General features: G+C 71.0%; 96 protein-coding genes, 6 tRNA genes, 2 pseudogenes and 1 other annotated feature (1 of these 105 running past the window's edge). Of the genes and pseudogenes, 73 read left to right on the forward strand and 31 right to left on the reverse strand.

Going from position 1 to position 111,060, the window contains the following annotated elements; genetic code table 11:
* From QSJ40_RS05725 to QSJ40_RS05735, 3 genes are all read left to right on the forward strand, one after another.
* Positions 1 to 1,309 carry the 3' portion of a hypothetical protein gene (locus QSJ40_RS05725; RefSeq protein ID WP_285729510.1) on the forward strand. It extends 434 nt beyond the left edge of the window, so 1,309 of the gene's 1,743 nt are visible here — the last part of the coding sequence; the start codon falls outside the window, past its left edge; the stop codon is at positions 1,307 to 1,309.
* 87 nt (positions 1,310 to 1,396) lie between these two features.
* Positions 1,397 to 1,714: a DUF3039 domain-containing protein gene (locus QSJ40_RS05730; protein WP_006215201.1), complete on the forward strand. Its 318-nt coding sequence runs from the start codon at positions 1,397 to 1,399 to the stop codon at positions 1,712 to 1,714.
* Positions 1,715 to 1,885: 171 nt separating this feature from the next.
* Positions 1,886 to 3,643 carry a DEAD/DEAH box helicase gene (locus QSJ40_RS05735; protein WP_053448216.1) on the forward strand — a complete coding sequence of 586 codons (1,758 nt, stop codon included), beginning with the start codon at positions 1,886 to 1,888 and terminating at the stop codon, positions 3,641 to 3,643.
* A 79-nt stretch (positions 3,644 to 3,722) separates the two neighbouring features.
* Here the strand turns inward: QSJ40_RS05735 and QSJ40_RS05740 are convergent, their stop codons facing one another.
* Both QSJ40_RS05740 and QSJ40_RS05745 read right to left on the reverse strand, forming a co-directional pair.
* Positions 3,723 to 4,343, reverse strand: a complete 621-nt coding sequence (locus tag QSJ40_RS05740; RefSeq protein WP_024290773.1) for an isochorismatase family protein — start codon at positions 4,341 to 4,343, stop codon at positions 3,723 to 3,725.
* A gap of 14 nt (positions 4,344 to 4,357) precedes the next feature.
* The gene (locus tag QSJ40_RS05745; RefSeq protein WP_285729586.1) at positions 4,358 to 5,695 is read right to left on the reverse strand and encodes a nicotinate phosphoribosyltransferase; all 1,338 of its coding nucleotides are present in this window, start codon (positions 5,693 to 5,695) and stop codon (positions 4,358 to 4,360) included.
* An 87-nt stretch (positions 5,696 to 5,782) separates the two neighbouring features.
* Between QSJ40_RS05745 and clpS the strand changes: the two genes are divergently transcribed.
* The 7 genes from clpS to QSJ40_RS05780 all read left to right on the forward strand — a co-directional run bounded on the left by clpS (position 5,783) and on the right by QSJ40_RS05780 (position 11,202).
* Positions 5,783 to 6,142, forward strand: coding sequence for an ATP-dependent Clp protease adapter ClpS (gene clpS / locus QSJ40_RS05750; protein WP_029643887.1), 360 nt, complete (start codon positions 5,783 to 5,785; stop codon positions 6,140 to 6,142).
* Positions 6,142 to 6,735 carry a DUF2017 domain-containing protein gene (locus tag QSJ40_RS05755; RefSeq protein WP_024290771.1) on the forward strand — a complete coding sequence of 198 codons (594 nt, stop codon included), beginning with the start codon at positions 6,142 to 6,144 and terminating at the stop codon, positions 6,733 to 6,735. The genes clpS and QSJ40_RS05755 overlap by 1 nt, the downstream gene beginning before the upstream one ends.
* Positions 6,736 to 6,839: 104 nt before the next feature.
* Positions 6,840 to 7,835, forward strand: coding sequence for a glutamate racemase (gene murI, locus QSJ40_RS05760; protein ID WP_053447160.1), 996 nt, complete (start codon positions 6,840 to 6,842; stop codon positions 7,833 to 7,835).
* Positions 7,832 to 8,728, forward strand: coding sequence for an MBL fold metallo-hydrolase (locus QSJ40_RS05765; RefSeq protein WP_053447161.1), 897 nt, complete (start codon positions 7,832 to 7,834; stop codon positions 8,726 to 8,728). The genes murI and QSJ40_RS05765 overlap by 4 nt, the downstream gene beginning before the upstream one ends.
* 66 nt (positions 8,729 to 8,794) lie before the next feature.
* On the forward strand, positions 8,795 to 9,571 hold the full coding sequence (gene rph / locus QSJ40_RS05770; protein ID WP_006215193.1) for a ribonuclease PH: 777 nt from the start codon (positions 8,795 to 8,797) through the stop codon (positions 9,569 to 9,571).
* Positions 9,564 to 10,331 carry an RdgB/HAM1 family non-canonical purine NTP pyrophosphatase gene (gene rdgB / locus QSJ40_RS05775; RefSeq protein WP_235444588.1) on the forward strand — a complete coding sequence of 256 codons (768 nt, stop codon included), beginning with the start codon at positions 9,564 to 9,566 and terminating at the stop codon, positions 10,329 to 10,331. The genes rph and rdgB overlap by 8 nt, the downstream gene beginning before the upstream one ends.
* 1 nt (position 10,332) lies before the next feature.
* Entirely contained in the window at positions 10,333 to 11,202 is an 870-nt protein-coding gene (locus tag QSJ40_RS05780) for a phosphotransferase family protein (protein WP_082330899.1), read from the forward strand.
* Between the two features lie 28 nt (positions 11,203 to 11,230).
* Here the strand turns inward: QSJ40_RS05780 and QSJ40_RS05785 are convergent, their stop codons facing one another.
* Entirely contained in the window at positions 11,231 to 12,517 is a 1,287-nt protein-coding gene (locus tag QSJ40_RS05785; protein ID WP_285729522.1) for an ADP-ribosylglycohydrolase family protein, read from the reverse strand.
* 137 nt (positions 12,518 to 12,654) lie between these two features.
* Here QSJ40_RS05785 and QSJ40_RS05790 point away from each other — a divergent pair, with 137 nt between their 5' ends.
* Positions 12,655 to 14,412, forward strand: coding sequence for an MFS transporter (locus QSJ40_RS05790; RefSeq protein ID WP_285729524.1), 1,758 nt, complete (start codon positions 12,655 to 12,657; stop codon positions 14,410 to 14,412).
* A gap of 36 nt (positions 14,413 to 14,448) precedes the next feature.
* Here QSJ40_RS05790 and QSJ40_RS05795 read toward each other — a convergent pair whose 3' ends face one another.
* The 8 genes from QSJ40_RS05795 to bcp form a co-directional block, all read right to left on the reverse strand.
* The gene (locus tag QSJ40_RS05795; RefSeq protein WP_285729526.1) at positions 14,449 to 15,159 is read right to left on the reverse strand and encodes an MBL fold metallo-hydrolase; all 711 of its coding nucleotides are present in this window, start codon (positions 15,157 to 15,159) and stop codon (positions 14,449 to 14,451) included.
* A complete protein-coding gene (locus QSJ40_RS05800; RefSeq protein ID WP_024290762.1) occupies positions 15,156 to 16,256 on the reverse strand; it encodes an S-(hydroxymethyl)mycothiol dehydrogenase in 1,101 nt (366 codons plus the stop codon). Before QSJ40_RS05800 ends, QSJ40_RS05795 begins: the two co-directional genes overlap by 4 nt.
* A 143-nt stretch (positions 16,257 to 16,399) precedes the next feature.
* Positions 16,400 to 17,563 carry a YihY/virulence factor BrkB family protein gene (locus QSJ40_RS05805; RefSeq protein WP_053447165.1) on the reverse strand — a complete coding sequence of 388 codons (1,164 nt, stop codon included), beginning with the start codon at positions 17,561 to 17,563 and terminating at the stop codon, positions 16,400 to 16,402.
* 209 nt (positions 17,564 to 17,772) lie between these two features.
* On the reverse strand, positions 17,773 to 18,234 hold the full coding sequence (locus QSJ40_RS05810) for a MarR family winged helix-turn-helix transcriptional regulator (RefSeq protein WP_024290760.1): 462 nt from the start codon (positions 18,232 to 18,234) through the stop codon (positions 17,773 to 17,775).
* Positions 18,235 to 18,462: 228 nt separating this feature from the next.
* Positions 18,463 to 19,941 (reverse strand): malate:quinone oxidoreductase, encoded by a 1,479-nt coding sequence (locus QSJ40_RS05815; protein WP_024290759.1) that lies wholly within the window; start codon positions 19,939 to 19,941, stop codon positions 18,463 to 18,465.
* Between the two features lie 107 nt (positions 19,942 to 20,048).
* Positions 20,049 to 21,671, reverse strand: a complete 1,623-nt coding sequence (locus tag QSJ40_RS05820; RefSeq protein WP_024290758.1) for an ABC transporter substrate-binding protein — start codon at positions 21,669 to 21,671, stop codon at positions 20,049 to 20,051.
* A 77-nt stretch (positions 21,672 to 21,748) separates the two neighbouring features.
* A tRNA-Leu gene (locus tag QSJ40_RS05825) sits at positions 21,749 to 21,828 on the reverse strand.
* Between the two features lie 67 nt (positions 21,829 to 21,895).
* Positions 21,896 to 22,369, reverse strand: a complete 474-nt coding sequence (gene bcp / locus QSJ40_RS05830; RefSeq protein WP_285729531.1) for a thioredoxin-dependent thiol peroxidase — start codon at positions 22,367 to 22,369, stop codon at positions 21,896 to 21,898.
* 124 nt (positions 22,370 to 22,493) lie between these two features.
* Between bcp and QSJ40_RS05835 the strand changes: the two genes are divergently transcribed.
* Positions 22,494 to 23,018 carry a MarR family winged helix-turn-helix transcriptional regulator gene (locus QSJ40_RS05835; RefSeq protein ID WP_285729533.1) on the forward strand — a complete coding sequence of 175 codons (525 nt, stop codon included), beginning with the start codon at positions 22,494 to 22,496 and terminating at the stop codon, positions 23,016 to 23,018.
* A 114-nt stretch (positions 23,019 to 23,132) separates the two neighbouring features.
* On the opposite strand, the gene QSJ40_RS05840 is transcribed toward QSJ40_RS05835, so the two are convergent.
* Positions 23,133 to 23,205 (reverse strand) — tRNA-Lys (locus QSJ40_RS05840).
* A 619-nt stretch (positions 23,206 to 23,824) separates the two neighbouring features.
* Between QSJ40_RS05840 and QSJ40_RS05845 the strand changes: the two genes are divergently transcribed.
* The 3 genes from QSJ40_RS05845 to ilvC all read left to right on the forward strand — a co-directional run bounded on the left by QSJ40_RS05845 (position 23,825) and on the right by ilvC (position 27,357).
* The gene (locus QSJ40_RS05845) at positions 23,825 to 25,702 is read left to right on the forward strand and encodes an acetolactate synthase large subunit (RefSeq protein WP_024290755.1); all 1,878 of its coding nucleotides are present in this window, start codon (positions 23,825 to 23,827) and stop codon (positions 25,700 to 25,702) included.
* Entirely contained in the window at positions 25,695 to 26,213 is a 519-nt protein-coding gene (ilvN, locus tag QSJ40_RS05850) for an acetolactate synthase small subunit (protein WP_024290754.1), read from the forward strand. Before QSJ40_RS05845 ends, ilvN begins: the two co-directional genes overlap by 8 nt.
* A gap of 103 nt (positions 26,214 to 26,316) precedes the next feature.
* A complete protein-coding gene (gene ilvC / locus QSJ40_RS05855) occupies positions 26,317 to 27,357 on the forward strand; it encodes a ketol-acid reductoisomerase (RefSeq protein ID WP_465053054.1) in 1,041 nt (346 codons plus the stop codon).
* A 77-nt stretch (positions 27,358 to 27,434) separates the two neighbouring features.
* Here ilvC and QSJ40_RS05860 read toward each other — a convergent pair whose 3' ends face one another.
* A complete protein-coding gene (locus QSJ40_RS05860; protein WP_006215175.1) occupies positions 27,435 to 28,106 on the reverse strand; it encodes an AIM24 family protein in 672 nt (223 codons plus the stop codon).
* 156 nt (positions 28,107 to 28,262) lie between these two features.
* On the opposite strand from QSJ40_RS05860, the gene metG reads away from it, so the two are divergent.
* The 10 genes from metG to QSJ40_RS05910 all read left to right on the forward strand — a co-directional run bounded on the left by metG (position 28,263) and on the right by QSJ40_RS05910 (position 38,893).
* The gene (metG, locus tag QSJ40_RS05865) at positions 28,263 to 29,870 is read left to right on the forward strand and encodes a methionine--tRNA ligase (protein WP_081609541.1); all 1,608 of its coding nucleotides are present in this window, start codon (positions 28,263 to 28,265) and stop codon (positions 29,868 to 29,870) included.
* A 97-nt stretch (positions 29,871 to 29,967) separates the two neighbouring features.
* On the forward strand, positions 29,968 to 31,047 hold the full coding sequence (locus QSJ40_RS05870) for a 3-isopropylmalate dehydrogenase (protein ID WP_006215173.1): 1,080 nt from the start codon (positions 29,968 to 29,970) through the stop codon (positions 31,045 to 31,047).
* Between the two features lie 98 nt (positions 31,048 to 31,145).
* Entirely contained in the window at positions 31,146 to 32,243 is a 1,098-nt protein-coding gene (locus QSJ40_RS05875; RefSeq protein ID WP_006215172.1) for a branched-chain amino acid aminotransferase, read from the forward strand.
* Positions 32,244 to 32,334: 91 nt separating this feature from the next.
* Entirely contained in the window at positions 32,335 to 33,111 is a 777-nt protein-coding gene (locus QSJ40_RS05880; RefSeq protein ID WP_024290749.1) for a fumarylacetoacetate hydrolase family protein, read from the forward strand.
* A 45-nt stretch (positions 33,112 to 33,156) separates the two neighbouring features.
* On the forward strand, positions 33,157 to 34,695 hold the full coding sequence (gene gltX / locus QSJ40_RS05885; RefSeq protein WP_040561230.1) for a glutamate--tRNA ligase: 1,539 nt from the start codon (positions 33,157 to 33,159) through the stop codon (positions 34,693 to 34,695).
* A gap of 126 nt (positions 34,696 to 34,821) precedes the next feature.
* Positions 34,822 to 34,893, forward strand: a tRNA-Gln gene (locus QSJ40_RS05890).
* A 1-nt stretch (position 34,894) separates the two neighbouring features.
* Positions 34,895 to 34,967: transfer RNA gene (locus QSJ40_RS05895), tRNA-Glu, on the forward strand.
* A 124-nt stretch (positions 34,968 to 35,091) separates the two neighbouring features.
* A tRNA-Glu gene (locus QSJ40_RS05900) sits at positions 35,092 to 35,164 on the forward strand.
* A gap of 286 nt (positions 35,165 to 35,450) precedes the next feature.
* Positions 35,451 to 37,208, forward strand: coding sequence for a dynamin family protein (locus tag QSJ40_RS05905; RefSeq protein ID WP_006215044.1), 1,758 nt, complete (start codon positions 35,451 to 35,453; stop codon positions 37,206 to 37,208).
* Positions 37,205 to 38,893 (forward strand): GTPase, encoded by a 1,689-nt coding sequence (locus tag QSJ40_RS05910; RefSeq protein ID WP_006215045.1) that lies wholly within the window; start codon positions 37,205 to 37,207, stop codon positions 38,891 to 38,893. Before QSJ40_RS05905 ends, QSJ40_RS05910 begins: the two co-directional genes overlap by 4 nt.
* Before the next feature lie 33 nt (positions 38,894 to 38,926).
* Here QSJ40_RS05910 and QSJ40_RS05915 read toward each other — a convergent pair whose 3' ends face one another.
* Positions 38,927 to 39,700: an IclR family transcriptional regulator gene (locus QSJ40_RS05915; protein ID WP_006215046.1), complete on the reverse strand. Its 774-nt coding sequence runs from the start codon at positions 39,698 to 39,700 to the stop codon at positions 38,927 to 38,929.
* A gap of 161 nt (positions 39,701 to 39,861) precedes the next feature.
* On the opposite strand from QSJ40_RS05915, the gene leuC reads away from it, so the two are divergent.
* The 6 genes from leuC (at position 39,862) to QSJ40_RS05945 (ending at position 46,581) form a co-directional block, all read left to right on the forward strand.
* Complete coding sequence (gene leuC, locus QSJ40_RS05920; RefSeq protein WP_006215047.1) at positions 39,862 to 41,298, forward strand: 3-isopropylmalate dehydratase large subunit; 1,437 nt, start codon at positions 39,862 to 39,864, stop codon at positions 41,296 to 41,298.
* Positions 41,299 to 41,372: 74 nt separating this feature from the next.
* On the forward strand, positions 41,373 to 41,972 hold the full coding sequence (leuD, locus tag QSJ40_RS05925) for a 3-isopropylmalate dehydratase small subunit (protein WP_006215048.1): 600 nt from the start codon (positions 41,373 to 41,375) through the stop codon (positions 41,970 to 41,972).
* A gap of 157 nt (positions 41,973 to 42,129) precedes the next feature.
* Complete coding sequence (murA, locus tag QSJ40_RS05930) at positions 42,130 to 43,449, forward strand: UDP-N-acetylglucosamine 1-carboxyvinyltransferase (RefSeq protein WP_006215049.1); 1,320 nt, start codon at positions 42,130 to 42,132, stop codon at positions 43,447 to 43,449.
* Between the two features lie 26 nt (positions 43,450 to 43,475).
* Positions 43,476 to 44,264, forward strand: a complete 789-nt coding sequence (locus QSJ40_RS05935; RefSeq protein WP_006215050.1) for a lysophospholipid acyltransferase family protein — start codon at positions 43,476 to 43,478, stop codon at positions 44,262 to 44,264.
* Entirely contained in the window at positions 44,261 to 45,412 is a 1,152-nt protein-coding gene (locus tag QSJ40_RS05940) for an NAD(P)H-dependent glycerol-3-phosphate dehydrogenase (RefSeq protein ID WP_006215051.1), read from the forward strand. The genes QSJ40_RS05935 and QSJ40_RS05940 overlap by 4 nt, the downstream gene beginning before the upstream one ends.
* A complete protein-coding gene (locus tag QSJ40_RS05945; RefSeq protein WP_006215052.1) occupies positions 45,409 to 46,581 on the forward strand; it encodes a D-alanine--D-alanine ligase family protein in 1,173 nt (390 codons plus the stop codon). Before QSJ40_RS05940 ends, QSJ40_RS05945 begins: the two co-directional genes overlap by 4 nt.
* A 7-nt stretch (positions 46,582 to 46,588) precedes the next feature.
* Here QSJ40_RS05945 and QSJ40_RS05950 read toward each other — a convergent pair whose 3' ends face one another.
* The gene (locus tag QSJ40_RS05950; protein WP_006215053.1) at positions 46,589 to 47,083 is read right to left on the reverse strand and encodes a DUF3515 family protein; all 495 of its coding nucleotides are present in this window, start codon (positions 47,081 to 47,083) and stop codon (positions 46,589 to 46,591) included.
* A gap of 154 nt (positions 47,084 to 47,237) precedes the next feature.
* On the opposite strand from QSJ40_RS05950, the gene thiL reads away from it, so the two are divergent.
* From thiL to QSJ40_RS05975, 5 genes are all read left to right on the forward strand, one after another.
* Positions 47,238 to 48,503 carry a thiamine-phosphate kinase gene (gene thiL / locus QSJ40_RS05955; protein ID WP_100244734.1) on the forward strand — a complete coding sequence of 422 codons (1,266 nt, stop codon included), beginning with the start codon at positions 47,238 to 47,240 and terminating at the stop codon, positions 48,501 to 48,503.
* Positions 48,439 to 49,506, forward strand: coding sequence for a DAK2 domain-containing protein (locus QSJ40_RS05960; RefSeq protein WP_051990474.1), 1,068 nt, complete (start codon positions 48,439 to 48,441; stop codon positions 49,504 to 49,506). Before thiL ends, QSJ40_RS05960 begins: the two co-directional genes overlap by 65 nt.
* Positions 49,506 to 51,806 (forward strand): ATP-dependent DNA helicase RecG, encoded by a 2,301-nt coding sequence (locus QSJ40_RS05965; protein WP_081609530.1) that lies wholly within the window; start codon positions 49,506 to 49,508, stop codon positions 51,804 to 51,806. The genes QSJ40_RS05960 and QSJ40_RS05965 overlap by 1 nt, the downstream gene beginning before the upstream one ends.
* Before the next feature lie 7 nt (positions 51,807 to 51,813).
* Positions 51,814 to 52,383 (forward strand): 16S rRNA (guanine(966)-N(2))-methyltransferase RsmD, encoded by a 570-nt coding sequence (gene rsmD / locus QSJ40_RS05970; protein WP_006215057.1) that lies wholly within the window; start codon positions 51,814 to 51,816, stop codon positions 52,381 to 52,383.
* A gap of 203 nt (positions 52,384 to 52,586) precedes the next feature.
* Positions 52,587 to 53,939: a UDP-glucose dehydrogenase family protein gene (locus tag QSJ40_RS05975; RefSeq protein ID WP_006215058.1), complete on the forward strand. Its 1,353-nt coding sequence runs from the start codon at positions 52,587 to 52,589 to the stop codon at positions 53,937 to 53,939.
* Positions 53,940 to 53,942: 3 nt separating this feature from the next.
* Here QSJ40_RS05975 and QSJ40_RS05980 read toward each other — a convergent pair whose 3' ends face one another.
* Positions 53,943 to 55,202, reverse strand: a complete 1,260-nt coding sequence (locus QSJ40_RS05980; RefSeq protein ID WP_285729553.1) for an aminotransferase class I/II-fold pyridoxal phosphate-dependent enzyme — start codon at positions 55,200 to 55,202, stop codon at positions 53,943 to 53,945.
* Positions 55,203 to 55,246: 44 nt separating this feature from the next.
* On the opposite strand from QSJ40_RS05980, the gene coaD reads away from it, so the two are divergent.
* From coaD to mutM, 5 genes are all read left to right on the forward strand, one after another.
* The gene (coaD, locus tag QSJ40_RS05985; protein ID WP_285729555.1) at positions 55,247 to 55,789 is read left to right on the forward strand and encodes a pantetheine-phosphate adenylyltransferase; all 543 of its coding nucleotides are present in this window, start codon (positions 55,247 to 55,249) and stop codon (positions 55,787 to 55,789) included.
* An 82-nt stretch (positions 55,790 to 55,871) separates the two neighbouring features.
* Positions 55,872 to 56,417 (forward strand): YceD family protein, encoded by a 546-nt coding sequence (locus QSJ40_RS05990; protein WP_285729587.1) that lies wholly within the window; start codon positions 55,872 to 55,874, stop codon positions 56,415 to 56,417.
* A 2-nt stretch (positions 56,418 to 56,419) separates the two neighbouring features.
* Complete coding sequence (rpmF, locus tag QSJ40_RS05995) at positions 56,420 to 56,623, forward strand: 50S ribosomal protein L32 (protein ID WP_006215062.1); 204 nt, start codon at positions 56,420 to 56,422, stop codon at positions 56,621 to 56,623.
* Between the two features lies 1 nt (position 56,624).
* Positions 56,625 to 57,350, forward strand: coding sequence for a ribonuclease III (gene rnc, locus QSJ40_RS06000; protein WP_285729557.1), 726 nt, complete (start codon positions 56,625 to 56,627; stop codon positions 57,348 to 57,350).
* Position 57,351: 1 nt separating this feature from the next.
* Entirely contained in the window at positions 57,352 to 58,290 is a 939-nt protein-coding gene (gene mutM, locus QSJ40_RS06005; protein WP_285729559.1) for a bifunctional DNA-formamidopyrimidine glycosylase/DNA-(apurinic or apyrimidinic site) lyase, read from the forward strand.
* 381 nt (positions 58,291 to 58,671) lie between these two features.
* Here the strand turns inward: mutM and QSJ40_RS12790 are convergent.
* The 5 genes and pseudogenes from QSJ40_RS12790 to QSJ40_RS06025 all read right to left on the reverse strand — a co-directional run.
* Positions 58,672 to 58,845, reverse strand: a pseudogene (locus QSJ40_RS12790) (helix-turn-helix domain-containing protein); the annotation flags it as partial.
* On the reverse strand, positions 58,842 to 59,255 hold the full coding sequence (locus tag QSJ40_RS06010; protein WP_285729561.1) for a hypothetical protein: 414 nt from the start codon (positions 59,253 to 59,255) through the stop codon (positions 58,842 to 58,844). The gene QSJ40_RS06010 and the pseudogene QSJ40_RS12790, both read right to left, overlap by 4 nt.
* Before the next feature lie 78 nt (positions 59,256 to 59,333).
* Positions 59,334 to 60,494, reverse strand: a complete 1,161-nt coding sequence (locus tag QSJ40_RS06015; protein WP_285729562.1) for an NAD-dependent epimerase/dehydratase family protein — start codon at positions 60,492 to 60,494, stop codon at positions 59,334 to 59,336.
* Complete coding sequence (locus tag QSJ40_RS06020) at positions 60,491 to 63,238, reverse strand: alpha/beta fold hydrolase (RefSeq protein WP_285729564.1); 2,748 nt, start codon at positions 63,236 to 63,238, stop codon at positions 60,491 to 60,493. The genes QSJ40_RS06015 and QSJ40_RS06020 overlap by 4 nt, the downstream gene beginning before the upstream one ends.
* A complete protein-coding gene (locus QSJ40_RS06025) occupies positions 63,235 to 64,266 on the reverse strand; it encodes a 3-oxoacyl-ACP synthase III (RefSeq protein WP_006215067.1) in 1,032 nt (343 codons plus the stop codon). Before QSJ40_RS06025 ends, QSJ40_RS06020 begins: the two co-directional genes overlap by 4 nt.
* Before the next feature lie 129 nt (positions 64,267 to 64,395).
* Between QSJ40_RS06025 and QSJ40_RS06030 the strand changes: the two genes are divergently transcribed.
* Together QSJ40_RS06030 and smc are read left to right on the forward strand one after the other, a co-directional pair.
* Positions 64,396 to 66,309 (forward strand): FMN-binding glutamate synthase family protein, encoded by a 1,914-nt coding sequence (locus QSJ40_RS06030; RefSeq protein ID WP_006215068.1) that lies wholly within the window; start codon positions 64,396 to 64,398, stop codon positions 66,307 to 66,309.
* 127 nt (positions 66,310 to 66,436) lie between these two features.
* Positions 66,437 to 70,189, forward strand: a complete 3,753-nt coding sequence (gene smc / locus QSJ40_RS06035; RefSeq protein WP_006215070.1) for a chromosome segregation protein SMC — start codon at positions 66,437 to 66,439, stop codon at positions 70,187 to 70,189.
* Positions 70,190 to 70,423: 234 nt separating this feature from the next.
* Here the strand turns inward: smc and QSJ40_RS06040 are convergent, their stop codons facing one another.
* On the reverse strand, positions 70,424 to 71,650 hold the full coding sequence (locus tag QSJ40_RS06040) for an MFS transporter (RefSeq protein WP_006215071.1): 1,227 nt from the start codon (positions 71,648 to 71,650) through the stop codon (positions 70,424 to 70,426).
* Between the two features lie 172 nt (positions 71,651 to 71,822).
* On the opposite strand from QSJ40_RS06040, the gene ftsY reads away from it, so the two are divergent.
* From ftsY to QSJ40_RS06160, 24 genes are all read left to right on the forward strand, one after another.
* On the forward strand, positions 71,823 to 72,992 hold the full coding sequence (ftsY, locus tag QSJ40_RS06045; protein WP_051990476.1) for a signal recognition particle-docking protein FtsY: 1,170 nt from the start codon (positions 71,823 to 71,825) through the stop codon (positions 72,990 to 72,992).
* Between the two features lie 262 nt (positions 72,993 to 73,254).
* Complete coding sequence (locus QSJ40_RS06050; protein WP_006215073.1) at positions 73,255 to 74,577, forward strand: ammonium transporter; 1,323 nt, start codon at positions 73,255 to 73,257, stop codon at positions 74,575 to 74,577.
* Entirely contained in the window at positions 74,574 to 74,912 is a 339-nt protein-coding gene (locus QSJ40_RS06055; RefSeq protein ID WP_006215074.1) for a P-II family nitrogen regulator, read from the forward strand. The genes QSJ40_RS06050 and QSJ40_RS06055 overlap by 4 nt, the downstream gene beginning before the upstream one ends.
* Before the next feature lie 201 nt (positions 74,913 to 75,113).
* The gene (gene ffh, locus QSJ40_RS06060; RefSeq protein ID WP_006215076.1) at positions 75,114 to 76,745 is read left to right on the forward strand and encodes a signal recognition particle protein; all 1,632 of its coding nucleotides are present in this window, start codon (positions 75,114 to 75,116) and stop codon (positions 76,743 to 76,745) included.
* A gap of 41 nt (positions 76,746 to 76,786) precedes the next feature.
* Positions 76,787 to 77,269, forward strand: coding sequence for an NUDIX domain-containing protein (locus tag QSJ40_RS06065; protein WP_006215077.1), 483 nt, complete (start codon positions 76,787 to 76,789; stop codon positions 77,267 to 77,269).
* 82 nt (positions 77,270 to 77,351) lie between these two features.
* Positions 77,352 to 78,749: a hypothetical protein gene (locus tag QSJ40_RS06070; RefSeq protein WP_144421619.1), complete on the forward strand. Its 1,398-nt coding sequence runs from the start codon at positions 77,352 to 77,354 to the stop codon at positions 78,747 to 78,749.
* Positions 78,750 to 78,817: 68 nt separating this feature from the next.
* The gene (locus QSJ40_RS06075) at positions 78,818 to 80,287 is read left to right on the forward strand and encodes a sensor histidine kinase (RefSeq protein WP_006215079.1); all 1,470 of its coding nucleotides are present in this window, start codon (positions 78,818 to 78,820) and stop codon (positions 80,285 to 80,287) included.
* Between the two features lie 13 nt (positions 80,288 to 80,300).
* The gene (locus QSJ40_RS06080; RefSeq protein ID WP_006215080.1) at positions 80,301 to 81,086 is read left to right on the forward strand and encodes a response regulator transcription factor; all 786 of its coding nucleotides are present in this window, start codon (positions 80,301 to 80,303) and stop codon (positions 81,084 to 81,086) included.
* 178 nt (positions 81,087 to 81,264) lie between these two features.
* Complete coding sequence (locus QSJ40_RS06085; protein ID WP_006215081.1) at positions 81,265 to 82,230, forward strand: ABC transporter ATP-binding protein; 966 nt, start codon at positions 81,265 to 81,267, stop codon at positions 82,228 to 82,230.
* Complete coding sequence (locus QSJ40_RS06090; protein WP_006215082.1) at positions 82,227 to 83,474, forward strand: ABC transporter permease; 1,248 nt, start codon at positions 82,227 to 82,229, stop codon at positions 83,472 to 83,474. The genes QSJ40_RS06085 and QSJ40_RS06090 overlap by 4 nt, the downstream gene beginning before the upstream one ends.
* Positions 83,475 to 83,690: 216 nt before the next feature.
* Positions 83,691 to 84,128 carry a 30S ribosomal protein S16 gene (gene rpsP / locus QSJ40_RS06095; protein WP_006215083.1) on the forward strand — a complete coding sequence of 146 codons (438 nt, stop codon included), beginning with the start codon at positions 83,691 to 83,693 and terminating at the stop codon, positions 84,126 to 84,128.
* A 2-nt stretch (positions 84,129 to 84,130) separates the two neighbouring features.
* Positions 84,131 to 84,373 (forward strand): RNA-binding protein, encoded by a 243-nt coding sequence (locus tag QSJ40_RS06100; protein ID WP_040561204.1) that lies wholly within the window; start codon positions 84,131 to 84,133, stop codon positions 84,371 to 84,373.
* A gap of 155 nt (positions 84,374 to 84,528) precedes the next feature.
* Positions 84,529 to 85,200: a ribosome maturation factor RimM gene (gene rimM, locus QSJ40_RS06105; RefSeq protein ID WP_006215085.1), complete on the forward strand. Its 672-nt coding sequence runs from the start codon at positions 84,529 to 84,531 to the stop codon at positions 85,198 to 85,200.
* On the forward strand, positions 85,197 to 85,979 hold the full coding sequence (gene trmD / locus QSJ40_RS06110; protein ID WP_006215086.1) for a tRNA (guanosine(37)-N1)-methyltransferase TrmD: 783 nt from the start codon (positions 85,197 to 85,199) through the stop codon (positions 85,977 to 85,979). Before rimM ends, trmD begins: the two co-directional genes overlap by 4 nt.
* Before the next feature lie 250 nt (positions 85,980 to 86,229).
* On the forward strand, positions 86,230 to 86,571 hold the full coding sequence (rplS, locus tag QSJ40_RS06115; RefSeq protein ID WP_006215087.1) for a 50S ribosomal protein L19: 342 nt from the start codon (positions 86,230 to 86,232) through the stop codon (positions 86,569 to 86,571).
* Between the two features lie 60 nt (positions 86,572 to 86,631).
* Positions 86,632 to 87,330 (forward strand): signal peptidase I, encoded by a 699-nt coding sequence (lepB, locus tag QSJ40_RS06120; RefSeq protein ID WP_006215088.1) that lies wholly within the window; start codon positions 86,632 to 86,634, stop codon positions 87,328 to 87,330.
* 60 nt (positions 87,331 to 87,390) lie between these two features.
* A complete protein-coding gene (gene lepB, locus QSJ40_RS06125; protein ID WP_006215089.1) occupies positions 87,391 to 88,092 on the forward strand; it encodes a signal peptidase I in 702 nt (233 codons plus the stop codon).
* Entirely contained in the window at positions 88,092 to 88,961 is an 870-nt protein-coding gene (gene lepB, locus QSJ40_RS06130; protein ID WP_006215090.1) for a signal peptidase I, read from the forward strand. The genes lepB (QSJ40_RS06125) and lepB (QSJ40_RS06130) overlap by 1 nt, the downstream gene beginning before the upstream one ends.
* The gene (gene rnhB / locus QSJ40_RS06135) at positions 88,958 to 89,638 is read left to right on the forward strand and encodes a ribonuclease HII (RefSeq protein ID WP_051990481.1); all 681 of its coding nucleotides are present in this window, start codon (positions 88,958 to 88,960) and stop codon (positions 89,636 to 89,638) included. The genes lepB (QSJ40_RS06130) and rnhB overlap by 4 nt, the downstream gene beginning before the upstream one ends.
* A 90-nt stretch (positions 89,639 to 89,728) precedes the next feature.
* Complete coding sequence (locus QSJ40_RS06140; protein ID WP_006215092.1) at positions 89,729 to 90,124, forward strand: YraN family protein; 396 nt, start codon at positions 89,729 to 89,731, stop codon at positions 90,122 to 90,124.
* A 287-nt stretch (positions 90,125 to 90,411) separates the two neighbouring features.
* The gene (locus QSJ40_RS06145) at positions 90,412 to 91,956 is read left to right on the forward strand and encodes a YifB family Mg chelatase-like AAA ATPase (RefSeq protein WP_006215093.1); all 1,545 of its coding nucleotides are present in this window, start codon (positions 90,412 to 90,414) and stop codon (positions 91,954 to 91,956) included.
* A gap of 34 nt (positions 91,957 to 91,990) precedes the next feature.
* Entirely contained in the window at positions 91,991 to 93,187 is a 1,197-nt protein-coding gene (gene dprA / locus QSJ40_RS06150; protein WP_006215094.1) for a DNA-processing protein DprA, read from the forward strand.
* Positions 93,188 to 93,217: 30 nt separating this feature from the next.
* Positions 93,218 to 94,195, forward strand: a complete 978-nt coding sequence (locus QSJ40_RS06155) for a tyrosine recombinase XerC (RefSeq protein ID WP_006215095.1) — start codon at positions 93,218 to 93,220, stop codon at positions 94,193 to 94,195.
* A gap of 313 nt (positions 94,196 to 94,508) precedes the next feature.
* The gene (locus QSJ40_RS06160; RefSeq protein WP_006215096.1) at positions 94,509 to 95,012 is read left to right on the forward strand and encodes a DUF3145 domain-containing protein; all 504 of its coding nucleotides are present in this window, start codon (positions 94,509 to 94,511) and stop codon (positions 95,010 to 95,012) included.
* A 310-nt stretch (positions 95,013 to 95,322) separates the two neighbouring features.
* Here the strand turns inward: QSJ40_RS06160 and QSJ40_RS06165 are convergent, their stop codons facing one another.
* From QSJ40_RS06165 to aceE, 6 genes are all read right to left on the reverse strand, one after another.
* Positions 95,323 to 96,582 (reverse strand): beta-ketoacyl-[acyl-carrier-protein] synthase family protein, encoded by a 1,260-nt coding sequence (locus tag QSJ40_RS06165; RefSeq protein WP_006215097.1) that lies wholly within the window; start codon positions 96,580 to 96,582, stop codon positions 95,323 to 95,325.
* Positions 96,583 to 96,706: 124 nt separating this feature from the next.
* Positions 96,707 to 96,952 carry an acyl carrier protein gene (locus tag QSJ40_RS06170; protein ID WP_006215098.1) on the reverse strand — a complete coding sequence of 82 codons (246 nt, stop codon included), beginning with the start codon at positions 96,950 to 96,952 and terminating at the stop codon, positions 96,707 to 96,709.
* Positions 96,953 to 97,213: 261 nt separating this feature from the next.
* Positions 97,214 to 98,281, reverse strand: coding sequence for a beta-ketoacyl-ACP synthase III (locus QSJ40_RS06175; RefSeq protein WP_006215099.1), 1,068 nt, complete (start codon positions 98,279 to 98,281; stop codon positions 97,214 to 97,216).
* Between the two features lie 48 nt (positions 98,282 to 98,329).
* Positions 98,330 to 99,241 (reverse strand): ACP S-malonyltransferase, encoded by a 912-nt coding sequence (locus QSJ40_RS06180; RefSeq protein ID WP_040561154.1) that lies wholly within the window; start codon positions 99,239 to 99,241, stop codon positions 98,330 to 98,332.
* 78 nt (positions 99,242 to 99,319) lie between these two features.
* On the reverse strand, positions 99,320 to 100,699 hold the full coding sequence (locus QSJ40_RS06185) for a PucR family transcriptional regulator (RefSeq protein WP_006215101.1): 1,380 nt from the start codon (positions 100,697 to 100,699) through the stop codon (positions 99,320 to 99,322).
* A gap of 73 nt (positions 100,700 to 100,772) precedes the next feature.
* Positions 100,773 to 103,508 (reverse strand): pyruvate dehydrogenase (acetyl-transferring), homodimeric type, encoded by a 2,736-nt coding sequence (gene aceE / locus QSJ40_RS06190; RefSeq protein ID WP_081609537.1) that lies wholly within the window; start codon positions 103,506 to 103,508, stop codon positions 100,773 to 100,775.
* A 383-nt stretch (positions 103,509 to 103,891) separates the two neighbouring features.
* Here aceE and QSJ40_RS06195 point away from each other — a divergent pair, with 383 nt between their 5' ends.
* The 4 genes from QSJ40_RS06195 (at position 103,892) to QSJ40_RS06210 (ending at position 106,055) form a co-directional block, all read left to right on the forward strand.
* The gene (locus QSJ40_RS06195; RefSeq protein ID WP_006215104.1) at positions 103,892 to 104,308 is read left to right on the forward strand and encodes a DUF3052 domain-containing protein; all 417 of its coding nucleotides are present in this window, start codon (positions 103,892 to 103,894) and stop codon (positions 104,306 to 104,308) included.
* 103 nt (positions 104,309 to 104,411) lie between these two features.
* On the forward strand, positions 104,412 to 104,879 hold the full coding sequence (locus tag QSJ40_RS06200) for a peroxiredoxin (RefSeq protein WP_006215105.1): 468 nt from the start codon (positions 104,412 to 104,414) through the stop codon (positions 104,877 to 104,879).
* Positions 104,876 to 105,811 carry a Sir2 family NAD-dependent protein deacetylase gene (locus tag QSJ40_RS06205; RefSeq protein ID WP_006215106.1) on the forward strand — a complete coding sequence of 312 codons (936 nt, stop codon included), beginning with the start codon at positions 104,876 to 104,878 and terminating at the stop codon, positions 105,809 to 105,811. The genes QSJ40_RS06200 and QSJ40_RS06205 overlap by 4 nt, the downstream gene beginning before the upstream one ends.
* A 171-nt stretch (positions 105,812 to 105,982) precedes the next feature.
* Positions 105,983 to 106,055 (forward strand) — tRNA-Val (locus QSJ40_RS06210).
* A gap of 30 nt (positions 106,056 to 106,085) precedes the next feature.
* Here the strand turns inward: QSJ40_RS06210 and QSJ40_RS06215 are convergent.
* Complete coding sequence (locus QSJ40_RS06215; protein ID WP_006215107.1) at positions 106,086 to 106,319, reverse strand: hypothetical protein; 234 nt, start codon at positions 106,317 to 106,319, stop codon at positions 106,086 to 106,088.
* A gap of 820 nt (positions 106,320 to 107,139) precedes the next feature.
* Between QSJ40_RS06215 and gnd the strand changes: the two genes are divergently transcribed.
* Entirely contained in the window at positions 107,140 to 108,594 is a 1,455-nt protein-coding gene (gene gnd / locus QSJ40_RS06220; RefSeq protein WP_006215109.1) for an NADP-dependent phosphogluconate dehydrogenase, read from the forward strand.
* Positions 108,595 to 108,694: 100 nt separating this feature from the next.
* Here the strand turns inward: gnd and epsC are convergent, their stop codons facing one another.
* Together epsC and cysK are read right to left on the reverse strand one after the other, a co-directional pair.
* Positions 108,695 to 109,279: a serine O-acetyltransferase EpsC gene (epsC, locus tag QSJ40_RS06225; protein ID WP_006215110.1), complete on the reverse strand. Its 585-nt coding sequence runs from the start codon at positions 109,277 to 109,279 to the stop codon at positions 108,695 to 108,697.
* Positions 109,280 to 109,502: 223 nt separating this feature from the next.
* Entirely contained in the window at positions 109,503 to 110,438 is a 936-nt protein-coding gene (gene cysK / locus QSJ40_RS06230; protein ID WP_006215111.1) for a cysteine synthase A, read from the reverse strand.
* Positions 110,439 to 110,725: 287 nt separating this feature from the next.
* Here cysK and QSJ40_RS12890 point away from each other — a divergent pair.
* A pseudogene (locus tag QSJ40_RS12890) lies at positions 110,726 to 111,060 on the forward strand (transposase); the annotation flags it as partial.
* Positions 110,953 to 111,060 (forward strand) — a sequence feature (AL1L pseudoknot). This feature is flagged as partial in the annotation. It overlaps the preceding pseudogene by 108 nt.

Genomic DNA, 111,060 nt, shown 5'->3' on the forward strand with positions numbered 1-111,060 from the left:
CTTCGCCCTGTATCCCGTCCCGCGCTCCGGACTGGCCCTGGGCCAGCTGCTCAGCGCGGCCGTGGGGCTGGCGGGGCCGTTCACGCTGCTGGGGCTCCTGGCGCTGAGCCTGGCCTGGCGCGCCACCCCGATCGCACTGATCAGCTCCCTCGTGCTGATCCCCGTCGCCTGGGGGCTCATGGTCCTGGGCAACCGGTGCCTGGCTGCCGGGCTGGAGGGCCTGCAGCGCAGCCGGCTGCTCGGCGATGCCGCCTCCGTGCTGGGACTGGCCCTGCTGGTCCTGATGGGGCCGGTGATCGGCGGTCTGACCGGTCTGCTGGCAGGTGGCGGGCTCGACCTCGAGCGGATCGCCGCGGGGGTGTCGTGGACCCCCTGGGGAGCACTGTGGGCGATCCCCGCCGACATGGCCGACGGCTTCCTGCTGCACGCTGCGGGTCGGCTCGCCGTGGTCGCTGCGACGGGCATCGTCGTGTGGCTGCTCTGGGCTCGTCTGCTCGAGCGCTCGCTGGAGCATTCGACGGCACCGGTGCGGGGCACGGCCTCTCGCGTGCGCGGCGCCGGGCTGCTGGGCCGAGTGCCCGCGACCCCGTGGGCCGCCGTGGCGGCGCGCAGCATCATCTACTGGCTCAAGGACCCGCGCTACGCGGCCTCGATCGTGCTGATCCCCGTGATGCTGGGCCTGCTGTGGTTCAACTCGGGCCCAGGGGAGGGCGGGCCTCTGCTGTTCGCGGGACCGCTCGTGGCCGCCATGATGGGCTTCACGATCTCGGCCGATGTGGCCTACGACCACTCGGCGTTCAGCCTGCACGTGCTCAGCGGGATCCGAGGCCGCGACGACCGCCTGGGCAGGCTGATCTCGCTGTGCGTCGTGGGAGGGGCGCTGAGCATCGCGGCCCTGCTGTTCGGCGCGGCGATGACCCAGACCTGGCACCTGCTTCCCGGTGTGATCGGCATGAGCCTGCTCGGGCTGCTCGGCGGGGGCGGCATCAGCTCCGTGCTCTCGGCGCGCTACACCTATCCCGTGCCGCTGCCGGGCGATTCGCCCCTGAAGACGCCGCCGGGCTTCACCTTCCTCAACGTGCTGGTGCAGATGGCCGTCATGGTCCTGATCGGAGCCGTGACGATGCTGGCCGGCGTCCCGTTGGTGGTCCAGATGATCACCGGACAGGATCTGTGGGGCTGGCTCGGCCTCGCCGTCGGTGTCATCGGCGGGCTGGGCCTGGCCTGGGGCGGCGTCGTCCTCGGCGGCAGGTGGCTCGAGGCCCGGGCGCCGGAGCTGTACCAGCAGGTCTCGTCCTACCGCTCCTGAGCCGCGCCGTGAGGGTGGCCGGACGCACAGGCCCGCAAGGCCCTGAGCTGGGGAGGGGCGTCGGGCGCGCGGAGTACACTGGCCGCCATGAGCTTCCACGACGACACCCTCCCCGTGGCGGGTCCCTGGCCCTTCGGCGGGGGAACCTCGAACGAGCCCGTCGGCGGCACCTCGACCCTCGAGCGGGAGGAGACCCGCACCTTCGAGGAGCCTGGCGATCACGAGCGCTTCGCCCACTACGTCCGCAAGGAGAAGATCACGGAGTCGGCCGTCACCGGCGATCCCGTGATCGCACTGTGCGGCAAGGTCTGGGTCCCGGGCCGCGATCCGGAGAAGTTCCCGGTCTGCCCCACCTGCAAGGAGATCTACGACGGCCTGCGCGCTCCGCAGGACGGCGGCAAGTGATCTGAGACCGCGTGCGCTCGGCCCCGTCGGGATCGACGGGGCCTTGCTCGTGCGCCCCCGCGCGCCCTCAGCTCGGCCCGCGCCACCCCCGCCACGCGATCCGCGAAAGGACCTGCCCAGCCCGTGTCCGATGACTCCCAGCCCTCACTGTTCGGCGGCCCGGCCGCCGAGATGCCTCCCGCCTACCCCGAGCGCGCCGCCTGGGGCACAGCGGGGAAGCTGCGCGCCTGGCAGGCAGAGGCCCTGGAGAAGTACTTCGCCGCCGAGCCGCGCGACTTCATGGCCGTGGCCACGCCCGGCGCCGGCAAGACGACGTTCGCGCTGCGCCTGGCCCGGGAGCTCGTGGACCGCGGGACCATCAACCGGATCACCGTGGTGTGCCCCACCGAGCACCTCAAGCGGCAGTGGGCGGATGCCGCCGCGCGCGTGAACCTGGCGATCGACCCCAATTTCAAGAACGCCGACGGCAGCCATGCCCGCGGGTTCATCGGAGTCGCGCTGACCTACGCGCAGGTCGGCATGAAGCCGCTGCTGCACCGGGCGCGCACCGAGCAGGGCCGCACGCTGGTGATCATGGACGAGATCCACCACGCCGGCGACTCCCGCTCCTGGGGCGACGGCCTCAAGGAGGCCTTCGAGCCCGCCGCGCGCCGTCTGGCTCTGACCGGCACGCCCTTCCGCTCGGACACCTCGCCGATCCCGTTCGTCACGTACCAGGAGGACAAGGACGGCATCCGCCGCTCGAAGGCCGACTACACCTACGGCTACGGCGACGCCCTCAAGGACCACGTGGTCAGGCCCGTGATCTTCATGGCGTACTCGGGACAGATGCGCTGGCGCACCTCGGCAGGCGAGGAGATGGCCGCCGAGCTCGGCGAGGGCTTCACCAAGTCGATCACCGCTCATGCCTGGCGCACGGCCCTGGCTCCCGACGGCGCCTGGATCCCCTCCGTGCTCCAGGGCGCCGACCGCCGCCTGACCGAGGTCCGGCGCACGGTCCCCGATGCCGGGGCGCTGGTGATCGCCACGGATCACCAGGACGCCAAGGCCTACGCCGCTCTGCTCGAGCGGATCACGGGCGAGAAGCCCACCGTCGTGCTCTCGGACGACAAGGGCGCCTCCGAGCGGATCGAGGCCTTCGCGGAGGGGGATCAGCGCTGGATGGTGGCCGTGCGCATGGTCTCCGAGGGCGTCGACGTCCCCCGCCTGGCCGTGGGCGTGTACGCCACCTCCACGTCCACCCCGCTGTTCTTCGCCCAGGCGGTCGGGCGCTTCGTGCGCTCGCGCAAGCGCGGGGAGACCGCCTCGATCTTCCTGCCCTCGGTGCCGCTGCTGATGGCGCACGCCAACGAGATGGAGCTCGAGCGCGATCACGCCCTGGACCGTCCCGTGGCGCAGGGCCCGGACTTCGTGGACCTCTCGGAACAGGGCTGGGACGACGACGAGCTCGCGGCCGCCAATCGCGAGGAGAAGGCCTCCTCGCAGCTGGCCGGCGGCGAGTTCAAGGCCCTGGAATCGGACGCGTCGTTCCACGGCGTGCTCTTCGACGGCGGCGAGTTCGGCGGCGGCGTGGCCGCCGGCACCGACGAGGAGGCCGACTACCTCGGCATCCCGGGTCTGCTGGATGCCGAGCAGGTCACCACGCTGCTGCGCGAGCGGCAGTCCGAGCACGCCCGTCGGCGCTCGCAGTCGGCAGCCGATCAGTCGCAGCAGGCGTCGTCCGTTCCGGATCACCGCCGGCTCAAGGAGCTGCGCAAGAAGCTGTCGCAGAACGTCTCGGCCTGGTCCGCCCGCACGGGCACGCCGCACGGCGTGATCCACAACGACCTGCGCCGCGAGTGCGGGGGACCGGCCGTGGCCCAGGCCACCGAGGAGCAGATCGAGGCGCGGATCGCCAAGATGCAGAACTGGTTCGTGGGGCGGAAGTAGGACGCGCCGGGGCGAGACGCTTCGATGCGGAAAGTCCCGCCGCAGCAGGCGCAGCGCGTCGGTGCGAGGCGGGGCCCCGTCAGTCGCGCACGACCTCCACGCCTGCGTCGTCGAGCTCGTCGATGACGTCCTCGAGGGAATCGGGGGAGACGGCGGCGCTCAGGCTCAGCAGCACCCGGGTCTCGTAGCCGGCGTCGGCGGCGTCCAGGGCGGTGGCGCGCACGCAGTGATCGGCGGCCAGGCCCACGATGTCCACGGCCTCGATCTCCCGATCGCGCAGCCAGTCGTCCAGGCCGATCGGCTCCTCGTCCTCGGCCTCGTCGTCCTCCTCCACCGCCCCCAGGGGCGTGGAGGTCTCCGGGGCCAGGACGCCCTCGAAGCCCGAGTAGGCGGCTTCGTACTCGCCCTTGCGGAACCAGGCCTCGATGCGGTCGGTCTCGAACTCGTCGTGGGTGTCGGCGCCCTCGGTCTCGGCCACGCAGTGCACGGGCCACGAGGTCCGGAAATCAGGGTCCTCGGAGAAGTGCGAGCCCGGCGAGATGTGCCAGTCCAGGGTCCCCACGATCGCCTCGTAGTCCCCGTGGTGCTGCTCGATGTGCTCGGAGATCGCCGCCGCGACGTCCGAGCCGCCGTCGACGGCCAGGGAGCCGCCCTCGCAGAAGTCGTTCTGGACGTCCACGACGATCAGTGCAGTGCGCATGAGGAGGGTTCCCTTCAGTTTTCGAGCACGGTGGGGATCGCGGCCTCGCCCTCGGAGAGGCGGGTGGCCGAGCGCGGGAGCTCCCGCACGGAGTCGGCGTGGCGCTGCCGGGCGCGCTGGACGCCCTGGGGGCCGGTCCAGCCGTCGACCAGCTCGCCTCCGCGCACGAAGTCCAGCATCAGGGGGCGGTCGTCGCCGTCGTCGGCGGGATCGTGGCCCACCCCCACGATCTCGTGGGTCGCGGTGCCGCGCGGATCCAGGCGGCGCAGCGCCGACTTGCGCCCGCCGACGGAGGCCTTGCCGGACGAGGCCTTGGCCACGGAGACGAGCTGCCCATCGGCGCCCTCGCGGGCCACGAGCTTGTAGACCATGGAGGACGTGGGGGCCCCGGAGCCGGTGACCAGTCTGGTGCCCACGCCGTAGGAGTCCACGGGGGCAGCGGCCAGCGCGGCGATCGCGTACTCATCGAGATCGGAGGTCACGGTGATGCGCGTGTCGCGGTTTCCCAAGCTGTCGAGCAGGGCGCGCACGCGACCGGCCTGACCCACCAGGTCCCCGGAGTCCACGCGCACGGCCCCTAGCTGCGGACCGGCGAGCTCGACGGCCAGGCGCACCGCCTTCTCGACGTCGTAGGTGTCCACCAGCAGCGTGGTCCCCACGCCCATGGTCTCGAGCTGGGAGCGGAAGGCCGCCTCCTCGTCGTCGTGCAGCAGCGTGAACGCATGCGCCGAGGTGCCGACGGTCTTCAGGTCATAGCGGTAGCCGGCCTCGAGGTTGGAGGTCCCTGCGAAGCCCGCGATCACGGCCGCACGGGCGGCGGCCACGGCGGACTCCTCGGAGGCGCGGCGCGAGCCCATCTCCAGGCACGGGCGCTCGCCCGCGGCGGTGACCATGCGGGAGGCGGCGGAGGCCACGGCGGAGTCGTAGTTGAGCACCGAGAGCAGGTAGGTCTCCAGGATGCAGGCCTCGGCGAACGTGGACTCCACGCGCAGGATCGGCGAGTGCGGGAACCAGAGGTCGCCCTCGGCATAGCCGCTGATGTCGCCGGTGAAGCGGAAGTCCGCGAGCCACTCGAGAGTGGCGGCATCCACCACGCCGGTGCGCTCCAGGAAGGCCAGGCGGTCCTCGTCGAAGCGGAAGCTCGCCAGTCCCTCGAGGAAGCGCCCCGTGCCGGCCACGACGCCGTAGCGGCGTCCGGCGGGCAGGCGGCGGGAGAAGACCTCGAAGACGCTGCGCCGCTGCGCGGTGCCGTCGCGCAGGGCGGCCTGCAGCATGGTCAGCTCGTAGTGATCCGTCATCAGCGACGTCGGGGCGGGGGACCAGGTCCGGTTGCTCGATTCCACGCAGGCCACTGTACTGGCCGCCCGCCGTGCGGTCCCGTCCCCGGGCATGGTCCTCATGATGCGCTGTCGGGACCGGTGCCTACGATGGGGCACATCATGGAGCTCAGCACGAGAACCCGCACGCCTCTGACCAGCCTCGGACCGGATCTGGACGAGCGCCCAGAGGTCGACACCGCCCAGCGCACCGCCCTGGAGATCCCGTGGCACGTGGTGGTCTGGGACGATCCCGTGAATCTCATGTCGTGGGTGACCTGGGTCTTCCGCACGCACTTCGGCTTCTCGCAGGCCAAGTCCCACGCGCTGATGCTCGAGGTCCACGAGCGGGGCCGGGCGATCGTGGCCGAGGGCACTCTGGAGGAGGCCGAGCGCCATGTCGCCGCCCTGCACGGCTATGGCCTGATGGCCACCTACGAGCGCGCAGGCGGAGGCCAGGACGCGGATGGGGTGCGCAGCTGATGGCGCACGGATTCCGCTCGGGGGCCCACGGCCTCTCCGCCCGGCTCTCCGCGGATGAGCGAGGGCTGCTGGTCAGGCTGTGCCAGGACATCATCGGCCTGCTCGAGCTCGAGCAGGCCGCTCCGGAGGCAGATCCGCTGGAGGCCCTGCTCGGCGGCGACGGTCCCGTCGAGGCGCCGCAGGATCCGGCGGTGGCGCGCCTGCTGCCTGCCGGCAGCCAGGATCCGGAGCAGGCGGAGGAGTTCCGCCGCTTCACCGACCGGTCCCTGCGCGAGCAGAAGGTCGCCTCGCTGCGCGCTGCGGCACTCGCCTTCGAGTCCGATCCCGTGCGCCTGAGCCCCGCGGCGGCCAGCGACGTCTCCCGGGCGCTCAACGACATCCGTCTGGTGCTCTCGACCCGGCTGGGGATCGACTCGGAGGCGGACGCCCGTCGGGTGGAGAAGGCCTCCGGGAAGAAGCCCAAGGACACCGAGACCTACATGGCCGTCGTCTACGGCTTCGTCTCGTGGCTGCAGGACTCGCTGATCCAGGCCATGCTGGTGGAGCTGCCGGAGGATGACGGGACGGACGATCAGCCGCCGCAGGGCCTCTGACCAGGGTGAGGACCCTGCATGAGTCATCGTGTGAAGTGATCTGCGTGACCTCGTCGGCGCGCGGTTCAGGCTGCCGAGCGGCACCGGTCTACCCTGGGTGCCCTATGCGCGAGATTCCGGGGAGCACAGAAGCGGCAGACGGACCCGTCGAGGGTCCGTCGCCCGATGCTCCCATCGGCGTGTTCGATTCCGGCGTGGGCGGGCTGACGGTCGCCCGGGCGATCATCGACCAGCTGCCGGATGAGCGGATCGTCTACGTGGGCGACACCCTCAACGGCCCCTACGGTCCGCTGCCGATCGCCGAGGTCCGCGCCCACGCGCTGCGGATCATGGACGAGCTGGTGGACTCCGGGGTCAAGGTGCTGGTGATCGCCTGCAACACCGCCTCGGCGGCCGTCCTGCGCGATGCCCGGGAGCGCTACACGCGCGCCTACGGCATCCCCGTGGTGGAGGTCATCCAGCCGGCCGTGCGCCGGGCCGTGTCCTCCACGCGCAACGGCCGCATCGGCGTGATCGCCACCCAGGCCACCGTGGGCTCGCGGGCCTACGAGGACACCTTCGCGGCCGCTCCGCAGCTCGAGGTGCGCTCCGTGGCCTGCCCCCGGTTCGTGCCGTTCGTCGAGGCCGGGGTGACCACCGGTCCCGAGGTCCTCGAGACCGCTCAGGAGTACCTGCGTCCGCTGCAGGACTCCGGGGTGGACACCCTCGTGCTCGGCTGCACGCACTACCCGCTGCTCACCGGCGTGATCTCCTACGTCATGGGGGAGGCGGTCACGCTGGTCTCCTCTGCGGAGGAGACCGCCAAGGACGTCTACCGCGCACTGGTGCGCCATGACCTGGCGCGCGTCCAGCCGCCGCAGGAGCCCCACGAGTTCCTGGCCACGGGAGATCCGGAGCCCTTCCAGATCCTGGCCCGGCGCTTCCTGGGCCCGGAGGTCACGGCGGTGCGCCACGTGGGCTCGGTGGCCGAGCAGTTCCCCACGGGCTCGCTGTCCCAGGTGAGCTCGCAGATGCTCGCCGAGCACGCCGCCATGAAGGACCGCGCCTCCGCCGGTCCGTCCCCTGTCCGCGCCTCCGACGATGAAGGCCCCGTCTCATGATCCTGACCGTGATCGGCTGCACCGGCTCGTTCGCCGGCCCCGATTCCCCTGCCTCCTGCTACCTGCTCACCGGAACCGATCATGAGGGTCGGACCTGGCGGGTGCTCATGGACCTCGGCAACGGGTCGCTGGGCGCGCTGCAGCGCCACATCGAGCTCTCGGAGATCGATGCCGTCCTGATCAGCCACCTTCACCCGGATCACTGCGTCGACCTGGCGGGGCTGCACGTGGCGGTGAAGTGGGATCCGCGCGGCTGGGAGGCCGGTCCGGTCCCGGTCTGGGGCCCGGCCGGGATGATGGACTACATGGAGGCCGCCCACGTCCTGGACTCCGCGGAGACGATCGAGAACGAGTTCACGATCGGGCAGTGGGAGGACGGCCGGGCCGTGGAGATCGGCCCGTTCCGCATCACCCCGCACCGGGTCGAGCACCCGGTCGAGGATCCGTTCGCGCTGCGCATCGAGTACGACGGAGCCGACGGCAACAGCGTGCTGACCTACTCCGGGGACAGCGACGCCTGCGAGGGCCTCACCGAGGCCGCCCGCAATGCCGATCTCTTCCTGTGCGAGGCCGCCTACCACGAGGGCCGCGACGCCTACCGGGGGATCCACCTCACGGGCCTGCGCGCCGGGCAGACCGCCGACGCCGCCGATGCCGATGAGCTGATGCTCACGCACCTGCCCGTGTGGAACTCGCCGACCCGTGCCGTCAGGGAGGCTGCCGAGGCCTTCACGGGTCCGATCTCGCTGGCTCAGCCGTCGACCTCGTACCGGATCGTGGCCGACATGGACCGCACCGCCGGTCGCGTCCTGGCCAGGGGCCGCTCGGTGCCGAGCACCACGACCACCATGCGCGTGATCGACCCCAACACGCGCGGTGCCGAGACGCGCTGAGCTCCGCCACGGCTCGCCCGCCGAGCCGTTGGCCGCCGCCGCCCGCGCGCGGCTAGGCTGGGCGCCATGACTTCCGAGGCTGAGACCCCCGCCGCATCCTCGTCCGCGAGCGGACCCCGAGCGGACGGACGCGCCGTCGACGAGCTGCGTCCCATCACCATCACGCGCGGCTGGTCCGCGCAGGCCGAGGGCTCGGCGCTGATCGAGTTCGGGCAGACTCGCGTGCTGTGCACCGCCTCGGTCACCGAGGGCGTTCCGCGCTGGCTGCGCGGCGAGGGCCGCGGCTGGGTCACCGCCGAGTACGCGATGCTTCCCCGGGCCACCGGCACGCGCTCGCAGCGCGAGTCGGTCAAGGGCAGGATCGGCGGCCGCACCCACGAGATCTCCCGGCTCATCGGCCGGTCGCTGCGCTCCGTGATCGACCTGAAGGCGCTCGGCGAGAACACCGTGGTCCTGGACTGCGATGTCCTCCAGGCGGACGGCGGCACCCGCACGGCATCGATCACCGGTGCCTATGTGGCGCTGAGCGAAGCCATGGGGTGGGCCCGACGCCAGGGCCTGGTCACCGGCGATCCGCTCACCGACTCCGTGGCCGCGGTCTCGGTCGGGATCATCGACGGCGTCCCCATGCTGGATCTGCCCTATGTCGAGGACGTCCGCGCCGAGACCGACATGAACGTGGTCGTCACCGGCTCCGGGACCTTCGTGGAGGTCCAGGGCACTGCCGAGGGCGCCCCGTTCGATCGCAGCGAGCTCGACGGCCTCCTGGACCTGGCGGTTGCCGGATGCGCCGATCTGGCGAGGATCCAGGCGGCCACGCTCGCGGAGGGCCGCGATGCCTGAGCAGCACGACCCCTCCCAGGCCGCCGCATCGACCGCCCCCAGTGCGGCCGTGGAATCCGCATCGGAGGACCCCGAGCCAGATCCGGACGCGTCCGCGGTATCCATCCCATCGGGCGCCCGCCTGGTCCTGGCCACGCACAACGCCGGCAAGCTCGCCGAGCTGCGGGCCATGATCGCAGCCGAGCTGCCCGGTCTGGACGTCGAGCGCGCCGTGGTGGACGCAGGCTCCCTGGGCCTGCCCGACGTCCGTGAGACCGGCACGACCTTCCAGGCCAACGCGCTGCTCAAGGCGCACGCGGCCGCCGAGGCCTCTGGCCTGCCTGCCGTGGCCGATGACTCCGGACTGGCCGTCGACGTCCTGCACGGCGCCCCGGGCATCTTCTCGGCACGCTGGGCGGGGCGCCACGGCGACGACACCGCCAATCTCGAGCTCCTGCTGGCCCAGCTGGGCGATATCCCCGATGAGCACCGTGCCGCGGGCTTCGTGTGCGCCGCAGCTCTGGTGCTCCCGGAGGGAGCCGAGCACCTCGAGTTCGGGCACCTGCGCGGCACGCTGCTGCACGAGCCGGTCGGCGACGGCGGCTTCGGCTACGACCCCGTCCTGCGCCCCGACGGCCTGGACGTCTCGTGCGCCCAGCTCGATCCGGAGCACAAGAACCGGATCAGCCACCGGGGACAGGCCATGGCCGCCCTGGCGCCGCACCTGGTCGCCCTGCTCTCCCAGGGCGCTCCCGCAGCGGAGCCCGGAGAGGAGCGCTGAGGTGGTCGCCCTGGGCATGAAGCGCATGCTCCCGTACGCCGATGTGGTGGATGCCGCGCTGCGCGAGATCGGAGAGCACCCGGATCCGAGCACGTGGCGGATCATCACGAGCGGGTCCGCGCACGTGGTCGTCGGGATCGACGACCGGCTGTGCGTGCGCATCGCCAAGAACCCGGCCGCCAAGCGCAGCCTGGCACGGCGCACCGAGGTCCTCTCCAGGCTGCCCGAGTACTCCTTCGCCACGCCGCGGCCGCTGAGCCGCGTGCACGGCAGCCGAGGCCACGGCGCGGTCGCCCTGTCCTGGGTGCACGGCGAGCACCGCTGGGGCAGGGTGGACACCGCGGAGCTGATCTCGCTGCTCGAGCAGCTGTGGGCCACCGACACCGCACCGCTGGAGGCCTATCTGGACCGCCCTGGTCAGCATTGGGGCGGTCATCGTCGGCGTCGGATCATGCTCGACGACGTCGTGCCGCGGCTGCTGCCGCGCAACCGCGAGCTGGCCCGGCACGCGATCCGGGATCTGGCCGAGCTGGAGACGGTGACTCCTCACCTCGTGCACTCGGACCTGATGGGCCAGAACATGATCTGGTCCGGTGACGCGCTGGCCGGGGTGATCGACTGGGATCACGCGAGCCTGGGCGATCCGGCGCAGGACGTGGCCGCACTGGCCTGCTCGTACGGCTGGCCCACCCTCGACGGCGCCCTGCCGCCCGAGATCCTGCACCGAGCCCGACTGCACGCACGGATCATGCCCATGCAGTCGGTGGCCTACACGCTGGTCCAGGATCTGGACACGGCGCAGGTCAATCAGGCCGTGGCTCGGGCCGATGAATGGATCGACACTCGTCTGCGAGCCCTGCTGCGCCGCTGAGCCGGGTTGCGAGCCCAGCGGCGACCGCTCAGCCGGTCAGGCCGAGCAGCTGCACCCACCGCTGGCAGGCCTCCTCGATGACCTCCCGGGCCTCCAGCCGCCCGATCTGCTGAGCCTCCAGCGACGCACCGCCATGCGCGGCGGCGATCAAGGCCGCCGCCAGCGGTGCGCTGCCGCGGGCGTCCGAGCCCTGCTCCCGCTGGGCCGCGGCCACGGCCGTCTTCCAGAGCTCAGGCGCCGAGGCACCTGTCTGCTCGGCCTCCAGGGCGCAGCGCAGGCCGATGGCCAGCGTTCTCGACGACGTGTCCCGGTCCGGCTCGGCGCTGCTGCCAGCGGCGCCGGAGTCTGCCTGCCCCTGCGGGGTGTCGGCCTCCTGTGCCACGCCCGCGGCGGTGTCCGGATCGCGTCCGTCGAGGACGGCCTGGAGCAGCTCGGAGGTGCCGCGGGTGGGACGGGTGAGCCGGCCCAGCACGTCCAGGGCGGACTCGGCGGCAGTGCGCACGGGCTCCTCCGAGCCCCGGCAGCCCTCGACCTGCGCGGCTTGGAGCATGAGCGCCAGCGCGGTCGCGGCCGTCTGCGCCTCGGCCCGTCCGTGGGTGATCGCGGCGGCATCGATGCTCAGCGGGGCGATCGAGCGCCAGCCCACGGGAAGCAGGCCGTAGGGGATCGAGCGGATCACCGCAGTCCGGTCCTGGGCCTCTGGGAGCACGGGGCGCTCGACCAGGCCCATGCTGCCGGTGAGCAGCGCCTCCAGCGTCTGGCCCTGGTGGCCGTGATCTGCGTGAAGCACCTGGTGGGCGTCGATCCAGCGCGGCAGCGGGGAGGGTGCGGACTCCGGCCATTCGACGTCCTGGGTGCGCAGCCAGCGCAGCTGCGCCAACCACTGGCAGGCGGTCTCATCGGCGGCCTCACCGGCCGAGGCCCATTCGATCGACTCGAGCAGCCCGTCCATCGTGTAGAGGCTCAGCTGGGTGTCGGCGCTGATCCGCAGCGGCTGAAGCTGGAGCGTCGTGGGACCGGAGACGGCTGCGGCGTCCGCGATGGTCGCCGCCGCTCCTCCAGAGGCCGCACCCGCACCGGGCGAGCCGCCCTGCGCGACGCCGGGCGACGGGATGCCGAGGACCTGGCCTCCTGCTGCGGTGCTGACGCCCTCGGGCGGGGCCGCAGGGGCCTGCGCGGGCTCGGGCTGCGCCGTCAGGGCGTCCCCCAGTGCCCCTGCGAGCATGATCGCGCGGACCCGATCGGCGATCCCGGGGAGATCTGCCGGGGTGCCCTGATCGGGCGAGAGCGCGGGCGAGGACGAGGATGCGGTCATGGCCCCATCCTAGAAGCGCTGGGACGCGCCCCGGCACGAGGCCCGCGGGGCCGCCCCGACGCTCGGCGCTAGGCTGGGCGCCGAGCACCGCGCAGAGTCGGTGCCGTGAATCCGTCCGCACGACAGCCAGGAGCGCCATGAGCGACAGGGCCAGGCTCGGCACCGGCCGCGAACCCGCAGCCGACCATGCCGCCGGCGGCTCGTGGTCGGCATCCCGCAGCAGCACCGGCGAGGGACGGGCAGACGCGCCGACCGGCTCCGGGCCCAGCGGTGCCGCCGCGGGCTCCGGCGAGTCCGGTGCGGGAGAGCTGGCCACGCCGCTGCCGGACCGGGGCCACCGCGCGCTGGCGATCGGCGGCATCGCCAGCGCGGGCACGGCGGGACGCGGCCCGGAGCTCGGTGCTGCGGGGTACAGCGGCGCCGTCGCAGGGGACGGCGCCGCGCCTGCGGATCCTTCTCCCGGCGCCTCGTCGGAAGCCGACGTCCAGGCCCGCGATCTCACCTCGGACACGACGGCCGAGGACGGCTCTGCCCCGCAGGAGGGAAGCGGCCGCGATCGGCGCACCCGACGGGCGCAGCTGCGCACCCTGATGGTGGGTGACTACCCCGTCCTGCGAGGCGTGGTCTCCAACTGGTACCTCCTGCTGACCCTGATCGTGCGGCTTCCGTCGGTCATCCTGCCGCTGACGGTGCTGACCTACGTCACCGCCGTGTCCGGGCAGGAGCTGTGGGGTGCCGCCTGCGCGGGCGCGGTGCACCTGGGCCAGGCGGTCTCGGTGCTGGCCCTGGTGCGCGGCGACCGGATCCGCCGCCGGCAGTGGATCCTGCTGCTGCACACGCTGCTGCACGTGGGCGTGATCTGCTGGCTCGTCTTCCGCTTCTCGGAGCAGGCGCAGGACGCGCCCACCGCGCCCTGGCCGTGGCTGCTGTGCCTGCTGGCGGGGCTGTCCGCGCCGCAGCTGGGCAACGCGACCCGGCTGCGCTGGCGCACCATCCTGGAGCAGCGCCGCAGCCTCGACCTGATCCTGCCGAGCATGCGCCACGACGCTGTCATGGACGCCGTGTCCCTGGTGCTCGGCGCGCTCATCGTGGGCGTCCTGGCGATCACGCTGGGGCCGCTGCTGGGGATTATGGCCGCCGCCGGGCTGCTCGTGCTGTGCACGACCGCTCTGCTGCTGCACCCCACCGCCGACATCCTGGGCGAGGATGCCCAGGACCATCTGGTCGATCCGACTCATCAGCCGCTCAACTCCGCCATGCGACGCAGGCTGCGCACGCAGCGGCGCATGCGCTTCCTGCCGGTGGTGGGCGTCGGGTGCATCGGGCTGATGCTGGGCTCGATCCAGATGTGCTTGGTCTACTTCACGGCCTCGGTCGAGGCCATCGAGACGATCGGGGCCCAGTTCGCGGCCCTGGGCCTCACCGCTGGGGCGGCGGCGGTGATCACCGCAGGCGCGCGCCCGCGTCGTCCCTGGAACCTGTGGGTGCTCTTCGGGGCGGTGACGGTGCTCGCCACGCTGCTGATGTCTCTGCCGTCGCGGCCGCTGGGAATGGTCCTCATCCTGGCGGTCCTGGGCGCTGCGATCGGTCCCACGCTGGTGGCCGTGTTCTCCACGGTCCCGCTGATCACCCCGCTGAGCGAGGTCAGGGGACTCACTGCTGCCACGAGCGTCCTCACCCAGGTGGGGATGGGCCTGGGCGTGGGCCTTGCCGGTGTCATGGGCGACCTGGCCGGCTATGAGACGGCCGCCCTGCTGCCCGTCCTGGCGGCGGCGGCGCTTCTGGCGACCGTCTTCGTGCTCATGGCGCGACGCAGCCGCGTGCCCCTGGACCTGGTGGGGGAACGGCCGATCCCGGGCACCGAGTCCGTTCCGAGGATGCTCTCGGAGGACTGAGGCCCGGGATCGGCGCGATCGATCAGCGTCCGCGGATCAGTGGCCGCGGTCGAGCCACTCCTGGACATGCGGGGCCTCGGCCCCGATCGTGGTGGAGTCCCCATGCCCGGTGAGCACCGCCGTGGAATCGGGCAGGGTGAGCAGGCGCTCGCGGATGGACTCGACGATGGTGGGGAAATCCGAGTACGAGCGCCCCGTGGCTCCGGGACCGCCCTGGAAGAGGGTGTCTCCGGAGAACACCACGCCGCTCAGGGGCTCGACGGGGGAGCCCTGGTCGTCCACGACGCCCAGCTCCGGGGCGTAGAGGCACACCGAGCCGGGCGCGTGGCCCGGAGTGTGCAGCGCGCGCAGGCTCAGGGAGCCGATCTGGAACTGCGTGCCCTCGGCGATCTCGTGATCGGGGGCGGTCTGCGGGTGGGTCTGGTCCCACAGCACGCGATCCTCTGGATGCAGCCAGGTCTGCGCCCCGAGCATCTGGGCCACCTGCGGGGCCACGCCCACGTGGTCGTCGTGGCCGTGGGTCAGCACGACCGCCACGACCTCCCGGCCTGCCACCGCCTCCCGCACGGCCTCCGGGGAGTGCGCGGGATCGATCACCAGGCAGCGCTGGCCGTCCCCGACGATCCAGACGTTGTTCTCCACCTCCCACGTGCCTCCGTCGAGGGAGAAGGTCCCGCTGGTCACCACGCGCTCGACGCGCACGGAGCCGTCGGCGAAGGCGGCGACGGTCAGTGGCGCGGTGCTCATTCGCCCACCTCCACGACCGAGCGCAGGACGCGGCCCTGCTTCATCTTCTCGAAAGCGGACTGGACGTCATCCATGGTGATGCGCTCGGAGACGAAGCTGTCAAGGTCCAGTCGACCCAGGCGGTACTGGTCCACGAACATGGGGAAGTCGCGCTCGGGCAGGGTGTCGCCGTACCAGGCGGACTTGATGGAGCCGCCGTGGCTGAAGACCTCGGCCAGGTCGATGTCGGTGACCGTGCCCGGGTTCGGGACGCCCACCAGCACCATGCGACCGGCCAGGTCACGGGCCTCGAAGGCCTGGCGGAAGGTGGGAGCGATGCCCACGGCATCGATCACCAGGTCTGCGCCGTGGCCGCCGGTGATCTCGCGGATGGCCTCGACGGGGTCTTTCTCCTTGGAGTTGACCTTGTGGGTGGCGCCGAAGGACTCGGCGGTGGCCAGCTTCTCGTCGTCGAGGTCCACGGCGATGATCCGCGTGGCTCCACCCAGCTGAGCGCCGGCGATCGCCGCGGTGCCCACGCCGCCGCAGCCGATCACGGCCACGGACTCGCCGCGCTTCACGGCACCGGTGTTCAGCACCGCCCCCAGGCCGGCGGTCACGCCGCAGCCGAGCAGCCCGACGGCCGCGCGCTGCTGCGGCTCGAGGGCACCGCCCGGGATTCGAGTGCACTGACCGGCGGCGACCAGGGTCTTCTCTGCGAAGGCGCCGATGCCCAGGGCGGGCTCAAGCGGGGTGCCGTCCTGCAGGGTCATCTTCTGCGTGGCGTTGAGGGTGTCGAAGCAGTACCAGGGCTCGCCGCGGTGGCAGGCGCGGCACTGGCCGCACACGGCGCGCCAGTTGAGGATGACCTCGTCGCCGACGGCGATGTCCGTGACGCCCTCGCCGATGGCGGCCACGCGGCCGGTGGCCTCGTGTCCGAGCAGGAACGGGAAGTCGTCCGAGACGCCGCCGACCTGGTAGTGCATGTCGGTCTGGCAGACCCCGCAGGTCAGGATGTCCACCAGGGCCTCCCCGGGGCCCGGATCCGGGACCAGGATGGTCTCCACGACGGGGGCCTCGTCCTTGGCCTTGACGACGACGGCCTTGACTTCATGCATGCTGGATCGCTCCTCGTGCGTGTTCGGGACAGATGCTCGCAGCCGACCCTGGACAAGACGGCGGGAGGCGCCGCGGCACCAGGGCCGCGGCGCCTCCCGCCACTGTAGCGAACAGCACAGACGTCGTGCCTGGCCCGCCTGTCTCAGACCTCGCGCTGGCGCTGCTCGTCGAGCACGGAGCGGGCCTCGTCATCGAAGTGGGCGACCTCGTCGGCGCCCTCCGCGCCGGAGTCCTTCCCACTGGCCGTGTAGTCGATCCCGGAGTCCGAGTCCAGGCGCAGCTGCCGGCCCTGCTCGATGAGCTTGTCCTGCTTCTCGATGTTCGCCACGACCGTGCCGACATCGCGCGGGGGCAGCTGCAGCGTGTCCTCGGCGGGGATGCCGGCCTGCAGCTCGCGCGTCCGCTCGACCTCGGCGTCGATCTCGGCACCCAGCAGGAGCACGTTGTTGATGATCCACACGCCCAGCAGGCCCAGGATCACGGCGCCGATGACGCCGTAGGTGGCGGTCTGCGTGGCGAACTGCGTGGCGTAGACGGAGAAAGCGCCGGCGGCCAGGATCGCGCCCAGGATTGCGAAGACCGCACCGGGGGAGATCCAGCGGAACTTGGGCTGGCGGACGTTGGGGGTCCGGTAGTACAGGACGGCCACGAGCAGCATGAGCAGCACGAGGATGACGGGCCACTTGGCGATGTTCCACACGGTCACGGCGGTCGAGCCCAGGCCGATGGCATCGCCCAGGGTCTCCGCGATGCCGCCGGAGAGCAGGATCATCAGGAAGATCAGCACCACGGTGATCACGACCGTCAGCGTGGTCAGCAGCATGGACAGCTTGAGCTTGACGAAGCCGCGGCCCTCCTCGACCTCGTAGATCCGGTTCATGGCCCGGGAGAACGCGCCGACGTAGCCGGAGGCCGTCCACAGTCCGGTGGCCACACCGATGATCAGGGCGATGATGCCGCCGCCGGTCGAGCTGGTGAGGTTGTTGATCGGCTCGGAGAGCAGCTCGTTGAGCTCCGGCGGGACGCGTCCGTCCAGGAAGCCGGTGATCGCCTGCGTGGTCTGCTCGCCCTGGCCGAACACGCCCAGCAGGGAGACGACGGCCAGCAGGCCGGGGAAGATCGCCGAGACCGTGAAGTAGGTCAGCGCTGCGGCCAGGTCCGTGCAGCCGTCCTGCGTGAACTCCGCAAACGACCGCTTGAGGACATAGCCCCACTTCATCTTGGTCGGCGAGTCCGGCTTCGAGCTGCTCTCGGCCGCGGGGGCCTCGGCGCGCTCCAGGGTCTCGCGAAGGTTGTTCTTCGCCACGTGGGGCTCCTTGCTGAGGGTCGAGGGGGAACTCGGATCGCTCGTGAGCTCGGGCGGCCGTCGCGATCCGGGAGTTCAGTGTACTGAGATCCGGCCCGCGGACCCGGGAGCCGGCGCGACCCCCGTCGCTCCGACGCGCCGGGCAGGGCGGGTCGAGGCGGCAGGGTCCGCATGGTGCAGGGCGCGGACCGGGGAGGTCCGTGCGGGGATCAGTCGGTCAGGCTGTGGCGCAGGCGATCGGAGAGCCGGGTGAGGATGCGCAGCTCCTCCGAGTCCAGCCCGGCGACCATGAGCTCGTGCACGTGGCGGTCGAAGTGCTCCGCGATGCGCTGCTGCAGGTCCTTGCCGTCCTCGGTGAGCCTGATGCGCAGGCCGCGCAGGTCCTGGGGATCCTGCCAGCGGTGGACGAGGCCCTTGGCCTCGAGCCTCTCGAGCATGCGGGAGAGGCTGGACTGCGTGAGGAGGACATACTCGTTGAGCTCGTTCAGGCGGATGCCGCGGGCGTCGGAGCGGGCCAGGTTGAACAGGACGTCGTATTCGCGCATGGACAGATCCGCGAACTCCTCCTGTCGCTGGAGCTTGCGCATGACGGTGACCTGGGCTCGGTACAGGGCCTCCCATGCAGTGGTGGAGGTCTCTACGGGGTCGTTGTCAGATTCTCTGGTGGGCACGATCCAGATCATATGTCATCCAAGTCGAATGCATGATTCTTCCGTGTCCACCGAAAGGCGCCTGTGTCCGGAGAAAAGGTCGGGGACAGTTCCGACGGCGGTCTCCGTCCGTGTCTGTGGCCTGCAACGTCACGGAAGGACGGGCCGGGACGACGACGGCCTCCCATGCATATGCATGGGAGGCCGTCGTTCAGGCGTGCGTCATGAAAGCGCTCGCAGGCTATCTGCTCATCGGATTCCGAGGGTCTTTGCGGTGTGGCCCATGATCTCGTCGGCCAGCGCCGGGTTCTCATCGAGCTGCTGACCCAGCGAGGGGATCAGGTCGGTGAGGCGGGACTTCCAGGCCGCGGAGTGGTTCGGGAAGCAGCGTCCCAGCAGGTCGATCATGATCGGGACCGCGGTCGAGGCGCCCGGGGAGGCGCCCAGGAGGCCTGCGATCGAGCCGTCGTCGGCGGTGATCAGCTCCGTGCCGAACTGCAGCACGCCGCCCTTCTTCTTGTCCTTGCGCATGACCTGCACGCGCTGGCCGGCGTGGACGAGCTCCCACTCCTCGGCCTGGGCCTGCGGGTAGAACTCGCGCAGGGCCTCCATGCGCTGGTCCTTGTTCTTGGCCAGCTCGGAGAGCAGGTACTTGACCAGGTCCAGGTTGGCCAGGCCTGCGCGGGCCATGGGGTAGATGTTGTCGGGGCGCACGGACTTGGGCAGGTCCAGCAGGGAGCCCTGCTTGAGGAAGTTCGGCTTGAAGCCGCCGTAGGGGCCGAACAGCAGCGACTTCTTCCCGTTCTCGTAGCGGGTGTCCAGGTGCGGCACCGACATGGGCGGGGCGCCGACGGCCGCCTGGCCGTAGACCTTGGCGTCGTGGCGCTCGGCGGTGCTGGGGTTGGAATTGCGCAGCCACAGCCCGGAGACCGGGAAGCCGCCGAAGCCCTTGATCTCCGGGATCCCCGACTTCTGCAGCAGCGGCAGGGCTCCGCCGCCGGCGCCGACGAACACGAACTTGGCGCGGATCTCGCGGGAATCCTCCGAGTTCAGGCGGTTCTGGGTGCGCACGATCCAGGTGCCGTCCGGCTGGCGGTCCAGGTTCTGCACCTGGACGCCGGTGCGGATCTCGGCGCCGTTGGCCTCCATGTGCCGGATCAGCTGGCGGGTCAGCTCGCCGAAGTTGACGTCGGTGCCTTCCGGGGCGAAGGAAGCGGCCACGGGGCCGGCGCCGCGGCCCTCCTGGGTCAGCGGGGCCCACTGGGCGATCTGGTCGCGGTCCTCGGAGAGCTCGAGGCGCTCGAAGAGCTTGTGCTGCGAGAAGGACTCGTGGCGGGCCCGCAGGTACTCCACGTGGTCCGCGTTGAAGACCATGGAGATGTGCGGGACCGGGTTGATGAACGAGCCCGGCTCGCCGAGCTTGCCCTCGGTGACGAGCGTGGACCAGAACTGGCGCGAGACCTGGAACTGCTCGTTGATCTTCACGGCCTTGGTGGCATCGACCGTGCCGTCCGCGGCGCGCGGGGCGTAGTTGAGCTCGCACAGGGCGGAGTGCCCGGTGCCGGCGTTGTTCCACACCGCCGAGCTCTCCTGGCCCACGTGGTCGAGGCGCTCGAGCAGGGTGATGCTCCAGCTCGGCTCGAGTTCCGTGAGCATGGCGCCCAGGGTTGCGGACATGATGCCGCCGCCCACCAGGACGACGTCGGTGGATTCCATGGTCTTGGTCACGTGAAGAGGCCTCCGTCTGCTCGGGCGCGGAGATCAGCTGCCCTGGACCCGGGCCTCCGCGCGCGTGGTCGCCTCCCAGGCTACTCCGTCGTGGGCCGTGCCTGCGGTCACGACTGGGTGAGCTCGACCTCGCGGAAGGGCTCGAAGCCCGTGGAGGACAGGGGGAAGGACGCCGTGCGCTGATTCACGGCCACGGCAGTGATGGGGAAGGCCAGGGGCAGCGCGGCGCGGTGCTGGGCGACTTGGTCGCCGACTCTGCTGTAGAGCTCCTGGCGCTGCTCGCCGTCCGGGACCTCCGCGGCCTCCTCGATGAGCTCGTGGAGGCTCTCGGATCGCAGGTCGAGCTCCGGGGTGGTCGCGGAGAAGAGCACGGCCGTGAAGAAGTCCTGATCGCGCAGCCCGCCGCTGAGGCCGCTGAGGAAGAGGTCGTGATCGGCGGAGCGGGTGCGCAGGCTCTGCGCGTAGGTGCTCCAGGGCAGCGGCACCGGCGCGATCTCGAACCCGCAGCGCACCAGCTGCTCCGAGATGTCGGCGTAGAGCCGCTCCGGCTCCAGCGCCCAGGAGCGGGAGGCTCCGGTGGGGTAGGCGAAGCGCAGGGGCGTGCCGTCGTAGCCGGCGTCCTCGAGGGCCCGGCGCGCGTCCTGCGGGTTGTAGCCGGGGTATCCGGAGGTGCCGTCGGGGATGTTGAAGCGGGCTGGCATGAAGTCCTGGGCCACCCCGGTGCCCTCGGGGTAGTGCTCGCGCACCAGCGCCTGCCGATCGATCGCGGACATCACCGCGCCGCGGACCTCGAGGGAGTCCAGCCACTTCGACGAGGTGTGGATGCCCAGGTAGGACAGGGCATAGGGGTCGCGCTGCAGGACCTGGACTCCGTCGCGGGCCAGCGGCGCGAAGTCCGAGAGCCCGACCAGGTCGTAGCCGTCCACGCGTCCGGTCTCCAGGGCGATGTAGCGCATGCGGGGGTCGAGGATCGCCACGAACGACAGGCGGCCGATGTCTCCGGTGCCGTTCCAGTGCTCGGGGAAGGACTCGAGCTCGATGGGATCGTCCGGGAGCTGGCCTGCGCCCGGGTCGAGTCCGCGCACCACGCGGAACGGCCCAGTGCCCACGGGCGCGGTGCCGACGGTGTCGTCGTCGATCGAGGCGCTCGAGGCGATCCCGAAGGCCGGGTGCGTCAGGCACGTGACCAGGGCGGGGAAGCGGCGGGTCAGCAGCAGGCGGAAGGTGTGCTCGTCGACCGCCTCGCAGCCGTCGTAGAGGCTTCCCTGGGGGGTGCCGCGGCGGAAGATGGCATCGAACAGGCTGTGCCGCCCGGTCGCGGTGTCTCGCACGGAGGCCGCCGCCCAGCGCTCGAAGTTGCGGCAGACGTTCTGGGCGGTGAGCTTCTCGCCGTCGTGGAAGACGACGTCGCGGCGCAGAGCGAAGTCGAGGGTGCGTCCGTCGTCGGAGGCGGCCCAGCTCACCGCGAGCGCGGGCACGGCCTCGCCGGTCAGGGAATCCGGGGCCACGAGGCCGTCGAGCACCTGGCGGGCCACGCGATTGGTCTCCACGTTGTCCGTGAGCGTGGGGTCCAGCGTGGGGGCCGTGGCCGCATTGGCGAACACGTACGGCCGCTGCGATGCGCTCTGCTCCTCGGAGGCGGAGTCGGCTTCCGATCCCCGTGAGCAGCCGGCCAGCGCCAGGGCGGAGGCGCCGAGCAGCAGCGCTCGGCGGGTCGGCTGGGCGCTCACGATTCCTCCTGGGGCTGGTCTCGGTCGGGGACGGCGGTGCGGGAGCGCGCGGGCGATGAGCAGGCGCGCTGCGGGAGTGCGCGAGGCGGGACTCGAACCCGCACGCCGGAGCACAGGAACCTAAATCCTGCGTGTCTGCCAGTTCCACCACTCGCGCTCGCCCCGCACTGCGGGGGCCGCCCGATCATACCGTCGACGGAGCCGACGACGACGGCCGCAGCGCCTCAGTCCTCCAGGCCGAGGTCCCGGCGCAGCTTGGCCACGTGGCCCTTGGCGCGCACGTTGTACTGGGCGAGCTCGACGACGCCGTCGGCGTCGACGACGATCGTGGAGCGGATCAGTCCCTCGTAGACCTTGCCGTAGTTCTTCTTCTCGCCCCAGGCGCCCCAGCGCTCGGCGACCTCGTGATCGGGGTCCGAGAGCAGGGGGAAGCCGAGCGACTCCTTCTGCGCGAAGCGCTCGAGAGCGGCGGGGGCATCGGGGGAGATGCCCAGGACCTCGAAGCCGTCGGCGCGGAAGCGCTCCAGGCGGTCCTGGAAGTCGCAGGCCTGGGTGGTGCAGCCCGGGGTGGAGGCCTTCGGGTAGAAGTAGACGATGACCCGCCTGCCGCGCAGCGCGGACAGGGTGACCTCCTCGCCTGCGGCATCGGTGAGGGTGAAGTCAGGGGCCTGCTCTCCGGGGGTCAGTCGCTGGGACATGTTCGGACTCCTTCGTCGCTGTCGGGTGCTGCTGACATGGTCGCAGATCGGCCTGATCCGGCAGTCGGGGCCGGACCCATGCGGCAGTGAGGATTGCTTCCCTCGTCATGGTTACAATCGTGTCATGTCCGAGAACTCCGAGTGGTCGACCAATCGCCTCCTGTCCACGGCGGCCCGGCTCGTCGAGCACTCGTGGAACGAGCGGCTGGCGGCCCTGGGCGTGACCCACGCCGGGTACATGGCGCTGGACGTGCTCCACGAGCACGGCACGCTGAGCCAGGCCCGGCTCGCCCAGGAGGTCCGGGTCCAGGCGCAGACCATGGGCAAGACCCTGCACCGGCTGGAGAGCCACGGGCACATCAGCCGCAGCCCCAATCTCAAGGATCGGCGCAGCCACCTGGTCTCGATCACCGAGGCGGGCCGGAACGTCCTGGACGAGGCCTCGCGCCTGGAGGGCGAGCTGATCGACGACGGCACCCTGAGCGACGAGCAGCTGCGCCGCAGCCTGGCGCACATCATCTCCACTCTCGGCGCCTCCCGCTGGACGTTCGATGTCGATGCCCAGGGCGCGGTCCACGAGGTCTCCGAGGACCAGGGTGAGCGCCCTGCCGAGTCCGCTCCAGCGCCGGGGGGGTCGGAGGCGGTCTGAGGCCGCGGCGCCCGGCCGGCCCTGCGCCCCGGCGAGCGCGGCATGCGGCGTTCATGACGGTGCTCATGCATAAGGGCCCGACTCCAGCTGGAGTCGGGCCCTTTGCCTTTCCTGTGCGCCCCCTCGGACTCGAACCGAGAACCCGCTGATTAAGAGTCAGCTGCTCTGCCAATTGAGCTAGAGGCGCGGGATGCGATCTGGGGGAGCGGAACGCTGCCGCCGCCTTCGATCTGCGCCGCAAGACATTACCACAGGGCGAGAATCGGACTCGCTGGACCTCCAGGAGAGGTGCGGGGAATCCGTTTCGCGAAGCTGTGCTCCGTCGAACGACGAAGAAAGAATGTACCGGAGGTTCCCGGCGCTGTCCACTTGGTGCTCCCGGACGTGGCCTGTCTCACTATGCGGGACGGTCGTCCCGAGGATTGACACGCCCTTGCGGGGCATCGGAGCATGGCCGACATGCAGTGGATCACAGCGCGCCGTCACTCGGTCATTCTGACCGGGCTGGTCGTCCCAGTCGGGCGACCGGTCTGACGCGCGCTGAGCATCCCGCGAGCTGAAGGCCCCGTCGCCCGTCCGCACCAGGATGGATCGGGGCCTTCGCTCGTTCAGCCCGCCCGCACGATCGCCTTGGCACCCGGGGCGCCGGCGAGCGGCCGCTTCCGGAGGATGGCGAGATGCCCGAGACCTCCCGGCGCCGTCGTGCGCCAGGGGGCCGCGGGAGGCCTTCGGATCGGGGACAATGTCTGCAACGGCCGCTGGGCCGAGGACCGCAGCGCTGAGGATTCGGCACGAAGGACGATGACATGAGCAGTGGAACAGAGATCAGCCCCGCGCTGATGGCCAGTCGGCGCACGGGTGCGGGGCACCAGAAGGCGGCCTCCGACTCGGGCGTCGTCATGCCGCGGGTCATGGGGCCGAACCCCACGATCGCTCCGGAGGAGACCACCGGGTCGGGGGCGGTCATCAAGTCCCTGCAGGCCCTGGGCGTCACGGACGTCTTCGGCCTGCCGGGCGGGGCCATCCTGCCCACCTACGACCCCCTGATGGACGCCGAGGGCATCAATCACATCCTGGTCCGCCACGAGCAGGGCGCCGGGCACGCGGCCGAGGGCTACGCCATGGCCTCCGGGCGCGTGGGCGTGTGCATCGCGACCTCCGGGCCCGGTGCCACCAACCTGGTCACCGCGCTGGCCGATGCCAACATGGACTCGATCCCCATGGTCGCGATCACCGGTCAGGTCGCCTCGAGCCTGATCGGCTCGGACGCCTTCCAGGAGGCGGACATCGTGGGCATGACCATGCCGGTCACCAAGCACTCCTACCTCGTGACCGACGCCGACGAGATCCCTCGCATCATGGCAGAGGCCTTCCACCTCGCCTCGACTGGCCGTCCCGGCCCCGTGCTGGTGGACATCGCCAAGGATGCGCAGGTCGCGTCCACGACCTTCTCCTGGCCGCCCACCCTGGACCTGGTCGGCTACCGCCCGATCGCCCGGGGCCACGCCAAGCAGATCCGCGAGGCCGCGCGCCTGATCCGCGAGGCCCGTCGTCCGGTGATCTACGCCGGCGGCGGCACGATCAAGGCGGAGGCCTCCGAGCAGCTGGCCGAGCTGGCCGAGCTCACCGGCGCCCCGGTCGTCACGACCCTCACCGCCCGCGGCGTCTTCCCGGACTCCCACCCCCAGAACCTGGGCATGCCGGGCATGCACGGCACGGTGCCGGCCGTCTACGCCATGCAGCAGGCGGACCTGCTGATCGCCCTGGGCGCTCGGTTCGACGACCGCGTGACCGGTGTCCTCGCCTCCTTCGCCCCGAACGCCAAGGTCATCCATGCCGACGTCGACCCCGCGGAGATCTCCAAGAACCGCGTCGCCGACGTCCCGATCGTGGGCGATCTGGCCACGGTGATCCCGGATCTCTCCGAGGCGCTGCGCTCCGGCACGCAGCAGCTGCCGGACCTCGCCGACTGGTGGAAGATCCTCGACGGCGTGCGCGAGACCTACCCGCTCGGCTGGACCCCCACCGAGGACGGCCACCTCAGCCCGCAGCTCGTGATCCAGAAGATCTCGGAGCTCAGCGGACCGGAGTCGGTCTACGCCGCGGGCGTGGGCCAGCACCAGATGTGGTCCTCGCAGTTCATCCGCCACGAGCGCCCGCGCCAGTGGCTGAACTCCGCCGGACTGGGCACCATGGGCTTCGCCGTGCCGGCGGCCATGGGCGCCAAGGTCGCCGAGCCTGAGCGCACGGTGTGGGCCATCGACGGCGACGGCTGCTTCCAGATGACCAACCAGGAGCTGGCCACGTGCACGCTCAACGGGATCAACATCAAGGTCGCGGTCATCAACAACGGCTCGCTGGGCATGGTGCGGCAGTGGCAGACCCTGTTCTACGACGGCCGCTACTCGAACACCCACCTGAACACGGGCCATGACTCCCGGCGGGTCCCCGACTTCCTCAAGCTCGGCGAGGCCTACGGCTGCGCCGTCTTCCGCTGCGAGCGGGAGGAGGACGTCGAGGAGACCATCCGCGCGGCCATGGAGGTGAACGACCGCCCGGTCGTCATCGACTTCGTGGTCTCCGCCGACGCCATGGTGTGGCCCATGGTGCCCTCCGGCGTGGCGAACGACCTGATCCAGATCGCCCAGAACATGACGCCAGATTGGAACCAGGACGATGCCTGAGCAGTCCCGACACACCCTCTCGGTCCTCGTGGAGGACAAGCCGGGCGTCCTGACCCGTGTGGCCGCCCTGTTCGCCCGGCGCGCGTTCAACATCGACCAGCTCGCCGTGGGCGGCACGGACCAGGAGGGGCTCTCCCGCATCACGGTCGTCGTGAACGCGGACCCGCACTCCCTCGAGCAGGTCACCAAGCAGCTGAACAAGCTGGTGAACGTGATCAAGATCGTGGAGCTCGCCCCGGAGGCCTCGGTCTCCCGGGAGCACGTCATGATCAAGGTCCGGGCTGATGCGGCCACGCGGCTGCAGGTCACCCAGGCCGCCGACCTCTTCCGCGCCTCGATCATCGACGTCTCCCCGGACTCGGTCGTCATCGAGGCAACCGGCTCCTCGAACAAGCTCGAAGCGCTGCTCGAGGTCCTCCAGCCCTTCGGAATCCGCGAGATCGCCCGTGCCGGTACGCTGGCGCTCGGTCGCGGATCGAAGTCCATCACCGACCGCGCGCTGCGCCACTGATGCGGCCCCGCCCCGGGCCGTCGAGCACGGAACGGGGCATCGTCGCAGGCGCAGCGCCGGCACCGAAACGCCCGCACCCGCTGCGGGTCACCCACCCAAGGAGATGCACACGAACATGGCAGCAGAGATCTTCTACGAGGATGACGCCGACCTCTCGATCATCCAGGGCCGCAAGGTCGCGGTCATCGGCTACGGCTCCCAGGGCCACGCCCACGCGCTGAACCTGCGCGACTCGGGCGTCGACGTCCGCATCGGCCTGGCCGAGGGCTCCCGCTCGCGCGCCAAGGCCGAGGCCGAGGGCCTGCGCGTCCTGACGGTGGCCGAGGCCGCCGCCGAGGCCGACGTCATCATGATCCTGACCCCGGATCAGGTCCAGCGCACCGTGTACGCCGAGTCGATCCAGCCGAACCTCAAGGACGGCGACGCGATCTTCTTCGCCCACGGCTTCAACATCCGCTACGGCTACATCGAGGCCCCCCAGGGCGTCGACGTCGCCATGGTCGCCCCCAAGGGCCCGGGCCACACCGTGCGCCGCGAGTTCGAGGCCGGCCGCGGCGTCCCGGACCTGGTCGCCGTGGAGGTCGACGCCTCCGGCAAGGCCCTCGAGCTCGCCCTGTCCTACGCGAAGGCCATCGGCGGCGCCCGCGCCGGCGTCATCAAGACGACCTTCGCCGAGGAGACCGAGTCGGACCTGTTCGGCGAGCAGGCCGTGCTGTGCGGCGGCATGTCCCAGCTGGTCCAGTACGGCTTCGAGACCCTGACCGAGGCCGGCTACCAGCCGGAGATCGCCTACTTCGAGGTCCTGCACGAGCTCAAGCTGATCGTCGACCTGATGGTCGAGGGCGGCATCTCCAAGCAGCGCTGGTCGATCTCGGACACCGCCGAGTACGGCGACTATGTCTCCGGCCCGCGTGTGATCGACCCGTCGGTCAAGGAGAACATGCAGGCCGTGCTCGCCGACATCCAGGACGGCACCTTCGCCCGCCGGTTCATCGAGGACCAGGACAACGGGGCCAAGGAGTTCCTGGAGCTGCGCGAGAAGGGCCAGGGCCACAAGATCGAGTCCGTCGGCCGCGAGCTGCGCAAGCTGTTCGTCTGGTCGGACTCGGACGCCGACTACAACGAGGGCTCCGCCGCTCGCTGATCCGCGCAGCACCTCATCACGACGGCGGCCTCCCCTCCATCAGGAGGGGAGGCCGCCGTCGCGCTGTGCGCAGCCGATCAGCTGCCGGTGGTGATCACCGGAACGCCCTCGGAGGGCTGGACGACCACGAAGCCGGGGCCGTGGAAGGCCAGCTGGAAGGCCTCCCCGGAGCCGCCGCGGAACATGCCCGAGAAGTTGAAGTCGTTCTTGATGGACGGCGCCAGGTTGGTGGACCAGCACACCGCGGCCTGGGGATCCACGAAGGTGGGCTGCGTCGAGGCATCCAGGACCATGGGCTCGCCGTCGCAGCACACGGCGATGAAGCCGTGACCGGACAGCTCGAGGTTGAACAGGCCGCCGGCCATGAAGCCCGCGCCCTGGATGCGCTTGATGTCCCAGTTCAGGGAGCCGTCGAAGGCCAGCAGGGAGTCGGAGTCGACCGTGATGGCCTCGCCCTCGAGCTGGATCAGGAAGATGTTGCGCGCCTGGCGCGCGAAGAAGACCTCGCCCTGGCCGGAGACGCGCATCATGGCCCCGCCCTCGCTGGTCATGGCCTTCTTGAGGAACTTGCCCAGGGAGCCGGAGCCCTCGTGGGTGAAGGTCATCTGCCCCTGATAGGCCACCATGGCGCCCTTGGTGGCGATGATGTCCTGGGACATGTTGACCCGGAGCATCTTGGAGGACTGCAGGGCCCACTGGTCCTGCGTCTCGCGCTCCATGTGATCCGGGGCGAACAGTTCGCTGCGCATCGCGTGCCTTTCGTGCTGGGAGACGCCCGACGGTCGCGGGCAGGATCAGCGTCTCACATGAAATTGCTTAAGTGAATACTCGACGGGATCGTGGCCGCTCCGTGTCGGGGCGGGCACGGCGCGGGCGGTGGGGCGGGCGCGGTCGTCGCCGCTACGATGGTCCGCGTGACTTCTGAGCAGACTGCCGACGTGAGCGCCGAGACCCCCGAGCCCGAGACCGTGACCAGCGCGCGACCGGCGTTCTACCTCACGACCGCCATCTCGTACCCCAATGGGGCGCCGCACATCGGGCACGCCTACGAGGCCATCGCCGCGGATGTCCTGGCCCGGTTCAAGCGCCTGGACGGCTATGACGTCCGCTTCCTGACCGGCACCGACGAGCACGGCCAGAAGATGCAGCAGACCGCCGACCGCGAGGGCATCGCGCCCAAGCAGCTCGCCGATCGCAACGCGGCCGCGTTCCGGTCCATGGACGACATGCTCCAGGTCTCCTACGACCGCTTCATCCGCACCACGGATGCGGATCACTACGAGGCCTCGCAGGAGATCTGGCGGCGCATGGAGGCCAACGGGGATATCTACCTGGACTCGTACTCGGGGTGGTACTCGGTGCGCGACGAGGCCTACTACGCCGAGGACGAGACCGAGGTCGTCGACGGCGTGCGCCTGTCCAAGGGCACTGGCACGGAGCTGACCTGGACCGAGGAGTCCTCCTACTTCTTCCGGCTCTCCGCCTATCAGGACCGTCTGCTGGCCCTCTACGAGGACGGGCTGGTGGGCCCGCAGTCGCGCAGCAACGAGGTCGCCGAATTCGTGCGCGGCGGACTGCGCGACCTGTCGATCTCGCGGACCACCTTCGACTGGGGCGTCCCCGTGCCCGGGGACCCGGATCACGTCATGTACGTGTGGGTGGACGCCCTGACCAACTACCTGACGGGTGTGGGCTACCCGGATATCGACGGCGAGCTCTTCCAGAAGTTCTGGCCGGCGGACGTGCACATCATCGGCAAGGACATCATCCGCTTCCACTCGGTCTACTGGCCGGCCTTCCTGATGTCGGCCGGACTGCCGGTCCCGCGGAAGGTCTTCGGGCACGGCTTCCTGTTCAACCAGGGCGAGAAGATGTCCAAGTCCGTGGGCAACGTGATCGACCCGCAGTCGCTGGTCAGCGCCTACGGCCTCGACGCCCTGCGCTTCTTCCTCATGCGCGAGGTCCCCTTCGGACAGGACGGCTCGTACTCGCACGAGGCGATCGTCTCGCGCATCGATTCGGACCTGTCGAATGACCTCGGCAACCTGGCTCAGCGCTCGCTGTCCATGGTGGCCAAGAACCTCGAGGGTCGCGCCCCGCAGCCGGGCGAGCTCACGGCCGAGGACCGCCAGATCCTCGACGACGCCCACGCCCTGCTGCCGCAGGTCCGCGAGGCCTTCGACGCGCTCCAGTTCCATCGCGGTCTGGAGCAGATCTGGAAGGTCGTGGCGCAGTGCAACCGCTACTTCAGCTCGCAGGAGCCGTGGGTGCTGCGCAAGACCGATCCCGAGCGCATGGCCACGGTGCTGTGGTCCACGCTCGAGGTCGTGCGCACGGTCGCGGTGCTGGTCCAGCCCGTCATGCCCGGATCGGCCGCACGCCTGCTCGACGCGCTCGGGCAGGAAGCGCAGGACCGCGAGTTCACCGCGCTGTCGCGCGAGCTCGTGCCCGGCGCACCGCTGCCCAAGCCCACGCCGGTCTTCCCGCGCTACGAGGAGCCCTCGAAGGATTGAGCGCCCTGCCTGCCCGCAACGTGGACGCTCGTCTCACATCATGAGATGACATCGCGGGCCGGGGACGGCGGGCCCGCGCCGTCGTATCGTGAGGGGCATGACCGCGCAGAACACCGCCACCGCCTCATCCGCCTCCCACCGCATCGCCGTGATCCCCGGGGACGGGATCGGCCCGGAGGTCGTCGCCCAGTCGCAGAAGGTGCTGGCGGCGGTGTGCGCCCCGGCAGAGATCGAGCTGCAGGAGACCAGCTTCCCGCTGGGCGCCGAGCACTGGCTGGCCACGGGGGAGACCCTGCCGGATGAGACGCTCGAGCAGCTGCGCGGCTATGACGCCATCCTCTTCGGCGCTGTGGGCGCGGCTCCTGGCGACAAGCGGATCCCGTCGGGGATCATCGAGCGCGAGATGCTGCTGAAGATGCGCTTCAGCCTGGACCACTACATCAACCTGCGCCCGTCGGAGCTGTTCCCCGGCGCGGTCTCTCCGCTGAGCGACCCCGGGAACATCGACTTCGTCGTGGTCCGCGAGGGCACCGAGGGCCCGTACACCGGCAACGGCGGTGCCCTGCGCGAGGGCACCGATCAGGAGATCGCCACGGAGGTCTCGATCAACACCGCCCACGGCGTGCAGCGCCTGGTGCGCTACGCCTTCGAGCTGGCGACCGAGCGGGCCCGGCACAAGCTGACGCTCGTGCACAAGCAGAACGTCCTGGTCCACTCCGGGCGCCTCTACCAGCGCACGGTGGATGCGATCGCCCAGGAATTCCCGGCGGTCGAGGTCGACTACATGCACATCGACGCCGCGACCATCCACATGACCGTGGATCCGGCTCGATTCGACGTCATCGTCACGGACAACCTCTTCGGCGACATCATCACCGACCTCGCCGGCGCCGTCTCCGGCGGCATCGGCCTGGCTCCCTGCGGCAACATCAATGCCGCTCGCACCGCGCCGTCCATGTTCGAGCCCGTCCACGGCTCGGCCCCGGATATCGCCGGACAGGGCATCGCCGACCCCACCGCTTCGATCCTGGCGGGGGCCATGATGCTGGATCACCTGGGACACCCCCAGCAGGCCCAGCAGATCCGCGACGCCGTGCGCCGCGACCTGGAGGCCTCCGGCTCGCAGCGCCGCAGCACCGAGCAGATCGGCGACGCGGTCGTCGCCGCCCTGGCCTGATCAGGCCAGGGCTCCCGCACCACCAGCACACAGGCTCTCCGGCTCCCGAGCCGGGCGCAGGCCGCGCGCGCAGCCGCGGCAGAATCGACGGAACCGACATGAGCATCGACTTCCAGCGCACCCCGAACCCGAATCCGGCCACCGCCCAGCAGCGCGAGGAGATCCTGGCCGCGCCCGGCTTCGGGCAGCACTTCACCGATCACATGGTCACGATCGAGTGGACCGGCGACGTCGAGTCGGGCGAGGGCTCGTGGGGCACCCCGCACCTGCAGCCCTACGGGCCGCTCCAGCTCGACCCGGCGGCCGCCGTGCTGCACTACGGGCAGGAGATCTTCGAGGGGCTGAAGGCCTACCGGCACGACGACGGCTCCGTATGGACCTTCCGCCCCGAGTCCAACGCGAGCCGGCTGCGCCGCTCCGCCCAGCGGCTGGTCATGCCCGAGCTGCCCGAGGAGCTCTTCCTGGCCTCCCTGCGCGAGCTCGTGAGCGCCGATCAGGACTGGGTGCCCTCGGGGGACGGGCAGTCGCTGTACCTGCGCCCGTTCATGATCGCCACGGAGTCCTACCTGGGGGTCCGGCCCGCGCGCCGCTACCTGTTCTGCGTGATCGCCTCTCCGGCGGGCTCCTACTTCGGCACGGTCGACACCGTCGACATCTGGCTGTCCCAGGACTACGCCCGCGCGGGCGTGGGCGGGACCGGCTCGGCCAAGTGCGGCGGCAACTACGCGGCCTCGCTGATCGCCCAGATGGAGGGCGAGGCCCACGGCTGCGCCCAGGTGCTGTTCACCGATTCGAACCGCGATCACGCGGTCGAGGAGCTCGGCGGCATGAACGTGTTCTTCGTCTTCGACGACGACCGCCTGGTGACCCCCGAGCTGACCGGGACCATCCTGGAGGGCGTGACCCGCTCGTCGATCATCGAGCTGGCCGAGGCCCGCGGGATGACGGTCGAGCAGCGACGATTCACGCTCGACGAGTGGCGCGAGGGCGTGCGCAGCGGGCACCTCACGGAGGTCTTCGCCTGCGGCACCGCCGCGGTCATCTCCCCGGTCGGTCGGCTGATCTCGCCCCAGGAGGCCATCGGCCCGGACGACGCCCGGCCCGGAGAGGTCACCATGGCCCTGCGCGAGCAGCTGCTCGGCATCCAGACCGGCGCCGTGGAGGACACCCGCGGCTGGACGTCCCGGCTGGCCTGAGCCGACGCCGGCCGCAGCGCCCCGGAAGCCCCCGCGCGAGCGGGCGGCCCCGGGGCGCTGCCGCGTCGGGGGCGGGGCTTAGGCTGAGAGCATGCGCATCAGCCGATTCACCGTCGAGAACGAGATCCACTACGGCGTCGTCCAGGGCGAGGGGGAGGACCAGGTCGTGGTCCCCATCGCCGGCGACCCCTTCTACAACGGCATCCAGCCGATCGAGGGCGCGTCGTGGAAGGCGCAGGACGTCCGCCTGCTGGCTCCCGTGATCCCGCGCTCCAAGATCGTGTGCGTGGGGCGCAACTACGCCGACCACGCCGCGGAGATGGGCAACGAGCTGCCTACCAGCCCCATGCTGTTCTTCAAGCCGAACACCTCCGTGGTGGGCCCCGGCGACCCCGTCACGCTGCCGTCGTGGACCGAGCGCGTGTCCTACGAGGCCGAGCTGGCCGTGGTCATCGGCCGGATCTGCAAGGACGTCCCGGCGGAGAAGGCCGATGAGGTCATCTTCGGCTACACCGCCGCCAACGACCTCACCGCCCGCGACGCCCAGGAGACCGACGGCCAGTGGGCCCGCGCCAAGGGCTTCGACGGCTCGTGCCCGCTGGGCCCGTGGATCGAGACCGAGCTGGACCCCTCGGACCTGCGCATCGCCTCGCGCGTGGACGGGCAGACCAAGCAGGACTCCTCGACCGCCCAGATGGTCTTCTCGGTCGCCGAGATCATCGCCTACGCCTCCGCGGCGTTCACGCTGCTGCCCGGCGACGTCATCCTCACCGGAACCCCGGCGGGCGTGGGCCAGGTGGATGAGGGGGATCGGATCGAGGTCGAGGTCGAGGGCATCGGCACCCTGGCCACCGTGCTGCGCCGCTGACCCGGGGCTGAGCCAGGCGGCGTCGGCGCCTAGACTGGGGTCATCATGACTGACGCATCCACGGACGCCCCACAGGGCGAAGCACAGATCACCCCCAGCGCAGCCGCGACCGGCTCGGACATCCGCGTCCGGTTCTGCCCGTCGCCCACAGGAACCCCGCATGTGGGCCTGGTGCGCACCGCCCTGTTCAACTGGGCGTGGGCCCGGCACACCGGCGGCAAGCTGATCTTCCGCATCGAGGACACCGACGCCAGCCGCGACTCGCAGGAGTCCCTGGACCAGCTCGTCGAGGCCCTGCAGTGGCTGGGCATCGACTGGGACGAGGGCTACGGCGTGGGCGGGCCCCACGAGCCGTACCGCCAGTCCCAGCGCGGCGAGCTGTACCAGGACGTGATCGCCAAGCTGAAGGACGCCGGGGCGATCTACGAGTCCTTCTCCACTCCGGAGGAGGTCGAGGCCCGCCACCGGGAGGCCGGGCGCGACCCCAAGCTCGGCTACGACGGATTCGACCGCGATCTCACCGACGAGCAGATCGCAGCCTTCCGCGCCGAGGGCCGCGAGCCCGTGCTGCGCCTGCGCATGCCGGACGAGGACATCACCTTCACCGACCTGGTCCGCGGCGAGATCACCTTCGGCGCCGGCTCCGTGCCGGACTTCGTGGTGGTGCGCGCCAACGGCCAGCCGCTGTACACCCTGGTCAACCCGGTCGACGACGCCCTCATGGGCATCACCCACGTGCTGCGCGGAGAGGATCTGCTCTCGTCGACCCCGCGCCAGATCGCGCTGTACGACGCCCTGGTGCGCGTGGGCGTCGCCGAGCGGATCCCCGAGTTCGGCCACCTCCCCTACGTGATGGGAGAGGGCAACAAGAAGCTGTCGAAGCGCGATCCGGAGTCCAACCTCTTCCTTCACCGCGACGCCGGCTTCATCCCGGAGGGGCTGCTGAACTACCTGGGGCTGCTGGGCTGGTCGCTGTCCGCGGATGAGGACGTGTTCACCACGCAGCAGTTCATCGAGGCCTTCGACATCCACGACGTCCTGGCCAATCCCGCGCGCTTCGACGTCAAGAAGGCCACGGCGATCAATGCGGATCACATCCGCATGCTGGAGCCGCAGGACTTCCGCGACCGCCTGGTGCCGTACCTGCAGGCCGGGGGAGTGCTCGGCGAGACCCTGACGCAGCGCCAGGAGCAGATCCTGGACGAGGCCGCTCCGCTCGTGCAGACCCGCATGGACCTGCTGGGCGAGTCGGTCGCCCTGCTGGGCTTCCTGTTCGTCGACGACGCCGAGCTCGTCCATGACGAGACCGCCGTGTCCAAGCTCAAGGAGTCGGCGCCGCAGGTGCTGGCCGCAGCCCGCACGGCGCTGGCCGATCTGGACGACTTCACGGCCGAGCCGATCGAGACCGCCCTGCGCGAGGCGATCGTGGACGGGCTGGAGATCAAGCCGCGGCTGGCCTTCGGCCCGGTGCGAGTGGCCGTCTCCGGGCGCCAGGTCTCGCCGCCGCTGTTCGAGTCGCTGGAGATCCTGGGGAAGGACGCGGCGCTGGCACGCATCGACGCACTGGCCGCTCGACTGGGCTGAGATCGCCCGAGGCCCGGCCGTCGGATGGATTTGCTGAGGCGGTCGGCCTTGGGTATAGTTTCAGCCTGTTGCGCGCAGGAATGCGAGGCGGACCGAGAGGTTCACGTCGAGGACTTGCGCTGACAGTGGGGTATGGTGTAATCGGCAACACTACGGTTTCTGGTACCGTCATTCTAGGTTCGAGTCCTGGTACCCCAGCGGCCCCATCGTATAGCGGCCTAGTACTCCGCCCTCTCACGGCGGCAACACCGGTTCGAATCCGGTTGGGGTCACTTCCGCTGACAGCTGCGTCGCATCTTCGGGTGCGGCGCAGCTGTTCACGAGACCACCGACGCACGTCGTCGGTCGCGCGCCCCGATCCTCGGATCGGGAATCCGCTCGCACTGCGAGCACCTCGGCCCCATCGTATAGCGGCCTAGTACTCCGCCCTCTCACGGCGGCAACACCGGTTCGAATCCGGTTGGGGTCACACCGAGGCGAAGCCCCGGACCATCTGGTCCGGGGCTTCTTCCATGTCTGCGTCGCGCTCTCGCGCGCCGGGACTCCGGGTCCATCCTGCACACGCCTTCCTGTCCACGGACCTCTGACGCCGCTGCGGGCTCCTGAACCCGTGCACTGCGGGTTCGTGGCAGATGCGCATCCGATCAGCGCTGATGGGGTGCGCATGTGTCACCAATCGGCTGCCGGCCTGCGCCGGGCGGCTTCGGCGCGGGGCTGAAGCGCTGCCGGGGGAGGGTGCGGCATGATGGTCCACCGTGAGCACCGCCCCAGATCCTTCCGCGAACGGCCGCACCCCCGCCGAGGCCGTCGACGAGCTGCGCACGGTCCTGTCCCAGGTCAGCCTGCCCTTGGACACTCCGGACGCGCGGCCCGGACGCGACGCCGCCCGACGCAGCCTCGAGCAGATCGACGACTACGTCCTGCCCCGCGTGCGCCACCTCGACGCCCCGCTGCTGGCGGTCGTGGGCGGCTCGACCGGGGCAGGGAAGTCGACCGTGGTCAATGCCCTGATCGGCCGCCCCGTCACCCGGGCGGGCGTGGTGCGCCCGACGACCCGCCAGCCCATGCTGATCCACCACCCCGACGACGCGGCGGCCTTCGAGGGCACCCGTGTGCTGCCGCACCTGGCCCGCGTGCGAGGCAGGCTGGCGCGCACGGAGGACTCAGGCGGGGAGCTCGGTGCGCCCGAGACCGCAGCAGCGGGGACGAGTCTCGTGCTGCTCGCCGACGAGGGCGCGGATCGCGGCATCGCCCTGCTGGACGCCCCGGACATCGACTCGATCTCTGAAGAGAACCGGAAGCTGGCCGGGCAGCTGCTGGCAGCCGCCGACCTCTGGCTGTTCACCACGACCGCGAACCGCTACGCCGACGCAGCCGCCTGGGACCTGCTCATTGAGGCCGGCCGCCGCCAGATCACCGTCGCCGTGATCCTGGACCGCGTGCCGGCAGGGGCGGCCGAGGAGATCGAGCCGGACCTGCGGCGCATGCTCACGGAGAAGGGCCTGGGGGAGGCGCCGATCTTCGTGATCCCCGAGTCCCCGCTCAACGCCGCCCAGATGCTGCCGGTCGCGGCCGTGGATCCGCTGCGCATGTGGCTCAGCGACCTGGCCGCCGATGCCCAGGCCCGCTCCGAGGTCGCTCGTCGGACGCTCGGAGGTGCGCTCGAGCAGCTGGCTGATCGCACCGACGACGTCGCCGACGCGGTGGCCGCGCAGAAGGAGGTTGCCGACCAGCTTCGCTCGGACGTCGAGGAGGCCTACCGCCGGGCCCTGGAGGCGATCGACGACGCCACGCGCGACGGCTCCCTGCTGCGCGATGAGGTGCTCTCCCGCTGGCAGGACTACGTGGGCACCGGCGAGTTCTTCCGCTCGCTGGAGGCCAGGATCGGGCGCTGGCGCGATCGAGCCGGAGCGGCACTGCGCGGCAGGCCTGCGCCGGAGGTCCAGGTCGAGCAGGCCCTGGAGACCGGGCTGCAGGCCGTGATCATCGAGGAGCTGGCCAAGGCCGGCGAGCAGTCCCAGCGCCGGTGGCGCGCGGACGCCGCCGGGCGCGGGCTGCTCGGCGGAGATGACCTGGGGCGACTGCCCGACGACGTCCCCGAGCGCTCCGCCGAGGTGATCCGGGCCTGGCAGGGCGAGATCATGACGATGATCCGGAGCGAGGGCGCGGGCAAGCGCACCCAGGCTCGGCTGATGTCGATCGGGCTGAACATCGTCACGGTCGGGCTGATGGTGGTCGTGTTCTCCATGTCGGCGGGGCTGACGGGAGCGGAGGTCGGGATCGCCGGAGCCTCCGGAGTGGTGGGCACCAAGCTGCTGGAGGCGGTGTTCGGCGAGGACGCCGTGCGCCGGATGGCCCAGCAGGCACGTGAGGACCTGGAGCGCAGGATGGAGGAGTTCGTGGAGCAGCTCGAGCAGCCGTGGAGGCAGCGCCTGGAGGCGGTCGCCGATCCGGAGCCCGCGCGGCTGAAGGAGGCGGCTGCTGCCGTCCGCGCGGCGGGGGAGGCGCTGTGAGGCTCCCGGGGCGGCGCACCCGCCGCGATCCGCACGCCGATCTGGATCAGCGCCTGAGCGCCCTGCGCGAGGCCGTCGACCTGGGCCGCGGGCGCCTGGACGAGGAGGCGCTGCAGCTCGGCGAGGACGCCCTGGCTCGGGCGGCAGGACGGCGCGCTCTGTCTGCCGAGCACACCGTGGTGGGCTTCTTCGGAGCCACGGGCTCGGGGAAGTCGTCGCTGCTGAACACCCTGCTGGGCCGTCAGGTGGCTCGAGCCGCGGTTCAGCGGCCCACGACCTCCGAGCCGATGGCCGTGCTGGGCGGGCTGCCGGGAGCCGATCCGCTGCTGGACTGGCTGGAGGTCCGCGACCGGCGCGTCCTCGAGGAGCTGGCGGCCGAGCCGTGGTCCCAGGGACCGGCGGGGCTGTGGACGCCCGTGCCCGAGGGGCTGATCCTGCTCGATCTGCCGGACGTGGACTCCGTGGCCCGCGAGCACCGGGAGATCGCCTCGCGTCTTGCGGGAATGGTCGACGTCGTCGTGTGGGTCGTGGACCCCCAGAAGTACGCGGATGCGGTGCTGCACGACCACTTCATCGCTCCGCTGTCGCGCCACGCCTCGTCCACCCTGGTGGTGCTCAACCAGGCCGACCGCCTCCCGACCGGAGAGGTGCCGCGCGTGCTGGAGTCGCTGCGCGAGGTCCTGGCCCAGGACGGGCTGCGCACGGACGGCCGCGCCGCGCCGATCGCAGCCTCGGCGGCCCGGGGCACGGGCATCGGGCAGCTGCGGGAGGCGATCGCCGAGGTCGTCGAGGCCAAGGCCGCCTCCTCGGAGCGCCTGTCTGGGGATGTCGAATCCGCCGCCGAGGCGCTCGAGGCCTCCCACGGCGCGGGACGACCCGACGGCGTCACTCCGTTCGCCCGCGAGTCCCTCGTGGACGGCCTGGCGACCGCGGCGCAGGCCGACGGGATCGCCGCTGCGGCCTCCCGCAGCTATGTCCTGCACGCCTCACGGCGCACCGGATGGATGCCGGTGCGGTGGCTCGGAGCCTTCCGCAAGGATCCGCTCAAGCGCCTGCACCTGCAGGGGGCTGAGCAGGGTTCCGCGGAGGGGACCGATCCGTCGCTGCACCGCAGCTCTCTGCCTCCCATGGGCTCCGCCCAGCGCGCCGCAGGGGACACCGCGGTGCGCCGCTTCGCGCAGGAGGCCGCCCATGGCGCGTCACCTGCCTGGGAGCGCTCGATCCGCGAGGCGGCCCGATCGCACGACGAGCAGCTGCCCGACGCCCTGGACCAGGCTCTCGCCCGCACGGACCTGCGCCGCGGCGCGCGGTCCTGGTGGTGGGTTCCCATGGGCATCGTGCAGTGGCTGCTGCTGCTCATGGCCGTGGCGGGTCTGCTCTGGCTCACCGGGCTGTTCGCCCTGGACTACCTGCAGATCCCGGTGCCGAGCGCACCCGAGGTCCGGGACACCGGCATCCCGGTGCCCACGCTGCTGGTGGTCACCGGCCTGGTGGCCGGGCTGGTCTTCGGGGTGCTCTCGGCCGCCCTGGCGCGGCTGTCGGCCTCCCGACGACGGGCGCGCGTACGGCGCAGGCTGCGCGAGCAGATCGCCGACGCGGCCCAGACCCATGTGATCGATCCGGTCGAGGCGGAGCTGTCCCGGCAGGAGCGCCTCACCGAGGCCCTGGTGCGCACCAGGGGCTGAGGGCCCAGCGCCGGCAGCCCGCGGACCGTCGGCTCAGAGTCCCGGGCGGATGGCCTGGGTGAGCTGACGCGCCGCCGCCACGACCGTCTCGGCGTGCAGCCGTCCGGGCTGGCGGGTCAGGCGCTCGATCGGTCCCGAGATCGACGCGGCGGCGATGACGCGCCCGGACGGTCCGCGCACCGGAGCGGAGACCGAGGCGATGCCCGCCTCGCGCTCGCCGATGGACTGGGACCAGCCGCGGCGTCGGACTCCGGAGAGCATGGTGGCCGTGAAGCGGGCGCCCTGCAGGCCCTCGAGCAGGCGGCTGTGATCCTCCCAGGCGATGAGCACCTGGGCCGCCGAGCCCGCCTTCATGGACAGCTGGGTGCCGACCGGGATGGTGTCGCGCAGGCCGATCGGGCGTTCCGAGGAAGCCACGCAGACGCGCCATTCTCCCTGGCGCCTGAAGATCTGCGCGGACTCGCCGGTGGCATCGCGCAGCTGCACGAGCGTGGGGCCTGCCGCGGCGATCAGGCGGTCCTCGCCGGCGGCCGAGGAGAGCTCGACCAGGCGCGGGCCCAGCACGAACCTCCCCTGGATGTCCTTGCCGAGCAGCCGGTGATGCGCCAGGGCGGAGGCCAGCCGGTGGACGGTGGGCCGCGAGTAGCCGGTGGCCGAGACCAGCTGGGCCAGTGAGGCGGGGCCGGCCTCGAGGGCATCGAGGATCCCGGAGGCCTTGTCGATCACCCCGACTCCGCTGGGGGAGAAGGAGGTCTCCGCCTCGGCGGAGGTGCTGCGGAGGGGGTCGGAGGCCCGTGGAGTGTCCATGTTGCGATACTACGTCTCAGGATGCGAGATGTCCTCCCATCATGTGGCGGAATCCGCGCGGCGGGCCGATCCTGGGTGCATGACTCCGGCGGCCGCATGGCCGCCCTCTTCCGCCTCGCCCCGATCGGGCGGGCGCGGAGCTCTTCAGCGGAAGGACCACCATGTCGACTGAGACCCAGTCAGCGCCTCTCACCCTGGCCGAGAAGGTCTGGCAGCAGCACCTCGTGCGCCGCGGCGAGGACGGGCAGCCGGACCTGCTCTACATCGACCTCCACCTGATCCACGAGGTCACCTCGCCCCAGGCGTTCGAGGGCCTGCGCCTGGCGGATCGGCCGCTGCGGCGCGTGGACCTCACCATCGGCACCGAGGACCACAACACGCCCACCGAGGACATCTTCTCGACGATCGCCGATCAGACCTCCCGCAAGCAGATCGAGGCCCTGCGCTCGAACACCGAGGAGTTCGGCGTCCGGCTGCACCCTCTGGGCGATGACGAGCAGGGCATCGTCCATGTGGTGGGCCCCCAGCTGGGGCTGACCATGCCGGGCATGACCGTCGTGTGCGGCGACTCCCACACCTCCACCCACGGGGCCTTCGGCTCGCTGGCCATGGGCATCGGCACCTCCGAGGTCGAGCACGTCATGGCCACGCAGACCCTGCCGCTGACACCGTTCAAGACGATGTCCATCCGGGTCGACGGCCACCTGCGCCCGGGGGTCTCCTCCAAGGACATCATCCTGGCGGTCATCGCGAAGATCGGCACCGGTGGCGGACAGGGCTACGTCCTGGAGTACCGCGGCACGGCCATCGAGGAGCTGTCGATGGAGGCCCGCATGACGATCTGCAACATGTCGATCGAGGCGGGCGCCCGCGCGGGCATGATCGCCCCGGACGAGACCACGTTCGACTACGTCAAGGGCCGTCCGCACGCCCCCGAGGGGGAGCTGTGGGACCAGGCCGTCGAGCACTGGCGCAGCCTGCGCACCGATGACGACGCCGTCTTCGACGCCGAGGTCGTGATCGATGCCGACACCCTCGAGCCGTTCGTGACCTGGGGGACCAACCCGGGCCAGGGCGTCTCGCTGTCGGGGGAGGTCCCGGATCCCGAGGACTTCACCGACGACAGCGCCAAGGCCGCGGCGCAGCGCGCCCTGACCTACATGGACCTCACTCCCGGCACCCCGCTCAAGGAGGTTCCCGTGGATGTGGTCTTCCTGGGCTCGTGCACGAACTCGCGCATCGAGGACCTGCGCCTGGCGGCCGAGGTCGTCAGGGGCCGCACCAAGGCCCCGAACGTCGAGATGATGGTCGTCCCCGGCTCCCAGAAGGTCCGGCTGCAGGCCCAGGAGGAGGGCCTCGATCAGATCTTCAAGGACTTCGGCGCGGACTGGCGCTTCGCCGGCTGCTCCATGTGCCTGGGAATGAACCCGGACCAGCTGGCCCCGGGGCAGCGCTGCGCCTCCACCTCGAACCGCAACTTCGAGGGTCGACAGGGCAAGGGCGGTCGCACGCATCTGGTCTCGCCCGTCGTCGCCGCCGCCACGGCCGTGCGCGGCACGCTCTCGGCCCCGTCCGACCTCGAGCCCGTCTCGGTCTGATCGGGCCCAGCGCCAGCCTCGCACACGTCCAGCACCCGCCCGGGCCGAGCCCGGCAGCACTCCAGGAGGACCCCGTGGAGAAGTTCAGCACCCACACCGGCATCGCAGCGCCGCTGCGCCAGTCGAATGTCGACACCGACCAGATCATCCCCGCCGTCTACCTCAAGCGGATCACCAAGACGGGCTTCGAGGACGCCCTGTTCGCCCAGTGGCGCACCCAGGACGACTTCGTGCTCAACCAGGACGCCTACCGCGACGCGAGCATCCTGGTGGCCGGTCCGGACTTCGGCACCGGCTCCTCGCGCGAGCACGCCGTGTGGGCGCTGCGCGACTACGGCTTCAAGGTCGTGATCTCGCCGCGCTTCGCCGATATCTTCCGCGGCAACTCGGGAAAGCAGGGGCTGCTGGCGGCCCAGGTCGAGCAGTCGGACGTGGAGCTGCTGTGGAAGCAGATCGAGGCCGAGCCGGAGGTCCCCACCACGGTGGATCTCACAGCGCGCACCGTCTCGGTGGGCAGCGTCACCGTGCCGTTCCAGATCGACGACTACACCGCGTGGCGGCTGTCCGAGGGGCTCGACGACATCGGCCTGACCCTGCAGCACGAGGATCGGATCCGCGAGTTCGAGGCCCAGCGCCCGGCCTGGCTGCCCACGACCCTCCCCGCTCGGACCTGAGGCCCTCGAGGAGGCGGATCGTGACCTGGGCGGATGAACCGCCCATGAGGGCAGTGCGAACACGCGGGGCCGTCCTCTCGTAGGATGGTCCCTCGAAGCAGCGCGATCGCTGCGCGCATCGAGCAATTGCCGTGGGCTCACGGCAGATCGGGAGACCATGTCCAGCGCACTGACCATCACGGGCGGGGTTCCGCTCCAGGGCACGATCAAGGTCCGGGGAGCCAAGAACCTCGTACCCAAAGCCATGGTGGCCGCGCTGCTGGGCGCCACCCCCTCGACGCTGCGCAACGTCCCGCACATCAAAGACGTCCAGGTCGTCACCGATCTGCTGTCCCTGCACGGAGTGGCGGTCGACAACGACGGCCAGGGCAAGCTGCACCTCGACCCGTCGAACGTGGTCCGGGCCCAGCACGCGGACATCGATGCCCACGCCGGCGACTCCCGCATCCCGATCCTGCTGTGCGGCCCGCTGCTGCACACCCTGGGCGAGGCCTTCATCCCCGACCTGGGCGGCTGCAAGATCGGCGATCGCCCCATCAACTACCACCTCGATGTCCTGCGCCACTTCGGCGCCAAGGTCGAGAAGCTCGACTCCGGCATCCGCATGTCCGCCCCCAACGGGCTGCACGGCGCCAAGGTCGAGCTGCCGTACCCGTCGGTGGGGGCCACCGAGCAGGTGCTGCTCTCCGCCACGCGCGCTCGCGGGCGCACCGAGCTGCGCGGCGCCGCGACCGAGCCCGAGATCATGGACCTGATCGCGATCCTGCAGAAGATGGGCGCGATCATCACGGTGCAGACCGATCGCGTGATCCACATCGAGGGCGTCGAATCGCTGTCCGGCTACAACCACAGCGCCATGTCCGATCGCATCGAGGCGGCCTCCTGGGGCTCGGCCGCACTGGCCACCGGCGGAGACATCTTCGTCGAGGGCGCCACGCAGGCGGACATGATGACGTTCCTCAACACCTTCCGGAAGGTCGGCGGCGATCTCGACATCCGCGAGGACGGCATCCGCTTCTCCCATCCGGGAACGGCGCTCAAGCCGATCGTCGTGGAGACGGATGTCCACCCCGGCTTCATGACCGACTGGCAGCAGCCGCTCGTCGTGGCGCTGACGCAGGCCGAGGGCGTGTCGATCGTGCACGAGACCGTCTACGAGAACCGCTTCGGCTTCACCCACGCGCTGCAGCGCATGGGAGCCAACATCCAGCTGCACCGCGACTGCCTGGGCTCCACGCCCTGCCGCTTCGGCCAGTCCAACTACGTGCACTCCGCGATCATCTCCGGACGCACCGAGCTGCGGGCCCAGGACATCCACGTCCCGGACCTGCGCGGCGGCTTCTCGCACCTGATCGCGGCCCTGTCCGCCGAGGGCGTCTCCCATGTGACCGGCGTCGAGCTGATCGAGCGCGGCTACGAGCACTTCACCACGAAGCTCGAGGCCCTGGGCGCCACGTTCGACGTCGCGAACAGCTGATCCGCTCGACCCGCAGGGAGCTGCACATGGCCCGCACCCGCCGCTCCGGTCGACGCAGCGAGCTCAATCTCGAGCTGCAGATCCTCCAGCGGCTCGTGCGGCTGCCCTACGGGCTGCTGGCCCGCCGCCGCGTCGAGCATCTGGAGCGGATCCCGTCCGACGGCCCGTGCCTGATCGTGGCCAACCACGTCACCGAGATCGACCCGATCACGGTGGGGCTCAGCGTCGTCGATGCCGGGCGCACGCCCCGGTTCCTGGCCAAGGAGTCGCTGTTCCGCATCCCCGTGCTCGGCTTCCTGCTGCAGCGGATCGGGCAGGTGCCCGTGCACCGGGGCACTCGCGACACCGCCCAGGCCCTCAGCGACGCCCAGGACCACCTGGCTCGCGGCGGGGTCGTCGTGATCTATCCGGAGGGCACGCTGACCCGGGATCCGCTGCGCTGGCCCATGCACGCCTACCCCGGTGCGGCGCGGCTGGCTCTGGGCCTCGACGTCCCCGTGATCCCGATCGCCCACTGGGGAGACCAGCAGATCCTGGGCCGCGACAGCCGGTGGCGGGTGCACGTGAGCCTCCGTCCCCGGCGGCCGGTGCGGGTGCGCGTGGGCGAGCCCGTGGACCTGAGCCGCTTCCGCAGCACGCGTGCGCCCGGGCAGACTGGGCGCACGGATGCCGAGAGGGTTGCGGCCGTGCCGCGCGCCGCGGCCGCTGAGGCCACCGATGCCATCCTGGACGCGATCGCCGCTGAGCTGTCCGTCCTGCGCGACGAACCCGTTCCGCCCACCCGATGGGACCGACGCCTCAGGGGACGACGATGACGCAGCATTCCGAGCAGCTGACCCGCGACGGCGACGCCGCGCAGGATCTGGGCGCCCCCGAGCCGAGGTGGAGCCCGCGCCGGGCCGCCGTGCTGGGCGCCGGATCCTGGGGAACGACCTTCGCCAAGATCCTCACCGACGCCGGGCTCAGCGGCGAGGGCCCGGCCCCCGAGGTCGTGCTGTGGGGCCGGGACGCAGAGGCGATGTCCCGCATCGCCCGCACCCGGGTCAACGAGCGCTACGTCCCCGGCACGCACCTGCCCGATCCGCTGCAGGTCACCGCGGACCTGGCCCAGGCCCTGGAGGGGGCGGACCTGGTCGTGCTGGCTGTTCCCGCTCAGGCCCTGCGCGCGCAGATGGCTGCCGTGGCGCAGCACCTCGAGCACGAGGCCGTGCTGGTCTCGCTGGCCAAGGGCCTCGAGAGGGGCACGGGGCTGCGCATGAGCGAGGTCGCGGCCGAGGTCCTGGCCGAGCAGCGCCCGGAGGGCCACCCGCTGGGCGGGCGCGAGCGCGAGGGCTGGAGCCGGCGGCTGTGCGTCGTCTCGGGCCCGAATCTGGCCATGGAGATCGCCGACGAGCAGCCCACCGCCTCGGTGGTGGCGGCAGCCGATCCGCAGCTGGCCGCCGATGTGGCCCGCGCCGTGGCCGCGCCCTACTTCCGCCCGTACACGAACACCGATGCCGTGGGCACGGAGATCGCCGGACTGACCAAGAACGTGATCGCCTTGTCCGTGGGCATCTGCGACGGCCGCCACTACGGCGACAACTCCAAGGCCTCCGTGATCACCCGCGGGCTGGCGGAGTCCACCCGGCTGGCCCTGGCGCTCGGGGCTCGCAGCGAGACCATGGCTGGGCTGGCCGGGATCGGCGATCTGGTGGCCACCTGCTCATCGCCGCTGTCGCGCAACCGGACGGCCGGGCGCCTGCTGGGACAGGGCCGCACGCTCGAGCAGATCGACCGCGAGATGACGCAGACCGCCGAGGGCCTGAAGTCCGCGCCTGCTGTGCTGCAGCTCGCGCGGGCGCACGGGGTCGACATGCCGATCACCGAGGCCGTCGTGGCTATCCTGGACGGTCGCATCACCGTCGAACACCTCGCCCCGCTGCTGCTGGGCCGCGAACTGAAAGCGGAGGCAACCACCGCATGAGCACCATCGATCCCGCAGCCGCTGAACCGCAGACCGCAGCCCCGTCGTCCCGCCCCCGTGTGGCGATCCTGTTCGGCGGGCGCTCCTCCGAGCACAGCATCTCGCTGGTCACCGCCCGGGGCGTGCTCGGGGCGATCGACCGCGAGCACTGGGACATGGTGACCGTGGGGATCGCGCGCACGGGCGAGTGGTTCCTCTTCTCGCAGGACGAGCTCGAGGCGCTGCTCGACGAGAACCCCATCACCGAGCTGCCGGTCGGCGAGCAGATGGTCTCGCTGCCCATGGGCTCCGGCGACACCGAGCTGCTGATCCGCGACATCTCCGGCGAGGGCCCGGCCCAGGAGCGCCGCGAGCATATCGACGTCGTGCTGCCGCTGCTGCACGGCCCCTACGGCGAGGACGGCACCCTTCAGGGGATGCTCGAGCTCGCCGACATGCGCTACGTCGGCTGCGGGGTGACGTCCTCGGCCGTGGGCATGGACAAGCACTTCATGAAGGTCGCCTTCGAGTCGGCCGGGCTGGAGGTCGGGCCGTACATCGTGGCCAAGGACCGGCGCTGGCGCAGCGAGCCGGAGGCGGTCCTGGACGAGATCGCTCAGCTGGCGGCGCCCGTCTTCGTGAAGCCCGCCCGAGCCGGATCGTCGTTCGGCATCACCCGGGTGGATGACCCGAGCGATCGTTCGGCTGTCACCGCCGCGGTGGAGGAGGCCCGGTCCTTCGACCGCAAGGTGGTCGTGGAGGCCGGGATCTCCGGGCGCGAGATCGAGTGCGCGGTGCTGCAGGGCCACGGGCAGGACGCTCCGCGCGTCTCGCTGCTCGGGGAGATCGTCGTGGTGGACGAGCATTCGTTCTACGACTTCGAGGCCAAGTACGTCGCGCAGGACTCCGCGCAGCTCAGCTGCCCGGCCGAGGTCCCGGAGGCGACCGCCGAGCGCATCCGCGCGGACGCCGCCCGGGCCTTCGAGGCCGTCGACGGCGAGGGGCTCTCGCGCGCCGACTTCTTCCTGACCGACGACGGCCGCGCCCTCATCAACGAGGTCAACACCATGCCGGGATTCACCTCGATCTCCATGTACCCGCGGCTGTGGGAGGCCTCCGGCCTGCCCTACGACGCCCTGCTCGACGAGCTGCTGCGCCTGGCCCTCGAGCGGCCGATCGGGCTGCGCTGAGCCCGGCTCAGGTCTGCGGGACCTCGTCCACGGAGAGGCACTCGGAGTCCTGCGGCACGGTCGAGACCGCGCTGCCCAGATCGACCAGAGCGGTCGAGGACGGCACGACCGTGGTGTCGAAGGTGATCTCGAAGGCGGGGTCGCGCCCGTAGGTCGTGGCCTGCCACTGGTTGTCGGACTCGAGATCGCGGATCAGCCAGTCCACGCCGTTCACGCGCGTGCACAGATCGGTCGTGGGCTCCGGGGGAGTCACCCCGCAGCGCACCACGGCCGCCGAGGGATCCCCGTAGGCCGTGGTGCCCTGGCTCGAGGTCTGGCGCTGGTCCTGCCCGCTGATCTGCTCCGGCATGGCGAGCATGGCGGGCGCGCACTCCGGATTCGCGGCGTCCTCGGCAGCCTCGACCTGCGCGGTGCTCGAGCCGCAGCCCGTGAGCAGGACCAGGCCGGCGGCCGTCAGAGCCGCAGCGCGGAGGGGGAGCAGGGGATTCGGACCGGAGCGCATGGCCCGGATCCTATCGCCCGGCTCCAGCGGGCCTCGAATCGCGCAGAACCGACGCACGGGACCGCCGGCACGCACGCCCTCTGGGCGCAGCGAGCGGCTGTGCTGTCCGCCCAGGTGGCTAGCGTGAGCCCCGATGAACCGAGAGGCGGCGCAGATGACCAGGCAGGACAGCACGGGCGGCTCGACGCTGCGAGGCCAGGGGCCTGGGACTGCTCGCGCAGCGGCCGTGGACGGCTCGGCGGAGGCTTCCGCCGAGCCGTCCACGGCTTCGGAGGCTCTCGCCGGCCGCAGCGTGGGGGAGACCTCCGAATCGGAGCTGCTCTCCGCCTTCCTGCCGCTGCTGCAGGGCGAGGACTCGCCGTACCTGCAGCTGGGCCCTGGTGATGACTGCGCGGTGATCGCCGCCCCGGACGGGCGCTTCGTGATCACCACAGACACCCAGGTCGAGGGCCAGGACTTCCTCTCGGTGTGGCCCAGCGGCGCACGGACCGGCGGTGCGGACACCGGTGCCAAGGCCGCCGCGCAGAACCTGGCGGATGCCGCGGCCATGGGGGCGGTGCCGTCATCCATGGTCGTGTCCCTGACCCTCCCGGCGCAGACTCCGTGCCAGTGGGTCCTGGACTTCGCCCGCGGGCTGCGCGGCGGGATCCAGGCCTGCGGGGCACCGCAGCTGTCGGTGGCTGGAGGTGATCTGGGCGGGGGCGAGCAGATCTCCGTGACCGTGACGGTGACCGGGGATCTGCAGGGCCGCGAGCCCGTGCGCCGCTCGGGAGCCGCGCCGGGGCAGCGTCTTGTGCTGGCCGGGACAGTCGGGCGCGCGGCGGCCGGCTTGGCGCTGCTGCGCTCGAGCGACTACCGCCCCGGGGAGGATGCCGTCCTGGATGAGATCGCCGGCTGGCAGCTGCGGCCCGTGAGCCCCGTCCCGGCAGGCGCGCGGCTGGCGCAGGCAGGGGCCACCGCCATGATCGACGTCTCCGACGGCCTCGTGCGCGACGGCGGACGGATCGCCTCGGCCTCCGGTGTGCACCTGGAGCTGGATCCCCAGTCCCTGCAGGAGCTTGCCGAGCCCCTGCGGCCGGCGGCCGAGCTGCTGGGTGCAGACCCCCTGGACTGGGTGCTCGCAGGCGGGGAGGACCACGGTCTGCTCGTCTGTCTCCCGGCGGATGCCCAGGTGCCCGAGGGAGTCCGTGCGATAGGCTCTGTGCGCCTTCCGGGAGCTCCCTCCGGCGGACCAGCAGCCGGTCCTCCCGGACGCGCGCAGCCCCAGGAGCCCGTCGGCGGCTGGGGCGTGAGCGTGGCGGGCGATGACGCGAACCAGCTGATCGGCGGGAGCCGCAGCGGAGGATGGGACCACTTTGAACGAGCGCAGCACAGCGGGCACGGAGGCCGTTCGGCGGTGGTTCGACCTCGCCGTCCGTGAGCTGCGCGCCAGCGCCGACATCCTGGACGCGATCAACGTCTTCCCGGTGGCCGACTCGGACACCGGCGCCAACCTCGTGACCACCGTCGGCACCGCCGCTCAGGCCGTCCAGGTGCTCGAGACCCCGGATGTCGGCGAGCTCATCTCGCTCGCCGGCCAGGCCGCGCTGGATGACGCCCGCGGCAACTCCGGTTCCCTGTTCGCCGTGTGGCTGTGCGCCGTGGGCGCCTCGCTCGAGGGCCGCGGCCTCACCGCAGACGCCTTCGCCCAGGCCCTGTCCTCGGGCGAGGTGCGCTCCTGGTCCGCCCTGACCGATCCCGTGCCGGGCACCATGCTCTCGGTGATCCGGGACATCGCCGCGGTGCAGGTCCCGGAGGCCGAGGAGCCCGGCTCCAAGCGCACGCTGCTGCACCACATGGAGCGCGTGGTCGCCGCGGCCCGGGAGGCCGTGCTCGGCTCCACCGAGGAGCTCGGGGCCCTGCAGGGCTCGGGGCGCGTGGACGCCGGCGCCCTGGGGATGCTCATCATCCTGGACGCCCTGCGCCGCACCGCCGCCGGCGAGGGCTCCGGGCGGCCCGTGCTGTGGGCCGGCGCCCCGGACGACAGCGCAGAGCCCACCGGCCAGGAGACCGGCGTGCAGGTCCAGCAGCTGCTCGAGAGCATGCGAGAGGCCGCGGCGGCCTGCGCAGCCGCGGAGGCCGGCGCGGCGGGCGGCGAGGCCGAGACCGGCGTGGAAGTCGTGGCCACCGTCGAGCTGACCGCCCTGGAGGCCGCCTCCGTGCGCTTCGAGCTCACCGAGATCGGCCGCTCCGTGATCACCTCCCCGATCTCCCAGATCGAGGGAGAGCTGTGGCGCTGGCGGGTCCACGTCCACGTGGATGATCGGCAGGCCGCCCTGGATGTCCTGTGCGCCCACGGCACGCCGCGCAATGTGGCCGTCACCGGGCTGGACCCGGAGGGCTCGGGGCGTCAGAGCCGCGTCAACCCCTCGGATCTGGACTGATGAGCCCCCGGAAGGGGAGCCGGGGCTCGGCATCCGGACCGGAGGCCCCAGCGTCGTCCGTGGACCGCGGGGATCTGGATCGCCCGCTGGCCGAGGTCCTCGGGGCCAGTTCGGCGAAGACCTTCGAGAAGCACCTGGGCCTCGTCACGATCGGCCAGCTGCTCGAGCACTTCCCGCGCCGCCTGGTTCCTCGAGGGGAGCTGACCTCGTTCAGCGAGCTGCGCCTGGATGAGCACGCCACGCTCGTGGCCGAGGTGCTGCGCGTGTCCACCCGGCGGATGCGCTCGCGCAGCGGCTCGATCACCGAGGTCGTGATCACCGACCGCTCCTCGGACTCCGGGCCGGATCTGCTCGCGGAGTCCACCGGGGCCACCATGACGCTGAGCTTCTTCAACGCCTGGACCGCCTCGCGCGACCTCACCAGCGGGACCCACGCGCTGTTCTCGGGCAAGGTCTCGCAGTATCGCGGCGAGCTGACGATGGCCAACCCGCACTATGCGCCGCTGGATCCCGACGACGACGTCGATGCCGCCGACGCCTTGGACAGCGCTGGTCGCCCCGTGCCGGTGTACCCGGCCGTCGCCAAGCTCACGAGCGATCGGATCGCTCAGGCCGTGCAGCTGTGCCTGGCCGCCGTGGACTGGTCCACCGTCCCGGATCCGCTGCCGCTCGAGGTCGCCCGGGAGCACCGGTACTCGGATCTGGCCAGCGCCTATCAGGCCATGCACCGTCCGGCGGATGAGCAGGAGTGGCACCGCGCCAAGGCCCGCTTCCGCCACACCGAGGCGCTCGTGCTCCAGGCTGCGCTGCTGCGTCGGCGCCAGGCGGTCGCCCAGCGCCGCGCTCCGGAGCTCACCGGCGCGGAGGGCGTGCTGCAGGAGGGCTTCGCACGACGGCTGGGCTTCGAGCTGACCGCCTCGCAGCAGGAGGTCGGGCAGCAGATCGCCGCGGATCTGGGGCAGGTCCACCCCATGAACCGGCTGCTGCAGGGCGATGTGGGCTCCGGCAAGACCGTCGTGGCGCTGCGGGCCATGCTGCAGGCTGTGGACTCCGGGGCGCAGGCCGCACTGCTCGCGCCCACCGAGGTCCTGGCCGCCCAGCACCACGCCTCGATCGTGCGTGCACTGGGGCCGCTGGGTGCGGCCGGGACGCTGGAGGGCGATCCGCAGGGAACCCGTGTGGTGCTGCTGACCGGCTCCATGCCCGCCGCCGCGCGCAAGCAGGCGCTGCTCGAGATCGTCACCGGCGAGGCCGGGATCGTGATCGGCACCCACGCGCTGCTCTCGGAGACGGTGCAGTTCCTGCGCCTGGGCCTGGTGGTGGTCGATGAGCAGCATCGCTTCGGCGTGCAGCAGCGCGACCGCCTGCGCGAGACCGGCGCCGACGAGGTCCCGCACCTTCTCGTCATGACGGCCACGCCCATCCCGCGCACCGTGGCCATGACGGTCTTCGGCGACCTCGACGTCTCGGTGCTCGAAGGGCTGCCCGCGGGACGCCAGCCGATCGACACGCACGTGGTCGGGCTGCTCGAGCACCCGGCCTGGGAGCGGCGGATCATGGCCCGGGCCGCAGAGGAGATCGCCGCAGGACGGCAGGTCTACATGGTCGCGCCCAAGATCGGGGCGGACGACGAGGTCCCGCCGTTCTCCCTGGCCGGCTCGGCCGCCGATGAGAAGGCCGCCGAGGCCATGGTCTCGACCACCTGGCTCGAGCTGCTCGTGCAGCGGGCGCCCGAGCTGGAGCAGGCGAGGGTCGCGGTGCTGCACGGGCGCCTGGACGCCGCGCAGAAGACCGAGACCATGGAGGCCTTCGCCGCCGGGGAGATCGATCTGCTGATCTGCACCACCGTGGTCGAGGTCGGCGTCGACGTCCCCAATGCCACGCTCATGGTGATCGTGGACGCCGATCGCTTCGGCATCTCCCAGCTGCACCAGCTGCGCGGGCGGATCGGTCGCGGGGCGCACCGCTCCACCTGCCTGCTGGTCACCCGCCGCGATCCCGAGCATCCCTCGCGGGAGCGGATCGCGGCCGTGGCGGCCACGACCGACGGCTTCGAGCTCGCCCAGGCCGATCTGGCTCAGCGCCGCGAGGGCGACATCCTGGGCGATGCCCAGTCCGGCGGGCGCTCCACCCTGCGGCTGCTGCGCGCCGTCGATGACGCCGGCGTCATCGAGCGCGCCCGCCGCGAGGCCCAGGCCGTGCTGACGGCCGATCCCGGGCTCGAGCGGCACCCGCAGCTGCTCGCGGCCATCCGCGCCGCGCTCGACGAGGACACCGAGAAGTACCTGGAGAGGGGCTGATCCGCTCGTGACCCGCATCATCGCCGGAGCGGCCGGCGGCACCCGACTGGCCTCCGTGCCCGGCACCGGTACCCGGCCCACGACCGATCGTGTCAAGGAGTCGCTGTTCTCCCGCCTGGACGCCTGGGGCATGCTCGACGACGCCCGCGTCCTGGACCTCTTCGCCGGCTCCGGGGCCCTGGGCTGCGAGTGCGCCAGCCGCGGCGCGCGCGAGGTCGTGCTCGTGGAGAAGCATCCGCGGGCCGTCTCGGTGTGCAGGGTCAATGCCGAGACGGTCAATCGTGCCCTCGGCTCGCAGCGGGTGCGCTGCGAGCGCGGCTCCGTGCACGGATACGCCTCGGCCCACGAGGGTCCCTGGGATCTCGTGCTCGCAGATCCGCCCTACCCGCTGGGGGAGGCCGAGCTGAGCGAGGTGCTGTCCCTGCTGAGCGGCAAGCTCGGCCCCGGCGGCGTCGTGGTGATCGAGCGATCCTCGCGCAGCCCGGAGCCCGCCTGGCCCCAGGGCCTGCGTCGGCTCGAGAGCAGCAGGCACGGCGAGACCATGCTCTGGTTCGCCGAGGCCGACGACCCCTCCTGACTCGCTCGTCGCCCGAGCGGATCCAGGGTGCGGGCGGGGACGTCGACGCCGGCATCATCTGAAGTTCACCTGGCACGCCGCGGCCCCCCGCTCCGGGGAGGAAGCGGATAGCTAGTCTGCTGGTATGGGTTGCCGTCCGTGCGGCCCGCACTGCGGAACGGCGTGCGTCGGGCACGCACACGAGACCGAGGAGCACGCACCGGATGCGCATCACTGTTCTGGGGACCGGATACCTGGGCGCCACGCACGCGGCGTCGCTGGCGGAGATGGGCTACGAGGTGCTGGGGGTGGACATCGACCCCGCCAAGCTCGAATCGCTGTCGGCCGGCGTCCTGCCCTTCCACGAGCCGGAGCTGCCGCAGCTGCTGCGCAAGCATGTGGAGTCCGGGCGCCTGCGCTTCACCTCCGACTACGAGGAGGCTGGGGCCTTCGGGGACGTGCACTTCATCGGGGTGGGCACCCCGCAGCGCCCCGGAGCATTCGCCGCGGACATGAGCTTCGTGGATTCCGCCGTGGAGCAGATCTCCCGGCACCTGACCCGCGATGCCGTGATCGCTGGCAAGTCCACCGTCCCGGTGGGCACCGCTCGGCGGCTGCGCGAGCTGGCGCGGGAGAATGCGCCGGAGGGGATCGAGGTGGACCTGGTGTGGAACCCCGAGTTCCTGCGCGAGGGCCACTCCGTCGAGGACACGCTGCACCCCGACCGCATGGTCATCGGCCTGCCCGGGCACGGCTCCGCTGATCCGCGGGAGCACGAGCAGGCCCAGCGCCTGGAGTCGCTCATGCGCGAGGTCTACGCCCCGCAGCTGGCCGAGGGCATCCCGCTGATCGTCACCGACTACGAGACCTCGGAGCTCGTGAAGGTCGCGGCGAACTCGTTCCTGGCCACCAAGATCAGCTTCATCAACTCGCTGTCCGAGCTCACCGAGGCCGTGGGCGGAGACATCCGCACGCTGGCCGATGCGATCGGGATGGACGAGCGGATCGGGCGCAAGTTCCTCAACGCGGGCGTCGGATTCGGCGGCGGCTGCCTCCCCAAGGACATCCGCGCCCTGCGTGCCCGGGCCTCCGAGCTCGGCCTGGATCAGTCCGTGCGCTTCCTGGCCGAGGTCGACGACATCAACACCCGACGCCGCGAGCACACGGTCGGGGTCATCACCGACATGCTCGACGGCTCCGTCATGGGCCGGGAGATCGCCGTGCTCGGCGCCGCCTTCAAGCCCGAGTCCGACGACGTCCGCGACTCGCCGGCCCTGGACATCGCCGCGCGCCTGCACTCGATCGGCGCCGACGTCCACGTCTATGATCCCAAGGCCAATGAGAACGCCGCCAAGCGCTACCCGCGTGTGGACTACGCGAGCTCGCTGATCCAGGCGGTGGCCCGCGCCGAGGTGGTCGTGCTGCTCACCGAGTGGGATGAGTTCCGGCGGATGACGCCGCAGGACCTGGCTCCGCTGGTGCGGCGCCGCCAGATCCTCGACGGGCGCAACGTGCTCGATCCGCAGCAGTGGATCGATGCGGACTGGACCTACCGCGCGCTGGGGCGCAGGGGCTGAGCCTCAGCGCAGGGCTGCGGCCAGCCGGTCCATGCCCTCCTGGAGCGTGGACTCCCGCTTGCACGCGGCCACTCGCATCCAGCCCGCGTAGAGCTCCTGGTTCTCCGGGGCTGCGAAGGCCGACAGTGGCAGCAGGGCGAGCCCGGCCTGCTCGATCAGCGCGCGCGACATCTCCGCCGACGTCGTGGCGCCGTAGCGGTCGAACAGCGGCGAGAAGTCGGCCACCACGTAGTAGGAGCCGGACGGCTGGGCGACCTGCAGCCCCAGATCCCGCAGCGCCTGCCCGACCAGTGCGCTGCGCTGCGCCTGCTCGGCGGCCAGCGTCTGCCCCCAGGTCTGCAGGTCGCGCAGGCCTGCCGCCACGGCCTTCTGCAGGGGAGCGGCCGCGGAGTGGCTCAGGTAGGTCTTCACGGCGCTGACCCCGCTGATCAGATCGGCCGGCCCGCTCACCCAGCCGATCCGCCAGCCGGTGACCTGCAGGGACTTGGAGGCCGAGGACACCACGAGCGTGCGCTCGCGGACCTGCTCGGCCAGCTCGGGCTCGAGCATGGACGACGACGCCCCGGCCGCCAGGGAGAGGTGCTCTCCGTCGTAGCGAAGGTGCTCGTAGACCTCGTCGGTGAGGATCACGGCATCGTGCTCCACGGCCAGCCGAGCGATCTCGCGTGCGGTCTCGGGGCTGAGCACGGTGCCGGTGGGATTGTGGGGATCGTTCACGAGCACTGCGGCGGTGCGGTCGCTGAAGGCGGCGCGCAGGTCCTCCAGGTCCACACCGAACTCCGGCGGGCGCAGGGCCACGGGGTGCAGGACGCCCCCGGCGAAGGCCACGATCGCGGCGTACAGGTCGTAGTGCGGCTCGAGCACCACCACCTCGTCGCCCGGGCGCAGGATCGACAGCAGCGAGGCGGCCAGGGCCTCAGCGGCGCCGGCCGTGACGACCACCTGGGTGTGGGGGTCGAGCTCGCGGGACTGCGTGGCGAGCTGCTGGGCCGCGATCGCCTCGCGCAGCTCGGGCAGCCCGCGCTCGGGCGAGTACTGGTTGAGCCCCGAGCGCAGGGCCTCCGCCGCGGCCTCGATCATGGCGGCGGGGCCGTCGGCGTCCGGGAAGCCCTGACCCAGGTTCACGGCGCCGTGGGCGCGGGCCAGGACCGAGGTCTCGTCGAAGATCGTGGAGCGCAGCGCCCCGGAGTCCTGCATGAGACCCGCACCGCGTGCCAGGTTGTGCCAGGGGAGGTCGGGGGAGTCGGTCTGCGGAAGGCTCATGGGCTCGAGTCTAGGGAGGCGGCCGCCGCGATAGCGTGTCCGGCATGACTGAGAACCCTGCACCCGCGACCGCCGCGCCCGAGCAGACTCCGAGCGCTGGGCGCCGAGCCGTCTGCGTCGGGTCCTTCGACCCGATCCACCTGGGCCACGTGGGCATCATCGAACGCGCCGCGCGGCTGTTCGACGAGGTGATCGTGGCGGTGGCGGACAACCCGAACAAGAAGCACCGCTTCCCGATCGATCGGCGCGTGGAGCTTGTCGAACAGTCGCTGGGCTCGTCGTCGGAGCGGGTGAGGATCGAGCCGCTGGGCGGGGGACTGCTGGCGCAGTACGTCACCGGCCGCGGCGCCGTGGCGGTCGTGAAGGGCCTGCGCTCGGGGCAGGACTTCGACTACGAGCTTCCCATGGCCGGGATGAATCGCAGCCTCACGGGCATGGAGACGGTGTTCCTGGCCGCTGCGCCGGAGCTCGCGCACGTGTCGTCGTCGCTCGTGAAGGAGGTCCACGGCTTCGGAGGGAACGTCTCCGCGTTCGTGACGCCAGAGGTGCTGGCCGCCCTGGACGGGACCCGCAACGCCATCGGTTGAGCATCCTCGTCCTGCCGTCTAGAATGACGTGCTGGCATTGAACCCACAGGAGATCATCATCAGTCGAGACAACGTTTCACCGCTGGCGCTGGACGTCAGGGACCTGGAACACCGTCCCGGGACGATGCGTCTCTTCCAGGAGACCTTGCCTGCGCCGAAGGATTTCGGCAATGCCATCATCGGGGCCCGTGAGGGCTCCGACATGGCAGCCGACCTGAGGCTGGAATCCGTCGTGGACGGTATCCTGGTCTCCGGCACGGTGACAGCCCGCCTTCACGGCGAGTGCAGTCGGTGCCTCGATCCGGTCGAAGAGGACATGACCGTAGAGGTGCAGGAGCTCTTCCTGTTCGACGCCCCTTCCGAGACTCCGGAAGAGGACGACGACGCCGACGAGATGTACACCGTCCAGGACGATCACATCGATCTGGAGCCGATGCTCCGGGACGCAGCGATCACCAAGCTGCCGTTCCAGCCAGTGTGTCGGGAGGACTGCCCCGGTCTGTGCGCCCAGTGCGGCGCGCGGCTGGAGGACGACCCCGATCATGTACATGAAGTGCTCGACCCCCGCTGGAGCGCCCTCGCAGGCCTGCTCGAGCAGGGGGACGAGTCCCCGAGAGAAGAGAGATAGCAGTGGCTGTTCCGAAGAGGAAGCTCTCGCGAGCCAACACGCACGCCCGTCGTTCGCAGTGGAAGGCGAAGGCCCCCAAGCTGGTCCGCACCGTGGAGAACGGCAAGACCGTCTACTCCCTGCCGCACCAGGCCAAGCTGGTCACCGACTCCGCCGGCACCGCCCTGTACTACGAGTACAAGGGCCGCAAGGTGGCGGACGCCTGAGTTGGCGTCTGATCATCAGGATCTTCTGCAGCGTCTCGGCGTCGATATCGACGCCGAGACGCTGCTCATTGCGCTGACGCATCGCTCGTACGCCTACGAGCATGCCGGGCAGAAGCACAACGAGCGCCTCGAGTTCCTGGGCGACTCCGTGCTGGGGCTGACCGTCACCGACGAGATCTTCACCCGCTATCCCGAGCGCAGCGAGGGCGACCTCGCCAAGATCCGCGCCTCCGTGGTCTCCACTCGGACCCTGGCGCAGCTGGCGCGCGAGCGCGGGCTGGGGGAGTTCATCCGCCTGGGCCGCGGCGAGATCCGCACCGACGGGCACGACAAGTCCTCGATCCTGGCGGACACCATGGAGGCCGTGATCGGGGCGCTGTACCTGTCGCAGGGCCTGGATGCCGCGCGGGCCTTCGTGCTGCGGATGATCGTGCCGCTGCTCGAGGACGACTTCGTGATCCGCGAGGGCCGCGACTGGAAGACCGAGATCCAGGAACTCGCGGCCATGCGGGGGATGGGCGCGGTGACTTACGAGGTCGAAGGCACGGGCCCGGACCACAACCGCTCTTTCACGGCCTCCTGCCTGCTGGGCGGGACTGTGCACGGCACCGGCCCCGGCACCTCCAAGAAGGAGGCCGAGCGCCGGGCGGCGGAATCCGCCTACTCGGTGATCACCGGCACCACCCGCACCGACGGCCACGGCCGGCCGATGGCCGACGGGCGCTGAGATGCCCGAGCTCCCAGAGGCCGAGGTCGTGCGCCGCGGCCTCGAGCGCTGGACGGTCGGGCGCCGCGTCGAGACCGTCGAGGTCCTGGATCCCCGTTCGCTGCGCCGTCATGCGGAGGGTCCGGGAGATTTCGTCGAGCGGCTGCAGGGCGCGTCCATCCTGGATGCGGTGCGCCGCGGCAAGTTCCTCTGGCTGCCCGTGGCTCTGGGCTCCGGCGATGAGCTCGCGCTGATGATGCACCTGGGGATGTCCGGCCAGGCGCTGATCCAGGGCGATGACCAGCCCGATGAGCGCCATCTCAAGGTCCGCGTGGGGCTCTCCGAGACGCCCGACGGGCTGCCCGGGCAGCTGCGCTTCGTGGATCAGCGCATCTTCGGCGGCATGTTCCTGGACCCCCTGGTTCCCACCGTCGACGGCCATCCCGGCGGCCGGGGCGCCCTGGGGCTGCCGCTGATCCCGGTCCACGCCGCGCATATCGCGCGAGATCCGCTGGATCCGGACTTCGACCCCTCGGTGTTCCACGCCGCCCTGCGTCGCCGGAAGACCGGCATCAAGCGGGCTCTGCTGGATCAGGGCCTGATCTCCGGGATCGGCAACATCTACGCCGACGAGGCCCTCTGGTCTGCCCATCTGCACTACGCCCGCCCCACCGAGACCATGACGCGTCCGGAGACGCAGCGCCTGGTCGAGGCCGTGCAGGACGTCATGGCCCGCGCCCTGGAGGCCGGCGGCACGAGCTTCGACTCCCTCTACGTGAACATCAACGGCGAGTCGGGGTACTTCTCCCGCTCGCTGAACGCCTACGGTCGGGCCGGTCAGCCCTGCCTGCGCTGCGAGTCCGAGGGGCGCGACGGCGTGATCGTGCGCGAGCAGTTCATGAACCGGTCGTCGTACCGGTGCTCCGTGTGCCAGCGCCGCCCCCGCCGCGCGCGGTACTGAGTTCCCATCTGCCCGCATTGCCGAGGCCTCACTTGCGCAAGTCATCAACCCCGATGGGCTGAGCGAGTGCGGCGTCGACCACTGCGGAGGCGCCTGTCCCGTTGAAGCCGCAGATCCGCAGCTGATCAGCTCCGAGGAGCTGCGCACGTGCGGCCTCAACGGTGGATCTTGCGCTTTGCACCTCGAGCTGCGAGAGACGTTCTCGGGGGACTGATGGTCATGGGTCGTGGCCTCTGCGGTGATGCCGACGGCCCCACCCACGGCGATCCGGGTGAGCCATTCGTCGGTGTTGACCACCCTGATCGTGCGGGGAGTCGAGTCGGCGCCGTCCCGCAGACGAGCGGTCGCCGTGGGGGCTGTCGCGCAGACCGCCGGGGTGAGCGAGTGCTCCCAGGTGGTGCGCGCCACGAGCCGGATCTCGAGGATCTCCTCGAGCTGGGTGAGCGTGCGCGACAGGGTGGGCTGGGTGGTGCCGAGCATGGCGGCTGTCACGGTGAACGACTCCGCCTCAGCCAGCGCGGTCACGGCCCTCAGGTGCCTGATCTCCACGTTCATGCGTCCAGCGAATGGCAGTGCGCGCTCGAGCGTATTTCCCTGCGACCGGACCCGTTCGCAGCGTGACCAGCATGAAGATTCTCATCGTAGGAGCGCAGGGAAAGCTCGGCCGCACGGTCGACGTGCTGATGCGTGAGCGCGGGCACGAGGTCGTGACGGCCGGCAGGAGCAGCGGAGACATCCGCTGCGACATCGCCGAGAAGACGCAGCTCGCGCGGCTGTGGGAGCAGGCGGGTCAGGTCGACGCCGTGATCTGTGCCGGGGGCGAGGTGGTCTACGCCCCGCTGGACGAGCTCACCGGCGCAGATGTCGAATCGTCGTTGAGGAAGAAGGCGCTGGCGCAGACCACCCTGGTGCGCGTCGTGGCCGGGGCCCTGCCGGGAGGAGCAGCCGACCTCCGGCGTCAGCAAGTGGAGGATGACGACGGCCCCGCTTCCTGCAGAGACAGGGAGCGGGGCCGTCGCGGTCGCTTCAGCGGGGGAGCCGGCTCAGCCCTTGGCCTTGAAGGTCGTGGACTCGACGCGCTTCTCGCGCTTCTCGCGCTGCTCGACCACGACCGGCAGCGGATGGTGGTCGTAGTGCTGCTTGAGCCGGCGCATGCCCTCCTCGATGGAGACGGACGGCTCCCATCCCAGGACCTCGTGGGTGCGCTTCTGCGAGAACCAGTGCGCGGTCGAGAGCTGCTCGGCCAGGAACTCGGTCATGGGCGGCTCGTCCTGACCGGGGAACCGGGCCCAGACCTTCTCGATCGTGCGGCCGGCGAAGCGCGCCACCCCGGCGGGGATCTTGCGCTTGGGAGCGGGCACGGAGCCTGCGCGGCACATCATGCCGATCAGCTCGCCGACGGGACGCGGCTGGCCGTTGGTCACCACGAAGGCCTCGCCGTGGGCGACCTCGATGCGCTCGAGCGCCCGGACGATGGCCTCGGAGGCGTTGTCCACGTAGGTGGTGTCGATCAGCGCGGCGCCGTCATCGAGCAACGGCATGCGCCCGCGCGCGGCCCGGTCCACGATGCGCTCCACGAGCTGGGTGTCGCCGGGGCCCCACACGATATGCGGACGCACGGCGGTCACGCGCAGCGCATCCGAATCGGCCTCCAGGGCGAGCAGCTCGGCGGCCGCCTTGGAGCGGGCGTAGTTGCCGCGCGCCTTGTACGGATTGGCCGGTCCGGCGCAGTCGCCCGTGATGGACACGCCCGTGTGCGCCACGGACGGGCTCGAGACGAAGACGAAGTTCTTCGCCCCGGCCTCGCGCGCCGATTCCAGCAGGATGCGCGTTCCGGTGATGTTGGTGAAGACGAAGTCCTCCCAGTCGCCGGCGAAGGAGACCTTGGCCGCGAGGTGGATGACGTCGTCGACGCCGTCCAGGGCGCGCTTGACGGTGTCCATGTCCGTGATGGAGCCGAGGACCTGCTCCACGCCGTCCTCCAGGGCGATGGGGGCCTGGCCGCGCTGCAGCACGCGCACGGTCCAGCCCTGGCTCATCAGCCTGCGGGCCACGGACTCGCCGAGCATCCCGGAGGCGCCGGTCACCAGGACGGTGCGGCCCTTCCCCTGGAGCTCCTGCACATCCTGCAGCTCTTCCGGCGTGGCACGATGCGCTTTCCGGGGTGCTCCGGCGGCGCGGGGAATGCCTGGAGTGGTGCTCACGGGTTCCTGATCCTTCCCCCGCTCAGGGCATCATCGGCCCAGGCGGCGAGGCGCGTGCGGTCGACCTTGGAGTTGTGGCGGATGTCCGTGGGGTGCCGGGGCACCACCAGGACGGCCGCGACATCCAGGCCGGTGGCGTCGTGGACTGCACTGCGCACGCGCCCGGCCAGACCCGCTCGTGCGGGGCCGGATCGGCGTGCCGGAGGCTCAGTCTCGCACACGACGACGGGCACCTGAGCACCCTTGGGTCCGACACCCACGAGCGCTGCTCGGCCCACCCCGGAGACGGTCTGGGCGGCATGCTCGCCGGCCACGGGAGCGACCGGTCCGTCGCTGGTCAGCAGCAGGTGGTGGAGGCGTCCGGAGACCCACAGGCGGCCCTTGTCGTCGAGCTGCCCGACGTCTCCGGTGGCGTGCCAGCCGGGGATCCGCGTGGACTCGTTCTCGGTGATCCACAGGGAGTCGTAGCGGTCCTTGACGTGCGGGGCCTGCAGCACGATCTCGCCCAGCACGTCCGGCAGATCCACGAGCCGATCGGAGGGGACGCCGTCGTGATCGACCGGCGCGATCCGCACGGCCGCACCGGGGACCGGGGCGCCCACGCAGACGCCCTCGCCGGCCCCGCGCACGCGGGCCTGCGAGCGGAAGCCCTGCTCGGGGTGCAGCGGCTGGGAGTCGACGGCCGCCTCGCGGATGGTCTCCAGGCGGACGTCCGTCATGGGCAGGGCCTCGGTCATGCCGTACGGGGTGTGCAGCTCGGCCGCGGGCAGCAGCTTCTGCAGCTGCTCCAGCAGCGGCGGCGGCAGTGGGGCCCCGGCCGAGAGCATGAGCCGCACGCGGCCCAGCGCCTGGCGCTGATGCGGTGCCAGGTCGTTCTGGGTGGCCAGCACGTTGACGATCGCAGCGGGGGAGGCGAACACGGTGGTGGCCTCGATCGCCGCAGCCGCATCGGCCAGTGCTCGGGCGGTGAGGGTGCGCGGTTTGGTGACGTCCATGTCCGGGGTCACCGAGGCCGCGCCCATGGCCGGGGCCAGCAGTGCGAACGGCGCGAAGGCGGCAACCAGCCCGGTGCCGGGGCGCAGGTCGCACACGGCGGCCACGGCATCGCGCATGGCGGCCATCTGCCGCTGGGTGTAGACGACGCCCTTGGCCGGGCCGGTGGAGCCCGAGGTGAACAGCACGGCGGCGTCCGCATCCGGGTCGATCTGCGGCAGCGGGCCCGGCGCGGTGCGCTCGAGCTCGGCCACGGAAGCCTCAATCCCCAGCACGCGCCGGCGCACCGGATCCAGGGTCTCGACGCTGATGCGCCGCCCCGGCCAGCCCAGCGTGCGGGCGGCGGTCAGAGCCGCGGGGATGCCGATGAACCACTGCGGGGAGGCGCCCTTGAGCGCGCGGCGCAGCCCCGGCAGGCCCAGTCCGGTGTCCGCCACGACGATCACGGCTCCCACACGCAGTGAGGCGTAGATCAGCGTGGTGAGGTCGGCCCCCGGGGGCACCATGAGATTGATGCGGTCTCCGGGCTTCACCCCGAGCCCGATCAGCCCGGCGGCGATGCGCTCCACGCGCTCGTCGAGCTGCGCCCAGGTGAGGCTGCGCTCGACGGCCGGGGCGCTGTCGTTCTCGGCCTTGCCCATGTCCACGGTGGCGACGGCGGTCGTGGCCTCATCCAGGCCGGCCCGGTGGGACAGCCCGGCCGTGAAGGGCACGAACGGCTCCTCGGTCTGCGGACGGGCCTCGAGGTGCTGGAAGCGGCGGGGGTGTGGATCGACGAGGTTCTGCTGCAGCCACTGCATGACCGGCGTGGCGATGTCCCGGTCCTCGGGCAGCAGGTGGTTGGCGCCCTCGAAGCGGTGGACGTCCGCCTGCGGCATGCGCTTGCGAAGGTCCTGGAGGTAGCGCTCCAGGAACACCGGGTCCTTGGGGCCCCACAGGAACAGAGCGGGAACGGTCGAGGTGGCCATCCAGGACGCCGTGCGCTCGTAGCGGTGGTTCGACGGATGATCCGCGAACGCCGGGATGTCCGCCACGAAGTGCTCGATGCCGGCTCGATGCTCGGGGGTGTCGTAGGGCGCCTTGAACGCCGCCTTGATCTCGGGAGCCAGCGAGGGGGAGACCAGCGACAGGGAGATGTCCAGGAACGCGGTGGTCCGGGAGGTGACGGCTCCGTGGACCTTCGGCGCCAGCGCTAGACGCAGCGGATCCGGGATGGGACCGGACTCGGGATCGTGGTAGATCGCCGTGTTGGTCATGATCGTGGCCGCGTGCGCCTTCGGGTGCAGCTCGGCCCAGCCCATGGACACGAGACCGCCCCAGTCGTGCGCCAGGGTGACCACGCGCTCGTCGTCCAGACCGATCGCGACGGTGAGGTCGCTGAGGTCCTGGATGCGGTCGTCGTAGCGGCGGAACAGGCCGGTGCGCTCGGAGAAGCCCATGTCGAGCTGATCCACGGCCACCACGCGCCAGGGGGTCTCGGCCTCGGTCGCGGCCTTCAGGACCGAGCGCCACAGGTACGACCATGTGGGGTTGCCGTGCACGGCCAGGATGGTGCCGGCCGGGGTCTTCCCCTGCTCCTGGAGCACCGCCTGGTTGTCGAGCAGGTGCCAGCGCCGGGTCGTGCCGGGGACCGGCTCGCAGGCCGCGTGGGAGGGGGCCTCCACGGTGCGGGACCAGCGGGGGTCCACGCCGGGGAAGGCCTCCCAGCTGCTGGGAGGCGTGACGGGCTCGGTGGTCTCGGCGATGCTCACCAGTCGATCTCCATGAAGGTCGCGTTCAGTCCGGATCCCACGCCCATGGCCAGCACGCGCTGGCCCTTCTGGAACGAGCCGTTCTCGGCCTGCAGCGCCAGGGTCATCGGCAGGGCGGCTGAGGCCACGTTGCCCCAGAACGGGAAGGTGCGCGGCAGCTTGTGCGCGGGGATCCCGATGTCCGCCTCCGTCTTGTCCGTGTGGGAGGTGGAGACCTGGTGGGCGACCACCCAGTCGAAGTCATCCCACTCGAAGCCCTGGGTGCGGGCCTCCTCCCACGTGTCCGTGAGCAGGCCGACGCCGTGCTTGAGCAGCCCGCCCGCATCCGTGAACATGCCGTCGAAGCCGCCCACGCACAGCTCGAAGTGCTCAGTGGCCGAGCGCGTCACGGAGGTGCGGATCCGATGGCCGTCGGGGTGGTTGTCCGCCCGTCCCACGACGGCAGCCGCGGCGCCGCAGCCCAGCGTGAGCGTGGCGAACTCCCGGATGACCTCGGCGCGGGTGACGTCCGGCTCGCTGAGGCGGCGGAAGGCCTCGCGGTGCCAGCGAGTGGGATCCTCGCCGGCCACGACCAGGGCGTAGTCGATGGCGCCCGAGTCGATCATGGACGAGGCCACGGTCATCCCGTTGATGAAGCCCAGGCAGGCATTGGTGATGTCGAAGCTCAGCGCGGAGCTCGGAAGGCCCAGCCTGGCGTGCTCGCCGGAGGCCAGGGCCGGCTCGTAGCCGTCGCGGGTCACCGAGCAGTTGACCAGCAGGCCCACCTGGTCCGGGCTGATGCCGGCCTGGTCCATGGCGGCCTGCGCAGCCTCGATCGCGCCGTCGGTGTAGTGGCGGCCAGGGGACCACTCGCGGTGCTCCTTGACGCCGGCCAAGCGCTCCAGCAGGCCCTTGGGCAGCTTGAGCCGCTCGAACGTCGCCCCCAGCTGCTCATCGGCGCGCGCGGAGGAGACGACGACGTCGGCTTCGACCTTCTGGATCGACAGCAGCGAGGCGCTGCTGTGGCGGATGATGGAGTTCCCTGACAAGGCACTGCTTTCGACGAAGGTGTGAGGAGTCTGTCCAGAAGTCTATCGACGCGCCTGGACATCGCCTGACGGCAGCGCGTCCATGTCCGCCGCTTCGTCGTCCCGGGGCCGATGCGAGACGATGGGCGCATGAACAATCGCTTCCTCATGGCCGGGGCCGTCGTCACCCTCGCCCTCGTCCTCCTCGTCGCCTATCTCGTGGGCATGTGGGCCTGGATCTTCTTGGGCGTGGTGGCCCTGCTGCTGCTGGGGCTGGGCATCTGGGACCTGGTCCAGCCCCGCCATGCGATCCTGCGCAACTTCCCCGTGCTCGGGCACGCCCGCTACCTGCTGGAGTCCATCCGCCCCGAGATCCAGCAGTACTTCATCGAGAAGAACACCGAGGGCAAGCCGTTCAGCCGCGACCAGCGCTCGATCGTCTACGCCCGCGCCAAGGGCCAGGACGATCACAAGGCCTTCGGCACGGAGAAGGCCACCGACGAGATCGGCTACGAGTTCCTGCTGCACACCACCGCCCCGGTAGCCCCGGCCGCGGAGCCGCCGACGGTGCGCGTGGGCGGACCGGACTGCGCTCAGCCCTACGAGATGCCCCTGATGAGCATCTCCTCGATGTCCTTCGGCTCGCTGTCCAAGAACGCAGTGCTGGCCATGAACAAGGGCGCGGCCATGGGCGGATTCGTGCACGAGACCGGCGAGGGCGGGCTGACCGAGTACCACCTCGGCAACGGCGCCGACCTGTTCTGGGAGATCGGCTCCGGGTACTTCGGCTGCCGCTACGACGACGGGCGCTTCAATCCGGAGCGCTTCGCCGAGAAGGCCCGCTACGACGAGGTCAAGGGCATTACGATCAAGCTGTCCCAGGGCGCCAAGCCCGGCCTGGGCGGCGTGCTGCCGGGCTCCAAGGTCACCGCCGAGATTGCTGAGGCCCGCGAGGTCCCCGAGGGCGTGGACTGCATCTCCCCGGCGTCGCACTCGGCGTTCACGACCCCGCGCGAGATGGTCCGGTTCATCGGGCAGCTGCGCGAGCTCTCGGGCGGCAAGCCGATCGGCATCAAGTTCTGCGTGGGCTCGCGCACCGACGTCCTGGCCATGTGCAAGGCCATGTGGGAGGAGCGGATCGCGCCCGACTACATCATCGTGGACGGCTCCGAGGGCGGAACCGGCGCCGCCCCGCTCGAGTACTCCGATCACGTGGGCACCCCGCTGACCGAGGGGCTCATGCTCGTGCACAACGCCCTGGTGGGCACCGGGCTGCGGCACATGATCCGCATCGGCGCCGCAGGCAAGGTGGTCTCCGGCTCGGACATCGTCAAGCGCATGATCCAGGGCGCGGACTTCACCATGTCCGCCCGCGGGATGATGATGGCCACCGGCTGCATCCAGGCGCAGAAGTGCCACACGAACCACTGCCCCGTGGGCGTGGCCACCCAGGACGCCCGCCTCATGCGCGCACTGGACGTGGAGGACAAGGCCAAGCGGGTGCACAACTACCAGAAGCTCACCGTCCGCGAGGCCGTGCAGATCATGGCCTCCATGGGCGTGGAGGCCCCGTCGCAGCTCAACGCTCGCATGCTGCGTCGTCGGGTGGATCACCTCAACACCCGCTCCTACGCCTCGATCTACAACTGGCTGCGGGAGGGCGAGCTGCTCGAGCAGCCCCCGCGCGGCTGGGCCGCGGACTGGGCCGAGGCCGACGCCGATCACTTCGGCGAGCACGCCCCGCTCGGCTTCCTGGACGACGACGGGCCCCATTGGAACGACGAGATGGCCACTCAGACCGGGATGATGGCGACTGTCGGCGCCGGCAGCTCGCTGGCCTCCTCGGGCGGCAGCCATGCTCCGGGCGGGCCGTCGGGGGAGCGGCACTCCGAGGCGCACACCGCCTCGGGCACTCGCTCAGGTGAGCAGGAGCAGGGCCAGCAGCCGGTGCGCAGCGACGGCGACGAGCCGATCGGCCGACCGGAGGCCAGCCGCACGCCGACCACCGGCTCCACGCCGGTCGTCGGCGACAGCACCCGACCGGAGGGGCGCCCAGCCGAGTGAGGCAGAACTCCGAGTGAGGCAGGCTCAGAGGGTGTGCTCGGTCGGCTCCTGACCGGCGATCTCATTGCCGACCTCACCCGGGGGCGGGCTGACGGCGTCGCCGGCCCCCTCCCGGTAGGCTCGCCGGGTGCATCTCAAGACCCTCTCCGTGCGCGGCTTCAAGTCGTTCGCCTCGGCCACGAGCTTCGAGTTCGAGCCCGGGGTGACCTGCGTCGTCGGCCCGAACGGGTCGGGCAAGTCGAACGTGGTCGATGCCCTGTCCTGGGTCATGGGCGAGCAGGGCGCCAAGTCGCTGCGCGGCGGGAAGATGGAGGACGTGATCTTCGCCGGCACCTCGGGCCGGGCGGCCCTGGGGCGGGCGCACGTGGCCCTGACGATCGACAACACCGACGGCGCCCTGCCGATCGAGTACACCGAGGTCACGATCTCGCGCACCCTGTTCCGCACCGGCGGCTCCGAATACGCGATCAACGGCCAGTCCTGCCGCCTGCTGGACATCCAGGAGCTGCTCTCGGACTCGGGTCTGGGCCGGGAGATGCACGTGGTCGTCGGGCAGGGCCAGCTCGACCGGATCCTGCATGCCACGCCGGAGGAGCGCCGCGGTTTCATCGAGGAGGCCTCCGGGATCCTCAAGCACCGGCGGCGCAAGGAGCGCACGATCCGCAAGCTCGAGGGCATGCAGGCCAACCTGGACCGCCTGGATGACCTGCTCTCCGAGATCCGCCGCCAGCTCACCCCGCTGGGCCGCCAGGCCAAGGTCGCCCGCCGCGCCCAGCGCATCCAGTTCGACGTCCGCGACGCCCGCTCGCGCCTGCTGGCCGATGACCTGGTGCAGGCGCAGTCCGCGCTGGCCGTCGACGTCGAGACCGAGCAGCGGCTGCGCGAGGAGAAGGAGGACGCCGAACGGCGTCTGCGGGCGGGCCGCACCCGCCAGAACGAGCTGGAGACTCGCGCCGCGCAGGCCACACCGGCGGTGACGGCGGCGCGTGAGACCTGGTACGAGCTGACCTCGGTGCGCGAGCGGCACCGCTCGCTCGAGCAGCTGGCCGGGGAGCGGCGGAGACTGCTCGGAGCCACGGAGGAGCAGCCCTCCTCGGACCGCGACCCGGACCGGCTGGCCGGGCAGGCCGCGCGCACCCGCGAGGAGGAGAAGTCGGCGCTGGAGCAGGTCGAGGATGCCGTCGAGACCCTGGCCGAGGCCATCCAGGACCGCGAGGACAGCGAGGCGCAGGCCCGCGAGGCGGACAGGGCCGTGACGGCGATCCTGCAGGCCGCCGCGGATCGTCGCGAGGGCGTGGCCAAGCTCTCCGGCGGCGTGGGCGCTGCGCGCTCGCGGGTCGAGGCCGCCGAGAACGAGCTCGAGCGGCTGCGCGGCACCGAGCAGCAGGCCGCTCAGCGCCGCATGGGTGCCCTGAGCCAGGTCGAGACGCTGCGCGCAGCCGCCGAGGACGCCGCCGAGGCCTCGCGCCGCGCGGCCTCCGAGCGCGACGAGGCGGTCGAGGCCTTCGACGCCGCCCGGGAGCTGCACCGCCAGGCGGAGGCCGCTCGCACCGAGGCGGTGCGCTCCCACGACGCCCAGGCCGCCCGCGCCGAGACGCTGCGGGCCTCGGTGCGCCAGCCCGACGGCACCGAGGCCGTCAAGGCGCAGTCCGCCGATGCTGTGGTGGCTGCAGTGGCCGAGGTCCTGACGATCTCCGTCGGCTGGGAGCGTGCGCTGACGGCGGCCCTAGGTCCGCTGGCCGAGGCGCTCGCGGTGCGCTCGCACGCGGCGGCGGCGGGCATCTTCGAATCTCTGCGCCAGGCGGATGCCGGGCGCGTGCACATGCTCGTGGCGGGCGGATCTGCGGCGCCCGTCTCAGAGCTGCCGGACGAGATCCGGGGCTACGCGGGCGTCGTGCCGGCGGCCGAGGCCGTCGAGGCGGCGTCGGGAGCGGGGGATGCTGCGGAGGCCGTCGTGCAGCGCGTGCGCGCGGAGCTGGCCGGGACCGTGCTGGTCTCGGACGCGGCCACCGCGGTGCGCCTGACCGGCGATCATCCGCAGGTGCGCGCCGTGACCCGCGACGGCGACGTCTTCGCCCCGCACAGCGCCTGGGGCGGAGCGCGGGAGGCGGCCGGCTCCCTGGAGACCCGCGCGCAGGCCGAGGCCGCGGAGGCCGAGCTGGCTCAACTGCGGCAGACGCTGGATCAGGCGACGGAGGCCGCCCAGTCGGCTGCTGCGGAGCGGGACCGCCTGCGCCCTCAGGCCGAAGCTGCGCGCAAGGCGGCGCAGGAGGCCGAGAAGGCCGAGCGGGATGCCGCCGGAGCGTCCTCGCGGACCGAGGCCGTGCTGGACTCCGCTCAGGCTGAGTCGGATCGCTTCCAGCGCCAGGTCGCCGAGACCCAGGACCAGGTGGCCGCGCATCAGCGGGCTCTGGACGAGGCGCTTTCGCGCCTGGAGGCCGCCCAGGAGGACCACGACGACGACGAGTCCGAGCGCGCCCACCTGGAGGCCGTGGCGCGCCGCGACTCCTCGCAGCGCGAGGCGACCCAGGCACGGCAGGCAGAGACGGAAGCCCGGCTGGCGCTGCGGTCGCTCGAGGAGCAGGCCCGAGCACTGGGCAACCGCGCGCATTCGCAGGAGCGGGCCGCCGCCGCCGAGCGCCGCGCCCGGGAGGAGGCGGCCCGCCGTGCCGAGAGGCGGCGGCAGCAGGCTCGCAGCGCCGAGGCCGTGCTGGCCGCGGTGCGCCAGATCCTGGTGCGCATCGACGCCTCCGTGGAGCGGGCCGAGGCCGAGCGGCAGCAGGCCGAGCAGGTCCGCCAGGCCCTGGACGCCGAGCTGCAGGAGGTGCGCACCGCCAACGACGGCCTTGCCTCTCGGCTGGCCCAGCTCACCGACGAGGTCCACCGCGACGAGGTCGCCCGCACCCAGAAGCGCGCCCGCATCGAGACCCTCGAGCAGCGCTCGCTGGATGAGCTCGGGCTGACCCCCGACGCCCTGATCGACAACTACGGCCCGCACCTGCCCATCCCTGATGCCGACGCCATCCTGGAGGCCTCGCAGCGCCGCGATGAGCGCGCCGCCGCCGCAGCTGCGCGTCGCGAGCTCGAGGCCGAGCAGCACGGGATCACCCCGGAGGAGCTGGCGGAGAAGCAGGGGGAGTCGATGCCGTCGTCGGGAACCCCGGACACTTCGGGCGGGGAGGAGCCGGAGGAGGATCTCTACGACGAGCCGGTGGGCATCCCGTTCGTGCGCGAGCAGCAGGAGAAGCGGCTGGCGTCGGCGGAGCGCGATCTGGCCAAGCTCGGCAAGGTCAATCCGCTGGCGCTCGAGGAGTTCGCGGCCCTGGAGGAGCGCCACGCGTTCCTCTCCGAGCAGCTCGAGGACCTGCACCGCTCCCGGGCCGATCTGCGGCAGATCATCCGCGACGTCGACGAGCACGTGGAGCAGGTCTTCACCGAGGCCTGGCACGACGTCGAGCGCGAGTTCGTCACCGTGTTCGGGACGCTGTTCCCCGGCGGTGAGGGGCGGCTGAGGCTGACCGATCCTGCGGACATGCTCAACACGGGCATCGACGTGGAGGCGCGCCCGGCGGGCAAGAAGATCAAGCGGCTGTCGCTGCTGTCCGGCGGCGAGCGGTCGCTGACGGCGATCGCGATGCTCGTGGCGATCTTCCGCGCCCGGCCCTCGCCGTTCTACATCATGGACGAGGTCGAGGCCGCCCTGGATGACCGCAACCTGGGCCGGCTGCTGACGATCTTCCAGCAGCTGCAGGAGACCTCGCAGCTGATCGTGATCACCCACCAGAAGCGCACCATGGAGATCGCCGACGCCGTCTACGGCGTGACCATGCGCGACGGCGTCACCACCGTCCTGGGCCAGCGCCTCAAGGAGATGCGCTAGGCGATCTGATCCGAAGGGGTGCTCACCAGCGGTGGCGACTTGCGCCGACCAGAGCAAGCTGGGCGGTGGCCTTCCGGCTCATCGAGTGGCCGAATCCCCACGCCACCCCCATTGACTGGCAGATCCCTCACCGTTCCAGCGAGGAACCGGTGACGACACGGCCTGTCGATGACGGATCAGTTCGGATTCGGCCGCTCGATGGCGGGACCGGCCGGAATCGGCTGGCAGCGGCTCTCAGGAGTCCTCGCGGTCCTCGTCGGACACACGGGGGACGGAGCCGGTGGGCACGGCGTCGACGTCGGGGCGCTTGAGGGTGTCCATCACGGGGGTCCAGGCCAGCGCGGCCACACCCATCAGCACGCCGGAGACCAGGAAGGCCGGGCCGAAGCCGGCGGCATCCACGAGGGCCCCGGCCAGGATCGGGCCCAGGATCTGTCCGGCGTCCTGGCTCATCTGGAAACGGGAAAGCACAGTGCCGCCCGAGCGCTGCGGGCCGATGACGTCGGCCACGGCCGCCTGCTGCCCCGGGTTGAGGGTGCCCGAGCCCACTCCGGAGAGGAAGGAGGCCACCGCGAAGATCCACACGCTGTCCGTGAACCCGATCACCGCTGTCATCACGCCGGCCAGCACCAGTCCGCTGATCACCAGCGGCTTGCGGCCCACGGAGTCGGAGATCCGGCCCGAGAACGACAGCGCCACGGCGGAGCCGGCGGCGAACACCGTCAGTGCGACGCCGGACAGGGCAGGTCCGGCGCCGAAGACGGCGGAGGCGATCAGCGGGATCAGCGCCACGCGGATCCCCATGGAGGTCCATCCGTTGGCGAAGCCCGAGACCAGCGAAGCCCGATACGCCCCGAACTGCCAGGCCTCGCGGAAGCTCATGCGCACCTGGGCCTTGGCGGCCGCCCGATCCTGCAGCGACTGCGGGGGGATCTGCCAGAAGACCACACCGGCGGCCAGCAGGATCGCGGCCCCGTAGATGAGGAACGGCGCCTGCATGCCGAATCCCGCCAGCAGCCCGCCGATCACCGGCCCCAGGATCCCACCGATCAGGAATGTGGAGGCGTACATGCCCGAGATCCGCCCGCGCGAATCCGGCGGCGCCAGGCGCACGATCAGGCCCATGGCGGAGATGGTGAACATGGTGGAGCCGAGTCCGCCCAGGCCGCGGAAGAGCAGCAGCTGCCAGTAGGAGCCGGCGAACGCCGTGGCGAACGACGACAGCGCCACGATCACCAGGCCGATGAGATAGGTCCGGCGCTCGCCGATGGCATCCAGGATGCGACCGCCGACCGGGGCGAACATCAGTCTGCAGAATGCGAAGGCCGAGACGACGGCTGAGGCGGCGGCCACCCCCACGCCGAAGCTCGAGGCGTACTGGGGCAGCACCGGGGCCACCAGGCCGTAGCCGACCGCGATCGCGAAGGCCGCGGCGATCAGCACCAGGATCTCCCGCGGCACCGGGGTCCGGGCAGGAGACTTCGATCGCGACGACCGGTCGGAGGACCTGCGCGCAGCGGGGTCCGGGGAGGAAGAGGAGGAGGCCATCACCAGCGCAGTCTAGGAGAGGGCGCTGACGCCGCAGGCGCGTGCGGGCACCGCCCCTCGGCGGCCCCCGCCGAATCGTGGTGCAATGGGGGACGTGGACCAGATACTCGCTCAGATCCCTGTCTTCGTGTACGTGCTGATCGCCGTGGTGGTGCTGGCGCTGCTGGGCTTCGTGCTGCTGCGCGGGCCCAAGGCGCCTCCCGGCGGCTACGACTCGACCCGAGATGCCGATGACCCGGCGCCGGGCGCTGCCGGCGACGGCTCGGGTGAGCATGCCCGGGCCGGGGGAGGAACCGCGACCGAGACCAAGGCGCCGTCGCTGGACACCCCCGAATCGGCCGGCTCCCGCATGGCCCGGCTGCGCGGCCGCCTGGCCAAGTCCAACAACGTGTTCGGCCGCGGCCTGCTGGCGCTGCTGTCCCGCGATCACATCGACCAGGACGTCTGGGACGAGATCGAGGAGACGCTGCTCATGGCGGACCTCGGCACCGACGCCTCCATGGAGCTCGTCGAGAACCTCCAGGTGCGCGTCAAGGCGGAGGGCACCCAGGACCCGAACCACGTGAAGGCCATGCTGCGCGAGGAGCTGCTCAAGCTCGTCGACCCGTCCATGGACCGCTCCCTGGCCGTGACCCGCAAGGGCGACACCCCGGCCGTGATGCTCGTGGTGGGCGTCAACGGCGTAGGCAAGACCACCACCGTGGGCAAGCTGGCCCGCGTGCTCGTGGCCGAGGACAAGGACGTCATGCTCGGCGCGGCCGACACGTTCCGCGCCGCGGCCGCCGATCAGCTGCAGACCTGGGGCAACCGCGTGGGCGTGCCGACCGTGCGCTCGGAGGTGGAGGGCGCAGATCCCGCCTCCGTGGCCTTCGATGCTGTGAAGACCGGCATCGACTCGGAGGTCGACGTCGTCATGATCGACACCGCCGGGCGCCTGCAGAACAAGGCCGGGCTCATGGACCAGCTCGGCAAGATCAAGCGCGTGGTCGAGAAGGCCGCCGAGGTCGACGAGGTGCTGCTGGTCATCGACGCCACGACCGGGCAGAACGGCATGACCCAGGCCCGCGTGTTCTCCGAGGCCGTGAACGTGACCGGCATCGCGCTGACCAAGCTCGACGGCACCGCCAAGGGCGGCATCGTCGTGGCGATCCAGCGGGAGCTGGGCGCCCCGGTCAAGCTCATCGGCCTGGGCGAAGGTGCGGACGACCTCGCCCCCTTCGACGCCGAGCAGTTTGTGGACGCCCTGCTCGAGTAGGCCCCTGGTGTGATCCCACAGATCGAGTGGCCTCGCAGTGTCCGTCCAGCTCAGACGCACACTGCGGGGCCACTCGTCTTGTCTCCGCCGTACTCAGGACACGCGGACGCTGCTCGATGACCGCAGCCCCGTTCACATGCCCGACACGAACGAGCGCGTGTTGTCACACGCCGGAAACGACGGCGCGACGCCGGTGACTCATGACCTCGCTTGACTCGTGCGCAGCGCCCGAGAGGGCCCGAGACGCGAGGAGAGACTGACGATGGACGAGACGACGCTGAGCGCGGTCGATGTGTGGACCGTGGTCGCCAGCGCCATGGTGCTGCTGATGACGCCGGGACTGGCCCTGTTCTACGGGGGCATGACCCGTGCCAAGGGCGTGCTGAACATGATGATGATGTCCTTCGCCGCCCTGGGTCTGGTGATCCCGGTGTGGATCCTGTGGGGGTGGTCGGTCTCCGGTGGCGAGCCCATCCTGGGAGGCCTGGCGGGCAGCCCTCTGCAGGCGCCGGGGCTGGAGGACCTGATCGGCACGAGCGACCTGCTGGGCGTCGCGTTCTCCTGCACGTTCGCGATCATCTCGGTCGCGCTGATCTCCGGAGCCGTGGCAGACCGCATGCGCTTCAGCGCCTGGCTGCTGTTCGTGCCGGTGTGGACCACCCTGGTCTACGCGCCGCTGGCGTTCATGGTCTGGGGCGGGGGCCTGCTGGGCGCCGATGGGGCGATCGGCTCCCGCTTCGGCGAGGCGATCGACTTCGCGGGCGGGCTGGTGGTGCACATCAACGCCGGCGTGGCGGCGCTGATCCTGATCCTGCTGATCGGCCCGCGACAGGGATTCGGGAAGGACTCGGGCCAGCGCCCGCACAACCTCCCCCTGGTCATGCTCGGCGCGGCCCTGCTGTGGTTCGGCTGGTTCGGCTTCAACGTCGGTGCTGCGGCCACCCCCGAGCAGGCAGGGCTGATCCTGATCAACACCATGGGTGCTCCGGCCACGGCCATGCTGGGCTGGCTGCTGGTCGAGCGGATCCGCGACGGCCACCCGACCTCCCTGGGCGCGGCCTCCGGCGCGGTGGCGGGGCTGGTCGCCATCACGCCCGCCTGCGCCGACGTCTCCCCGTTCTGGGCCATGGTCCTGGGACTCGTCGCCGGCATGTGCTCGGCGGTGGCTGTGGCGCTGAAGTACCGCATGGGCATGGACGACTCGTTGGATGTCATCGGCGTGCACCTGGTCTCCGGCATCGTGGGGACCGTGGCCCTGGGCTTCATCGCGATCCCGAGCGCGGAGTCGGCAGGAGGGCTGTTCTACGGCGGCGGGCTGGCGCTGCTGGGCACGCAGGTCATCGCCACGGTCGTCTCGGTCATCTACTGCTCCGTCGTGACTCTCGTCATCGCCCTGGTCATCCGCGCGTTCGTCGGCCTGCGGATCACGGCGGAGGCGGAGATCGAGGGCATCGACATCACCGAGCACGCGGAGTCCGGCTACAACCTCGCGGGCGATGCCTCCGGCTCGTTCCGCCCCCGTCGCCCGGTCCCGGGCAGCCTCGAGGACGTCATCGAGCGTCAGAAGAAGGAGCAGCGCGCATGAAGCTCGTCGTCGCCGTCATCCGGCAGGAGAAGTTCGCCGACGTCAAGGACGCGCTGGCCGCGTTCGGGATCCAGGGCATGACCGTCACCAACGTCCACGGCTACGGCCGCCAGCGAGGGCACTCCGAGGTCTACCGCGGTGCGGAGTACTCGGTGGACCTCATCGAGAAGACCCGCCTGGAGCTGGTCGTCACGGACCAGCAGGCCCACGAAGTCGTCGACGCGATCGCCGCTGCCGCCACCACGGGCCGGGCGGGCGACGGCAAGGTCTGGGTCACCCCCGTGGAGGAGGTCGTGCGGCTGCGCACGGGGGAGCGCGGCGAGTCCGCTGTCTGAATACGTCCCGCAGGCGCTTCAGCGCACGGCGTCAGGAGCCGAGCATGTGCTGACGGCGGGCATTGCTACCCTGGAGCACTGATCCGGTGCGCACTGCGCACCCCCAGGGGTGACGACGGCGCGGCCACCTGGTCGCGCCGTCGACGCGCGTCCAAGCCGGCCCGCCGCCCCAGACCATCGAAGATCCACAGCGAGGACCACGTGTTCAACTCCCTCTCCGACCGCTTGACCGCGACGTTCAAGAACCTGCGTGGGAAGGGCAAGCTCTCCGAGGCGGATGTCGATGCCACCGTGCGCGAGATCCGCCGCGCGCTGCTCGACGCCGACGTCGCCGTGCCCGTGGTCCGCGAGTTCACCGCCGCCGTCAAGGAGCGCGCGCTGTCGGCCGAGGTCAACGAGGCGCTGAACCCGGGTCAGCAGGTCGTGAAGATCGTCAACGACCAGCTCCAGGAGATCCTGGGCGGTCAGACCCGGCGCATCCGCATGGCCAAGACCGGGCCCACGATCATCATGCTCGCGGGCCTGCAGGGCGCCGGCAAGACCACGCTGGCCGGCAAGCTCTCGTACTGGCTCAAGAGCCAGGGCCACCGCCCGCTGCTCGTGGCCTCCGACCTCCAGCGCCCCAACGCCGTGACCCAGCTGAAGGTCGTGGGAGAGCGCGCGGGCGTGCCGGTGTGGGCTCCGCACCCGGGCACCACCTCCGAGTTCGACGACCCCACCGGCGATCCGGTCGAGGTGGCCCGCGAGGGCGTGGAGCACGCCCGCTCCAAGCTCTACGACGTCGTCATCGTGGACACCGCCGGCCGCCTGGGCGTCGACCAGCCCCTGATGCGCCAGGCCCGCGACATCCGCGACGCCGTCCAGCCGGACGAGGTCCTGTTCGTCATCGACGCCATGATCGGCCAGGACGCCGTCCAGACCGCCCAGGCCTTCAACGAGGGCGTGGACTTCACCGGCGTGGTGCTCTCCAAGCTCGACGGCGACGCCCGCGGCGGCGCCGCCCTGTCGGTGGCCTCGGTGACCGGCAAGCCCATCATGTTCGCCTCCACCGGCGAGGGCGTGAAGGACTTCGAGCAGTTCCACCCGGATCGCATGGCCTCGCGCATCCTCGACATGGGCGATGTCATGACCCTGATCGAGCAGGCCGAGAAGACCTGGGATCAGGCCGAGGCCCAGAAGATGGCCAAGAAGTTCGCCGATCAGGAGGACTTCACCTTCGAGGACTTCCTGGCCCAGATGCAGCAGCTCAAGAAGATGGGCTCCATGAAGAAGCTGCTCGGCATGATGCCGGGCATGGCCGGGATGCGCGAGCAGCTCGAGAACTTCGACGAGTCCGCGCTGACCCGCATCGAGGCCATCATCCAGTCCATGACCCCGCACGAGCGGGTGGCGCCCAAGATCATGAACGGCTCGCGCCGAGCGCGCATCGCCAAGGGCTCCGGGGCCACGGTGCAGGAGGTCAACCAGCTCATGGAGCGCTTCGGGCAGGCGCAGAAGATGATGCGCAAGATGTCCCAGGGCAAGGGCATGCCGAACCTCCCGGGCATGGGCGGCGGCGCTCCGGGCATGGGACCGCAGGGCGGCAACCCCATGGCCGGCATGCAGGGGATGCAGGGCATGCAGGGGCTGCCCGGCGCGGGCGGCGGCAAGTCCTCCAAGTCCAAGGCCAAGAAGAAGGGCTCGCGCTCCGGCAATCCGGCCAAGCGCGCGCAGGAGGCCGCCGCCGCGCAGAACCGCTCCAAGGCACCCACGGGCTCGTCGTTCGGCCAGCCCCAGCAGCCCGAGCAGAACCTCAAGAACCTCCCCAAGGGCTTCGAGAAGTTCCTCAAGTGACCCCGCAGCGGCCCCCGCGCCGCTGAGCGAAAGGCGCCACCATGTCGTCGTACCTCCCCGAGAACGAGCTCAAGGAATTCATCGCCGCGCTGCCGACCCGCCGCCTGGCGTCCTCGGCGCTGATCCGCGACCCGCACGGCCGGGTGCTGATCGTCGAGCCGAACTACCGCGACGGCTGGACCCTGCCCGGCGGAACGGTCGAGGCCGGGGAGGATCCCCGCACCGGATGCTTCCGCGAGGTGCTCGAGGAGGTCGGGCTGCAGCTGCCGGAGGGACGGCTTCTCGTGGTGGCCCACGGGCTAGCCGCCGGCATCTGGGGCGATTCGGTCGCGTTCCTCTACGACGGGGGCGTGATCCCCGAGGACACCGAGATCACCCTGCAGGAGGAGGAGCTGGACAGCCACCGCTGGGCGGAGCCCGACGAGATCCTGGGGTACGTGGGCGATCGCATGGGACGGATGATCCTCAGCGGCCTCGAGCAGCTCGAGACCGGCGGCGTGTCCGAGTTCGTGATCGGAGGCTGAAGGACGCCCCGGTGCAGGCTCTCAGCGGAATCTGCTGCCCGCACCCCGGGGTCGTCCAGTGCCCGCGGGTAGCATGGCGCGCATGACCACCCCCTCTTCCGGACCCCAGCATCCGTCGTCCTCCGGCGCGGCCGGCGCAGGCGGAGCAGACGGCGCCCGGCACGGCCGCCGACGCGCGGAATCCCCGGTGGATCGCAAGACCTCCGCCCTGGACGGCTGGTCGGTGCTGCCTCTGGCGGTGCGGATCAGCAGCCGCAGCTCCGTGCCGGACGTCGACGGCTCCGACCTGCTCGGCCCGGACACCGCAGATGCCGCCGAGATCGTGGGCTTCGTGCCCACCGCGCAGGGCATCCGCAAGGTCCTGGGCCACCACCGCGCCGTGGCCGCCGCCGCCGAGGGCTCCGACTACCTGCAGATCGCGGTCCTCGTCGACGACCAGGGCCGCACGGCCACCGTGGGCGAGCACGGAGCGGTCGTGCCGGGCCAGGGCGTCGAGGAGATCGCCGCCTCCGTCCACCGCATCACCGGTCAGACCCTCGAGCCGCAGCACCCCCGCCTGCAGCGGGCGCTGATCCTGCACCTGGATGCTCCCGAGCTGCCCCTGCTGGCCAGCAGCGCCGGCGCCACCTTCCGCGCGGTCAGCCGCGACGGCTGGTCCGTGCTCGTGCCCGACGACGACGCCTCGTGGTGGGCTCTGCGCACCGGAGTCACCGGCACGGCCGTGGCGCTGGCCTCGGACGGCGCCGCCCGCTCCCTGGAGGTCCTGCTCGACGGCGCTGACGGCGTGGGCCGCCATCCGGAGACTGCCCGGCCCGACCCCACGCGGATCTCGGCCGAGTCCTCCGGCGACCGAGCCGCCTGCGGGCTGTCCTGGGGCCCGGCCTGGTCTGCGGTCTCGATCGACGACGACGGAACCCCCGCCGCACGGCTGACCCGCGAGGTCCTCGAGCTGTGCGATGGCGAGACCACCCAGATGCACGTCGAGTCGGTGGCCTCGGTCTTCGACCTGGACCCGGTGCAGACCGTGCGCCTGCGCAACTACGTCGACGGGGAGACCTCCTCGCTGGTGCTCGAGTCCGTGCTGCAGCTGCTCGAGCTGCCGGTGCTGGCCGCCAAGATCGTCGAGGGGCAGAAGCCGCTGTCGGAGATCGAGGGGCTGGAGCGGTTCGAGCCCACCAGCATGCGTGAGGCCGTCATGCAGGGCCTGGGGATGGAGCCCACGGACGACAGCACCTTCTCCCGCCTGCAGGCCAGGCTGGCCGAGCGCCCGGAGATCCTGCTGGCCGCCGCCGGGGCGCAGACCGCCGTGGGCATCGGGCTCGCCGCCCTGGGTCGTCGCGGGGGACGCGGCAGCCTGGTGCTCGGCACGCTGTCCGGACTCGCGTTCACGGATGCGGCCTCGCTTTCGGGGCTCTACGCCGTGCTGCGCAGGCAGCGCCGCCGTCGAGACGGCAGGCGGCCCGGCCGATCGCACGACTGAGCGGCCGCTGCCGGCAGATCCGTCGCGCGACGGATCCGCCAGGACGCGGCAGGCGATAGCGTGCTGGGGTGTCGCAGCTCAGCCAGGACCCCCGCCAGGATGTCGCCCCGTCTGCTCCCGCCCGGACGGCTCCGCGACCCGAGTCCCGGCCCACGACCGCCGAGCGCCTGATCGGGGTCCTCTCCGACCCCTCGGATCCGGACTGGCGCCGTCCCGGGCCCGGTGCCACGGGGCTGCGCCGCGATGTCCTGGGGGCCCTGGCCCTGTTCGCGGTGGCCGCCCTCATCCTGGCCCTGCTCGAGAGCTTCGCCGGCACGAGCGAGAACCGACCCCGCTGGCTGGGCTATCTCATGGTCGCGCTGCAGATCCTGCCGCTGGCCGGGCGCCGACGCTGGCCCGCTGCTGTCATGGTGGTCTCCACGGCGGTCTACGTGATCGGCTACTACCTGACACCCATGGCGGCGGGTCAGTCGGGGACGGTGCTCGGGCTGTACGTCGCGGTCTACACGCTCGTGGCCTGGGGGCCGTCGCGGCAGGTCGTGCGCATCATCGTGGCCCTGTTCCTGGTCCTTCTGCTGCTGTGGGTGGGCATCGACCTGGCCATCACGGGCTCGTACGCGGAGATGGTCGAGGAGCTCGACTCCCAGGCCGGGCCCTTCGAGCCCATGTCCGCCTATTCGGCCTACTCCTTCCTGCTCAACATCCTGGGCTTCGGCATCACGATCTTCCTGGGGTGGACCTCGTGGCGCTCCGCGCTGCGCGACCATCAGAACCGCGCGCAGGCCGAGCAGCTGCGCAGCCAGTCGCAGCGCCTGGCCCGGCAGGCGGTCGTCGAAGAGCGCCTGCGGATCGCCCGCGAGCTGCACGACGTGATCGCCCACCACGTCTCGGCCATCGGGATCCAGGCCGGGGCCGCCCGGAAGGTCCTGCACCGAGATTCCGAGCTGACGGCCGAGGCGCTGCGCTCGATCGAGGGATCCAGCCGCCAGGCCGTGAGCGAGACTCGCCAGCTGCTGGGCGTCCTGCGAGCGGACTCGGACGCGGAGGCCGCCGATGGACAGCCGCGAGCGGAGACGGCGCCGGCGACGAGCCCCGGGCCCCGGCTGGAGGAGATCGAGCAGCTCGCACGCGAGCACGCCCAGCGCGGCCTGTCGGTGACGGTGACCTGGGTCGACGGGGCAGAGGCTGCTGAGCTGCCGCCGGCCCTCGGGCTGTCCATGTACCGCTGCGTCCAGGAGGCGATGTCGAACGTGGTGCGCCATTCCACCGCCACCAGCGCCGAGGTCGTGATCCGCAGCATCCGCCGGGACGACCACGGCTCCGGGGCAGCGCAGGCGATCGAGCTCGAGGTGCTGGACGGGGGAAGGCCCCGTGCGGGCAGCGCCGGCACCGGCTTCGGACTGCGAGGACTCCGCGAACGGGTCCAGCTCCACGGCGGGACAGTGGAGATCGGCAGCCGGGATCCCGGGCCCGGCTGGCGCGTGCGGGCGAGGTTCCCGCTCGAGAGGATCGGTCCCGAAGCGCCAGACTCGGAATGAGAGGATCACAGCCATGACCTCTGTGCTGCTGGCCGATGACCATGCTCTCGTGCGCTCAGGCTTCGCCATGGTGCTCTCCGTCGAGGACGACCTCGAGGTCGTGGGCCAGGCCGCCGATGGTCGCCAGGCCGTGGAGAGGGTCGCCGAGGGCGGTGTCGACGTCGTGCTGATGGACGTGCAGATGCCGGACATGGACGGGCTCGAGGCCACCCGGCGCATCGTGGCCGCAGGCGGAGCCAAGGTCATCATCCTCACGACCTTCGACCGGGAGGACTACCTGTTCGAGGCGCTGCGCGCCGGGGCTTCGGGCTTCCTGCTCAAGAACGCCGACCCGGACGATCTGGTCGACGCCGTGCGCTCGGTGGCCGACGGTCACGCGCTGCTGGCTCCGGAGGCCACGGTGCGGGTGATCCAGCGGTGGGTCGCCGCGGACGCAGCGGCTCCGGGCGCTTCCGGCCCCCACTGCGCAGCCGCGCCGACGTCGGCAGCCGCTGCGCAGCGCATGACCGGGACGACCGCGACCAATCCCTCCGCCGGCCCAACCACCGAAGTCGGCGCATCGGGCCCGGGGCGTCCGTCCGAGGAGCATCGCCGTCTGCTGGAGGGCCTGACCGAGCGGGAGTCCGAGATCCTTCGGCTCATGGCCGAGGGGCTGTCCAACGCCGAGATCGCCCAGCGCCTGTTCGTGGGCTCGGCCACCGTGAAGACCCATGTGTCGAACGTGCTGGCCAAGACCGGCAGTCGTGATCGGGTCCAGGCCGTCGTGCTGGCGCACCGGGCCGGCGTCGTCGGGTCCTGAAGCGCACGATCTCGGGTCGCTCCGCCTCGCGGCGGAGGCGTCGTCCATGCCCAGCCGCTGGGCTGTCCCGGAGATTCCGTCGCACGGCGGAGGACCGCGGCGAGGCCCGTCCCTAGGCTGGTCCCAGTTGCGCTGGGGGAGCTGCCCCGGCGCTGAGGCCGAGAGCTCAGGAGCCCACGTGAGCAGCACGCAGACAGCGCAGGAGACGCCCTCCGACGGCGCCGCGAGCCGCAGCACCACCTACTCGCCGCCCAGCCGGGGCCATCGGCTCGAGGTCCGCGGCCTGACCCGCACGTTCGGCGAGAAGACCGCCGTCGACGACGTCTCCTTCACCGTGGAGCCCGGGGGCATGACCGGGTTCATCGGGGCCAACGGCGCCGGGAAGACCACGACCATGCGCATGATGATGGGCGTGCTGCGGATCCATTCCGGGCAGGTGCTCTGGGACGGCCGCCCGATCACCGCCGCCGACCGCGCGGGGTTCGGGTACATGCCGGAGGAGCGCGGGCTGTATCCCAAGCAGGGGATCCTGGACCAGCTCGGCTACCTCGGTCAGCTGCACGGCATGGAGCGCGCCCAGGCTCTGCGCGAGGCCCAGCGCCTGCTTGAGCGCTTCGATCTGGCCGATCGGCCCAAGGACAAGCTCGAGACCCTCTCGCTCGGCAATCAGCAGCGCGTCCAGGTGGCGGCCTCCCTGCTGCACAGCCCGTCCGCCCTGATCCTCGACGAGCCCTTCTCCGGGCTGGACCCGGTGGCCGTGGACTCGATGGTCGAGCTGCTGCGCGAGCACATGGCCCGCGGCGTCCCCGTCCTCTTCTCCTCCCACCAGCTCGACCTCGTGGACCGGCTGTGCGACTCCATGGTGATCCTCTCCGGCGGCCGCGTGCTGGAGCACGGCACCGCCGACGAGCTGCGCGCCGCCCGCCCGCTGTCACATCGCCTGCGATGCAGCGAGGACGTCGGATGGGTGCGCGATGTCCACGGCGTGCAGGTCGAGGACCTCGACGGCTGCCGGGCCGTCGTGCGCCTGGACGACGACGCCGCACGCGCCGAGCTGCTGCGCCGAGCGCTGGAGCGCGGCCTGCAGGAGTTCACCGACCTGGCGCCCACCCTCTCCGAGATCTACCGCGAGGTGACCCGATGAGCTCTTCGACCCGATCCGACGGACCCGATGCCTCCGCACCCGGTGCTTCCGAGGAGGCCGGCGGCCCCGGTCGCACGGTCGAGCGCCCGTGGCTGACCGTGATGATGCGGGAGCTGGCCGTGAAGGTCCGCAACCGCTCCGTGCTGATCTCCACGGCGGTCACGCTCGTGCTGATCGTCGGAGGCCTCGTGGCCTCCTCGCTGCTCTCCGGCACGGATTCGGGCAGCGAGCACGAGATCGCGGCGGTGGGCGCCGGCTCGGTCGAGATGGTCGAGGCCGTCGATGACAGCCTGTCGGACGACGACTCGGCGAGTCCCCGGGAGGCGACGCGTCAGGAGGCCGAGCAGCTGCTCGACGACGGCGACGTGGACGCGGCCCTGGTCCACGAGGACGGCTCGTGGGTGCTGCTCGGCGACGGCTCCCTCGATCCGGTCCTCGAGCAGGCCGTGACGCAGTCGGTCTCCAGCGCGACCATCGCCGCGAACGCGGCCAGCGCGGGCACCTCGATGGATCAGCTCGCGCAGGGCTCCGAGGTGCGGGTCGAGCAGATCGGCGAGGGGTCGGACAGCAGGGATACCGCGGCCTCGTTCGTGCTGCGCTACGTCTTCGCGATGCTGTTCTACATGGCGGCGATCATGTTCGGGACGGCGATCGCCAACTCCGTCCTGGAGGAGAAGCAGAACCGCGTGGTCGAGATCCTGGCCACGGCCATCCCGGTGCGCCAGATCCTCTACGGCAAGGTGCTCGGCAACTGCGTGATGGCGTTCGCGCAGATGGGCCTGTTCGCAGGCGCCGGTCTCCTCACGGCCTCGCTGCTCGGGCTCACGGATGACCTCGGCTGGGCGCTGTCGGCCTCCGGCTGGTTCATCGCGTTCTTCGTCGTGGGCTTCGCCGCGCAGGCGACGATCTGGGCGGCCCTCGGCGCACTGGCCTCGCGCAGCGAGGACCTGAACACGTCCATGACGCCGATCATGACAGTGCTCGTCGTCGCCATGCTGGCGGGGCTCATGGGCACCGGCACCTGGCTGACGGTCGCCTCGTACGTCCCGATCATCTCGTCGATCGCCATGCCGGTGCGCCTCCTGGAGGGGGAGGCGGCCGTGTGGGAGCCCTTCGCGGCCCTGGCCGTGTGCGGCGCCTTCGGCTGGGCCATGCTGCGGATCGGAGAGCGGGTCTACCAGCGCGCGGTGTTCCAGGGCGGACGCTCGCTGTCCTGGCGCCAGGCGATGCGGCTCGAGGACTGAGACGGCGCCTCCGGCAAGCGTGAGCGGACTCGCACCGGGGACCGGGGCGTCATCGCCTGCAGCCTTGACAGATCTGGCACAATAGCCGGGTACCCGAAACGAGCGGACCCTCTCTCCGCCCGGATTCGCGTCCACAGGGTGCACCTCAAGATCGGCCCGCCCCACGGGAGCGTGACCGGTGCACCCGTACCTGAATACCAAGGAGAGATTGCACAAGTGGCAGTCAAGATTCGTCTGAAGCGCATGGGCAAGATCCGCGATCCCCGCTACCGCGTGGTCGTCGTGGATTCCCGCAAGAAGCGCGATGGTCGCGTGATCGAGGAGGTCGGCATCTACCAGCCGACCGAGAACCCCTCGCTCATCCGCATCACCTCTGAGCGCGTGCAGTACTGGCTCGGCGTCGGCGCTCAGCCGTCGGAGACCGTCCTGGCCCTGCTCAAGGTGACCGGCGACTGGCAGAAGTTCAAGGGCCTGCCGGGCGCCGAGGGCACCCTGCAGCAGCCGGAGTCCAAGGCCGCCTTCGTGGCCGAGGACAAGGGCTCCGTGATCATCCCCGAGGCGATCACCCCCAAGGCCGAGAAGACCGAGGACTCCGCCGAGTCCGAGGATGCTCCGGCTGAGACCGCCGAGGCTGAGGCCGAGAAGGCCGAGTGATCATGCTCGCCGACGCGTTGGAGCACCTGGTCCGCGGCATCGTGGACAACCCCGAGGACGTCGACGTCACCGCCAAGAACGGTCGACGCGGCGAGTCCCTCGAGGTGCGCGTGCATCCGGATGACCTCGGTCGCGTGATCGGGCGCCACGGCCGCACGGCGGCTTCGCTGCGCACCGTGATCAGCGCCCTGTCCGAGTCCGAGGGCGTGCGGGTCGACGTGGTCGACACCGACCGCCGACGCTGAGGCGAGAGGGTCCGCACGGATCCGGCACGAGCGATCGTGCACCGAACACGGCCCCCGTGTCCCGCAAGGGCGCGGGGGCCGTCGTCATCCCGCCCCCTCCTCAGCGAGGGGCCACGAACCATCAGCACGGGCATCCCGTGCGCAAGGAGCACTGCGTGAAGGTCCAGGTCGCCCGCATCGGCAAGCCGCACGGCATCCGCGGCGAAGTCACCGTCCAGCTGTTCACCGACGATCCCCAGGGGCGCTGCGCGCCCGGCGCCGTCCTGCAGCTCGAGGCCGCCACCGACCGGGCGGCCCGACTCGCGCCGACCGGGACCCTCGAGATCTCCTCGGCCCGGTGGAACAAGTCGGTCATGGTGCTCGGCTTCACCTCCGTGAAGGACCGCAATGCCGCGGAGCTGCTGCGCGAGTCCCGCCTGTGGGCCGAGTCCGAGGACGACGACCAGGACGACGACGCCTGGTACGAGCACGAGCTGCTCGGACTGGACGTCGTGCTGGCCGCCGAGCTGGAGCGCGCCGAGGCCGAGGGGCGCGAGCCCGCCGCGGTCGGCAGAGTCACCGGGCTGCGGACTCTGCCGGCCCAGGACCTGCTCGAGCTCGAGCTGGCGGACGGGCAGGAGGGCCTGGTGCCGTTCGTCGAGCAGATCGTGCTCGAGGTCGACCCCGACGCGGCGCGCGTGGTCATCGACCCGCCGCCCGGTCTGCTGGATCTGGAGGCATCGCAGGGCACCGAGGGCGAGGCCGCCGAACGCGCTGCCGAGACCGGCGAGCCGGCCGATCTCAGCGGTGTCGAGCTTCCCGGGCACACCCAGGACCAGCGCCCGTGAAGCTCGACGTCATCAGCATCTTCCCGGAGTACCTGGCCGCGCTCGACCTGTCGCTGATCGGCAAGGCCCGGCGCGACGGCCTCCTGGACCTGACGGTCACCGACCTGCGGGAGGTCACCACCGACCGGCACCGCACCGTCGATGACACGCCCTACGGCGGCGGGGCGGGCATGGTCATGCAGCCCGAGCCGTGGGCGCGCGCGCTCGAGGGCGTCCTGGAGTCATCGGACGCGGGCCAGGTCGAGCGGCCGCGTCCCGTGCTGGTCGTGCCGTCTCCGGCGGGGGAGGTCTTCCGACAGTCGACCGCCTACGAGCTGGCCGGACGCGAGCACCTGGTCTTCGCGTGCGGACGCTACGAGGGGATCGACGAGCGCGTGCTCGACTGGGCGCACGAGCGCTTCGAGGTCCGGCCGATGTCCCTGGGCGACTACGTCCTGAACGGGGGAGAGGTCGCCGTGCTGGCCATGGTCGAGGCCATCGCCCGCCTGGTGCCCGGGGTGATCGGCAACCCGGAGTCCCTCGTGGAGGAGTCGCACTCGGACGGGCTGCTCGAGTACCCCGTCTACACCAAGCCAGCCCTGTGGCGGGATCGGCCCATCCCCGAGGTCCTGCTCTCGGGCCATCACGCCAAGATCTCGCGCTGGCGACGGGACGAGCAGCTGCGGCGCACGGCCGCTCGGCGTCCTGACCTTCTCGAGCAGCTGGATCCGGAGACCCTCGACAAGCACGACCTCGCGGTGCTCCAGGAGCTGGGCTGGGAGCCGGGGGCCGCGCAGTGAATCCCCGGGCCGCGCAGTGTGAGTTCGGCGGCCCGCTGTGGCATAATGGTCGCTCGCGTGTGCGCTGGGCACGCCCCTGCCGCAGGGGGAAGAGCGACCTCAACAGCGCACGCACCGCCTGATCCCTCCATGGAGATCGGCGGCAAGCACACGACTCGCGGCACGCGAAGCCCACGGGATGCCCGTCAGGGCCAGCGCTGTGCCGAAGACCTCACGCGGGCGACCTGCGGTGTCCGCCAGGAGAAGCATTATGAACATCCTTGATGATCTCGATGCCAAGTCGCTGCGCAGCGACATCCCCGAGTTCTGGCCGGGCGACACCCTGAACGTGCACGTCAACATCATCGAGGGCAATCGCTCTCGTGTGCAGGTGTTCAAGGGCTTCGTCGTGGGCCGTCAGGGCCAGGGCGTCCGCGAGACCTTCACGGTCCGCAAGGTCTCCTTCGGCGTCGGCGTGGAGCGCACCTTCCCGGTGCACTCGCCGGTGATCGACAAGATCGAGGTCCTGACCCGCGGCGACGTCCGCCGGGCCAAGCTGTACTACATGCGCGATCGCCACGGCAAGGCTGCTCGCATCCGCGAGAAGCGTTGATCACCCTCCCCATGGCATGCCGCGCCCCTCGGGGCGGGGCCGTCGCGGGGAGCCGATCGATTGGCTGAGCGCAGCACGCACGAGGACCCGGCTCCGGCCGGGTCCTCGTCGTCTCAGGGTCCCTCCGATCCGCAGCGGACGTCCCTGCTCGAGCGCTGGAGCCGCGGCTGGCGGCTGGTGCTCGTGGCGGTGATCGCCGCGCTCGTCGTGCTGATCGGCGTGCGCACGTGGGTGCTCGACATCTACTACGTCGGCTCGCAGTCCATGCAGCCCACGATCGAGCCGGGGGACCGGATCCTCTCCGATCAGATGGTCGATGCCTCGCAGCTGCAGCGCGGGGACCTCGTGATCTTCGACGGACGCGGGTCGTTCGCCCCCGTCGACGCTGACCCGCCCCTGGTGGAGGCGGGTCAGCGGCTGGCCAGCTGGGCGGGGATCCGACCGACGGACGACATCTTCGTCAAGCGAGTGATCGGGGTGCCCGGCGACACCGTGGCCTGCTGCGCTGCCGACGGCCGCCTCACGGTCAACGGGGAGCCGCTCGAGGAGCCCTACCTGTTCCCGGGCGATGCCCCCAGCGAGACCGAGTTCGAGGTCGTCGTGCCGGACGGACGCCTGTGGCTGCTGGGCGATCACCGATCGGTCTCCGTGGATTCCCGGTCACTGCTCGGCGCACCGGGCGGAGGCCTGGTCCGGGCGGATAGAGTGCTCGGGACACCGGTGGCCGTCGTCTGGCCCCCCGGTCGGGACCTCCCCTGATCCATCGACCGACGCGCGGCGAACCGCGCTGCGGCCCCTGTCCGGAAGGAAGCACTGCCTGTGAGCGATCAGCCCGCGTCGAGCACCCCCGAGAAGGCGCAGAAGAGCGGCTCGTCGGGCGGCATGCTCAAGGAGATCCTGGTCACGATCCTGGTGGTCCTGATCATCTCCTTCCTGCTCAAGACGTTCCTGTTCCGGCTCTTCTACATCCCCTCCGGGTCCATGGAGAACACGCTGCAGCTGCAGGACAAGATCGGCGTGAACGTCGCCGAGCCGTGGGCGGGACCGCTCGAGCGCGGGGACATCGCCGTCTTCGAGGACACCCAGGGCTGGCTGCCGGCCGCCGAGACCTCCTCGAACCCTGTGCGCCAGGGCCTCGAGTTCGTGGGGCTGGCGCCCGATCGCTCCAAGCAGTATCTGATCAAGCGCGTCATCGGCACCGAGGGCGACACCGTCACCTGCTGCTCCGCAGACGGCAGGATCACGGTCAACGGGCAGGAGCTGGACGAGCCCTACCTGTACGAGGGCGACGAGCCCTCGGAGATCCCGTTCGAGGTCACCGTCCCGGAGGACAGCTACTTCGTGCTCGGCGACCATCGCTCGGCCTCCGCCGATTCCCGGTACCACATCGAGCAGGGCACCGAGTTCGTCAGCCACGACGACGTGGTGGGCTCGGCCTTCTCGATCCTGTGGCCTATCGATCGGTGGACCTGGCTGTCGAACCCCTCCGACACCTTCGCCGACGTCCCCGACCCGTCCTGATGACCGGCTCGCCGTCGTCGCATTCATCGCCTCCCGAGCAGGAGAAGGCGGAGGTCTCGGCGCCCGCCCAGTGGGAGGGCCTGAGGGACGCTCCTGCGGTGCGCTCGGACGGCGTGCCCATGCGCCGCAGGCGCACCGGTCGCCGCGTGCGAGGCGCGGATGCGTCGCAGCCCGAGCGCAGCCGCGGCATGCAGTCGGCCCGCGATGTCGCGACTGTGGTGATGGCCGGCCTGCTGATGACGTTCGTGTCCCAGCACGTGCTGGTCAGCGGATATCTGGTCACCGATGAGGCCATGGAGCCGACGCTGCGGCCAGGGGACCGGGTGTTCGCCAACGTGCTGGATCTGACGGTCTCCGGTGCTGATCGCGGTGAGGTCATCGTGTTCCGGCGCCTCGACGGCGACCCGGCGAGCCCCGTGGACCGACGCGAGGCCAATCCCGTGCAGCAGACCCTGTCCTTCTTCGGGCTGTCCCCAGATCGCTCGCTGGACCACGACGTCAAGCGGGTGGTCGGGGTCGGCGGCGACCGGGTCTCCTGCTGCGACGCCCAGGGGCGGATCATGGTCAACGAGGTTCCGATCGACGAGGCCGAGGCCTACCTGCACCCCGGTGAGATCGCCTCCGACATCGAGTTCGACGTCATCGTCCCGGATGATCAGTACTTCGTGCTGGGCGACTACCGCTCCGTCTCGCACGACTCCCGCGATGTGCTCAACACCGATCAGGCTTTCGTGAGCCACGACCGGGTCGAGGGAACCGCGTTCGTCGTCGGCTGGCCGCTGGATCGCATGGGGCCGCTGCCGGACGGCACCTGGGTCTACGACGAGTCCCGGGCCGCAGCCCTCGGCCCCCAGCCGCCGTGGCGGTGAGCGCGGCCCCCACACTCGAGCTCGAGCGCTCCTTGCTCGAGGCTCTTCCCGCCGGCGCACGGATCGCGGGCATGGACGAGGTGGGTCGCGGGGCGCTGGCCGGTCCGGTGGCCGTCGGCGTGGCGGTCGTCTCCGCTTCGACGCCCGGGGCGCCGAGCGCCGTGCGCGACTCCAAGCTGCTGCGCCCGGCCGTGCGCCAGGAGCTGGTGCCGCAGATCCGCTCGTGGGCCGTCGGCTCGGCGGTGGGCATGGCCTCGCCGTCGGAGATCGACGCGCTGGGGATCGTCGGGGCTCTTCGCCTGGCCGGACGACGGGCGCTGGAGGACCTGGACCCGACGGCGCAGCCGGACCTCGTGCTGCTCGACGGCTCCCATGACTGGCTCAGCCCGCCGAGCGACCTGCTGGCGCTGGCCGCAGACTCGGATGCGGCCCCTGCATGGGACGGTCCGGTGCGCACACAGGTCAAGGGCGATATGACCTGCGCCTCGATCGCCGGTGCCTCCGTGCTGGCCAAGGTGGAGCGGGACGCCCTGATGCAGGCTCTGGATGCCGAGCACCCGGCCTACGGATGGGCGCGCAACAAGGGCTACGGCGCCGCCGCGCACCGAGCGGCCCTGCTCGAGCGCGGGGTCACCGAGCACCACCGGCGCAGCTGGAAGCTCGGTCTTCCGAGCTGAACCTCGTCCACAGCCGCAGGGCGGCTCTGGTCCGCCCGTGCGGGTGTCGTCATCCTGGGCCCCAAGGGACGACGACGGACGGGGGAGCTCATGCCGAAGGAGGGCAGCGGATCGAGGCTGCAGCTGGGGGAGCAGGGGGAGCGGCTGGCCGAGGCCTTCCTGGTGCGTCGCGGGGCCCAGGTGCTGGAGCGCAACTGGCGTGCCCGGCCGACGCACCACGGCGTGCGCGGGGAGCTGGACCTGATCGTGCAGTGTGAGGCCGTGCTCGTGGGCGTGGAGGTCAAGACGCGGCGCGGCACCTACTATGGCCATCCGTTCGAGGCGGTCGATGAGATCAGGCTGCGGCGGCTGCACCTTCTGCTTGCGGCCTGGGCGGGCGAGCGGGGCTGGACGGCCGCTCGGCGAGTGGATGTGATCGCCGTGCTGCTGCTCGGCGGCCCGGAACACGAGCGGGTCCGGCTGGAGCACCGCGCGGGGCTGCACTGAGCCGCGGCACCCGGGCGCGACCAGCATCTGCGGAGCCCGAGCTGCCGGCGACGAGCCGGGGAGGATCCTCGCCGCCGCGGCCGGGCACCGGATGCCGGCGACCGGAGGGCGGAGACCCGGCCGGATGCCGGGAGGTGGAACCGCGCGGGCGTCGCGGCTCCACAGGCTGATGCTTCTGCCGCCTCCGGGACGAGCCCTCCTGCATCGGCTCGGTCGAGATCCGACGAGCCGGTCAGTGACCCACCCTGAGGCCACCCGGGAGGTCCGGGGCATCGGAGGGGGTCAGCATGAGCGGTCCGGGCTACGCGCGCAGCCTGTCGGTGGCACTGATCGGGCTGGAGGGCACGGTCGTGGAGGTCGAGGCGGACATCGGCTCGCAGATCCCGGCGTTCACCATCCTGGGACTGCCGGATGCCTCGGTCCAGGAATCCCGCGACCGCGTGCGCTCGGCCGCCCGGAATGCCGGGATCCCCCTGAGCCCGCGGCGCATCACCGTGAACCTCTCCCCTGCCACGCTGCCCAAGCGCGGCAGCGGCTTCGACCTGGCGATCGCCATGGCCGCGCTGCAGGCCGACGGACAGCTCGCAGCCCCGCCCGGTGTGGTCTACCTGGCGGAGGTCTCCCTGGACGGAGCGCTGCGACCCGTGCGCGGGGTGCTTCCCGCCGTGCTGGCAGCGGTGCGCGCCGGCTATGACCGGATCGTCGTCGCCACGGCCAACGCGGAGGAGGCCGCGCTCGTGACCGGGGCCCAGGTGCGCGCCTATGACTGCCTGGCCGATGCCGCCGCCGAGTTCGGCGCGGATCCGCGGCCGCTTCGCAGGCCAGCCAGCCAGGCCGACACCTCGGTCGGCGTCGCAGACGAGGAGGAGGCACCGCTTCCCGACCTGTGCGATGTGGCCGGTCAGGCGGAAGCACGCATGGCACTGGAGATCGCAGCGGCCGGATCCCTGCACCTGCTGCTGACCGGACCGCCGGGGGCGGGCAAGTCCATGCTGGCCTCCCGTCTGCCGAGCATCCTGCCGGAGCTGGACGATGAGGCGGCCACCGAGGTGACCGCCGTGCGGTCGCTGGAGACGCTGGTGGGGCCCAGGCGGCGGCTGATCCGCCGCCCGCCGTTCGAGGCTCCGCACCACTCGACCTCGGCCGCAGCACTGCTGGGCGGAGGCTCCGGCATTCCCCGGCCCGGGGCGGTGTCCCGGGCGCATCGCGGGGTGCTGTTCCTGGACGAGGCGCCCGAGTTCGACCGCGGCGTGCTCGACGCCCTGCGCCAGCCCCTGGAGACCGGTGACGTGCGGATCGACCGCTCGAGCGCCAGCGCCACCTATCCCGCGCGCTTCCAGCTCGTCCTGGCGGCCAACCCGTGTCCGTGCGGACGCTCGAGCGGCAAGGGCGAGGACTGCCGGTGCACGCCGGCCCAGCGCCGGGCGTACTTCGGGAAGCTGTCGGGTCCGCTGCTGGACCGGGTGGATCTGCGGCTGCAGGTTCCGGCGCTCAGCTATGCCGAGCTCACGGCCGGGCAGACGGGGGAGTCCAGCGCAGACGTGGCGCGCCGAGTGGCCGCAGCTCGTGCCGTCCAGGCCGAGCGGCTGCGACCTCACGGGCTGCGCACCAATGCGGAGCTCACGTCCTCCCTGCTCAGCGGGCCCCTGCGCAGCGCCGCGTCCGTGATGGCGGGTCTCGAGCGGGAGATGGAGCGCGGTGCGCTGACCGCCCGCGGCATGCACCGGGTGCTGCGCGTGGCCTGGACGCTGGCCGACCTGGAGGCTCGCGACGGCCCCACCGCCGACGACGTCGACACCGCCCTGCACTTCCGCGCCAGCTCCCTGGCGTGAACCGCCCCTCCATGCACCGGATCAGGAGATCGCCATGACCCTCGAGGACCAGCAGCTCATCCGCCGAGCGCGGGCGGGCCTGTCCCGCGTGATCGAGCCGCGGGATGCGATCGGCCATGTGCTGATCAAGGCCCTGGGACCCGTCGTCTCCTGGGAGATCGTGTCCAGCGGACGCCGCCTGAGCGCCGAGGAGAGCCTCGCCCTGACTCAGGCGATGCAGCGCGTCCCGGAAGCGGTGGGCGGGAGCATGGCCACGGCAGCGCAGCGCTGGAAGGCACGGGCCTCGGTCGTGGACACGGATGCCGATCGGCGCGCCCTGGAGGACGTCGGCGGGTGGCTGTGCGTTCCCGAGGACGATGACTGGCCGGCGCAGCTCGACCAGCTCGGCCTGCAGTCGCCGGTGGCTCTGTGGGGCCGAGGGCGACGCACCGCGCTGGGCCGATGGCCGGGCGATGCTGTGGCCATCGTCGGCTCCCGCGACGTCACCAGCTACGGGCGCAGCATCACCTTCGATCTGGCGGGGGCCCTGGCCGCGCGCGGTCGCACGATCGTGTCCGGCGGAGCCTATGGGGTGGATGAGGCGGCGCACCGAGCTGCTCTGGCCACAGGGGTCGGTCCCGTCCCCACGGTCGCCGTGATGGCCGGCGGCGTCGACCGGCTGTACCCGCGCGGGAACCAGGAGCTGCTCGAGCGGGTGTGCGCGGAGGGCACGGTGGTCTCCGAGTCGCCACCGGGGACCATGCCGGCGCGCTACCGGTTCCTGGACCGCAATAGGCTGATCGCGGCGCTGTCGGCGGCGACCGTGCTGACGGAGTCGCGATGGCGCTCCGGGGCGCAGAACACCGCGCATCACGCGGACCAGCTCTCCAAACCGGTCGGTGCCGTGCCCGGAAGCATCCACTCGGCCGCCTCGGCCGGGTGCCATCGCCTCATCCGAGAGGGCGCGGCGGTCCTGGTCAGCGACGTCGAGGAGGTCCTGTCCCTGCTGGAACCCCTGGGAGCAGTCGCCGAGTCCGCACCGGCCGAGCAGCTGCAGATCTTCGACGGGCTCAGCCAGCAGGACCGCATGCTCGCCGATGCCCTGCCCGTGCGCAGCGGTGCGAGCATCGACGCCCTGGTCTCCGCCACCGGGCTGCCGGTGCGCCTCCTGCTCGGTGCCCTGCGCCGCCTCGAGCGCGACGGCCTGGCCCTGGAGCGCGACGGCCTGTGGCGCAGGCCGAGGATCCGATAGGCCGGCCTGCACCGTCATAGGATCGGAGGCATGTCCCACGCCGGTCCGCCCCCCGACGCACCGCACGACTCAGCGGCTGACGACTCCACCGAGGCCGAGTCCCGGCTGCTCGCGCAGTTCGGCGAGCACCTGCGCCTCGAGCGCTCGCGCAGCGAGGCCACCATCACGGCGTACACGGCCGATCTCGAGCTCCTGCTGGCGTGGGCCCGTCGTCGGGAAGCTGCGGTGGAGCAGATCGACCTGAGCGTGCTGCGCGGCTGGCTGGCCGAGCTGCATGCGCGCGGGGCCTCGGCGTCGACGCTGGCTCGTCGCACCTCCGCCCTGCGCACCTTCTTCGGGTGGACCACCGCGACCGGGCGCACGCCTTCAGATCCGACCCTGCGCCTGAAGGCGCCTCGGCGCGGCTCCCACCTGCCCGAGGTCGTGGGCGCCAGCGACCTGCAGGCGATCCTCGACGATCTCGCCGCCCGAGCCCAGGACGCGAAGTCCTCGGAGCGGGACCGGGCGCTGGCCTCCCGCGACCTGGTGATCGTCGAGCTGCTGTGGGCCACCGGCGTCCGCGTCGCGGAACTGTCCGGCCTGGATGTCGATGACCTGGATCGGCAGCGCCGGACCCTGCGAGTGACCGGCAAGGGCGACAAGCAGCGCGTCGTCCCGTACGGCGCGCCGGCCGATGCCGCGCTCGAGCGATGGCTGAGCCGGCGCGCTGAGCTGAGCTCCCCGGCCAGCGGCCCGGCTCTGCTGCTCGGCTCCCGAGGAGGTCGTCTGGGCACCCGGCAGATCCGCGAGGTCGTCGATCGGGAGCTCGCGGCCCGCCCGGACGTTGCCGCCCGGGGCCCCCACGCGCTGCGGCACTCAGCGGCCACCCACCTGCTCGACGGCGGCGCCGACCTGCGCAGCGTCCAGGAGCTGCTCGGCCACGAGTCCGTGTCGACCACCCAGATCTACACGCACGTCTCGGTCGACCGGCTGGGGGCCGCCTTCCAGCAGGCGCATCCCCGGGCCTGAGCCCCTCGCGGAGCTGAAGCGCGGTATCATCGACGTCCTTATGACGTCGGAGTCCGTCGTACACTTCGCCGCCGAGTTGACGGCAGAGTCATCGATCGAGAAGGATGAGACTGCTCCTCTGTCTGATGACCTCGAATCCATCAGCTCGGTGGGGCGCCGCAGGACAGAAAATTTCATCGCGGGACGATCCCGGAGGCCTCGAATCCTCTCCGATCGGACCGCATCGGCAGACGCGGGCTGAAGGGTCCTTGTCGCTTCTGGAACTCGTGAAGGTCGTTGGGGAAGACGCACCTACACGTCGGAGGGACACGTCATGTCGACCACGATCACGCGGGGAGTGCTTCACATCCACTCCGCCCCGCAGGCGCTGTGCCCTCATATCCAGTGGGCGCTCGAGGCGCTCGCGCGGGGTCGCACCGCACTGGACTGGACCGCCCAGGAGGCGGAGCCCGGTACTCTGCGCGCCGAGCTCACCTGGGCCGGACCGGCCGGGACCGGCGCGCTGATGGCCTCTGCCCTGCGAACGCTTGGGAAGATCCGCTTCGAGATCACCGAGGAGCCCTCGCCCGGAGGCGACGGATCCCGCTGGTCCTTCACCCCTGACCTGGGCGTCTTCCACGCCACCACCGACGCCGCCGGCAACGTGGTGGTCTGCGAGGACCGCATCCGCTACGCCTTCGAGAACTCCCACGGCAACCCCGCCCTGGTGGTCAACGAGCTCTCGCTGGCTCTGGGCGAGGCCTGGGACGAGGAGCTCGAGCCGTTCCGCCTCGCCGCCGAGGGCGCCCCCGTCCGCTGGCTCCACCGGGTCTCCTGAAAGTCCCGGGCCTCGCGGGCCTGTTCTGCGGGACCTGACGCCTGGCCGCTGATCCCTCACCCGAAACGAGCAGCCCCTCCGCCTCCCCACTATCGAGCTGGGCCTGCGTGTGAGGACCCGAATCGAGGGGCGTCGGAATGTGCGTTCGGGGCGTCGGACGCACACTGCCGCACCACTCGAATGAGTGAGCACCGCTGAATCGCGCTGCAAGGTCACTCGACGACTGCGGCCCGGAACGACTGCGGCCCCGCACCTCGAGGTGCGGGGCCGTCGATGCTTTCCGGGCATCGTCCCGGCAGCAGAAGCCGACTCAGACGGAGCGGAAGGCCACCACGGCGTTGTGACCGCCGAAGCCGAACGAGTTGGACAGGGCCGCCGCGTCGCCGGAGCGCAGCTCACGCGTCTCGGTCACGACGTCGAGATCGATCGCGGGATCCTGGTTGTCCAGGTTGATGGTCCGCGGCGCGGTGCGCTCGGTGAGCGCCTTGATCGTGAGGATCGCCTCCACGGCGCCGGAGCCGCCGAGCATGTGCCCGGTCATGGACTTGGTCGCCGAGACGGGGATGCCGTCGATCGCATCGCCCAGCGCCGCCCGCATGGCGGTGGCCTCCGGGAGGTCGCCCTTGGGGGTGGAGGTCGCGTGCGCGTTGACGTGGATGACGTCCTCGGGGGCGATATCCCCCTCGCGCAGCGCCTCTCGCACAGCGCGGGCCGCACCGGCTCCGGTGTCGTCGGGGGCCGTGATGTGGTGGGCGTCGGCGCTCAGGCCAGCGCCTGCGAGCTCGCAGTAGATGCGGGCGCCGCGGGCCTTGGCGAACTCCTCGGACTCGATGACCACCGCACCGGCGCCCTCGGCCATGACGAAGCCGTCGCGGTCGATGTCGTACGGACGGGAGGCGCGCTCGGGCTCGTCGTTGCGGGTGGACAGCGCCTGCATGGCGCCGAAAGCCGCGAAGTTCACGGGGTGGTTGGCAGACTCGGCGCCGCCGACGACGACGACGTCGGCCTTGCCGGTCTGGATGAGCATGAGCCCCTGGTAGAAGGACTCGGTGCCGGAGGCGCAGGCGGAGACGCTGGTGATGGCGGCTGCGCGGGCCTTCAGAGCCATGCCGATCGTGGCGGAGTTGCCGTTGGGCATGAGCATGGGGACGGTCATGGGCATGACGCGTCGGACACCGCGCTCGCGCATGGTGTCCCAGGCATCGAGCAGGGTCCAGGCGCCGCCGATGCCCGTGCCGAACACGACGGCCAGGCGCTCGGGATCGACCTCATCGGAGAGCTCGGCGTCGGCGCCGGAGAAGCCGGCGTCGGCCCAGGCCTCGCGGGCGGAGATCAGGGACAGCTGCCCCGACGGATCCAGGCGCTTGGCCTCCACGCGGGAGAGCACCTCGGAGGCGGGGGTCGAGACGGAGGCGGCGATGCGCGAGCTCGTGGGGTAGAGCTCGAGCCACTCGGCGTCGATCGCGGAGACACCGGAGACTCCGGCCAGGGCGTTGCGCCACAGCTCGGGGACGGTGCCGCCGATGGGCGTGGTGGCTCCGAGTCCGGTGACTACTGCTTTACGGGTCATGTGCGCTGCTGCTTCCTGATCTCAGGGGTGGAGGGGCCGGGAGTCCGCGGCCGGCGCGCCGCCTGCGTCGTGCCGTGGCACGACGGGGCGGCGGCGCGCTCGGCCTGCGGTTCCGGTGGGCCGATCAGCCCTGGGCGTTGTCGATGAAGTCGACGGCGTCCTGAACGGTCTTGAGGTTCTTGACCTCCTCGTCCGGGATGGTCACCTCGAACTTCTCCTCGCAGTTCACGACGATGGTCATCATCGAGATGGAGTCGATGTCCAGGTCCTCGGTGAAGTTCTTGTCGAGCTGGACGGCCTCGGTCTCCAGGCCGGTCTCCTCGTTCACGATCTCGGCCAGACCTGCCAGGATCTCTTCCTTGCTCGCCATGCTGTCTTCCTTTCGTCTGGCCCTCGAGAGGGCCGTTCCCAATCGCGTCGGTCGGCGGTCGCCGACCGGTGATCTCCGGCTCGCGGTGCGAACCCGGCGATCTACGTTGTCACTGCGGTCTCAACTCTACGGGCGGGCTGGCCGCTGAGCGTGGAGCCCGATCCTCGAACGACTGCCTCATCGGGAGGAGGTCGTCGGCCGCTTGCGGATCGGAAGGCGGGGGAGCCGCTGGCTGCAGGCACGAGGCCTGCGGCGGACGGCTCAGGGCAGGATCACCACCTGGGCGGCGAACACGAGTCCGGCGCCGAATCCGACCTGCAGGGCGGGCTTGCCGGACAGCTCCGGGTGCTCCTTGAGCAGGCGGTGGGCGGCCAGCGGCACGGAGGCCGCCGACGTGTTGCCGGCATCGGCGATGTCGCGGGCGATGACGACCGACTCGGGCAGCTTCAGCACCTTGGCCATCTGGTCGATGATCCGCATGTTGGCCTGGTGCGGGATGAAGGCGCCCAGATCCTCGGGTCCGATCCCGGCAGCTTCGAGCGCCTGCGTGACCCGCTTGGCGACCTCGAAGGAGGCCCAGCGGAACACGGTCTGCCCGTCCTGGCGCAGGGTCGGCGACAGCGGGGCGTCGGCCGGCATCTCGCCGGTCTCCTTGTCCGCCAGATCGGCGCGGAAGGGCCGCGGCTGCCCCTGATCGATCAGGCGCAGATCCGTCAGCGGGTGCGTCATGCGGATGGCCTCGGCCTTGGAGCCGTCCGAGCCCCACACGGTGGGGGCGATCCCGGGCGTCTGCGAGGGGCCCACGACGGCCGCGCCGGCGCCGTCGCCGAGCAGGAAGCTGATCGAGCGCTCGCCGTTGTCGATGACGTCGGAGAGCTTCTCCACGCCCACGACCAGCACGTGCTCGGACATGCCCGAGCGGATCAGGGCGTCGGCCTGGGCGATGCCGTAGCAGTATCCGGCGCAGGCCGCCGAGACGTCGAACGCCGCAGCGGGCGTGGCGCCCAGCTGATCGGCCAGCACGGCGGCCATGGACGGGGTCTGGTACGGATACGAGACCGAGGCGACGAGCACCGCGGAGAGCTGCGAGCCCTGGATCCCGGCCGCCTCGAGCGCCTCGCGCGAGGCCTCCAGGGCCATGTCCAGAGCGCTGGTGGACTCATCGGCGCGGTGGCGGGTGACGATGCCGGTGCGCTGTCGGATCCACTCGTCCGAGGACTCGATCCACTGGCAGATGTCGTCGTTCGTGACGGTGACATCCGGTCGGGAGGCGCCCAGGCCCAGGATGCGGGAATGGGCGGTCGGGGTGTACTGGTTCAGCGTCACCATGCGGGCGTCTCCTGGAAGTAGTGGATGGACCGATGCGCGGCCGCAGGCTCAGGACAGCGCACTGCGCGCGTCCTCGAGGGCCTCGGCCGAGGTCACGGCCACGGCCGGCACGCCGCGCATGGCGCGCTTGGCCAGTCCGACGAGCGTACCCGCGGGCGGCAGCTCGATGAGCTGGGTGACCTCGCGGCGCTTCATCTCCTCCATGCACAGGTCCCAGCGCACGGGGCGGCAGACCTGCTCGATGAGGGACTCCAGGTTCGCCTGCCCGGAGGCGACGGCCCGGCCGTCGCGGTTGGAGAGCAGGACCGAGGCGGGGTCCTGCGGAGACAGCGACCCGGCGAGCTCGCGCAGCGGCTCCAGGGCAGGAGCCATGTAGTCGGTGTGGAAGGCGCCGGCGACCTTCAGCGGGACCACGCGCGAGCGCTCCGGCGGGTTCGCGGCGAAGGCCTCGAGGGCCTCGAGCGAGCCGGCGGCGACGATCTGCCCGGAGCCGTTGGCATTGGCCGGGGTCAGTCCGGCGGCCTCGATGGCCTCGCGGATGACGTCCTCCTGCGGGGAGAGGACCGCGGACATGCCGGTGGGCGTGGCGGCAGCGGCCTGGGCCATGGCGGTGGCTCGGGTGCGCACGAAGCTCATGGCGTCGTCCTCGCTCAGCGCGCCGGCCAGGGCGGAGGCGGTGATCTCGCCGACAGAGTGGCCGGCGAACAGGAGGTCGTCGCGGCCGTCGAGCTCACTGCGCAGCAGGCGCGCGGCCACCAGCCCGGCCGCCACGATCAGCGGCTGGGCGACCGCAGTGTCCTTGATGGTCTCGGCATCGGCCTCAGTCCCATAGTGGATGAGGTCGAGGTCGGCACCGCGGGAGAGCCGCTCGAGGTGCTCCCGCACGCCGGGCAGCGGCAGCCACTCGGCGAGCATTCCTGGCTTCTGGGCGCCCTGTCCTGGGCAGAGGATCGCAATCACCCGTGAATTCCACCAGATCGCGGAACGCGCAGCGACCTGCGGCTCGCACGAAGGCCCCGTCGGAGCTTTGTCGACTCCCTACAAGGCCTGCGACGGCGCCTCGCCCGGGCTCCGGCGCGCCGGTCGGGACGGTTGTGCGGGGCCTCCAGCTGCGCCGGGGCCGCTGCGCGCGGCGGAGCTGGAGGCGAGCCGGCCGGCCACCAGCGCGCAGTGCAGCACGAACGCGTCGCGGGGCACGAGCGGATCCCAGCCGGTGAGGTCAGTGATCCGCCGCAGGCGGTAGCGCACGGTGTTGGCGTGGACGTAGAGCTCGCGCGAGGTGGCCTCGAGGGAGTGGCCCACGGAGATGTAGGTCGACAGGGTCTCCTCGAGCCCGGTGGTCGAGGCCGCCAGCGGCGCGTGGATCTGCTCCACGATCGCCGCGCGGGCCAGCAGGTCCCCGGTCATCAGGCGCTCTGGCCACAGCTCCTCGGAGTGCACCGGGCGCGGGGCGGCGGGCCAGGCATGGGCTGCCTCGAGCCCGGCGGAAGCCGGCTCGGAGGAGGCGACCACCGAGAACAGCGAGTCGGCCTCCGGCCCGTAGACGACCGGGCCGGGGCCGAACAGGGCGGCGAGCCGGGCCAGGGCGCGGTCGGTGCGCTGCATGTCCGCGAGCATCAGCAGGAGGCGATCGCCCTGGATCGACACGAGCGCATCCGAGGCGTGCCGGGTGGCCACGCGTCGGATGCGGGCCACCACGGCCGGGCTGGTCTGCTCGGGGCTGCTGCCGACCACAGCCGTGACCGGGCCCTTGGAGCCCCAGCCCAGGGCGGCCACGCGGGAGCGCAGGGTCTCGCTGCGCTCGCCGCTGAGCAGGCCGTCAACGACGACGGACTCCATGCGGGCATCCCAGGAGCCGCGGTTCTCGGCGGCACGGGCGTAGATGTCGGCGGCGGCGAAGGCGATGTCGCGGGAGAAGCGCAGGACGCCGTCGCGCAGGACGGCGGCGTCGCTTCCCGTGGCCAGCTCGGGGACCCGGTCCTCGACGACGTCGACCACCACGCGCAGCACCTGCAGGGCCTGGTGCAGGGAGATCGCGGTGGTGAGATCCGTGGGCGCTTCGCGGAACATCGTGAGGAGGAACTTCTCGTCCTCCGGATCCTCGCACCAGGTCACGAAGCCGGCGATGCCGCGCTGGGCCATCAGCCCGAGCTCGGAGCGGTCCTTGGGCTGCAGCTCGGCGAACCAGGGCAGGTCCTCGCCCAGCCGGTCGATCGCCACATCCGACAGCGGCGCCACGTTGGCGCGGACCCGGTCGAGGGTCTTGCGTCCCGGCATGGGCTCAGCGCGCCACGCGCTGCGTCGGGACGAGCGCGCAGACCTGCCGCCGGTCGACTTGGCGCCGCGGATCCACCGGCTCCCGCCGAGCAGCGCGCCGCCGGAGCGGGAATCGGAGTCCGTCGAGGTGTCCTTCGCCATGACGGCCAGGATACGACAGGAGGCCCGGGGCGAGCGCCCCGGGCCTCCTGCCGACTGCCGTCGCCTGAGCTGATCAGGCGTCGCCGCCCGCGTTGCCGGAGGTTCCGGCGTTCGGGTTGAGCAGGTCGTACTTCTCGATCGCCTTCTGCGGGGCGTCCGAGTCGACCTCGCCCTGCTTGGCCAGCATCTGCAGAGCGCGCACCACCATCGAGTGCGAATCGATGTGGAACCAGCGACGGGCACCGGCACGCGTGTCCGCGAAGCCGAAGTCGTCCGCGCCCAGCGTGGCGAAATCGTTCGGGACGTACTGGCGGATCATGTCCGGGACCTCGGAGGCGTAGTCCGTCGAGGCGATGATCGGGCCCTCGGCACCGGCCAGCGCCTGGGTGACGTACGGCGTGCGCACGCCCTCCGACGGGTTCAGGAACGCGTCCTTCTCCGCGGCCATGGCATCGCGGCGCAGCTCGGTCCAGGAGGTCACCGACCAGACGTCGGCGGACACGCCCCAGTCTTCGGCCAGCAGCTTCTGGGCCTCGAGCGCCCAGGGCACGGCCACGCCGGAGGCCAGCAGCTGGGCGCGGGGGCCCTCCTGCTCGGAGGCCTTCAGGTGGTAGATGCCCTTGAGGATGCCCTCGACATCGACGTCCTCCGGCTCGGCCGGCTGCTGGATCGGCTCGTTGTACACCGTGAGGTAGTACATGACGTCGTGATCCTCATCGGCGGTGCCGTACATCTGCTCGATGCCGCGCTTGACGATGTGGGCGATCTCGTAGCCGTAGGCCGGGTCGTAGGTGATCACGGCCGGGTTGGTGTTCGCCAGGATCGGGGAGTGGCCGTCCGCGTGCTGGGTGCCCTCACCGGTCAGCGTGGTGCGCCCGGCGGTCGCACCGATGATGAATCCGCGCGCCCGCTGGTCGGCGGCCGCCCAGAAGACGTCGCCGGAGCGCTGGAAGCCGAACATCGAGTAGAAGAGGTAGAACGGGATCATCGCCTCGCCGTGAGTGGCGTAGGAGGTGCCCGCGTTCAGGAACTGCGACGTGGCGCCGTCCTCGTTGATGCCCGGGTGCAGGATCACGCCCTGTGCGGACTCCTTGTAGGACAGCATCAGCTCGCGGTCCACCGGCATGTAGTTCTGCCCGTTGGGGTTGTAGATCTTGGCCGTGGGGAAGAACGAGTCCATGCCGAACGTACGGGCCTCATCCGGGACGATCGGCACGATGCGGTGCCCGAAGTCCTTCTCGCGCATGAGGTCCTTGAGCGTGCGGACCAGCGCCATGGTGGTGGCGGCCAGCTGCTTGCCGGAGCCCTTCTTGGCCGAGGCGTAGGCCTTGTCCGAGGGAAGGGTGATCTCCTTCTGCTCGTGGCGGCGCTCGGGCAGGAACCCGCCGAGCTCCTTGCGGCGCTCCAGCATGTACTGGATCTCGGGGGAGTCCATGCCCGGGTGGTAGTACGGGGCGTCGTACGGGTCCTCGAGCTGCTCGTCCTCGATGGGGATGCGCAGGTGATCGCGGAAGGCCTTGAGGTCCTCCACGGTCAGCTTCTTCATCTGGTGCGTGGCGTTGCGGGCCTCGAAGTGCGGGCCCAGGCCGTAGCCCTTGACGCCCTGCGCCAGGATGACGGTCGGCTGGCCCTTGAACTCCATGGCGGCCTTGTAGGCGGCATGGATCTTGAAGTAGTCGTGCGCGCCGCGCTTGAGGTTCCAGAGGTCGTCGTCGGACAGGTCCGCGACGAGCTCCTTGGTCTCCGGGGTCTGGCCGAAGAAGTGGTCGCGGATGAACGCGCCCGACTCGCCCTTGTAGGTCTGGTAGTCGCCGTCCAGGGTCTGGTTCATGATCTGGACGAGCTTGCCGGACTTGTCCTTCTTCAGCAGCTCGTCCCACTCGCGGCCCCAGATGACCTTGATGACGTGCCAGCCGGCACCGCGGAAGAACGCCTCGAGCTCCTGGATGATCTTGCCGTTGCCGCGCACCGGGCCGTCCAGGCGCTGCAGGTTGCAGTTCACCACGAAGGTCAGGTTGTCGAGCTTGTCGTTGGCGGCGGCCTGCAGCACGCCGCGCGACTCGGGCTCGTCCATCTCGCCGTCGCCCAGGAAGGCCCAGACGTGCTGTTCGGAGGTGTCCTTGATGCCGCGGTTCTCGAGGTACCGGTTGAACTGGGCCTGGTAGATCGCGTCCATGGGGCCGTTGCCCATGGAGACGGTCGGGAACTGCCAGTAGTCCGGCATCATGCGCGGGTGCGGGTAGGAGGACAGCGCATGGCCCTCCTTGGTCTTCTCCTGGCGGAAGCCGTCCAGGTCCTCCTCGCTGAGACGGCCCTCGAGGTAGGAGCGGGCGTAGTTGCCGGGGGAGGAGTGGCCCTGCCAGAAGATCTGGTCGCCGCCGCCGGGATGATCCGGGCCGCGGAAGAAGTGGTTCTGGCCGACCTCGTAGAGCGTGGCCACGCCGGCGAAGGACGAGATGTGCCCGCCCACGCCGATCTCCGGCTTCTGGGCGCGCTGGACCATCATCGCGGCGTTCCAGCGCATGTAGGCGCGGTAGCGGCGCTCGATCTCCTCGTCGCCGGGGTAGTCCGGCTCCTGGTCGACGGGCACCGTGTTGATGTAGTCGGTGGTGGTGACCATGGGGACGCCGACGCCCTGGGCGCCCGCATCCTGCAGGAGGGCGCGCATGATGTACTGCGCGCGCTCGGTGCCCTGGGTCTTCACGAGGTCCCTCAGGGACTCGACCCACTCCTCCGTCTCCTCCGTGTTGGAGTCGGTCAGCTGGCTGGTGAGCCCGCTCAGGATGTGATTGTTGCTCTCGGATGCCACGATCAACCTCTCTTCGTCGAGTGCGGCGGCGGTCCTGGCGGCAGCTGCGCCGGATGTTGGGGCGCGCCCCGCCGGAAGTCCTCAGACCATCATCCAACATTCTGCCGTCTCGTGCGTCCACGCCTTGACCTCCTGTCATGGGACTTGCCATGCGTCTCTGGTCACAGTCGGGCCGGGTGGGCTCGCAGCCGTCGTCACGGGTTCGCTGGCAGCGCCAATGACGGGCTCTGGTTGCCAGTCGCCTTGCACGCAGCGGCCAACAGGTGTTGTGTTGCGTCGAGGGCCGGACCGCGTCCTGCGATCCGGCAGCACAAACGGCCGCGACTGAGCGGCATGTCTTTCGGTGCACCTCCCGGTGGGAGGGCCCGGTGAAGGAGAGTGACGTGGGCGAGGCCAAGGCCGCCGCAGACGACGCGATGAGCGAGCTCAAGCTGCCTGAGGACGCCATCGTGCAGGAGTTCGGCTACGACGACGACGTCGACTTCGATCTGCGGGATCGCATCGAGGACCTGATCGGGTCGCAGATGCTCGACGAGGACGATCAGGATGTCGTGGATGCCGTGCTGCTGTGGTGGCGCGACGGAGACGGCGACCTCATCGACGCGCTGGTCGACGCTCAGACGCAGCTCGACACCGGCGGAGCCGTCTGGCTCCTCACGCCCAAGCCCGGTCGCGACGGCCATGTCAGCCCCGCGGACGTCGAGTCCTCGAGCTCCACGGCCGGACTGCACACCACCTCGCGTGCAGGCGTGAGCGAGGACTGGACCGCGCTGCGCTTGGCGCCCAAGCGCAATCACTGACGAGCAGGCGGCCTCCGCGCCGCTGCACGGACCCCCAGACCCACGATGATCTGCACCGGAGTCGGCCGTCTCGGCCGATCCCGGACGCGGCGAGGTGAGACCCATGATCGAGATCGGCCAGTTCGCGCCCGACTTCACGCTGAACAACCAGTACGGGGAGGCCGTGACGCTCGCTGAGCACCTCGGCCGGCCCGTGGCGCTGGTCTTCTATCCGTTCGCCTTCTCCTCAGTGTGCACGGGGGAGATGTGCCAGCTGCAGGACATGATGGATGAGGTCCAGGAGGCCGATGCCCTCCTGCTGGCGGTCTCCACGGATTCCCAGTACGTCCTCAAGGCCTTCAGTCGCGAGGAGTCCCTGGAGTTCGACCTCCTCTCCGACTTCTGGCCCCACGGCGAAACCGCACGCGCCTTCGGCGTGTTCGACGAGACCACCGGCATGGCCAGCCGCACGACCTTCCTGATCGATGCCGACGGCATCGTGCTCGACCGCTTCACCTCGGAGATCACCTCGCAGAGGCCCGTCGAGCGCTATCGCGAGGCGCTGGCCAAGCTGCCGGCACCCACCGCGTGAGCCCTCCTGTCCGCATCCTGCGGGCCGGATACGGCCCCCGCGATGAGCCGGACCTGTTCCCCGATCCGCAGGCTCTGAGCCTCGAAGCCGGGCTTCCGGCCGCCCTCGAGCAGCTGGCCGGGCGGGAGGCCCTCGTCATCTCGGGCGCGGGCATGTCCACGGCCTCCGGGATCCCGGACTACCGCGGACCTGACGCCCAGCCGCGCCAGCCCATGAGCTTCCAGGAGTTCACGGGCTCGCCCGAGCGCCGAGCGCACTACTGGTCGCGCAACCAGATCGGGTGGCGGAACCTGCAGCGCGCCGAGCCGAACGCCGCGCACCGGAGCCTTGCCCGGCTCGAAGCCGCCGGAGCAGTGCGGGCGGTCATCACCCAGAACATCGACCGGCTGCACGAGCGCGCCGGCTCGCGCTGCGTGATCGACCTGCACGGGCGCTACGACCGCGTGCGCTGCATGGCCTGCGCAACGCTCATCCCACGGACTGTCTGGTCGGATCGGCTCGACGCGCTGAACCCCGAGGCCGCAGCGGTCTCGGCGGATCCCGCCGACATCGACTTCGCCCCGGACGCCGATGCCGAGGTCGCCTATGCCGGCGACGCCTACCGCGTGCCGGACTGCCCGGTCTGCGGGGGCGTGGTCAAGCCGGACGTGGTGTTCTTCGGCGAGAGCGCTGATCCCGACGACGTCGCCGCCGCCTGGCATCAGACCGAGCTCGCTCAGGCCCTGCTGGTGCTGGGGACCTCGCTGACCGTGCACTCGGCGCGGCGATTCGTGCGCCGGGCTGTGCGAGCGGGCATCCCCGTGGTGATCGTCAACCACGGCCAGACCCGCTCGGATGCCGATGCCTCGGTCAAGATCGACGCGCAGGTCGCGGACTTCCTGGCCGCAGCCGAAGCCCCGCTGAGCGAGGGCGCACGCGGCCGTCGACCCTGAGGGGCCCAGGGCCAGGAGGACGTCTTCACAGCCGACGTGATGGAAGACACCAGCTTCCGCATCAGGAATCGTTGTCAGAGCGTCACATAAGAGCCGACTCGGGGGTAACATCTGCGTCAGCATCGGGTGCTGACGGCTGCAGAAGTCGTCCACCCGATGCCGCCACATCCAGGGCCTTTAGCTCAGCTGGCAGAGCACTGCGTTTACACCGCAGGTGTCGTCGGTTCGATCCCGGCAGGGCCCACACCTGCTCGCAGGCCCAGGCACGGAGTCCTCACCCGCGGCGCCAGCGGCCGTCGTCGGGATCCTGGACCCAGCGCTCGGACGGTCCCGAGGGCACCGGGTCCGCGTGCAGCCAGAAGGTCGCGTCGGGATCCCAGCCGGCGATCACCGTCCATCGGCCGTCGGCCAGCGGCAGCGCGCGTCCGGCGAGCTCCAGGTAGGCGACGGCTGGGAGGTGGAGGCATCCGCCTCCTGCGCCACGGTGCTCCAATCCGGGATCACCCACGGCCCCACCATCCCGGTGGTGCGATACCAGTCGTGGCGGCGGGAGGCCCTGACCTCCAGTGGATGCGCCCGACCGTGGAGCGCCGCGAGATCACCGGCGTGGACCACCAGGTCCCGGAGAGGTTCGCCTGCGGGTCCGCGGGCCTGTCCCACTGGGCCTGGAGCTCCTCGGCGCGGGTGGAGCGGGCCCACTCCTGGAGGCTGGGACCTGGCCTCCGGGCGAGACATCGGGGTCATCCCATGCGATCAGCCTCTGCTGCCGGAGCGCATCCTGGCTCCACCAGCTCAGCTCGGGAACCACCGTCAGCTCGTGGGCCAGGGGGCGCAGCGCCGCTTGGATCGCGGGATCGGCTGCGAGCAGATCCTCGCCGTCGGGCTCCTGCCAGTACCGCGCAGCATTGACCGCGGCGCCGAAGGCCTTCTGGGTGCTCGTCGGTGACAGGCTCCCGAGGGGCACCCGACCGAGCGCCGAGATCAGCGCAGGAATGCTGGCCTCCTGCACATCCTGCACCGCCCGCAGCTCCTGCGGTGCGCTCGCAGCATCCGAGCCGGCTTCCAGGAGCGGCATCATCTGCCAGGTGCCTCGGTTCGGATCGAGCCGTGCTGCGAGCTCCCATACGAGCAGGGCCACCTCTTCGGAGAGGATCTCCGCCAGCTCCAAGCACAGGCGCCGCCCGCGTGGCCCGTCGGGCAGGCGCGAGGCCTGTGTCTCATCCATCTGCTGAGGCTAAGCCGGCGGCGCTGTGCCGCGACAGATCCGGGCGCGGGCAACAAGCAGTACCCATGGAGGGCTGTCCGGCCCCCGGACTAGGCTGAGGCCCATGACTTCAGAGAAGAAAGCTCAGATCGGCGTCACCGGACTCGCGGTGATGGGCGCCAACCTCGCCCGCAACTTCGCGCACCACGGCTACACGGTGGCCCTGCACAACCGCTCGGTCGGCAAGACCGATGCCCTGATCGCCGAGCACGGCGACGAGGGCGAGTTCATCCGCACCGAGACCATGCAGGAGCTCGTGGACTCGCTCGAGAAGCCGCGCCGCATCCTCATCATGGTCAAGGCCGGCGCCCCTGTGGACTCCGTGATCGAGCAGCTCGTCCCGCTGCTGGACGAGGACGACATCATCATCGACGGCGGCAACTCGCACTACCCGGACACCATCCGCCGCGAGCAGGCGCTTGCGGAGAAGGGCCTGCACTTCGTGGGCGTCGGTGTCTCCGGCGGCGAGGAGGGCGCGCTCAACGGCCCGTCGATCATGCCGGGCGGCTCGCGGAAGTCCTACGACTCCCTGGGCCCCATGCTCGAGTCCATCGCCGCGGACGCCCCCGAGGACGGCAAGCCCTGCTGCGCCTGGATCGGCACCGACGGCGCCGGGCACTTCGTGAAGATGGTCCACAACGGCATCGAGTACGCCGACATGCAGGTCATCGGCGAGGCCTATGAGCTGCTGCGCCAGGTCGGCGGCATCGAGCCGGCTCAGCAGGCCGAGATCTTCACGCAGTGGAACAGCACCGAGCTGTCCTCCTACCTGATCGAGATCACCGCCGAGGTCCTCAAGCAGGTGGACTCCCGCACCGGCAAGCCCCTGGTCGACGTCATCGTGGATGCCGCAGCCATGAAGGGCACCGGCACCTGGACCGTGCAGGCCGCCCTCGAGCTGGGCTCACCGGTCACCGGCATCGCCGAGTCCGTCTTCGCCCGGGCCCTGTCCTCCACGGCTCGCGAGACCCGCCTGGAGGCCCAGGAGACCCTGGCCGCAGGGGTCCCCGAGCCCGGCACCGTGGATGACGCCGCCTTTATCGAGGACGTCCGCCGCGCCCTGTACTGCTCCAAGCTCGTGGCCTACGCCCAGGGCCTGGAGATGCTGGATGCGGCCTCGGCCGAGCACGACTGGGACCTGCAGCTCGACGTCATCGCCTCGCTGTGGCGCGCCGGCTGCATCATCCGCGCCGAGCTGCTCGAGGACATCATGGCCGCCTACAAGGACAAGGAGACCGCCCCGCGCAACCTCCTGTTCGCACCGGCCTTCCGCGACGTCATCGCCGAGTACCTGCCGTCGTGGCGCCGCGTGGTCGTGGAGGCCACCAACCGCGGCATCCCGGCCCCGGTCTTCGCCTCGTCGCTGTCGTACTACGACGGCCTGCGCCGCCCCCGCTCCAACGCCGCCCTGACCCAGGGACTGCGAGACTACTTCGGTGCGCACACCTACCTGCGCACCGACTCCGAAGGTGCCTTCCACACGCTGTGGAGCAGCGACCGCTCCGAGATCGACAGCTGACCCGAGCCGCCGGGGCCCTCGGGCTCCGGCAGTCGGATCGACGACGGCCCCGGACTCTCGTGAGCGAGAGCCCGGGGCCGTCGTCGTGAACCGGAAGACTTCAGATCCACATGGCCGGATCGATGTAGGCGGCCGGATCCACCAGCGGCTCCTGCTTGTCCGGGGTGCGGGCTCGGGCCTTGCCGGGAATGCCGGTGACCACCGAGTCCTCCGGGACGTCCTTGACGACCACCGAGTTGGCGCCCACGGCCGAGCCGCTGCCGATCTCGATGTCGCCCAGGACCTTGGCGCCGGCGCCCACTGTCACGCCGTCGCCGATCGTGGGGTGGCGCTTGACCTTGGCCAGCGACGTGCCGCCCAGGGTCACGCCCTGATACAGCATGACGTCATCGCCGATCTCTGCGGTCTCGCCGATCACGATCCCCATGCCGTGGTCGATGAAGAACCGGTGCCCGATGGTGGCGCCCGGGTGGATCTCCACGCCGGTCAGGAAGCGCCCGATCTGGGAGACCGTGCGGGCCGCGCCCTTGGTCTGCTCCCGCTCCCAGAGCCGATGCGAGAGGCGATGCAGCCAGATGGCATGCAGCCCCGAGTAGTTCACGACGATCTCGACGTCCGAGCGGGCGGCGGGGTCGAAGGCGCGCGCGGTGTCGATGTCCTCGCGCAGTCTGCTGAGAAAGCTCACGGATCTCCTCATCGAAGCGTCACCGGGCGGGCGGAGCCCGGCGGGGCGGTGGGTCCAGCGGCATCCGTCCCGGCCGGCAGGGACCGAGGGGAGATCGCAGGAGGTCGGGGAAGGCGACGGACCCGCCGCTCGTCGACCCCGTCGAAGGCAGGGAGGGGAGCACGCGGGTCCGTCGGGACCGTACCGCGCCGGTGCTCGGCGCGGTCCGAGGTCGCTGCGGGGATCAGCCCCGGATGTCCTCGTACAGGACGGTGGAGATGTAGCGCTCGCCGAAGTCGCAGACCACCGTGACGATCAGCTTGTCGCGGTTCTCCTCCTTCTTGGCCTCCTCCAGCGCCGCGAAGACGTTCGCGCCGGTGGAGATGCCGCCGAGGATGCCCTCCTTGGTGCCGAGCTCACGAGCCACGCGGACGGCGTCGTCGACCTCGACGTCGTAGACGTCGTCGTAGACCTCGCGGTCCAGGACGTCCGGGACGAAGTTGGCGCCCAGGCCCTGGATCTTGTGCGGGCCGGCCTTGCCCTGCGTGAGGATCGGGGAGTCGGCTGGCTCGACGGCGACCACGCGCACATCCGAGTTCTGCGACTTGAGGTAGGAGCCGGCGCCCGTGATGGTGCCGCCGGTGCCGATGCCGGCGACGAAGACGGCGACCTGGCCGTCGGTGTCCTCCCAGATCTCCGGGCCGGTGGTCTCGCGGTGGACCTTAGGGTTGGCCTCGTTCTCGAACTGGCGGGCCAGGATGGCGTTGTCCGAGGACTCGACGAGCTCGCGGGCCTTCTCGACCGCCCCGCGCATGCCGTCGGCACCCGGGGTCAGGACGATCTCGGCACCGTAGGCGCGCAGCATGGCGCGGCGCTCGGTGGACATGGTCTCCGGCATGGTCAGGATGACCTTGTAGCCGCGGGCCGCCCCGACCATGGCCAGGGCGATGCCGGTGTTGCCGGAAGTGCCCTCCACGATGGTGCCGCCGGGGCGCAGCTCGCCGGAGGCCTCGGCGGCGTCGACGATCGCGCGGCCGATGCGGTCCTTGACGGAGTGTGCGGGGGAGTAGAACTCGAGCTTCACGGCGACGTTGCCGGGGAGGTCCTTGTCGAGCTCGTTGAGCCGCACCAGCGGGGTGCCGCCGATGAGCTGGGTGACGTTGTCGTGGATCTTGCCCATGATGATTCCTTCCGAAGGGGATCTGCGGTGCCCTGGCAGCCGCGGTGAGACGGCATCCGTGTGCGGGGCGATCGGACTCTGCTCGAGCCTAACGGCCGAGGCCGCGGCGCCTGCGAGTCACGAGGTGGTCAGAAACTCTGCGTAACCTTGCCGGACCTTGGCCAGCTTGGGATTGATGACGAACTGAATCGCCCCGGGTCTGGTGGAGGCTCTGAATCCACGGGAGGATGAGGAGCATGGCAGCACCGAGGAAGTACCCCGACGAGCTTCGGGAGAGAGCCACGAGGATGGCAGTTCAGTCACGGCGCGATCCATCGACGAGGTCGGGAACGTTTCGCCGTGTGGGCGAGCAGCTCGGGATCAATCCTGAGACTCTGAGGAACTGGGTCGTGCAGGCCGAGGTTGACGAGGGGCACCGTCCCGGGACCACGACCAGCGAGTCCCAACGCCTGGTCGAGCTGGAGAAGGAAGTGCGTGAGCTGCGCAGGGCGAACTCGATCCTGAGGTCAGCCTCGGCTTTTTTCGCGGCGGAGCTCGACCGCCCACAGCGTTGATCGTGGAGTACATCGACCAGCACAAGCATGAGTTCGGCGTCGAGCCGATCTGTCGAACGCTGACCGCA

Source organism: Kocuria sp. NBRC 114282 (assembly GCF_030268385.1).
Taxonomy (GTDB): domain Bacteria; phylum Actinomycetota; class Actinomycetes; order Actinomycetales; family Micrococcaceae; genus Kocuria; species Kocuria palustris.

Coding starts and splice junctions, on each gene's coding strand:
- QSJ40_RS05875 (WP_006215172.1), top strand. CDS start 31,146: ATGAGCATCGACTTCCAGCGCACCCCGAACCCGAATCCGGCCACCGCC.
- rplS (WP_006215087.1), top strand. CDS start 86,230: ATGAACATCCTTGATGATCTCGATGCCAAGTCGCTGCGCAGCGACATC.
- QSJ40_RS05800 (WP_024290762.1), bottom strand. CDS start 16,256: ATGCATGAAGTCAAGGCCGTCGTCGTCAAGGCCAAGGACGAGGCCCCC.
- QSJ40_RS06140 (WP_006215092.1), top strand. CDS start 89,729: ATGCCGAAGGAGGGCAGCGGATCGAGGCTGCAGCTGGGGGAGCAGGGG.
- rdgB (WP_235444588.1), top strand. CDS start 9,564: ATGCCTGAGCAGCACGACCCCTCCCAGGCCGCCGCATCGACCGCCCCC.
- cysK (WP_006215111.1), bottom strand. CDS start 110,438: ATGGGCAAGATCCACGACAACGTCACCCAGCTCATCGGCGGCACCCCG.
- QSJ40_RS05880 (WP_024290749.1), top strand. CDS start 32,335: ATGCGCATCAGCCGATTCACCGTCGAGAACGAGATCCACTACGGCGTC.
- QSJ40_RS06155 (WP_006215095.1), top strand. CDS start 93,218: ATGTCCCACGCCGGTCCGCCCCCCGACGCACCGCACGACTCAGCGGCT.
- gltX (WP_040561230.1), top strand. CDS start 33,157: ATGACTGACGCATCCACGGACGCCCCACAGGGCGAAGCACAGATCACC.
- QSJ40_RS06065 (WP_006215077.1), top strand. CDS start 76,787: ATGTCGTCGTACCTCCCCGAGAACGAGCTCAAGGAATTCATCGCCGCG.
- QSJ40_RS06080 (WP_006215080.1), top strand. CDS start 80,301: ATGACCTCTGTGCTGCTGGCCGATGACCATGCTCTCGTGCGCTCAGGC.
- QSJ40_RS05950 (WP_006215053.1), bottom strand. CDS start 47,083: ATGCGCTCCGGTCCGAATCCCCTGCTCCCCCTCCGCGCTGCGGCTCTG.
- metG (WP_081609541.1), top strand. CDS start 28,263: ATGGTCCGCGTGACTTCTGAGCAGACTGCCGACGTGAGCGCCGAGACC.
- QSJ40_RS06145 (WP_006215093.1), top strand. CDS start 90,412: ATGAGCGGTCCGGGCTACGCGCGCAGCCTGTCGGTGGCACTGATCGGG.
- QSJ40_RS05935 (WP_006215050.1), top strand. CDS start 43,476: ATGGCCCGCACCCGCCGCTCCGGTCGACGCAGCGAGCTCAATCTCGAG.
- QSJ40_RS06200 (WP_006215105.1), top strand. CDS start 104,412: ATGATCGAGATCGGCCAGTTCGCGCCCGACTTCACGCTGAACAACCAG.
- QSJ40_RS05965 (WP_081609530.1), top strand. CDS start 49,506: ATGAGCCCCCGGAAGGGGAGCCGGGGCTCGGCATCCGGACCGGAGGCC.
- lepB (WP_006215090.1), top strand. CDS start 88,092: ATGACCGGCTCGCCGTCGTCGCATTCATCGCCTCCCGAGCAGGAGAAG.
- QSJ40_RS06100 (WP_040561204.1), top strand. CDS start 84,131: ATGCTCGCCGACGCGTTGGAGCACCTGGTCCGCGGCATCGTGGACAAC.
- QSJ40_RS05870 (WP_006215173.1), top strand. CDS start 29,968: ATGACCGCGCAGAACACCGCCACCGCCTCATCCGCCTCCCACCGCATC.
- QSJ40_RS05835 (WP_285729533.1), top strand. CDS start 22,494: ATGTCCGAGAACTCCGAGTGGTCGACCAATCGCCTCCTGTCCACGGCG.
- thiL (WP_100244734.1), top strand. CDS start 47,238: ATGACCAGGCAGGACAGCACGGGCGGCTCGACGCTGCGAGGCCAGGGG.
- rph (WP_006215193.1), top strand. CDS start 8,795: ATGACTTCCGAGGCTGAGACCCCCGCCGCATCCTCGTCCGCGAGCGGA.
- ftsY (WP_051990476.1), top strand. CDS start 71,823: ATGGGGGACGTGGACCAGATACTCGCTCAGATCCCTGTCTTCGTGTAC.
- mutM (WP_285729559.1), top strand. CDS start 57,352: ATGCCCGAGCTCCCAGAGGCCGAGGTCGTGCGCCGCGGCCTCGAGCGC.
- QSJ40_RS06050 (WP_006215073.1), top strand. CDS start 73,255: ATGGACGAGACGACGCTGAGCGCGGTCGATGTGTGGACCGTGGTCGCC.
- QSJ40_RS06185 (WP_006215101.1), bottom strand. CDS start 100,699: ATGGCGAAGGACACCTCGACGGACTCCGATTCCCGCTCCGGCGGCGCG.
- QSJ40_RS05980 (WP_285729553.1), bottom strand. CDS start 55,202: ATGAGCCTTCCGCAGACCGACTCCCCCGACCTCCCCTGGCACAACCTG.
- QSJ40_RS06055 (WP_006215074.1), top strand. CDS start 74,574: ATGAAGCTCGTCGTCGCCGTCATCCGGCAGGAGAAGTTCGCCGACGTC.
- QSJ40_RS06175 (WP_006215099.1), bottom strand. CDS start 98,281: ATGGTGACGCTGAACCAGTACACCCCGACCGCCCATTCCCGCATCCTG.
- QSJ40_RS06030 (WP_006215068.1), top strand. CDS start 64,396: ATGAACAATCGCTTCCTCATGGCCGGGGCCGTCGTCACCCTCGCCCTC.
- dprA (WP_006215094.1), top strand. CDS start 91,991: ATGACCCTCGAGGACCAGCAGCTCATCCGCCGAGCGCGGGCGGGCCTG.
- QSJ40_RS06160 (WP_006215096.1), top strand. CDS start 94,509: ATGTCGACCACGATCACGCGGGGAGTGCTTCACATCCACTCCGCCCCG.
- QSJ40_RS05755 (WP_024290771.1), top strand. CDS start 6,142: ATGGCGCACGGATTCCGCTCGGGGGCCCACGGCCTCTCCGCCCGGCTC.
- QSJ40_RS05735 (WP_053448216.1), top strand. CDS start 1,886: ATGCCTCCCGCCTACCCCGAGCGCGCCGCCTGGGGCACAGCGGGGAAG.
- QSJ40_RS05860 (WP_006215175.1), bottom strand. CDS start 28,106: ATGCGCAGCGAACTGTTCGCCCCGGATCACATGGAGCGCGAGACGCAG.
- QSJ40_RS05915 (WP_006215046.1), bottom strand. CDS start 39,700: ATGGACACTCCACGGGCCTCCGACCCCCTCCGCAGCACCTCCGCCGAG.
- QSJ40_RS05945 (WP_006215052.1), top strand. CDS start 45,409: ATGAGCACCATCGATCCCGCAGCCGCTGAACCGCAGACCGCAGCCCCG.
- QSJ40_RS06070 (WP_144421619.1), top strand. CDS start 77,352: ATGACCACCCCCTCTTCCGGACCCCAGCATCCGTCGTCCTCCGGCGCG.
- QSJ40_RS06165 (WP_006215097.1), bottom strand. CDS start 96,582: ATGACCCGTAAAGCAGTAGTCACCGGACTCGGAGCCACCACGCCCATC.
- QSJ40_RS06170 (WP_006215098.1), bottom strand. CDS start 96,952: ATGGCGAGCAAGGAAGAGATCCTGGCAGGTCTGGCCGAGATCGTGAAC.
- QSJ40_RS05845 (WP_024290755.1), top strand. CDS start 23,825: ATGAGCAGTGGAACAGAGATCAGCCCCGCGCTGATGGCCAGTCGGCGC.
- QSJ40_RS05765 (WP_053447161.1), top strand. CDS start 7,832: ATGATCCTGACCGTGATCGGCTGCACCGGCTCGTTCGCCGGCCCCGAT.
- coaD (WP_285729555.1), top strand. CDS start 55,247: ATGACTGAGAACCCTGCACCCGCGACCGCCGCGCCCGAGCAGACTCCG.
- gnd (WP_006215109.1), top strand. CDS start 107,140: ATGACTTCAGAGAAGAAAGCTCAGATCGGCGTCACCGGACTCGCGGTG.
- QSJ40_RS05790 (WP_285729524.1), top strand. CDS start 12,655: ATGAGCGACAGGGCCAGGCTCGGCACCGGCCGCGAACCCGCAGCCGAC.
- QSJ40_RS05795 (WP_285729526.1), bottom strand. CDS start 15,159: ATGAGCACCGCGCCACTGACCGTCGCCGCCTTCGCCGACGGCTCCGTG.
- QSJ40_RS05975 (WP_006215058.1), top strand. CDS start 52,587: ATGCGCATCACTGTTCTGGGGACCGGATACCTGGGCGCCACGCACGCG.
- murI (WP_053447160.1), top strand. CDS start 6,840: ATGCGCGAGATTCCGGGGAGCACAGAAGCGGCAGACGGACCCGTCGAG.
- ilvN (WP_024290754.1), top strand. CDS start 25,695: ATGCCTGAGCAGTCCCGACACACCCTCTCGGTCCTCGTGGAGGACAAG.
- clpS (WP_029643887.1), top strand. CDS start 5,783: ATGGAGCTCAGCACGAGAACCCGCACGCCTCTGACCAGCCTCGGACCG.
- QSJ40_RS05740 (WP_024290773.1), bottom strand. CDS start 4,343: ATGCGCACTGCACTGATCGTCGTGGACGTCCAGAACGACTTCTGCGAG.
- leuC (WP_006215047.1), top strand. CDS start 39,862: ATGTCGACTGAGACCCAGTCAGCGCCTCTCACCCTGGCCGAGAAGGTC.
- QSJ40_RS05940 (WP_006215051.1), top strand. CDS start 44,261: ATGACGCAGCATTCCGAGCAGCTGACCCGCGACGGCGACGCCGCGCAG.
- murA (WP_006215049.1), top strand. CDS start 42,130: ATGTCCAGCGCACTGACCATCACGGGCGGGGTTCCGCTCCAGGGCACG.
- QSJ40_RS05730 (WP_006215201.1), top strand. CDS start 1,397: ATGAGCTTCCACGACGACACCCTCCCCGTGGCGGGTCCCTGGCCCTTC.
- QSJ40_RS05785 (WP_285729522.1), bottom strand. CDS start 12,517: ATGACCGCATCCTCGTCCTCGCCCGCGCTCTCGCCCGATCAGGGCACC.
- bcp (WP_285729531.1), bottom strand. CDS start 22,369: ATGTCCCAGCGACTGACCCCCGGAGAGCAGGCCCCTGACTTCACCCTC.
- QSJ40_RS06090 (WP_006215082.1), top strand. CDS start 82,227: ATGAGCTCTTCGACCCGATCCGACGGACCCGATGCCTCCGCACCCGGT.
- ilvC (WP_465053054.1), top strand. CDS start 26,317: ATGCACACGAACATGGCAGCAGAGATCTTCTACGAGGATGACGCCGAC.